The organism is Paenirhizobium cremeum (genome assembly GCF_022884085.1).
Taxonomy (GTDB): domain Bacteria; phylum Pseudomonadota; class Alphaproteobacteria; order Rhizobiales; family Rhizobiaceae; genus Allorhizobium; species Allorhizobium cremeum.
The window spans coordinates 57,042-170,441 of the sequence record NZ_JAGGCS010000008.1 but is presented as its reverse complement, the minus strand read 5'-3'; the positions used below and the strand labels follow the sequence as shown (position 1 = coordinate 170,441).

The 113,400-nt window shown below is 61.5% G+C and carries 107 protein-coding genes and 2 pseudogenes (2 of these 109 running past the window's edge); 48 read left to right on the top strand and 61 right to left on the bottom strand.

Annotated elements, in window-relative coordinates; translation table 11 throughout:
* Positions 1-536 carry the beginning of an efflux RND transporter periplasmic adaptor subunit gene (locus tag J5N58_RS15950; RefSeq protein WP_244711587.1) on the bottom strand. Its footprint begins 616 nt before the window's first position, so 536 of the gene's 1,152 nt are visible here — the first part of the coding sequence; its start codon is at positions 534-536; its stop codon lies off the left edge, out of view.
* Between the two features lie 563 nt (positions 537-1,099).
* Positions 1,100-2,038, bottom strand: a complete 939-nt coding sequence (gene pcaQ, locus J5N58_RS15945; RefSeq protein WP_113444232.1) for a pca operon transcription factor PcaQ — start codon at positions 2,036-2,038, stop codon at positions 1,100-1,102.
* An 86-nt stretch (positions 2,039-2,124) separates the two neighbouring features.
* On the opposite strand from pcaQ, the gene pcaD reads away from it, so the two are divergent.
* The 11 genes from pcaD (at position 2,125) to aroQ (ending at position 10,548) form a co-directional block, all read left to right on the top strand.
* Positions 2,125-2,922, top strand: a complete 798-nt coding sequence (gene pcaD / locus J5N58_RS15940; protein ID WP_244711585.1) for a 3-oxoadipate enol-lactonase — start codon at positions 2,125-2,127, stop codon at positions 2,920-2,922.
* A gap of 4 nt (positions 2,923-2,926) precedes the next feature.
* Complete coding sequence (pcaC, locus tag J5N58_RS15935) at positions 2,927-3,346, top strand: 4-carboxymuconolactone decarboxylase (protein ID WP_112829816.1); 420 nt, start codon at positions 2,927-2,929, stop codon at positions 3,344-3,346.
* Positions 3,343-4,083, top strand: coding sequence for a protocatechuate 3,4-dioxygenase subunit beta (gene pcaH / locus J5N58_RS15925; protein ID WP_113444230.1), 741 nt, complete (start codon positions 3,343-3,345; stop codon positions 4,081-4,083). The genes pcaC and pcaH overlap by 4 nt, the downstream gene beginning before the upstream one ends.
* Position 4,084: 1 nt before the next feature.
* The gene (gene pcaG / locus J5N58_RS15920) at positions 4,085-4,705 is read left to right on the top strand and encodes a protocatechuate 3,4-dioxygenase subunit alpha (protein ID WP_112829814.1); all 621 of its coding nucleotides are present in this window, start codon (positions 4,085-4,087) and stop codon (positions 4,703-4,705) included.
* Between the two features lie 7 nt (positions 4,706-4,712).
* On the top strand, positions 4,713-5,774 hold the full coding sequence (locus tag J5N58_RS15915; RefSeq protein WP_244711582.1) for a 3-carboxy-cis,cis-muconate cycloisomerase: 1,062 nt from the start codon (positions 4,713-4,715) through the stop codon (positions 5,772-5,774).
* Positions 5,775-6,135: 361 nt separating this feature from the next.
* Positions 6,136-6,804: an amino acid ABC transporter permease gene (locus J5N58_RS15910; protein WP_112829812.1), complete on the top strand. Its 669-nt coding sequence runs from the start codon at positions 6,136-6,138 to the stop codon at positions 6,802-6,804.
* A gap of 10 nt (positions 6,805-6,814) precedes the next feature.
* Positions 6,815-7,465, top strand: a complete 651-nt coding sequence (locus J5N58_RS15905) for an amino acid ABC transporter permease (protein WP_112829811.1) — start codon at positions 6,815-6,817, stop codon at positions 7,463-7,465.
* A gap of 133 nt (positions 7,466-7,598) precedes the next feature.
* Complete coding sequence (locus J5N58_RS15900; RefSeq protein ID WP_425314474.1) at positions 7,599-8,414, top strand: transporter substrate-binding domain-containing protein; 816 nt, start codon at positions 7,599-7,601, stop codon at positions 8,412-8,414.
* A gap of 12 nt (positions 8,415-8,426) precedes the next feature.
* On the top strand, positions 8,427-9,188 hold the full coding sequence (locus J5N58_RS15895; protein ID WP_112829809.1) for an amino acid ABC transporter ATP-binding protein: 762 nt from the start codon (positions 8,427-8,429) through the stop codon (positions 9,186-9,188).
* A 56-nt stretch (positions 9,189-9,244) separates the two neighbouring features.
* Positions 9,245-10,114, top strand: coding sequence for a shikimate dehydrogenase (locus tag J5N58_RS15890; RefSeq protein ID WP_112829808.1), 870 nt, complete (start codon positions 9,245-9,247; stop codon positions 10,112-10,114).
* Positions 10,111-10,548: a type II 3-dehydroquinate dehydratase gene (gene aroQ / locus J5N58_RS15885; RefSeq protein WP_112829807.1), complete on the top strand. Its 438-nt coding sequence runs from the start codon at positions 10,111-10,113 to the stop codon at positions 10,546-10,548. Before J5N58_RS15890 ends, aroQ begins: the two co-directional genes overlap by 4 nt.
* Here aroQ and J5N58_RS15880 read toward each other — a convergent pair.
* Complete coding sequence (locus J5N58_RS15880) at positions 10,526-11,221, bottom strand: TetR/AcrR family transcriptional regulator (RefSeq protein WP_113444228.1); 696 nt, start codon at positions 11,219-11,221, stop codon at positions 10,526-10,528. The two genes, aroQ and J5N58_RS15880, sit on opposite strands and share 23 nt — an antisense overlap.
* Positions 11,222-11,332: 111 nt before the next feature.
* Here J5N58_RS15880 and J5N58_RS15875 point away from each other — a divergent pair, with 111 nt between their 5' ends.
* Entirely contained in the window at positions 11,333-13,234 is a 1,902-nt protein-coding gene (locus J5N58_RS15875) for a bifunctional sugar phosphate isomerase/epimerase/4-hydroxyphenylpyruvate dioxygenase family protein (RefSeq protein WP_113444275.1), read from the top strand.
* Between the two features lie 30 nt (positions 13,235-13,264).
* Here the strand turns inward: J5N58_RS15875 and J5N58_RS15870 are convergent, their stop codons facing one another.
* On the bottom strand, positions 13,265-14,323 hold the full coding sequence (locus J5N58_RS15870; RefSeq protein WP_162757482.1) for a Gfo/Idh/MocA family protein: 1,059 nt from the start codon (positions 14,321-14,323) through the stop codon (positions 13,265-13,267).
* A gap of 211 nt (positions 14,324-14,534) precedes the next feature.
* Between J5N58_RS15870 and J5N58_RS15865 the strand changes: the two genes are divergently transcribed.
* The 6 genes from J5N58_RS15865 (at position 14,535) to J5N58_RS15840 (ending at position 20,283) form a co-directional block, all read left to right on the top strand.
* Entirely contained in the window at positions 14,535-15,434 is a 900-nt protein-coding gene (locus J5N58_RS15865) for an NAD-dependent epimerase/dehydratase family protein (protein ID WP_244711580.1), read from the top strand.
* A gap of 289 nt (positions 15,435-15,723) precedes the next feature.
* Positions 15,724-16,851 carry an ABC transporter substrate-binding protein gene (locus tag J5N58_RS15860; protein ID WP_112829803.1) on the top strand — a complete coding sequence of 376 codons (1,128 nt, stop codon included), beginning with the start codon at positions 15,724-15,726 and terminating at the stop codon, positions 16,849-16,851.
* 94 nt (positions 16,852-16,945) lie between these two features.
* Positions 16,946-17,824 (top strand): branched-chain amino acid ABC transporter permease, encoded by an 879-nt coding sequence (locus J5N58_RS15855; RefSeq protein ID WP_112829802.1) that lies wholly within the window; start codon positions 16,946-16,948, stop codon positions 17,822-17,824.
* Complete coding sequence (locus J5N58_RS15850) at positions 17,821-18,795, top strand: branched-chain amino acid ABC transporter permease (RefSeq protein WP_113466106.1); 975 nt, start codon at positions 17,821-17,823, stop codon at positions 18,793-18,795. The genes J5N58_RS15855 and J5N58_RS15850 overlap by 4 nt, the downstream gene beginning before the upstream one ends.
* Positions 18,792-19,559 (top strand): ABC transporter ATP-binding protein, encoded by a 768-nt coding sequence (locus J5N58_RS15845; protein WP_244711577.1) that lies wholly within the window; start codon positions 18,792-18,794, stop codon positions 19,557-19,559. Before J5N58_RS15850 ends, J5N58_RS15845 begins: the two co-directional genes overlap by 4 nt.
* Before the next feature lies 1 nt (position 19,560).
* Positions 19,561-20,283, top strand: coding sequence for an ABC transporter ATP-binding protein (locus J5N58_RS15840; RefSeq protein WP_112829800.1), 723 nt, complete (start codon positions 19,561-19,563; stop codon positions 20,281-20,283).
* Between the two features lie 77 nt (positions 20,284-20,360).
* On the opposite strand, the gene J5N58_RS15835 is transcribed toward J5N58_RS15840, so the two are convergent.
* The 3 genes from J5N58_RS15835 to J5N58_RS15825 are packed head-to-tail and all read right to left on the bottom strand — an operon-like array spanning position 20,361 to position 23,597.
* Positions 20,361-21,116: an SDR family NAD(P)-dependent oxidoreductase gene (locus J5N58_RS15835; RefSeq protein ID WP_244711575.1), complete on the bottom strand. Its 756-nt coding sequence runs from the start codon at positions 21,114-21,116 to the stop codon at positions 20,361-20,363.
* Positions 21,109-21,888, bottom strand: a complete 780-nt coding sequence (locus J5N58_RS15830; protein ID WP_244711573.1) for an SDR family NAD(P)-dependent oxidoreductase — start codon at positions 21,886-21,888, stop codon at positions 21,109-21,111. Before J5N58_RS15830 ends, J5N58_RS15835 begins: the two co-directional genes overlap by 8 nt.
* The gene (locus J5N58_RS15825) at positions 21,885-23,597 is read right to left on the bottom strand and encodes an FAD-dependent oxidoreductase (protein WP_244711571.1); all 1,713 of its coding nucleotides are present in this window, start codon (positions 23,595-23,597) and stop codon (positions 21,885-21,887) included. The genes J5N58_RS15830 and J5N58_RS15825 overlap by 4 nt, the downstream gene beginning before the upstream one ends.
* Positions 23,598-23,710: 113 nt before the next feature.
* Between J5N58_RS15825 and J5N58_RS15820 the strand changes: the two genes are divergently transcribed.
* From J5N58_RS15820 to pobA, 3 genes are all read left to right on the top strand, one after another.
* Positions 23,711-24,613, top strand: coding sequence for a helix-turn-helix domain-containing protein (locus J5N58_RS15820; protein WP_244711569.1), 903 nt, complete (start codon positions 23,711-23,713; stop codon positions 24,611-24,613).
* 95 nt (positions 24,614-24,708) lie between these two features.
* Positions 24,709-25,272: an NIPSNAP family protein gene (locus tag J5N58_RS15815; protein ID WP_113444223.1), complete on the top strand. Its 564-nt coding sequence runs from the start codon at positions 24,709-24,711 to the stop codon at positions 25,270-25,272.
* 22 nt (positions 25,273-25,294) lie between these two features.
* Complete coding sequence (gene pobA, locus J5N58_RS15810; RefSeq protein WP_113444222.1) at positions 25,295-26,461, top strand: 4-hydroxybenzoate 3-monooxygenase; 1,167 nt, start codon at positions 25,295-25,297, stop codon at positions 26,459-26,461.
* Between the two features lie 5 nt (positions 26,462-26,466).
* Here pobA and J5N58_RS15805 read toward each other — a convergent pair whose 3' ends face one another.
* Entirely contained in the window at positions 26,467-27,228 is a 762-nt protein-coding gene (locus tag J5N58_RS15805) for an IclR family transcriptional regulator domain-containing protein (protein WP_113444221.1), read from the bottom strand.
* Positions 27,229-27,373: 145 nt separating this feature from the next.
* On the opposite strand from J5N58_RS15805, the gene J5N58_RS15800 reads away from it, so the two are divergent.
* The 4 genes from J5N58_RS15800 to J5N58_RS15785 all read left to right on the top strand — a co-directional run bounded on the left by J5N58_RS15800 (position 27,374) and on the right by J5N58_RS15785 (position 30,933).
* Positions 27,374-28,081, top strand: a complete 708-nt coding sequence (locus tag J5N58_RS15800; RefSeq protein WP_113444274.1) for a 3-oxoacid CoA-transferase subunit A — start codon at positions 27,374-27,376, stop codon at positions 28,079-28,081.
* On the top strand, positions 28,078-28,767 hold the full coding sequence (locus J5N58_RS15795; protein ID WP_112829792.1) for a CoA transferase subunit B: 690 nt from the start codon (positions 28,078-28,080) through the stop codon (positions 28,765-28,767). The genes J5N58_RS15800 and J5N58_RS15795 overlap by 4 nt, the downstream gene beginning before the upstream one ends.
* A gap of 10 nt (positions 28,768-28,777) precedes the next feature.
* Complete coding sequence (pcaF, locus tag J5N58_RS15790) at positions 28,778-29,983, top strand: 3-oxoadipyl-CoA thiolase (RefSeq protein WP_113444220.1); 1,206 nt, start codon at positions 28,778-28,780, stop codon at positions 29,981-29,983.
* 155 nt (positions 29,984-30,138) lie between these two features.
* A complete protein-coding gene (locus J5N58_RS15785; RefSeq protein WP_113340019.1) occupies positions 30,139-30,933 on the top strand; it encodes an IclR family transcriptional regulator in 795 nt (264 codons plus the stop codon).
* Between the two features lie 66 nt (positions 30,934-30,999).
* On the opposite strand, the gene J5N58_RS15780 is transcribed toward J5N58_RS15785, so the two are convergent.
* The 5 genes from J5N58_RS15780 to J5N58_RS15760 form a co-directional block, all read right to left on the bottom strand.
* Positions 31,000-31,611 carry an NIPSNAP family protein gene (locus tag J5N58_RS15780; protein ID WP_113444273.1) on the bottom strand — a complete coding sequence of 204 codons (612 nt, stop codon included), beginning with the start codon at positions 31,609-31,611 and terminating at the stop codon, positions 31,000-31,002.
* 27 nt (positions 31,612-31,638) lie between these two features.
* On the bottom strand, positions 31,639-33,357 hold the full coding sequence (locus tag J5N58_RS15775; RefSeq protein WP_113444219.1) for an FAD-dependent oxidoreductase: 1,719 nt from the start codon (positions 33,355-33,357) through the stop codon (positions 31,639-31,641).
* Positions 33,347-35,110 (bottom strand): FAD-dependent oxidoreductase, encoded by a 1,764-nt coding sequence (locus J5N58_RS15770; RefSeq protein WP_113444218.1) that lies wholly within the window; start codon positions 35,108-35,110, stop codon positions 33,347-33,349. The genes J5N58_RS15775 and J5N58_RS15770 overlap by 11 nt, the downstream gene beginning before the upstream one ends.
* Positions 35,111-35,268: 158 nt before the next feature.
* Positions 35,269-36,084, bottom strand: a complete 816-nt coding sequence (locus J5N58_RS15765) for a sugar phosphate isomerase/epimerase family protein (protein WP_113340022.1) — start codon at positions 36,082-36,084, stop codon at positions 35,269-35,271.
* Positions 36,085-36,091: 7 nt separating this feature from the next.
* Positions 36,092-36,883 (bottom strand): shikimate dehydrogenase family protein, encoded by a 792-nt coding sequence (locus J5N58_RS15760; RefSeq protein WP_244711567.1) that lies wholly within the window; start codon positions 36,881-36,883, stop codon positions 36,092-36,094.
* A gap of 255 nt (positions 36,884-37,138) precedes the next feature.
* On the opposite strand from J5N58_RS15760, the gene J5N58_RS15755 reads away from it, so the two are divergent.
* The 7 genes and pseudogenes from J5N58_RS15755 (at position 37,139) to J5N58_RS15725 (ending at position 43,525) form a co-directional block, all read left to right on the top strand.
* Positions 37,139-37,756: a helix-turn-helix domain-containing protein gene (locus J5N58_RS15755; RefSeq protein ID WP_244711564.1), complete on the top strand. Its 618-nt coding sequence runs from the start codon at positions 37,139-37,141 to the stop codon at positions 37,754-37,756.
* Positions 37,757-37,801: 45 nt separating this feature from the next.
* Positions 37,802-38,872, top strand: a pseudogene (locus J5N58_RS15750) (extracellular solute-binding protein).
* A gap of 60 nt (positions 38,873-38,932) precedes the next feature.
* Positions 38,933-39,835 (top strand): ABC transporter permease, encoded by a 903-nt coding sequence (locus J5N58_RS15745; RefSeq protein WP_162757268.1) that lies wholly within the window; start codon positions 38,933-38,935, stop codon positions 39,833-39,835.
* Between the two features lie 4 nt (positions 39,836-39,839).
* Complete coding sequence (locus J5N58_RS15740) at positions 39,840-40,625, top strand: ABC transporter permease (protein ID WP_113340027.1); 786 nt, start codon at positions 39,840-39,842, stop codon at positions 40,623-40,625.
* Positions 40,626-40,627: 2 nt separating this feature from the next.
* Positions 40,628-41,743, top strand: coding sequence for an ABC transporter ATP-binding protein (locus tag J5N58_RS15735; RefSeq protein ID WP_113444215.1), 1,116 nt, complete (start codon positions 40,628-40,630; stop codon positions 41,741-41,743).
* A 16-nt stretch (positions 41,744-41,759) separates the two neighbouring features.
* Positions 41,760-43,145, top strand: a complete 1,386-nt coding sequence (locus tag J5N58_RS15730) for an NAD(P)/FAD-dependent oxidoreductase (RefSeq protein ID WP_113444214.1) — start codon at positions 41,760-41,762, stop codon at positions 43,143-43,145.
* A 20-nt stretch (positions 43,146-43,165) separates the two neighbouring features.
* The gene (locus tag J5N58_RS15725) at positions 43,166-43,525 is read left to right on the top strand and encodes a cupin domain-containing protein (RefSeq protein ID WP_112829779.1); all 360 of its coding nucleotides are present in this window, start codon (positions 43,166-43,168) and stop codon (positions 43,523-43,525) included.
* Between the two features lie 132 nt (positions 43,526-43,657).
* Here J5N58_RS15725 and J5N58_RS15720 read toward each other — a convergent pair whose 3' ends face one another.
* From J5N58_RS15720 to nifH, 11 genes are all read right to left on the bottom strand, one after another.
* Positions 43,658-44,467 carry a TOBE domain-containing protein gene (locus J5N58_RS15720; protein WP_162757481.1) on the bottom strand — a complete coding sequence of 270 codons (810 nt, stop codon included), beginning with the start codon at positions 44,465-44,467 and terminating at the stop codon, positions 43,658-43,660.
* Between the two features lie 214 nt (positions 44,468-44,681).
* Positions 44,682-45,308 (bottom strand): nitrogen fixation protein NifQ, encoded by a 627-nt coding sequence (locus J5N58_RS15715; protein ID WP_113444212.1) that lies wholly within the window; start codon positions 45,306-45,308, stop codon positions 44,682-44,684.
* Positions 45,309-45,325: 17 nt separating this feature from the next.
* Positions 45,326-45,646, bottom strand: coding sequence for a ferredoxin III, nif-specific (gene fdxB, locus J5N58_RS15710; RefSeq protein ID WP_113340032.1), 321 nt, complete (start codon positions 45,644-45,646; stop codon positions 45,326-45,328).
* Positions 45,646-45,846 carry a CCE_0567 family metalloprotein gene (locus tag J5N58_RS15705; protein ID WP_113340033.1) on the bottom strand — a complete coding sequence of 67 codons (201 nt, stop codon included), beginning with the start codon at positions 45,844-45,846 and terminating at the stop codon, positions 45,646-45,648. Before J5N58_RS15705 ends, fdxB begins: the two co-directional genes overlap by 1 nt.
* 15 nt (positions 45,847-45,861) lie before the next feature.
* A complete protein-coding gene (locus J5N58_RS15700) occupies positions 45,862-46,347 on the bottom strand; it encodes a NifX-associated nitrogen fixation protein (RefSeq protein ID WP_113444210.1) in 486 nt (161 codons plus the stop codon).
* Between the two features lie 15 nt (positions 46,348-46,362).
* On the bottom strand, positions 46,363-46,860 hold the full coding sequence (gene nifX, locus J5N58_RS15695) for a nitrogen fixation protein NifX (protein ID WP_113438522.1): 498 nt from the start codon (positions 46,858-46,860) through the stop codon (positions 46,363-46,365).
* Positions 46,826-48,214 carry a nitrogenase iron-molybdenum cofactor biosynthesis protein NifN gene (gene nifN / locus J5N58_RS15690; RefSeq protein ID WP_113444209.1) on the bottom strand — a complete coding sequence of 463 codons (1,389 nt, stop codon included), beginning with the start codon at positions 48,212-48,214 and terminating at the stop codon, positions 46,826-46,828. Before nifN ends, nifX begins: the two co-directional genes overlap by 35 nt.
* Positions 48,214-49,719: a nitrogenase iron-molybdenum cofactor biosynthesis protein NifE gene (gene nifE, locus J5N58_RS15685; RefSeq protein ID WP_113444208.1), complete on the bottom strand. Its 1,506-nt coding sequence runs from the start codon at positions 49,717-49,719 to the stop codon at positions 48,214-48,216. The genes nifN and nifE overlap by 1 nt, the downstream gene beginning before the upstream one ends.
* Positions 49,720-49,786: 67 nt before the next feature.
* The gene (gene nifK, locus J5N58_RS15680; protein ID WP_112829770.1) at positions 49,787-51,328 is read right to left on the bottom strand and encodes a nitrogenase molybdenum-iron protein subunit beta; all 1,542 of its coding nucleotides are present in this window, start codon (positions 51,326-51,328) and stop codon (positions 49,787-49,789) included.
* Between the two features lie 153 nt (positions 51,329-51,481).
* On the bottom strand, positions 51,482-52,993 hold the full coding sequence (nifD, locus tag J5N58_RS15675; RefSeq protein WP_112829769.1) for a nitrogenase molybdenum-iron protein alpha chain: 1,512 nt from the start codon (positions 52,991-52,993) through the stop codon (positions 51,482-51,484).
* Positions 52,994-53,078: 85 nt separating this feature from the next.
* Positions 53,079-53,969, bottom strand: coding sequence for a nitrogenase iron protein (gene nifH / locus J5N58_RS15670; protein ID WP_112829892.1), 891 nt, complete (start codon positions 53,967-53,969; stop codon positions 53,079-53,081).
* Positions 53,970-54,360: 391 nt separating this feature from the next.
* On the opposite strand from nifH, the gene J5N58_RS15665 reads away from it, so the two are divergent.
* The 11 genes from J5N58_RS15665 to nifA all read left to right on the top strand — a co-directional run bounded on the left by J5N58_RS15665 (position 54,361) and on the right by nifA (position 64,454).
* The gene (locus tag J5N58_RS15665) at positions 54,361-54,681 is read left to right on the top strand and encodes an iron-sulfur cluster assembly accessory protein (RefSeq protein WP_112829768.1); all 321 of its coding nucleotides are present in this window, start codon (positions 54,361-54,363) and stop codon (positions 54,679-54,681) included.
* Between the two features lie 10 nt (positions 54,682-54,691).
* Positions 54,692-55,090 carry a NifU family protein gene (locus J5N58_RS15660; RefSeq protein ID WP_113340039.1) on the top strand — a complete coding sequence of 133 codons (399 nt, stop codon included), beginning with the start codon at positions 54,692-54,694 and terminating at the stop codon, positions 55,088-55,090.
* Between the two features lie 12 nt (positions 55,091-55,102).
* Positions 55,103-56,293, top strand: a complete 1,191-nt coding sequence (nifS, locus tag J5N58_RS15655) for a cysteine desulfurase NifS (protein ID WP_244711561.1) — start codon at positions 55,103-55,105, stop codon at positions 56,291-56,293.
* A 10-nt stretch (positions 56,294-56,303) separates the two neighbouring features.
* Positions 56,304-57,476, top strand: coding sequence for a homocitrate synthase (gene nifV, locus J5N58_RS15650; RefSeq protein WP_244711559.1), 1,173 nt, complete (start codon positions 56,304-56,306; stop codon positions 57,474-57,476).
* A gap of 80 nt (positions 57,477-57,556) precedes the next feature.
* On the top strand, positions 57,557-58,285 hold the full coding sequence (cysE, locus tag J5N58_RS15645; protein WP_244711653.1) for a serine O-acetyltransferase: 729 nt from the start codon (positions 57,557-57,559) through the stop codon (positions 58,283-58,285).
* Positions 58,278-58,661: a nitrogenase stabilizing/protective protein NifW gene (nifW, locus tag J5N58_RS15640; RefSeq protein ID WP_244711557.1), complete on the top strand. Its 384-nt coding sequence runs from the start codon at positions 58,278-58,280 to the stop codon at positions 58,659-58,661. Before cysE ends, nifW begins: the two co-directional genes overlap by 8 nt.
* Positions 58,662-58,926: 265 nt before the next feature.
* Positions 58,927-59,781 (top strand): electron transfer flavoprotein subunit beta/FixA family protein, encoded by an 855-nt coding sequence (locus J5N58_RS15635; protein WP_112829890.1) that lies wholly within the window; start codon positions 58,927-58,929, stop codon positions 59,779-59,781.
* 13 nt (positions 59,782-59,794) lie between these two features.
* On the top strand, positions 59,795-60,904 hold the full coding sequence (locus J5N58_RS15630) for an electron transfer flavoprotein subunit alpha/FixB family protein (protein ID WP_112829763.1): 1,110 nt from the start codon (positions 59,795-59,797) through the stop codon (positions 60,902-60,904).
* 13 nt (positions 60,905-60,917) lie between these two features.
* A complete protein-coding gene (locus tag J5N58_RS15625; protein WP_244711555.1) occupies positions 60,918-62,225 on the top strand; it encodes an FAD-dependent oxidoreductase in 1,308 nt (435 codons plus the stop codon).
* Between the two features lie 42 nt (positions 62,226-62,267).
* Positions 62,268-62,567 carry a ferredoxin family protein gene (locus J5N58_RS15620; RefSeq protein ID WP_244711553.1) on the top strand — a complete coding sequence of 100 codons (300 nt, stop codon included), beginning with the start codon at positions 62,268-62,270 and terminating at the stop codon, positions 62,565-62,567.
* Between the two features lie 150 nt (positions 62,568-62,717).
* Positions 62,718-64,454: a nif-specific transcriptional activator NifA gene (gene nifA, locus J5N58_RS15615; RefSeq protein ID WP_244711551.1), complete on the top strand. Its 1,737-nt coding sequence runs from the start codon at positions 62,718-62,720 to the stop codon at positions 64,452-64,454.
* Here the strand turns inward: nifA and J5N58_RS15610 are convergent.
* The 7 genes from J5N58_RS15610 to J5N58_RS15580 all read right to left on the bottom strand — a co-directional run bounded on the left by J5N58_RS15610 (position 64,441) and on the right by J5N58_RS15580 (position 70,964).
* Positions 64,441-65,370, bottom strand: coding sequence for an SIR2 family NAD-dependent protein deacylase (locus J5N58_RS15610; RefSeq protein ID WP_113444202.1), 930 nt, complete (start codon positions 65,368-65,370; stop codon positions 64,441-64,443). The two genes, nifA and J5N58_RS15610, sit on opposite strands and share 14 nt — an antisense overlap.
* Before the next feature lie 43 nt (positions 65,371-65,413).
* Positions 65,414-65,626 (bottom strand): putative nitrogen fixation protein NifT, encoded by a 213-nt coding sequence (nifT, locus tag J5N58_RS15605; protein WP_112829758.1) that lies wholly within the window; start codon positions 65,624-65,626, stop codon positions 65,414-65,416.
* Positions 65,623-65,934 carry a nitrogen fixation protein NifZ gene (locus J5N58_RS15600; RefSeq protein ID WP_112829757.1) on the bottom strand — a complete coding sequence of 104 codons (312 nt, stop codon included), beginning with the start codon at positions 65,932-65,934 and terminating at the stop codon, positions 65,623-65,625. The genes nifT and J5N58_RS15600 overlap by 4 nt, the downstream gene beginning before the upstream one ends.
* A 6-nt stretch (positions 65,935-65,940) precedes the next feature.
* Positions 65,941-66,726, bottom strand: a complete 786-nt coding sequence (locus J5N58_RS15595) for a 4Fe4S-binding leucine-rich repeat protein (protein WP_113340046.1) — start codon at positions 66,724-66,726, stop codon at positions 65,941-65,943.
* 142 nt (positions 66,727-66,868) lie between these two features.
* Positions 66,869-67,063, bottom strand: coding sequence for a 4Fe-4S dicluster domain-containing protein (locus J5N58_RS15590; RefSeq protein WP_112829755.1), 195 nt, complete (start codon positions 67,061-67,063; stop codon positions 66,869-66,871).
* Between the two features lie 42 nt (positions 67,064-67,105).
* Entirely contained in the window at positions 67,106-68,587 is a 1,482-nt protein-coding gene (gene nifB / locus J5N58_RS15585; RefSeq protein ID WP_113444201.1) for a nitrogenase cofactor biosynthesis protein NifB, read from the bottom strand.
* Between the two features lie 223 nt (positions 68,588-68,810).
* Positions 68,811-70,964, bottom strand: coding sequence for a TonB-dependent siderophore receptor (locus J5N58_RS15580; protein WP_244711549.1), 2,154 nt, complete (start codon positions 70,962-70,964; stop codon positions 68,811-68,813).
* A 571-nt stretch (positions 70,965-71,535) separates the two neighbouring features.
* Here J5N58_RS15580 and J5N58_RS15575 point away from each other — a divergent pair.
* The gene (locus tag J5N58_RS15575; protein WP_112829753.1) at positions 71,536-72,420 is read left to right on the top strand and encodes a MurR/RpiR family transcriptional regulator; all 885 of its coding nucleotides are present in this window, start codon (positions 71,536-71,538) and stop codon (positions 72,418-72,420) included.
* Between the two features lie 61 nt (positions 72,421-72,481).
* Here J5N58_RS15575 and J5N58_RS15570 read toward each other — a convergent pair whose 3' ends face one another.
* The 4 genes from J5N58_RS15570 to J5N58_RS15555 all read right to left on the bottom strand — a co-directional run bounded on the left by J5N58_RS15570 (position 72,482) and on the right by J5N58_RS15555 (position 78,968).
* Positions 72,482-73,564 carry an alpha/beta hydrolase gene (locus J5N58_RS15570; RefSeq protein WP_425314472.1) on the bottom strand — a complete coding sequence of 361 codons (1,083 nt, stop codon included), beginning with the start codon at positions 73,562-73,564 and terminating at the stop codon, positions 72,482-72,484.
* A gap of 194 nt (positions 73,565-73,758) precedes the next feature.
* On the bottom strand, positions 73,759-76,809 hold the full coding sequence (locus J5N58_RS15565) for an efflux RND transporter permease subunit (protein ID WP_342346006.1): 3,051 nt from the start codon (positions 76,807-76,809) through the stop codon (positions 73,759-73,761).
* Positions 76,802-77,902, bottom strand: a complete 1,101-nt coding sequence (locus J5N58_RS15560; protein WP_244711539.1) for an efflux RND transporter periplasmic adaptor subunit — start codon at positions 77,900-77,902, stop codon at positions 76,802-76,804. The genes J5N58_RS15565 and J5N58_RS15560 overlap by 8 nt, the downstream gene beginning before the upstream one ends.
* 1 nt (position 77,903) lies before the next feature.
* Entirely contained in the window at positions 77,904-78,968 is a 1,065-nt protein-coding gene (locus J5N58_RS15555; protein WP_113444196.1) for an efflux RND transporter periplasmic adaptor subunit, read from the bottom strand.
* Between the two features lie 183 nt (positions 78,969-79,151).
* Between J5N58_RS15555 and J5N58_RS15550 the strand changes: the two genes are divergently transcribed.
* Entirely contained in the window at positions 79,152-79,838 is a 687-nt protein-coding gene (locus tag J5N58_RS15550; protein WP_112829888.1) for a TetR/AcrR family transcriptional regulator, read from the top strand.
* 345 nt (positions 79,839-80,183) lie between these two features.
* Here J5N58_RS15550 and ugpQ read toward each other — a convergent pair whose 3' ends face one another.
* The 5 genes from ugpQ to J5N58_RS15525 all read right to left on the bottom strand — a co-directional run bounded on the left by ugpQ (position 80,184) and on the right by J5N58_RS15525 (position 85,468).
* Positions 80,184-80,906 carry a glycerophosphodiester phosphodiesterase gene (gene ugpQ / locus J5N58_RS15545; RefSeq protein ID WP_113444195.1) on the bottom strand — a complete coding sequence of 241 codons (723 nt, stop codon included), beginning with the start codon at positions 80,904-80,906 and terminating at the stop codon, positions 80,184-80,186.
* Positions 80,907-80,918: 12 nt separating this feature from the next.
* The gene (locus tag J5N58_RS15540; RefSeq protein WP_113444194.1) at positions 80,919-82,031 is read right to left on the bottom strand and encodes an ABC transporter ATP-binding protein; all 1,113 of its coding nucleotides are present in this window, start codon (positions 82,029-82,031) and stop codon (positions 80,919-80,921) included.
* Between the two features lie 5 nt (positions 82,032-82,036).
* Complete coding sequence (locus J5N58_RS15535; protein WP_112829746.1) at positions 82,037-83,116, bottom strand: carbohydrate ABC transporter permease; 1,080 nt, start codon at positions 83,114-83,116, stop codon at positions 82,037-82,039.
* Positions 83,116-84,027 carry a carbohydrate ABC transporter permease gene (locus J5N58_RS15530; protein ID WP_112829745.1) on the bottom strand — a complete coding sequence of 304 codons (912 nt, stop codon included), beginning with the start codon at positions 84,025-84,027 and terminating at the stop codon, positions 83,116-83,118. The genes J5N58_RS15535 and J5N58_RS15530 overlap by 1 nt, the downstream gene beginning before the upstream one ends.
* Before the next feature lie 67 nt (positions 84,028-84,094).
* Positions 84,095-85,468 carry an ABC transporter substrate-binding protein gene (locus J5N58_RS15525; protein ID WP_113444193.1) on the bottom strand — a complete coding sequence of 458 codons (1,374 nt, stop codon included), beginning with the start codon at positions 85,466-85,468 and terminating at the stop codon, positions 84,095-84,097.
* A 111-nt stretch (positions 85,469-85,579) separates the two neighbouring features.
* Between J5N58_RS15525 and J5N58_RS15520 the strand changes: the two genes are divergently transcribed.
* Complete coding sequence (locus J5N58_RS15520) at positions 85,580-86,704, top strand: ROK family transcriptional regulator (protein ID WP_113444192.1); 1,125 nt, start codon at positions 85,580-85,582, stop codon at positions 86,702-86,704.
* Between the two features lie 118 nt (positions 86,705-86,822).
* Here the strand turns inward: J5N58_RS15520 and kduD are convergent, their stop codons facing one another.
* The 8 genes from kduD to bglB form a co-directional block, all read right to left on the bottom strand.
* Entirely contained in the window at positions 86,823-87,581 is a 759-nt protein-coding gene (gene kduD, locus J5N58_RS15515; RefSeq protein ID WP_113444191.1) for a 2-dehydro-3-deoxy-D-gluconate 5-dehydrogenase KduD, read from the bottom strand.
* Positions 87,565-88,650, bottom strand: a complete 1,086-nt coding sequence (locus J5N58_RS15510) for an ABC transporter ATP-binding protein (protein WP_113444190.1) — start codon at positions 88,648-88,650, stop codon at positions 87,565-87,567. Before J5N58_RS15510 ends, kduD begins: the two co-directional genes overlap by 17 nt.
* 10 nt (positions 88,651-88,660) lie before the next feature.
* On the bottom strand, positions 88,661-89,713 hold the full coding sequence (locus tag J5N58_RS15505) for a carbohydrate ABC transporter permease (RefSeq protein WP_112829740.1): 1,053 nt from the start codon (positions 89,711-89,713) through the stop codon (positions 88,661-88,663).
* On the bottom strand, positions 89,710-90,738 hold the full coding sequence (locus tag J5N58_RS15500; protein WP_112829739.1) for a carbohydrate ABC transporter permease: 1,029 nt from the start codon (positions 90,736-90,738) through the stop codon (positions 89,710-89,712). The genes J5N58_RS15505 and J5N58_RS15500 overlap by 4 nt, the downstream gene beginning before the upstream one ends.
* Before the next feature lie 245 nt (positions 90,739-90,983).
* Positions 90,984-92,252: an ABC transporter substrate-binding protein gene (locus J5N58_RS15495; protein ID WP_113444189.1), complete on the bottom strand. Its 1,269-nt coding sequence runs from the start codon at positions 92,250-92,252 to the stop codon at positions 90,984-90,986.
* 89 nt (positions 92,253-92,341) lie between these two features.
* Positions 92,342-94,828 (bottom strand): hypothetical protein, encoded by a 2,487-nt coding sequence (locus J5N58_RS15490; protein ID WP_113444188.1) that lies wholly within the window; start codon positions 94,826-94,828, stop codon positions 92,342-92,344.
* Positions 94,825-95,661 carry a 5-dehydro-4-deoxy-D-glucuronate isomerase gene (kduI, locus tag J5N58_RS15485; protein WP_112829736.1) on the bottom strand — a complete coding sequence of 279 codons (837 nt, stop codon included), beginning with the start codon at positions 95,659-95,661 and terminating at the stop codon, positions 94,825-94,827. Before kduI ends, J5N58_RS15490 begins: the two co-directional genes overlap by 4 nt.
* Positions 95,658-96,758, bottom strand: coding sequence for a beta-galactosidase BglB (gene bglB / locus J5N58_RS15480; RefSeq protein ID WP_112829735.1), 1,101 nt, complete (start codon positions 96,756-96,758; stop codon positions 95,658-95,660). The genes kduI and bglB overlap by 4 nt, the downstream gene beginning before the upstream one ends.
* A 115-nt stretch (positions 96,759-96,873) precedes the next feature.
* Between bglB and J5N58_RS15475 the strand changes: the two genes are divergently transcribed.
* Positions 96,874-97,953 carry a LacI family DNA-binding transcriptional regulator gene (locus J5N58_RS15475; RefSeq protein ID WP_112829734.1) on the top strand — a complete coding sequence of 360 codons (1,080 nt, stop codon included), beginning with the start codon at positions 96,874-96,876 and terminating at the stop codon, positions 97,951-97,953.
* A gap of 167 nt (positions 97,954-98,120) precedes the next feature.
* On the opposite strand, the pseudogene J5N58_RS15470 reads toward J5N58_RS15475, so the two are convergent.
* The 6 genes and pseudogenes from J5N58_RS15470 to gudD all read right to left on the bottom strand — a co-directional run.
* Positions 98,121-98,261, bottom strand: a pseudogene (locus tag J5N58_RS15470) (substrate-binding domain-containing protein); the annotation flags it as partial.
* A 427-nt stretch (positions 98,262-98,688) separates the two neighbouring features.
* Positions 98,689-99,594, bottom strand: coding sequence for a 5-dehydro-4-deoxyglucarate dehydratase (kdgD, locus tag J5N58_RS15465; RefSeq protein WP_113444187.1), 906 nt, complete (start codon positions 99,592-99,594; stop codon positions 98,689-98,691).
* A 161-nt stretch (positions 99,595-99,755) separates the two neighbouring features.
* Positions 99,756-101,255, bottom strand: coding sequence for a tripartite tricarboxylate transporter permease (locus J5N58_RS15460; protein WP_113444186.1), 1,500 nt, complete (start codon positions 101,253-101,255; stop codon positions 99,756-99,758).
* A gap of 10 nt (positions 101,256-101,265) precedes the next feature.
* On the bottom strand, positions 101,266-101,730 hold the full coding sequence (locus tag J5N58_RS15455; RefSeq protein WP_113340065.1) for a tripartite tricarboxylate transporter TctB family protein: 465 nt from the start codon (positions 101,728-101,730) through the stop codon (positions 101,266-101,268).
* Positions 101,731-101,830: 100 nt separating this feature from the next.
* Positions 101,831-102,799, bottom strand: coding sequence for a Bug family tripartite tricarboxylate transporter substrate binding protein (locus J5N58_RS15450; RefSeq protein WP_112829730.1), 969 nt, complete (start codon positions 102,797-102,799; stop codon positions 101,831-101,833).
* Positions 102,800-102,876: 77 nt separating this feature from the next.
* Positions 102,877-104,250, bottom strand: a complete 1,374-nt coding sequence (gene gudD / locus J5N58_RS15445; protein ID WP_425314471.1) for a glucarate dehydratase — start codon at positions 104,248-104,250, stop codon at positions 102,877-102,879.
* 196 nt (positions 104,251-104,446) lie between these two features.
* On the opposite strand from gudD, the gene J5N58_RS15440 reads away from it, so the two are divergent.
* Positions 104,447-105,124 (top strand): FadR/GntR family transcriptional regulator, encoded by a 678-nt coding sequence (locus J5N58_RS15440; protein WP_244711533.1) that lies wholly within the window; start codon positions 104,447-104,449, stop codon positions 105,122-105,124.
* 409 nt (positions 105,125-105,533) lie between these two features.
* Here J5N58_RS15440 and J5N58_RS15435 read toward each other — a convergent pair whose 3' ends face one another.
* The 7 genes from J5N58_RS15435 to J5N58_RS15405 form a co-directional block, all read right to left on the bottom strand.
* The gene (locus tag J5N58_RS15435; RefSeq protein ID WP_244711530.1) at positions 105,534-107,264 is read right to left on the bottom strand and encodes an ABC transporter ATP-binding protein; all 1,731 of its coding nucleotides are present in this window, start codon (positions 107,262-107,264) and stop codon (positions 105,534-105,536) included.
* Positions 107,261-108,115 carry an ABC transporter ATP-binding protein gene (locus J5N58_RS15430; protein ID WP_113438542.1) on the bottom strand — a complete coding sequence of 285 codons (855 nt, stop codon included), beginning with the start codon at positions 108,113-108,115 and terminating at the stop codon, positions 107,261-107,263. Before J5N58_RS15430 ends, J5N58_RS15435 begins: the two co-directional genes overlap by 4 nt.
* Positions 108,112-109,077: a FecCD family ABC transporter permease gene (locus tag J5N58_RS15425; RefSeq protein WP_244711528.1), complete on the bottom strand. Its 966-nt coding sequence runs from the start codon at positions 109,075-109,077 to the stop codon at positions 108,112-108,114. Before J5N58_RS15425 ends, J5N58_RS15430 begins: the two co-directional genes overlap by 4 nt.
* 116 nt (positions 109,078-109,193) lie before the next feature.
* Positions 109,194-110,180: a FecCD family ABC transporter permease gene (locus J5N58_RS15420; protein WP_244711526.1), complete on the bottom strand. Its 987-nt coding sequence runs from the start codon at positions 110,178-110,180 to the stop codon at positions 109,194-109,196.
* 86 nt (positions 110,181-110,266) lie between these two features.
* A complete protein-coding gene (locus J5N58_RS15415) occupies positions 110,267-111,109 on the bottom strand; it encodes a siderophore-interacting protein (RefSeq protein WP_162748332.1) in 843 nt (280 codons plus the stop codon).
* 1 nt (position 111,110) lies between these two features.
* Positions 111,111-112,040, bottom strand: a complete 930-nt coding sequence (locus J5N58_RS15410) for an ABC transporter substrate-binding protein (protein WP_162757645.1) — start codon at positions 112,038-112,040, stop codon at positions 111,111-111,113.
* 47 nt (positions 112,041-112,087) lie between these two features.
* Positions 112,088-113,400, bottom strand: partial view of a TonB-dependent siderophore receptor gene (locus J5N58_RS15405; protein WP_244711524.1) — the 3' portion only. It continues 1,144 nt past the right edge of the window; 1,313 of the gene's 2,457 nt are visible here — the last part of the coding sequence; the start codon falls outside the window, past its right edge; it ends in the stop codon at positions 112,088-112,090.

The following is a 113,400-nucleotide window of genomic DNA, read 5'->3' as shown; positions in this document are numbered from 1 at the left end:
ACGCCGGTGATCGGGGCGCGGATCGTGGTTCTCTCGAGATCGATTTCGGCGCTGGTCAGTTCGGCGCGTGCAACCTGCAGCGCCGCATCGGTCTTGCTACGATCGGCAACCTTGCTGTCCCGATTGGACGCCGTGCCACTCTTGTTGGCAAAAAGCTCCTCGGCCCGGCGCGCCTCGATCACGGCGAGGTCGTAGTTCGCCTGCGCCTCCGCCACCGCGGCCTTCGCGGAAGCGACGGCCGCGACATAGGTCTCGTCCTCGATCTTGTAGAGCGGCTGGCCTTCCTCGACGCGAACGCCTTCCTCGAACTGCCGGTCGCGGATGATGCCGGATACCTGTGGGCGAACCTCCGCCACGGTGGATGCCTTGACGCGTCCCGGCAGGCGGGCAGTCAAGGTGAAATCGGCGACGCTGACCTTTTCGACCGTTACCGTCGGCAAAGGCTGCTCCTGTGCGTGAACCGCGACGGGAAGGATGCCGATCAGAGCAGCAAGCGCAAAGCGCCGCCCGATCGTCCGTATAGCATTGCTGGACATATCTAACCTTTCTGTGGGGAATGCTGCCGGGCACACGTGGATCGCCCCACAACAAACGGCGCAAATGCAAGCCGGAACCGTTCAGGATCCCGGCGTGCATTCAGCCTCGACATCAAAATATATACATACATAACGTTTGTAAATAGAGATTACCGGGCGAGCGACTCCGGCAGCAAGGAGGGTGGCCTGTTGCACGGGCGAGGGTATCGACAGAGAAAAGCTGGAGATCCGATAGGAGACCGGTAAATTTCCCGAATGCCTCTGGCGGCACTCCTCGTCTGCTCGACGTCATCGAGGGCGAGATCGTTGGGAAGGTCGGAGCACGCCCCCCGCGGCAGGAACGGCCTTTTCCTTCGGCGCAGTCGGCGCCGGCCGAGTGTTCCATGGATACGATCCTGGAGGCAGGAATTGCAGCCGCAGTTCCCATGCCCTATCCGGTTTCGGAACGTCGGAAACGATGCGACCACGCGCTGCTCGTCGATCCGAAGTCCTACCGCCCGGACCGTCTGCACGCATCCGTCGGGGCAAGGTCGCAAATGTCCGAGCGTTTCCCTGGCTCGCCATCACCCCATGCCGGCGGACGCGTCGGCAGATGCCGAGCGAATGGCCTGCATCAGCAGGCTTAATGTCAGAGACGGCACAGTGTCGGCCCGCATGGTCAGGCCGACGGGGCCGCGGGTATCATCCGTATCCAGCGGCAGGGCGGCCAATACGCCATCGGCGATATCGCCTGCGACGACCCCTTCAGAAATGATCCACACCGCCTCGCTCATCCTGAGATACGCACGACCGAAGGAATCGGAGACGGTCTCGATCTGCGTCGGCGGAAGCGGGACGCCGTGGGCGATCAGAAACTGTTCGACGATCGGACGAATGACGGAGTTGCGTGTCGGTATCAGCACCGGAAAGTCGCGCAACCGGTCAAAGACATTGGTTGCCGGCGCCAGCAGCGGGTGTCCGGCGCGCACCACGAACAGCACCCGTTCCGAATAAAGATGCTCGAAGGACAGGCCCGTCATCTTTTCCGGTGCTGCCAGACGACCGACGACGAGATCGAGATCGCCGAGCCGCAATTGCTCGATCAGAACCGCATTTTCGCCGGTCACAATCTTCACGGCGCTGCCCGTGTCCTCGGCCAGAAAGCGCGTCATCGCCTGCGGCATGATGCGGGCGGAGACCGTGGGCAGGGCTCCAACCCGCACGGGAGGGCCGGCGCGGGCGCTTTCCTGGGAAACGGAATCGACAGCCTGGCGCAGAGCCGTCAGCGTGGCTCCCGCGTGACGCATGAAGACCTCGCCGTGGCGGGTCGCACGAATGCCCCTGCCTTCCCGCTCGAAAAGCGAGACCCCGAGAATATCCTCCAGCTCGCGGATCGTCTTCGTCACCGCCGGCTGGCTGACATGAAGACGTTCCGCCGCCCGGTTGACGCTTTTCTGGCGCACGACTTCGACGAAGGCCTGAAGGTGACGAAACTTGATGCGCGGATCGACCTGCTGAGACATAACCTACAGATTATAAGTTAGCGACAAAAACTCATTTTACTTAACCAAACGCACATAGCAATATCCCTAGCAAGAGGAGAGCGGACATGCATTTTCTGACAGTGGAGGGGACGGCGATCCATTACCGTGCCGAAGGTCTCGCGACCGGCAAGCCGGTCATCGCCTTCGTGAACTCGCTCGGCACGGATTTCCGCATATGGGACGAGGTGATCGAGGAACTCGGCGACGCCTATGCCTATGTTGTTCACGACAAGCGCGGTCATGGTCTTTCCGGCACGGGCGCGCCGCCCTATTCCATCGAGACCCATGCGAACGACCTCATCGTGCTGCTCGAACATCTCGGCGTCCGGCAAGCAATTGTCTGGGGTCTTTCGGTCGGCGGGCTCATCGCTCAGGCCGCCTATGCGATTCGTCCCGACCTCGTCACGGCGCTCGTTCTTTCCAACACCGCCCACAAGATCGGTTCGCCTGAAATGTGGAACGCCCGCATCGATGCGATCCTTGCGAACGGCCTCGGCGACATGATCGACCCGATCATGGAACGCTGGTTCACGCCGGCCTTTCGCACCGAAGACAACGCGCTTTACGCCGGTTGCCGCATCATGCTTGCCCGCCAGGCGGTCGATGGCTATTGCGGCACTTGCGCGGCGATCCGCGATGCGGATTATACCGATGCGGCAAGGCGTATCGCAGCACCAACGCTCTGCTTGGTGGGCGATCAGGACGGCTCGACGCCCCCTGACCTCGTGCGCTCGCTCGCCGGCCTCATTCCTCAAAGCCGCTTCGCCGAGATCGCGGCCTGCGGCCATATCCCCTGTGTCGAACAGCCGGCGGCCTATGCAGCCGCGGTTTCCGCTTTCCTGAAATCCCTGCCGGAGCAATGAAAAGATGACTGACCCCTCGCAGCCTTCCGATCGTTACAAGAAGGGCCTGGCTGTCCGCCGCTCCGTCCTGGGTGATGCCCATGTGAACCGCGCAAGCGCGAACGCAACGTCCTTCGACCAACCCTTTCAGACCCTGATTACCGAAACGGCCTGGGGGACGGTCTGGTCGGGGAGCCACTGGACGAAGCGCGAACGCTCCATGGTGACGATCGCGCTCCTGGCGGCGCTCGGCCATGACGACGAAGTGGCGATGCATGTCCGCGCGACCGCCAATACTGGCGCCACGGAGGAGGATATCCGCGAGGCGTTGATGCATGTGGCCATCTATGCCGGCGTTCCCGCGGCGAACCACGCCTTCAAGATCGCCAAGCTTGCGCTGGCCGAACGCGATGCCGATAATTCGCAGATGGAGGAGACGAAATGAACAATCGACCACCCGAAACCGGGCCTTTCTTCGCACGTGATCGCGATATGCATCCACCGGCCTACGCGCCCTGGTACAAGACGACCGTCCTTCGTTCACCGCAGCGCGCGCTGATTTCGCTGGAGGGCACCAAGAGCGAGATTACCGGGCCGGTGTTCGGACACGGAATGCTCAATCCGCTGGATAACGATCTGATCCTGAATTATGCCAAGCCCGGAGAAATGCCGATCGGCCCGCGCATTCTCGTCCACGGCCATGTGCTCGACGAGCGGGGGCGCGGCGTTGCAGGCGCGTTGGTGGAGTTCTGGCAGGCCAATGCCGGCGGCCGCTATCGTCACAAGAAAGAAACCTATCTGGCGGCGATCGATCCGAATTTCGGCGGCGTCGGCCGTACCATTACCGACGAGAACGGCTACTACTGGTTCAAGACCATCCAGCCCGGCCCTTATCCCTGGCCGAACGGCGTCAACGACTGGCGCCCGGCGCATATCCATTTCTCGATCTTCGGCCATGGCTTCCAGCAGCGTCTCATCACCCAGATGTACTTCGAGGGCGATCCGCTGATTTGGCGTTGTCCGATCGTCAAGACGATCCCGGACGAGGATACCATACGCCGCCTCGTCGCGCCGCTCGACATGAACGCCACCATTCCGATGGATATGCGCGCCTATAAGTTCGATATCGTCCTGCGCGGCCGCCATTCCACCTTCTTCGAGAACCGCCCGGAGGGCAACTGACATGGTTCAACCGCTTGGCTACCTCAAGGAAAGCGCTTCCCAGACCGCAGGACCCTACGTCCATATCGGCTGCACGCCCAACTTCGTCGGCATTCACGGAATCTTCGAGAAGGATCTCGGTTCCGGCTCGCTCTATAACGAGCAGACCCGCGGCACCCGCATCACCATTCGCGGAACCGTCTTTGACGGCGGTGGCAACCCGCTGAAGGACGCGCTGATCGAAATCTGGCAGGCCGACGACGCGGGCTTCTACAACAGCCCGAGCGAGACACGCGGATCGGCGGACCCGAATTTCATCGGCTGGGGGCGCTCCCCGGGCGACATGGAAACCGGCGAATTCGTGTTCGAGACGATCAAGCCCGGTCGCGTGCCGTTCAAGGATGGGCGCTGGATGGCCCCGCATGTCACCTTCTGGATCGTCGCACGCGGCATCAATATCGGACTCCACACCCGCATGTACTTCCCCGAGGAAACGGCGGCCAATGCGGAGGATCCGGTTCTTGCGCGCATAGAACACAAGAATCGCATTCCGACGCTGATCGCAAGCAAGGAGGGCGACAGCACCTATCGCTTCGACATTCGTCTGCAGGGCGAAGGTGAAACCGTGTTCTTCGATATCTGAGCGGGCCATGAGCATTTCCGTCTTCGAGCATCCGTTTTTTTCCGGCTTTATGGGGGATGCCGAAATCGCTTCGCTCTTCTCGGCGGATGCGGATGTCGCCGCCATGCTTCGCTTCGAGACCGAGCTTGCGAAGGCGGAAGCGGAATGCGGCATTTTCCCTGTCGAGACGGCAAACGCCATCGTCACCCATCTCGCCGGCTTTGTGCCGGATATGGCGGCGCTCTCGGACGGGATGGCAAGGGATGGCGTGGTCGTGCCCGAATTCGTCCGGCAACTGCGCCGGAAGGTGGGGGACGCCGCATCGGACAAGGTTCACTTCGGTGCAACCAGCCAGGACGTCATCGACACAAGCCTCGTACTCCGTCTCAAGGCGGCAACGGGTATCCTGATGGAAAGGCTGGCGGTTTTGACCGCCGGTCTTGAGGCCCTTTCGAAGCGCGACGGAAGCCTTCCGCTGATGGGCTACACCCGCATGCAGGCAGCGATTGCCATCACCGCCGGCAACCGCATTTCCTCGTGGAAGGAACCGCTCGAACGCCACCATGCGCGGCTTGCGGCCTTTTCCAAATCGGGTTTTGCCCTGCAATTCGGCGGTGCGGCCGGCACGCTAGAAAAACTCGCTGACAAAGGGCCGGCCGTACGCGCAGCACTTGCGGTCCGCCTCGATCTTGCCGACCAGCCGCAATGGCACAGTCAGCGTGACGGACTGGCGGAGTTTGCAGCCCTGCTGTCGCTGGTTTCAGGATGCCTTGGCAAGTTGGGACAGGATATCGCCCTGCTTGCCCAAGCGGGATCGGAAATCCGGCTTTCCGGAGGCGGCGGTTCCTCGGCCATGCCCCACAAGCAGAATCCGGTTACCGCCGAGCTTCTTGTCACCCTTGCGCGCTTCAACGCTGTGCAGCTTTCCGCCATGCACCAGTCGCTAGTGCATGAGCAGGAACGCTCGGGAGCAGCCTGGATGCTCGAATGGATGATCCTGCCGCAGATGGTAATAGCGACTGGCGCTGCGCTCTCGACCGCAAGGCGCCTGATCGGCCAGATCGAGCGGCTCGGGTCGGAAAAAGACTGACTGGAACGCATCGGCGTTTTCCGCCTGTGGAATCTCGGTGACCCACGCGGCAGGCCCGCGGGGGACGTTTTTCATTGCGTCATATCTTGGCTTTCCGCCCTTTAGCTATTGAAACACAAGCGTTTTCTTGATCTCGGATTTCGTCAAAAAAGCGATTTCGGAAGCGATTTGTGAGGATCGAAGGCTTGACACAAAAATGAACTAACTGGTACAAACATTCATGTTCGGAGACCGGATGCGGGAGGAAATCGCATCAACGTCAGGTCCGGTGAACAGTCAGAGGAATTCGAAGTCCCTGGATTTCGAGAGGAGGAAAACAGGCAAGGCCTGTTCAGACCCGCGAAGCGGGTCCGGAGGAACAATGTCGTACAGTCTCGATTTCTCGGTGGTCGCCGATCGGCTGCCCGAGTTGCTGCTTGCATGCCTTGCAACGATTGGACTGGCCGTTGCCGGCATGTCGCTTGCGACCGTCATCGGCGTTCTCGGCGTCGTCGCCCGCCGCTCGCGGTTCAGGTTGCTGCGCGGCTTGGTGATCGGCTTTGTCGAGGTCATCCGCAACACGCCCTTCCTCGTGCAGATCTTCTTCATCTTCTTCGCGCTGCCCCAGTTCGGCCTCAGGCTCAACCCGACAGTCACGGCCATCATCGCGCTGGCGCTGAACGGAGGTGCCTATGCCATCGAGATCATTCGCGGCGGGGTCGATTCCGTTCCGAAAGGCCAGGTGGAGGCAGGGTTGGCGCTTGGCCTGCACCGCGCGCAGATCTTCCGCCACATCGTCCTGAAGCCGGCATTGAGAGCGGTCTACCCGTCGCTCACCAGCCAGTTCATCATGCTCACACTGACGACCTCGGTCTGCACGTCGATCGCGGCCTACGAACTGACCTCGGTCGCCCAGAAGATCGAGGCGGATACGTTCCGCTCGTTCGAGGTCTATTTCTCCATCACCTTGATGTACCTCGCCATTTCCGCGCTGATGATGGGTGTGTTCGCTCTCATCTCGCGCGTTTCCTTCAGCTATCCGGTCAAGTGAGGCGACGATCATGGCATCCATCGGTCCCAATGAATTGTTCTTCCTGCTGCAGGGCTTGAAGTGGACCCTCGCGCTGACCGTGATCGGCTTCATCGGCGGCGGCATCTTCGGCCTTTGCGTGGCGCTGGCCCGTGTCTCGGAAAGCACGCTGGTCCAAAGGGCGACGGCCGGCTACATCGCCGTGTTCCAGGGCACGCCGCTCCTGATGCAGCTTTTCGTGGTCTATTACGGTGTGGCGCTTCTCGGGTTGAATGTCGACGCATGGATCGCGGTCGCCATCGCATTTACCCTGCATGCCAGCGCCTTCCTCGGCGAAATCTGGCGCGGTGGCATCCAGGCCGTACCGAAGGGGCAGACCGAGGCGGCCAATGCGCTCAGCCTGCATTACATCTCGCGAATGAAGGATGTGGTGCTGCCGCAAGCCTTCAAGATCGCCCTGCCTGCGACCATCGGTTTTCTGGTGCAGCTCATAAAGGGCACCTCGCTTGCAGCCATCGTCGGCTTCGTCGAACTGTCGCGCGCCGGACAGATCGTCTCCAACCAGACGTTCCGTCCGCTGACCGTCTTCGCGCTGGTCGGTCTCATCTACTTCCTGATCTGCTGGCCGCTTTCGCTCTGGGGCACCGGCGTCGAAAGACGGCTACAGACCGCGACCCGTTAATGCCTCTTCGTTTTCACGCATTTCCAAACGGAGAACCGCCTCAGACTTTGTCCGGAAATGCACTTTTCATCAGCTTTGTAAGGAGGAGCAAAAGATGAAATCCCAGAATGACCTGAACAAGACAGGCAAGAGAATGGCGCGCCGCACCGTGCTCGCCCTCATGGCGGCAGCCACCCTGCCGCTTTCGTTTCCCGCCGTTGCTCATGCCGGCACGCTCGAGGAAGCCAAGGCCAAGGGCAAGGTGGTGATCGGCATTCAGGGCGACAACTCGCCTTGGGGCTTCGTCAATTCGAGCGGCGTTCAGGACGGCCTTGATGCCGATATCGGCAAGGCGTTTGCGGAATCGCTGGGTGTGCAAGCGGAATTCGTGCCGCTGGCCGTCGCCAACCGTATCCCGGCGCTCGTCACCGGGAAGGTCGACGTGCTCTTCGCCACGATGGGCATGACCGCGGAACGCGCCAAGACCATCCAATATTCCAAGCCCTATGCAGGCAACGTGCTTTCGGTCTACGGCCCGAAGGACAAGAAGATCGCCGGCTATGAGGATCTCGCAGGCATGGCAGTCGGCGTGCCGAAGTCGAGCGCCATGGACACCGCGATTACCGCAGGCGCCGGCGACAAGGCCAATATCCTGCGCTTCGACGACGACGCGGCCAATATCCAGGCCATGCTTTCCGGTCAGGTCGAGGCCGTGGGCGGCAACCAGTTCTACGGCGACCGCCTGAACGCCGCTGCCGCTGACAAGTACGAAGCGAAGTTCGATCTTATCACCCTTTATAACGGTGCCGGCACACGTCCGGGCGAGAAGGATTGGAACGAGGCGGTCAACACCTTCATCGACAAGATCAAGGCGGATGGCACGCTCGCCAAGATCTATGAAAAGTGGATGAAGCGCGACGTTCCGGCCTTCCCGGACTCCCTGCCCGATATCCCCTTCACCGTGAAGTAAACGGAGGTTTCCATGCCACAATCCGCCACCGAACAGGTTCCGCTGATCACCCTTGAGGGGGTGGGTAAGTGGTATGGAGCCTATCACGCGCTGAAAAATGTCAATCTCACGGTTCGCAGGGGCGAGAAGATCGTCCTCTGCGGCCCGTCGGGTTCGGGCAAATCGACCCTGATCCGCTGCATCAATCACCTGGAGGAAATCCAGGAGGGACAGATCGTCGTCGAGGGCATGAAGCTGACGGACAGCAGCCGCGCGATCGACGCGGTGCGGAGAGAGGTCGGCATGGTGTTCCAGAGCTTCAACCTTTTCCCACACAAGACGATCCTGGAAAACTGTACCCTTGCGCCGATGCGGGTGAAGGGGCTGGACAAGGCCGCCGCCGAGGCGGTCGCCCGGAAATATCTGGAGCGGGTGCGTATTCTCGATCAGGCCGACAAATACCCGGCCCAGCTTTCCGGCGGCCAGCAGCAGCGCGCGGCGATTGCCCGAGCGCTCTGCATGGAGCCGAAGGCGATGCTCTTCGACGAACCCACCTCGGCGCTCGATCCGGAAATGGTCAAGGAGGTGCTGGACACGATGATCGGCCTTGCCCGCGACGGCATGACGATGATCTGCGTCACCCACGAAATGGGTTTTGCCCGGCAGGTGGCGGATCGCGTTGTGTTCATGGCCTCCGGTGAAATCATTGAGGAGGGTCCGCCGGAGGAATTCTTCCGTGATCCGAAACACCAGCGCACGCGCACCTTCCTCGGCGAAATCCTCGCCCATCACTGAACCCAGGAGGCGGGTTCCCCCGCCTCGCTTCCAGGTCGCATGAACGGTAAGGGACCATGACAGAGAAAACTTCCTATCGCGTTGGTCTGATCGGCGCGGGCATACAGCTTTCGAAATCTCCGGCGCTGCACATGCGTGAAGGCGCTGCCCATGGCCTCGACTATTCCTACGAACTCGTCGATGTCACCGCCCGCCACCTTCCGGACAGCGCGCTTCCCGACCTCCTCGATGAGCTGGAGGCGCGTGGTTTTGCCGGCACGAACATAACCCACCCCTTCAAGCAGGCGGTTATTCCCTATCTCTCCGAACTTTCGGACGACGCCCGCATGCTCGGCGCGGTCAATACCGTCGTCTTCACCGACGGCAAGCGCATCGGCCACAACACCGACTGGTACGGCTTCTACGAGAACTTTTCCCGCGGGCTCCCGCACGCAAAGCGCGATCGGGCTTTGCTGCTGGGAGCCGGAGGCGCTGGCGTCGCCGTGGCGCATGCAGCGCTGAAACTCGGTATGGGACGGCTCGACATCTTCGACCGGGACCAGGCGCGGGCCGAGAAGCTGGCCGACGATCTCAACGGACGCTTCGGTGCCGGCAGGGCCTCTGCCGTCGATGATCCCGCCTCCTCCCTGCCGCATGCGGACGGTCTCATCAATGCCACGCCTATCGGCATGCTTGCCCATCCCGGCATTCCGGTTTCGCCCGATCTTCTCGAACCCCGCCATTGGGTGACCGATATCGTCTATGTGCCGCTCGTCACCGAGCTTCTGGCGACGGCGAAGTCGAAGGGATGCCGCACACTTCAGGGCGGCGGCATGACGGTGTTTCAGGCGGCAGAAGCCTTCCGCCTGTTCTGCGGCCGCGAGCCGGATGCGGAGCGAATGTCCGCCCATTTTAATGAGATCTGCGCCGCGGAGGGCAATGCATGAGCCTTTTCACCATCCTGAACGGTCCTAACCTGAACCTGCTGGGACAGCGCCAGCCGGAAATCTACGGCCGGGAAACGCTTGCGGATGTGGAGGCGGCCTGCCGAGAGATCGCTGTGGCCGCGGGCCACGAGATCTTCTTTGCCCAGAGCAACCGCGAATACGAACTGATCGACTGGATCCACGAGGCGCGCGGCACGTCTGCCGGCATCGTCATCAATCCGGGGGCCTTCACACACACCTCGGTCGCGATCCTCGATGCGCTCAACACCTTCGAGGCGCCGGTGATCGAGGTGCATATCTCCAACATTCACAAGCGGGAGGTTTTCCGCCATCATTCCTACGTTTCGACGCGGGCGGAAGGCGTCATCGCCGGACTTGGCATCGAAGGCTACGAGATGGCGCTTCGCCACCTCATCGGCCGGCTTTCTCGGTAGCGGCGATATGGTCGGCTCTAAGCACATAGCGCAACACCATCTCGGCGACATGGCGAGACAATGTTTCCTGGCCCTCGCCGGTGAAAAGAGAGCCGCCGAAAATATGCGAAAAAGTGGCGCTGTTCGATACGTTGAAGAAGGACAAGGCACTGATCTCCCAGTGCAGTTCGAGCGGATCGACACCCTTGCGGAAAACGCCGCTCTCCTGTCCACGCCGCAGCACCTTTTCCAACGCCTCGATTGCCGGGCGATTGAGGTCGCGAATGGTTTCGGAAAGCCGCATGTGCCGGCCATGATGAACGTTTTCGATCATCACCATGCGTATAAAGGCCGGGTTTCGACGATGATGATCGAAGGTGAAGCGACAGAGCTTTTCGAGGGCGGCCGCGGGATCGAGCCCTTCCAGTTCCAGGTCGCTTTCGCCGCCGCGCACCTTGCCATAGGCCTCTTCCAGAACACGCTGGTAAAGGCCTTCCTTGTCGCCGAAGTAATAGTAGATCATGCGCTTCGACGTGCGCGTGCGAGCCGCTATCTCGTCGATGCGGGCACCCGACAGCCCGTTCTGCGAGAACTCTTCCATGGCAACAGTCAGAATGTCGCGGCGGACGCCCTCCGGATCCCGCTTCGCGGATTTAGCCTCTCTGGCCACGCTTGCCGTTGCAGCCTGTTTCATCGCTCCCCCGTCGCCGGACCCATCGTTCCGGCCTTTATTAACTAACTAGTACATAATGCCGGAAAGGAAGGCAATATGGCAGCCCCAGAGACAGGCAAACACAGCGTGAAGATGCGGACGTCGATTGCGACCGTATCGATCAGCGGCGAGTTTCCGGAAAAGCTCGCCGCCATCGCCAAAGCCGGCTTCACCGGCGTCGAAATCTTCGAGAACGATTTCCTGACCTATGACGCATCGCCGCGCGAAGTCTCGAAGATGGCTCGCGACCACGGTCTCGACATTACCCTCTTCCAACCTTTCCGCGATTTCGAGGGCATGCCGGAACCGCATCGCGGCCGAACCTTCGAGCGCGCCCAGCGCAAATTCGACATCATGGAGGAGCTCGGCACAGACCTCATGCTGATCTGCTCGAATGTCTCGCCGGTTTCGCTGGGCGGCATCGATCGGGCGGCAGCCGATTTTCATGAACTGGGCGATCTCGCGGCCAGACACGGCGTTCGCGTAGGCTACGAGGCGCTGGCATGGGGCCGTCATGTCAGCGATCATCGCGACGCCTGGGAAATCGTGCGACGCGCCGACCACCCGAGTGTCGGCATCATCCTCGACAGCTTCCACACATTGTCCCGGAAGATCGATCCGAACTCGATCCGCTCAATACCGGGAGACAAGATCTTTATTGTGCAACTGGCCGATGCACCCCTCTTCGATATGGATCTGCTCTACTGGAGCCGCCACTTCCGCAACATGCCGGGCGAAGGCGACCTGCCGGTGGTGGATTTCATGCGCGCCGTCGCAGCCACCGGCTATACCGGGCCGCTTTCGCTGGAAATCTTCAACGACCAGTTTCGCGGCGGCTCGGCCCGCGCGCTTGCAGAGGACGGTCATCGTTCGCTTGTCTATGTCATGGATCGGGTAAAACGGCTGGAGCCCGACATCCGCATCGACGTCCCGGACATGCCGGACCGCATCGCGGCCCGCGGTGTCGAATTCGTGGAATTCACAACGGCCCCTTCCGACAAGGCCAATCTGGAAGCACTGCTCGGGACGCTCGGCTTCCGGAAGACGGGGAGCCACCGCAATCGCGCAGTCGATCTCTATACGCAGGGCGATATCCGCATCGTCATCAACACCGACAACACCGGCGACACCTTCGCCGGCGCATCCTATTCGGTGCACGGCACGAACGCCTATGCCTTCGGCCTGAAGGTGGAGAATGCACAGGATGCCGTAAAACGCGCATCCGCGCTTGGCGCGCCGACCTTTTCGGAGCCGCGCAAGCCCGGCGAGGTCACGGTGCCTGCCATTCAGGGGGTCGGCAATGGTGTCATGTACTTCCTCGACGATTCACCGGCACTCGCCTCGATCTGGACGAACGAATTCCTTCCCACGAAGAACGAGAAAGACGCGGGCGATGCGCTGCTCACCCGGATCGATCATCTGGCCCAGACGACGCGTTATGACGAAATGCCGACCTGGCTCCTGTTTTACACATCGATATTCTCGACCCGGCGTACCCCGATGGTCGACGTGGTCGATCCCGGCGGTCTCGTGCGTAGCCAGGCGATCGAAAGCGTTCCGGAACCTGGTTTCCGGCTAACGATGAACGGAGCCGATAGCCGAAAGACCTTCGCCGGCAAGTTCCTCGCCGAAGGGTTCGGGACGAGCATCCAACACATCGCCTTCGCGACAACGGATATCTTCGCCACCGCCCGACGGCTGGCGGAGCTCGGTTTCCAGCCGTTACCCATCTCCCGCAACTACTATGACGATCTTGAAGCGCGCTTCGGCCTCGAGCCGGATTTTTCCGATGCGCTGCGCGCTGCGAGCATCCTCTATGACCGGGACGATAGCGGCGAATATTTCCAGATCTACAGCCGCACCTTCGGCGAAGGCTTCTTCTTCGAGATTGTGGAGCGGCGTGGCGCCTATGGTGGATACGGGGCGATGAACGCCCCGTTCCGTATCGCCGCGCAACGACGTCTGCTGCGTCCAGACGGCATGCCGAAGGGGTGACGGACCATGGCGATAGCGCGTCTCTCCCGGCTAGCCGAGCGGCGTCAGATCGACGCGAACCGCTGTGCCACGCTCGGCGGCAAGACGGATCGCGTCAAGCACGATGAGATTGGCGGTCGCATCGCGGGCGGAAACGAGCGGCGCGCCGCCCAGGCGGATCAGCGCCTCGAAATGACGAAGCTGCTCCTCATAGGGATCTGCTGGCATAACGGGAAGCATCGAGGACCTCAGCCTGCGGGTCCAGTCAGGTTCGCCCTCCGGCTCCCAGAGCATCAGATCAGGCAGGGAAAGGCCCGCCCGGCTTCCGGCGTAATGATGCGCCGTCACCGGATGAGCGGGGAACCGCGCCGGGTTTTCGCCGGCCGACAAATCCCAGGCCCAGGGACCGGTCGCGGTATCGGAGATGCACAACGTGGCAAGCCCGCCATTCGTGAAGGTCAACGCAACGGCCGCGGTGTCCTCTACCGGGAAACCGCGGCGTGCATTGCTGGTCATCGCCTGCACACTCGCGATCTCGCCGAAGAAATGGCGCAGGAGATCGATCTCGTGCACGAGATTGATCAGCAGCGGCCCACCCGCGCCGGGCGTCTTGCGCCAGGCGGCCTCGAAATAAGAAGGCGGTTTGGCAAGCGTGCAGGTGACGGTCGCCATGACGAGATCACCGATACGGCCCGCACGGATCGCGGCGTGAGCCGCCCGAACGATCGGATTGTGGCGGCGATGATGGCCGACAAGGAGCGGAACGCCTGTTCTCTGCGCAACCGCGATCAGGCTCAAGGCCGAAGCAAGGCTTTCGGCGACCGGCTTTTCGAGCAGCACAGGCATTCCCGCTTCGAGAAGCGCTGCGGAAATCGGCAGGTGGGTTTCGTTCGGCGTGGCGACGACGGCCGCCGTCACAAGTCCCGATGCAATGAGCGAAGCAACGTCCGGCAAACAGGGTATGCCGAGCGATTGCGCCAGCGCCGCTCCGCTTGGCATCGGATCGACAATTGCGCCGAGGCGCAGGCCTGGAGCCTTGGCAAGAGTGTCGATATGGGTGCGCCCGATCGCGCCGGCGCCGATGACGGCAACGCTTATCTTTTCAGTCATCAAAATCCTCCCTGGTTCTTGACCGGAGACCATCAAAACAAAAATCAAAATGGAATTGAAGTTTATTATTGAACATTATTCCATTTTTTGCAATTGTCTGGATCGAGGAAGAATGAGGGGAGGATCGCATGCACCAGACCGCGCCGATGCGCCAACGCCATTGCGAGCTTGCTAGCCATGGCTGCCGATCCTTGCGCCGGGAGTTCAGCAGATGAGCCGCATCCTCGTTACCGGCGGTACAGGCTTCGTCGGCGTGCGCACGGTCGCCGCGCTCCATGAGGCAGGCCACACGGTTCGTATCCTCGATCTTTCGCCCCGCCCAGACCGCTTGCCCGCTGGGATCCCCGTCGAAATCGTCGCGGGCGATATCACCGACCCCAATACCGTTCTCCAGGCCGCTCGGGACTGCGATGGAATCGTCCATCTCGTGGGGCTGATGACGGTCGACTGCGCCCGTGATCCCGTACTCGGCGTGCGCGTCAATCTGATCGGAAGCCTGAATGTGCTCGAAGCAGCAAAGGCACGCCGCCTCCCGGTCGCCTATCTTTCCACCGCAGGCGTGTTCGGGCCGGAAGATGCCATTCATCCGCAGCCGATGACCATCTACGGTTCTACAAAACTTGCCGTCGAGGGTGCTGCGCGGGCCTTCTTCCTGGATTACGGCATACCGAGCCTCGGCCTGCGCCCCTACATCATCTACGGGCCAGGCGTCAGCGCCGGCATCGCGGCTGGCCCCTCCATTGCAATTGCGGCCGCCATTCGTCGGGAACCGGCGGAAATACGCTTTTCCGGCCGGGTTGGCTTCGTCTATGTCGACGATGTCGCGAGAATGCTGGCCTCGGCCATGACCGCCCCGCTTGAGGGGGCCGCCGTTCTCACAATGTCCGGCGATACTGCCGATATGAAGGACTTCGTCGCGGAACTGGCCCGGCAATCCGGCTGGACAAAAATCGCGATCAACGGCGCTCCGCTCCGCATTCCCTCCGAGCTCGTATCGGACCCTGTACCGGCCTTTCTCGGAGCTCAACCGGTCACCGACATCGGAAACGGAATTCGGCTCGCCATTGCCGAACTGAAGGCTGGGCACGAGAAGGAATTATCCAATGTTTAGTCCCCATCGTCCATTTCCCGGATGCGGGCTGCGTGATTTTGTCAATAATCAAAACAGGGGTCGCACCGGTGCGATTTCCATCCTGAAAGGAAATTCCGGAAGAGCACTTGGCGTTCGGCGGGAGAACGGAACCGGTTTCGCTCCCGCCTCTCATCTGGGAGGATGAGACTCACTGCATACCGAAATCGCGAGCCCGGCGGGAGGAGACCTCCGGACCTTGCGTTCTGACGGATGGCCCACCCGGCCGCCGCTCGGATTTTTAGAACCGATCATTCACGGGAGGATGTCGATGATCAAGAAACTGCTTTCCGCAACCGCTATGGTTCTGGCGCTGGGCGCCATGCCCGCACTCGCCGAACTGAAGGTCGGCTCCATTGTCGAGCTGTCCGGCCCGGGAGCTGCTGCCGGCACCAATTTCCGGGATGGCGTGGCCATGGGCTTCGAGGAAATCAACGCCCAGGGCGGCATCCTCAAGGAACCCGTCAAGATCTTCGAATACGACAGCCAGACAGACCCGCAGGTTTCGCGTGCACTGGTGCAGAAGGCGATCGACGAAGAAGTCTATGCCATCATGGGCACGGTGTTCTCTTCGTCCACTGTCGTCAACATGCTGGTCGCCAAACAATACGGCATTCCGCAGTTCACCGGTTCCGAAGCGCCGTCCATCACCGCCAAGGGCAATCCCTACATCTTCCGCACTGCCTTCGGCTCCCAGAAGGGCGTGCCGAAGCTCGTGAAATACATGGTCGAGAAGATGGGTGTGAAGAAGGTCGGCGTCGCCTGGGCCAACACCGAATTCGGCAAGGGCGGTCATCAGGCCTTCCTCGACGAAGCCAAGAAGGCCGGCCTGGAAATCGTCGTGGACGTTCCCTCCGAACAGGCCCAGGCTGATTTCTCCGCCGACGTGCTGAAGCTCAAGAACTCTGATGCCGACGCTTTCTTCGTCTACTATACCGAGGAAGAAAGCGCGCGCTTCCTGCGCGAAGCGCGCAAACAGGGCATTTCCAAGCCACTGCTCGGAGAAACCACGCTGATCGGCCACAAGGTGATCGAGCTCGCCGGCGAAGCGGCCAACGGCGCGGCCGGCCATGTCGGCCTTACGCCGGATGCAAACATTCCAGCCCTCAAGGAAATGGTCGAACGCTTCAAGGCGAAGTACAAGTACACGCCGGATCACAACGCCATCAAAGGCTACACCGCGGCCTGGATCTTGAAATATGTGACCGAAATGGTCGGCAAGCCCGACAGCAAGGCAATCGCCGAAAAGCTGCACGGTCTCACCCTCAAGGCCTCAGAATATCCGGGCGTCCTCATGGATGTGAGCTGGGATGAGACCGGCGAAATGTCTCGCGAGAGCTTCTTCGTGAAGGTCGAGAACGGCCAGCAGGTCGTGGAAGCCATCCTGCCGCCGAACTGACCCCGAAGGGCAGTCCCATGGCCGGCGGACATGCGCCGCCGGCCTGTCTCATCCACATTCGCAAAGCCGACCGACAGCCTTTGAGGACGATACCATGGCCGAGCTTCTTCAAATTCTCGTTTCCGGCCTTGCCGCCGGGTCCATCTATGCCCTAGCCGCCGTGGGCTTCACCCTGCTCTGGCAGGCTTCGCAGACGATCAATTTCGCCCAGGGCGAGTTCATCATGCTGCCCGCCTTCTTCGTGCTGATCGGCATGACCGTGCTCGGCATGCCGCTGTGGGCCTCGGTGATCCTCGGCCTCGCACTGTCGCTTCTCATACTGGGTGTCGCCTTCAAACGGCTGATCGTCGAGCCGATGTTGCCCCACGGCACCTTGCCGCTCGTCATCGCCACCATCGCGCTCGGCCTTCTGATGAAGGAAAGCGTCAAGGAATTCTATGGCGCCACTGCCCAGCCTTTCCCGGCTATCTTTCCGCAGACGGTCTATCAGGTTGCTGGAGCAAGCGTGTCCGTGCAGGACATCTGCAATCTCGCCGTCTCGATGCTCGCCATCGGCGGCCTGCAGCTCTTCCTCGGCCGCACGCGCACCGGCCGCTGCATGCAGGCGAGCGCCCAGAACCCCGGCGTTGCCGAAATTCTCGGTGTCAACGTCAAGCGTATGGTGCTCTACACCTTTCTCATCAATGCGGCGCTCGCGACCATCGCATCGGTGCTGATTTCGCCGATCTATCTCGCCAAGTTTTCCAACGGCGAAACGCTCGGCCTCGTCGCCTTCATCGCCGCCATCGTCGGCGGCTTCAACCAGATCCGCGGCGCCCTCGTCGGCGGCCTTCTCATCGGCATCATCGACAATCTCTCAGCGGTCTATATCTCCGCCGAGTATCGTTCGGCCATGCCGCTCATCCTGCTTATCGCCATCATCCTTCTGCGTCCGCAGGGGCTGCTCGGCACCCCGGAAGGGAGAACCGTATGATCCGCTTTCAACCCGCCCTTCTCGTCCTCGGCATCGCCGCGCTCGTGGCGGCTCCCATCGGCCAGGGAAACTACATCGTCTATACGCTGTGCTCATGGCTGCTGTTTTCGATCGCCGCCATGGGTCTCAACCTGACGCTCGGTTATGCCGGTCAGGTCAGTCTCGCGCAGGCCGCGTTCATGGGCATCGGCGCCTACATCACCGCGTTGATGACGCTGGCCGGCATCCACTGGTTTTTTGCGGCCGTCCTGTCGATCGCGGCCAGCTTCGCCATGGGCCTTCTGCTCGGCTATCCGGCGCTGCGCGTGCAACACCATTTTCTCGCCTTCGTGACACTGGCCTTCAACACGCTTCTCTTCCTGGTGCTGCGCAACGAGGAGGAGATTACCGGCGGTTCCTTCGGCCTCAGCGGCATGGAGCGCCCATCCTTCTTCGGCTTCACCACGGACTCGAATATCGCCTTCTACTATTTCTCGCTGGTCTGCTTCCTTCTTGCGGCCGGTTCGTTGTGGTGGATACTGCGCTCGCCCTGGGGCCGCGCCTTCAAGGCGCTGCGCGAAAACCCGATCCGCGCCGAAAGCCTCGGCCTCAAGGTTCGCCGCCAGACGTTGCTCGCCTTCGCCATCGGATCGGCCTTCGGGGGGCTCGCCGGAGCCATCCAGGCGCCGCTGGTTCAATTCATCGAACCGTCCAGCTTCGCACTCATCCACTCCCTGAAGCTGCTGCTCATGGTGGTCGTCGGCGGTTCGGGCTTCTTCTTCGGCCCGATGCTCGGCGCGGCGGTGGTCATCCTTCTGCCGGAAGTGCTTCGCTTCACGGAGGGCTACTACCTCATCATCTATGCGACGCTGGTCATCGTGCTGATGGTCTATTCCCCGACGGGCCTGATCGGCCTCAGCCACAAGCTCTTCGACAAGCTGAAGCCCAAGCAGGAAGCCCGCCGCGATCTGAAACAGGGAGTCCAACTGTGAACGCGCATATCCGCAACACCGAAGGACCCATTCTCTCGGTCCGCAACATCTCCAAGCAATTCGGCGGCATTCGTGCCGTCAACGGAGTCAGCTTCGACGTCCAGCGCGGCGAAATCCTCGGCCTGATCGGGCCGAACGGCTCCGGCAAGTCGACGCTCTTCAACTGCATCCTCGGCCAGCTCCGCCCGACCCAGGGCCATTGCGAGATCAACGGCAGGTCCACCGACGGCGTGCGGCCGGCAGACCTTTCCTTGATGGGCATTGGCCGTACTTTCCAGCAGCTTTCTGTCTTCCCCAAGATGACGGTGCTCGACAACGTCATCCTCGCCGGACAGGAGCACGAAGGCTCAATGCTCTCGCGCCTCTTCGGCAAGCCGGATGCCGGCCTGACCGGAAAGGCCGAACAGCTCATCGAGTTCTTCCGCCTGACGCCCTACCGGGATACGCCGGCGGGCTCGCTCTCCTACGGTCAGCAGAAGCTGGTCGACGCTGCGATGGCCTTTATGGCCGGCCCCGGCATCGTGTTGCTCGATGAGCCTGCGGGAGGCGTGAACCTCACCATGCTCGGCCACCTCAAGGAGCGGCTTATAACCTACAACCGCGAACACGGTACGACCTTCGTGGTCATCGAACACAACATGGAGTTCGTCATGTCGCTCTGCACCCGCATCATCGTGCTGGCGCAAGGCGAGATTATCGCGGAGGGGACACCGGACGAGATCCGGTCGAACCAGATGGTCATCGACGCTTATCTCGGAGGCTGACATGCTGGAACTCAAGAAAATCATCGGCGGCTACGGCCGCATCACCATCCTGAACGGCACGTCCTTCACCATTCCAAAGGCATCGATCACCACCGTGATCGGCCCGAACGGCGCAGGCAAGTCGACCGTGTTCAAGGCGATCTTCGGGCTTCTCAATATCCACTCCGGCGAAATCCTGCTGGATGGCGAGAACGTCACCCGCAAGAGCCCGGCCGAAATGATCGCCCGCGGCGTCACCTATGTGCCGCAGGGCCGCAATGTGGTACCCCAGCTCTCCGTCTATCATAACCTCGAACTGGGCGGCATCACCTCGAAGGACCAAGCCAAGGTGAAGCGGCGCATGGAGGAGGTCATGGACCAGTTTCCCATGTTGCGCCAGCGCAAGGACCAGAAGGCGATCGAGCTTTCCGGCGGCCAGCAAAAGCAGTTGGAAATCGCCCGCGCCCTGCTTCTCGATCCGAAGCTGATCCTGATCGACGAGCCCTCGATCGGCCTGTCGCCCAACCTCGTACAGGAAGTGTTCCAGACGCTGATCCGTCTTCGCGATCAGGGCGTGACAATCCTCATGGTCGAACAGAACGCCAAGGCGGCGCTCGCCATGTCCGACTATGGCCTCGTGCTTGAACTCGGCCAGACCCGTATGTTCGACAAGGCCGACACGCTTTTGAAAGACCCCCGCGTCGGCCAGCTCTTCCTGGGGGGCCACATCGAGGACGCCGCCTGACCACTCTACCGCAGGCAGAAAAAGGAAGGCCCGGCGAGATCATCGCCGGGCCTTTCCTGTTGTCCAGTTGGTGGCTTCTAGCCCGCCGATGCGTCTCCGAAATCGCCGAAAGCGGTCCAGCCGCCATCGACCGGAAGCACGGCGCCGGTAATGCCGGAAGCGGCCGGAGAAGCAAGAAAGGCAACGGCTGCCGCCACCTCCTCCGCCCGGATGAGCCGGCCGATGGGTGTGCGGCGGCGCAATGTCGGCAGATCGATACGGCCGGCATCGGCAAGTTTTCTGACCAGTGCTGTTTCCACGAAGGCGGGGGCGACGACGTTTACGCGAACACCCCTGCCGGCCCATTCGCAGGCCATGGCCCGCGTCATGGCGACAATGCCTGCCTTGGCGGCACCATAGGCATTACGCTTCGGCAAGCCGGTCAGCCCGGCGATGGATGAAAGATTGACGATGGCGCCCGAACGTCGTGCAAGCATGCCCCTGCCGACCTCCCGCGACATGAGAAAGGTGCCGGAAAGATGCACGTCGAGCACCTTTCGAAAAGCATCGATCTCCTGTTCCAGCGTCGGCAGGTGGCTATCGCCGATGCCGGCATTGTTCACCAGGACGTCGAATGGAGCGGCGGCGCAAACCGACGCAGCCTGCGCCTCGTCGGTGATGTCGCAGGCGAAGCCGCGATGGCCCTCGCCCAGTTCGTCCGCCCGCACCGCGGCCTTGTCGCCATCGAGATCGGCGATGGTGACGCGATAGCCGGCTGCGGCCAGCGCCTGCGAAATGGCAAGGCCGATCCCGTCAGCCCCGCCGGTGACCAGAGCGTATCTGACCTCAGACATAGCCGGGCCTCGGCACAAGGCCCATCAGCGCCTGCGACAACCCGCCATCGACGACGATATCCTGGCCGGATACGTAGGAGGCACGCGGAGAAGCGAGGAAGAGCGCCACATCCGCCATGTCCTGGGGCGTCGCGATCCGCCCAAGCGGCACCATCGCCTCGCGCTTCGCCTTGACCGCCTCGTCACGATAGAAGGCTTCGGACAACGGTGTGCGTACGAGACCGGGGCTGAGCGTATTCGACCGGACGCCCTTCGCTCCCCATTCGTAAGCAAGTTGCCGCGACAGCATGAGGATAGCCGCCTTGGAGGCGGAATATGCTCCGCTCGCCGGCTGGGGCTGCGAACCCGCGATGCTCGCCACATGAACGAGGGCGCCCTCTCCCCGCTCGATCATCCCCTTGCCAAAGGCCTGCGCGGCCGCAAGATAACCGGTGAGGTTTACCGCGAGCATCGCCGACCAGTCAGCCTCCGACACGCTTTCGAGCGGACCCGGCCTCAGGATTCCGGCATTGTTGACGAGAATGTCGGCTCCTCCGGCGGCCTCGACCTTTTCAGCCGCGGCGGCAATTTCATCCGTTTTCGAGAGGTCGCAGGCGAGCGCGAAGGCGCCATTGCCGATTTCGGCGGCGAGTGGCCGCGTACGCTCTTCATCCCGATCGAGCAATACGACGCGAACTCCCTGCCCGGCGAAGGCGTGGGCCAGCGCCTGACCGATACCCCCGCCGGCGCCGGTGATGACGGCGGTCTTTCCCTGCACTGCAAGCCAGCTCATGCGGCGTTCTCCCTGTTGGTCTTTTCGAATGCGACACCGGCGAGATAACGGCCGGTGATCCAGCCGAAGGTCATGGCGGGGCCGAGCGTGATGCCTGCGCCGGGATAGTTTCCGCCCATGATCGAAGCCCGGTCGTTGCCGACGGCGAAGAGGCCGGGAATGATCGCGCCCTGGCGATCGAGAACCTCTCCGGGAACGGTGGTCTTCAGCCCGTCGAAGGTGCCGAGGTCCCCCATTTCCATCTTCACCGCATAGAACGGTCCCTGCTCGATGGGCGCGACACAGGCATTCGGCCTGTTTTCCGGGTCGGCGAGATAGCGGTTAAACGCGGTCTCCCCGCGATGGAACTGTTCATCCAGACCGTGTCGGGCACCGCGATTGAAATCCGCGACCGTCGCCTCCAGTCCGCCGGCATCGATGCCGCAGGCGCGGGCAAGATCGGCAAGCCTTCGCCCCTTCTTCAGATATCCCGAGCGCAGCCAGGGGGCGAGCGGCATGGGCGCAGGCTTGGCATGGCCCAGGCCATACTTGCGGATGGCGCGATGATCGCAGATCAGCCAGGCCGAGGCCTCGCCGGCTTCGACCATCGCCGCACCGACATCGTGATAGCTCTCGCTCTCATTGGTGAAGCGGCGTCCGTTCGAAAGAACCGCGATCATCCCCGGCTTGTAGCGATCGAGCAGATGCGGGAAAATGCCCCGTCCCGGCACACGGCTCACCGGCATCCAGGCCGCCGGCTGCGGGAAGACGGCATCGAATGCCCCGCCCACCTCTACGCCAAGGCGGATACCATCACCGGTATTGCCTTCCGGCACCGGCGAATAGTGTCCCGCCGCTCTGGCCTTAAGATGCGCGTAAACCTCGGCCCTTCGGGCAAGATCTTGAGCATAGCCGCCGCAGGCGAGCACCACACCGCGGCGCGCGGTGATGATGCGCGGTTGCCTTCCCCCTACCTCGGCACCGGTCACGCGACCGTCTTCCTTGACCAGACGCAGCGCCGGTGTTTCGGTGAGGATCGGAATGCCGAGATCGAAGCAGCTTTTTGCCAGTCGCGCTGCGAGCGCATTGCCGCTCGTCACCTGCACGCCCCGTCCGTAACGCGCGACTTCGCCCGCATGCGCGGCAAGACGCTTCAGCACATAGACGAAGGAAGCCAGCGACTTCGTGGCGTTGAAGAAATGCTTGATATCGGCATTCGAGGAGTTGAACATCATGCCCATGAAGGTGATCGTCGAAAGCGGCGGACGCAGTCGCTTCAGATCGTCCCGGAGCGCGCTCGTATCGAACGGCGCGGCCAGCACCGAGCGGCCCACCTCGACACCGCCGTCCACCGTGGGGTGATAATCGGGATAGAGCGTCGGCAGAAACTGCACCGCGGTTTCCTTTTCAAACCAGTCGAGCATTTTCGGACCGGCCTCCAGAAACGCATCGACAGACGCATCATCGAACCAGTTGCCGGTTTCGGCCTTCAGGTAGCGTCGAGCGGCTTCGCGTGTGTCGGCAGGATTGTTTGCCTTGCCGTGACGGTTGCCCGGTATCCACAGCACACCGCCGGAAAAGGCGGTCGTACCGCCGTAGACCGGCTCCTTCTCGATGACGATCACGGAGAGCCCGTGCTTTTTCGCGGTTATGGCGGTGGCAAGCCCGCCCGCGCCCGATCCTATGACCAGCACGTCGCAGACGCGCTCTTCCTCGCTAGGCCGCTCCATCGGTTCCTCCCTGTCTGAGTGGCATTGACCTTTGCTAACTTGCGACCCCGATCGGACCAATGGACGCACCGACGCAATTGTTGCACAATTCGCATCAGCGATTTTCGGGAGGAATGATGGCGCAGGAAGCCTTGAGCGGGATTCCGCATTACTATCTATATGGCGATCAAGGCGCAGATGTGGAACTCGACTTCCTTCATGTGGAACCGATCCGCGACCGATCTGGCCCCAACGACTGGAGAATTCGTCCGCACGCCCATCCCGATCACATGCAGGTGCTGCTGGTGAAGAGCGGCGGCGGAACGATCCGCATGGAGGACCGCGTTCTTCCGATTACTGTGCCCGGCATCCTTGTCGTGCCGGCTGGCATCGTTCACCAGATCGACTTTGATCCCGGTACGGATGGCTTCGTTGTGACCGCCGCACTCGGCTGCCTGAAAGCCGCATCCTCATCCGATCCGCGTCTGGCCAAGGCAGCGGAAAGGCCCGCCGTTTACCCCCTTGAGGGCACGGGCGTCAGCATTCCGGCCGTCAACGATACCTTTGAATGGCTGCATCGCGAATTCATCTGGTCGGCGCCGGGTCGGCGCACGGCGATCATGGCGCAGTACATGCGTATTCTCGTGGTCGTGCTCAGGCTGTTCGTCACGCATGACGACCCCGGCATCGCGACACCCGACCGCGACTACGACCTGCTGGTGCGCTATCGTGCGCTTCTGGAGGAACATTTCCGCAATGAGCGCTCGCTCACCTTTTATGCCGGTCGTCTCGCCGTTACCCAGGCTCGGCTGAACGCCGCCTGCAAGACGCGCGCCGGAAAGACCGCTTCGGACCTGCTCTACGAGCGCATTGTGATCGAAGCCAAGCGTTACCTCGTCTACACCGAAAGCAACGTCGCACAGGTGGCGCACATAACCGGCTTCGACGACCCGGCTTATTTCAACCGCTTCTTCACACAGCGCGTCGGCCTTTCGCCCGGGGCATTCCGCAAGCAGGTCCTTCGCCAGGAGGCCTGAACCCTTCTGCGCCGGATATCATCCAATCTTTCCGACGCTTCGTCCATTTCCCAAATCGCCTTCCTTGCGCAGTTTCCCGGGCGAGGGAGGACGACATGATCCATGAATGGCGAAGCTATCGGCTGAAGCCCGGCGCGGCTCCGGAATATCTCGCCCTTCTGGCCGACGAGGGCCTGCCGCTCGTGACGCGGCATCTGCCGCTGACAGGCTACTGGCTGGGAGAAACCGGACCGCTCAACACGATCCACCACCTCTGGAGCTACGCGGACTGGGCAGAGCGCGAGGCTTGCCGAGCCTCGCTTGCGACGGAGGAAGCCTGGACCAAGGGTTTCATCCCCCGCGCCTTCGCGCTGGTGGAAGAGCAGGAGAACCGTTTTCTGCGCCTTCTGACCCCATCGCCCGCATTCGAGACGATACTTCGAAACCGGCAAACGATAAGGGTGGCCCGGGAAGCCGGAGCCCCACTCTTCGCGTCCGCTTGCGCAGCACTCGTCTCGGGATTTGCCGTGCCCGGGGCAATCGCCGTGTGGGAAAGCCTGTCAGGCCGCTCCGGCGGCCCTTGCTCGCTCATGCCGCGCAGCGCCGATCCCGTGCCCGTCGAACCCTTTCGGGGCGTGGATCACATCATCCTTCGGCCCCTTGCCTTTTCGCCACTTTAAAGAAATCCGGAAGGAGAAAAATATGCGTCATCAGGTCGTTATCATTGGTGGAGGTCCGTCCGGCTTGCTTCTGGCGCTGCTTCTTCGCCGGGCCGGCATCGACGTCGTGGTTCTAGAGCAGCGCACGCGCGACTACGTGCTGGCACGCATTCGCGCCGGCGTTCTGGAGCAGGGGCTCTGCGATCTCCTGCGTGAAGCGGGCGTGGGCAAGAGGCTCGACACCGAGGGCTTCGTCCATGAGGGCACGGTCATCGCGGCCCATGGCCGGAAGGTCCACATCGACTTCAAGACATTGACCGGCAGCACGGTGACGATCTACGGCCAGACGGAGGTAACGCGCGACCTCTACGCCGAACTGGATCGTACGGAAGCCCCGGTCTTTCACGAGGCCGAAGGTGTCGAAATCCACGGCGCCGATGGCGATGCGCCCTATGTGACCTTTACCCGGAACGGACAGGGCTATCGCATCGACTGCGACTACATCGCCGGCTGCGACGGTTTTCACGGCGTAAGCCGCCGCACCATTCCCGAAGACACTCGGCGGGAATACGAACATGTCTATCCCTTTGGCTGGCTCGGCATCCTTTCGGAAACGAAACCGCTTTATCACGAACTGGTCTATGCCGGTTCGAAACGAGGCTTTGCGCTCTGCTCCATGCGAAATGCGCATCTCAGCCGTCATTATCTGCAGGTCCCGCTGACCGACAGGCCGCAGGACTGGAGCGACGAGGCCTTCTGGGACGAACTGCGCAAGCGCCTCCCCCCGGAATTTGCGGATACGCTCGAAACCGGGCCTTCCATCGAAAAATCCATCGCACCGCTTCGCAGCTTCATATCCGAGCCGATGAGTTGGGGGCGTCTCTATCTTGCCGGAGATGCGGCCCATATCGTGCCCCCAACCGGCGCCAAGGGGCTGAACCTTGCTGCCTCGGACGTCTACTATCTATCCCGGGCGCTGATCGCCCGCTACGCTGGCGACGAAGGGCTGCTGAAGACCTATTCGGCCACTGCACTCGCCCGCGTCTGGAAGGCCTCGCGCTTCTCCTGGTCGATGACCCGCATGCTGCATAATTTTCCCGACGAGGGAGATTTTCTGGACCGCATGCAGGAAGCGGAAATCGATTATCTCGCCGGTTCGAAGGCTGCGCAGACGGCGCTTGCCGAAAACTATGTCGGTCTGCCCTACTGACCCGGTCAGGTCAGCATGCCCGCCAGATCGGCCTGCACGGCAAGCAGGGACGACAGGTAGCGTTCCACTAGGATGTCGGCCGGTTCGGCGGTGGCAGCCAATCCCACATTGAGGGCCGCAATCGTCTTGCCGCGCATGGTCTTCAACGGCACGGCAATGGAACGCAAGCCGATCTCCACTTCCTGATCGATGAGGGCGTAGCCGCTTTCGCGCACGGCCTCCAGTTCGGCCATCAAGGCATCCACATCCGTGACCGTGCGCTGCGTTCTCGCCGGGCGCGGCGAGGCGTCCAGCACAAGCCTCGCCTCCTCCGGCGAAAGCGCAGCGAGCAGCACACGCCCCATCGACGTGCAATAGGCTGGCAACCGTGAACCGGGCATCAGGGCTATCGACATGACGCGCCGCTGGGCGGCGCGCGCCACGTAGACGATCTCACCGCGGTCGAGGATCGAGACGGAGGTGCTTTGGCCAATTTCCTCCGACAGCCGATCAAGCGTCGGTTGCACAATGCGCGGCAAAGGCATGGTCGCAAGGCATCCCGTTCCGAGCCGCAGCACGCGGGGCGTCATCGTGAAGAACTTGCCGTCGTAAGCGGCGTAGCCCAGTTCCGAAAGCGTCAGCAGGCACCGGCGTGTAGTGGCTCGATCAAGCCCCACGATTTCGGCGGCCTCCGCAATGGAAAGGCGCGGGCGCTCGGCGCTGAACGCTTCGATTACCCTGAGCCCCTTGGCAAGACCGCCCATGATGTCCCGTTCCTTGACCGTCATGGCACATCTCCATTTTGTGCGATAATCGAACAAAAATCATATAACGCACAAATCGGTTGCCGTCGAGCGGCCAACGGCCTTAATTTCAGCACCGGAAACAGCGCCGACTTTGCCGGGCATCCGGCGCTGCATGGAGGTTTCGAACATGAACAAGACAATCGCGAGCGCGGCAGCGGCCGTCGCCGGGATCGGCGATGGCGCGACCGTGATGATCGGCGGCTTCGGCGGCTCCGGCGCACCAATCGAGCTCATTCATGCGTTGATCGACAAGGGGCCCAAGGGGCTTATCGTCATCAACAACAATGCCGGTAACGGCCGCATCGGCATCGCCGCGATGATCGACGCCGGCATGGTGAAGAAGATGATCTGCTCCTTCCCGCGCTCATCCGATCCCCGCGCCTTCACCGACGCCTATCTGGCGGGCAAGATCGAACTGGAACTCGTGCCGCAGGGCACACTTGCAGAACGCATTCGCGCAGGCGGGGCGGGAATTCCCGCCTTCTACACGCCGACCGGCTACGGCACGGAACTGGCCGAGGGCAAGGTGATTGCCGACTTCGACGGCCGCTCTTACGTTCAGGAACGCTGGCTGAAGGCCGATTTCGCCCTCATCAAGGCGCATGTCGGCGATATCCACGGCAACCTCACCTACAACAAGGCCGCCCGCAACTTTAACCCCCTGATGTGCATGGCGGCGGCAAAGACCATCGTGCAGGTTTCCAGACTTGTGCCGCTCGGCGGCATAGACCCGGAGCAGGTGGTCACGCCCGGCATTTTCGTCGACAGCGTGGTCGAGATCGCCAATCCGCAACAGGAAGAAGTTCTCATCCGGTCGGGAGCCGTTTACGCATGATCGCCGAAGCCCAAGACGACATAAAGCTTTCCAACGGCCAGATCGCCTGGCGCGCCGCGCAGGACATTCAGGATGGCGCCTATGTGAATCTCGGGATCGGTTTCCCGGAAATGGTGGCGCGTTACCAGCCTCCGGGCCGGCAGGCGATCTTCCACACCGAGAACGGCATTCTCGATTTCGGCGAGCCGCCGGCCGAGGGCGAGGAAGACTGGGATCTCATCAATGCCGGCAAGAAGGCGGTGACGCTGAAGCCGGGCGCGGCCTTCTTCCATCACGCCGACAGCTTTGCCATGGTACGCGGGGGGCATCTCGACGTAGCGATCCTCGGTGCCTATCAGGTCGCGGAAAACGGCGATCTCGCCAACTGGCGCGTCGGATCGAAGGGGGTGCCCGCTGTCGGCGGCGCCATGGATCTGGTGCATGGTGCAAAACAGGTTTTCGTCATCACCGAACACGTCACCAAGGACGGCAAGCCGAAGCTGGTGGAACGCTGCACCTTTCCCCTGACCGGCGTCGGCTGCATCACCCGGATCTATACCAGCCATGCCGTGATCGACATCGTTGATGGCCGGTTCGTGCTGCGCGAGAAGCTGCCGGGCATCAGCCTGGAAGCACTTCAGGCCATGACCGGAGCGAAACTACACATCGACGGCACGGTCATCGATCTCGTGGCACCGGATTTGTGAGGAATTTCCCATGACAGAAGTTTTCATCTGCGATTACATCCGCACGCCCATCGGTCGCTTCGGCGGGGCGCTTTCTTCGGTCAGGGCCGACGACCTCGGCGCAATCCCGCTTCGGGCACTCGTCGAGCGCAACCGCTCCGTGGATTGGGAAGCGGTGGACGACGTGATCTTCGGTTGCGCCAACCAGGCCGGCGAAGACAACCGTAACGTCGCCCGCATGTCACTACTTTTGGCCGGGCTGCCAGTTTCGGTGACAGGAACAACCATCAATCGCCTCTGCGGCTCGGGGATGGACGCTGTCATCACCGCGTCGCGCGCCATCAGATCGGGCGAAGCGGAACTTATGATTGCCGGCGGGGTCGAGAGCATGAGCCGCGCGCCCTTCGTCATGCCGAAGGCGGACGCAGCTTTTTCCCGCAAGGCCGAGATTTACGACACCACCATCGGCTGGCGGTTCGTCAATCCGCAGATGAAAGCGCAATACGGCGTCGATTCCATGCCGGAGACCGGTGACAATGTCGCAATCGACTATCGCGTCTCGCGCGAGGATCAGGACGCATTTGCTGTGCGCAGCCAGGCGAAGGCCGCTGCGGCTCAGGAGAACGGCCGCCTCGAGAGGGAGATCGTTCCAGTCGTCATTCCTCAGAAGAAGGGGGAGCCATTGGCAGTGACGCGAGACGAACACCCCCGCGCCACCAGCATCGAGGCACTGGCCAAATTGAAGCCTGTGAACCGGATGGACGGCGCGACCGTGACGGCCGGCAACGCCTCAGGCGTTAACGACGGTGCGGCGGCACTGATTGTCGCCTCGGCAGCGGCGGCGAAGAAATATGGTCTCACCCCGATTGCCCGGATTGTTGGTGGCGCTACAGCCGGCGTTCCGCCGCGCATCATGGGAATCGGGCCGGCGCCGGCCTCGCAGAAGCTGCTTGCCCGTATCGGGTGGAAGGCAGCGGATCTCGATGTGATCGAACTCAACGAAGCCTTCGCCTCCCAGGGTCTTGCAACGCTTCGCACGCTTGGCATTGCCGACGACGATCCACGCGCCAACCCGAACGGAGGCGCCATCGCGCTTGGTCACCCGCTCGGCATGTCGGGAGCGCGCATAGCCGGGACGGCGGCCCTTGAGCTGTCCCTTACAAGCAAGAAGAAGGCACTCGCCACGATGTGCATCGGCGTCGGACAGGGCGTCGCCATCGCATTGGAAGCCGCCTGACATCTTTTGACGCCCTCCTCCCGGAAGAAGCCGCATGCGGAAATCGTATGCGGCTTTTTCTTTGGCCGACATATTCCGCCCGTTGCCGATGGAAAAACCTTGACTGGCCACCAGCACATGCCAAAACTGGAATGGTAATCCAGATTGGAAAGCACATGAGTACTCTTGAAAAATCCCTGACCATCATCGAGCTTCTTGCGGCCAAACCCGGCGGCCTTTCCGTGTCCACCATCGCCCAGCAGGTAAACCAGCCGGCGAGCGGGGTTCACCGCACGCTCAACGAGTTGATAAGACTGGGTTATGTACGGCAAGTGCAGGACCAGGGCGACTACGCGCTGACCATGAAGCTCGCCGCCCTCGGCGTGGGCTTTCTCGGCCGAACGGGTGTGGGCGACGTGGCGCAACCGATTTTGGACCGGCTTGCGCAGACCAGCGGCGAACTGATTCGCCTTTCGGTAATCGATGGCGACGACCTGATCTGGGTTGCGGTCGCACAGGGAGCAACCGGAGGCCTGCGATACGATCCCGGCCAGGAACAGGGCGTCGTCGTCCATCTTGCCTCGAGCGCCGGCGGACAGGCATGGCTCGCTTCCATGAGCGACGAAGAGGCGCTTCAACGTGTTTCCCGGCAAGGTCTCGCCAAAACGGGCAAGCCGAGCGGACCAGGTGCGCCGAGGACCATCACCGAACTTCTGGAGATTCTGGCCGAGACCCGGAAGCGCGGCTATGCCGTCTCGGTCAACAGCTACATCGTCGGCATGGCTGCCATGGCCATGCCGGTCTTGAGCAATGGCCAGGTCATCAGTTGCCTGTCGATCGCCGGACCAGCGGTTCGCATGACGCCGGAGCGAATGGAAGAACTTGCGCCTCATCTTGCCCGTGCGGCAGAGGAAATCGGCATTGCCGCGAGCGGATCGCGTTATTTTCCCGGCCTGCACAAGCGGGCCTGACGGTCCCGACACAAAGAAGGCCCGCATTGCCGAGGATGCGGGCCTTTCTTCTCGTTTGTCGCCGGCTCACTTCAGCGGCGAATTTGCCGTCGGAAAGGCGATGGTCGAGCGCATGTCTGTGGTCAGCCAGTCCGGTCCGCCCTTCGGCGGCCACACACCCTGCGCCACGGAGTCGGCGCGGATCTGGCCGCGTTCGTTGACGGACGAAAAAGGCCAGATATGGGTCATGCGCGGCCTGCCATCGAGGCCGTACATGCAGACGGTCAGTTTCGACAGTTCGGTGCGTGCCGGCACTGCAGCTTCCCAGGCCTTTATTGTCGGTTCGAGCCCGCCGGTTTTCAGCACATAGGTGCGGAACTCGTAGGCCGGGCCGAACGTACCGGTCTCGACCGGCGGCAAAAAGGGAAACGGCGCATAGCCCTCAAGGTCCAGCCCAATCAGCCATTCCGCCGATCCGAAGGGGTTGCCGGCCCGCAAGGTGCGTTCGCGTTCCGCGTCATAATCGGCCGCCGTGTCGAAACCCCGAAAGACGAGGACACGATTGAGCACACCGATATCGGCATAGAAGATGCCGAGCAGCCTGCCCTTGCCTTGCGCCGTGAAGCTCTCGATTGCGGGGGCGGCTTTGGCGGCCGCCCCCATGGCGGTGGAAAGCGTGGCGATTTCATAACGTTGCATGAACTGTCCTTTCATCTGTCGCAGCCTTCACGCGGCCGCCGCAATATTCTTCAACTTGCCCGCAGCATGCTTGGCGACCCGCCAGCCGAAGACGATGGCGGGACCGAGAGTGGTACCCGGGCCGGGATAGGTGCCGCGGAAGATCGAAGCGAGATCGTTGCCGCAGGCATAGAGGCCGGGGATCGGTTCCCCGTCTTCTCCCAGCACACGGCCGAATTCGTCGCCTGCAAGCCCGGCGCTCGAGGCGAGATCTGCCGGACGAACGGCCATGGCGTAATAGGGACCGGCTCCAACCGGACCGAGGCAGGGATTGAAGCCTCCGGCCTCCCCGTCACCGTTGAAACGGTTCACCACCGTCCCACCACGGCCGAACTCCCGGTCCACGCCGGAAGCGGCGGCCCGATTATAGGCGTCGACTGTTTCCGCGAGTGCCTTGGAATCGCAGCCGATCTTCGACGCCAGCTCGGCCAGCGATTTTGCCTCGATCACATAGCCCGCCCTGAGCATGGCCCTGAGATTGCCCGCTCCGGGGAGGATCATCCCCATGCCGTAGCGACGCATGAAGACTGCGTCACAGACCAGGTGGGCGGGAATTGCTCCGCTGGCGATCTGGCCCATGGCGAAATCGTGATAGGAATTCGCCTCATTGACGAAACGACGTCCGTTTTTATCGACGGCGAAAATGCCGGGCTTGGCACGATCGAGAATGATATGCGGCCAGACCGCAAGCGTGCCGTCGGGGCGGCAATAGGACGAGCATGGCATCCAGAGCGCCGGGCTGTCGCCTCCGTCGTCGAAACGCGCGCCAATAGCAGTTGCCACATCGGCGCCGTCACCGGTGTTCGTTTCCGGACCGAGCGCATAATCGCGGGTGCCGGCCGGGAAGAGGCGCTCACGTATCCTGCGGTTCCAGCAGACCCCGCCCGTCGCCAGAACGACGCCTTTACGGGCGCGGACACGACGCTCTCCAGCCGGGCCTTCCAGCACCGCGCCGATAACGCGGCCATGCTCGACGATCAGTTCCTTCACACCAGCCTCGAACAGAATCCGCACATTTTCCTTGCGCAGGCTGTGGAGCAGCCGCGCCACCAGGGCATTGCCCATCAGAAGCCGTGTCCCCCGCCGATAGCGCAGGCGGTCCAGCGCGTAGCGGCCGACGATCTTGATCGTGCTGCGCAGATTGGCGACGGAGGAGAAGGGCGACAGCAGCGCGCCGAGTTCGTTTCGCCCCACCATCATGCCGCCGAGCCCCAGGAACTCGCGGCGCGGAGGGCGCACACGGTCAAAGTCTTGAGGAGACAGGAGCCGCCCGTCGAAAGTCACGGGCGCCAGAGCGCGACCGCCATAGGCGGCTCCCGGACCATCGAGATAATCCGGGTGGGCGGCCGAGGCGACAAACTTCACATCGGTCTTGCGATCCAGTTCCTCGATCGCCGCACGGCCGGAGTCGAGAAAGGCCTCCCGCAGGCGCGCACCGCCCCGGTTCGCGACCACGGAATCCAGGAAGGCGCGCGCATCCTCGACCTTGTCGGGCACCCCGGCCAGTTCCGAAAGATGCGTACCCGGCACCCAGGTCGTGCCGCCCGAAGTGGAGGTCGTACCACCGACCTGCGCTGTCTTTTCGGCGAGGACGACGTCCAGGCCCTCGAGCGCTGCAATGAGGGCGGCGGTCATGCCGCCCGCGCCGGCGCCGCAGACGAGAAGATCCACCTCTTCGGCTATCTCCCGGTTATCGTCAGACCGCATGCTCTCTCCTCCCCTTATGCCCGTCTTGCGCCGCGTCGGCTGCAATGGTCTTGGCGGCGATAAATCCGAATGTCATGGCCGGTCCGAGCGTGATGCCACCGCTCGGATAATGCCCACCCATGATGCTGTTCATGTCGTTGCCGACGGCAAAAAGGCCCGGGATCGGCATACAGGACCCGTCAAGCACGCGAGCCTGCGCATCCGTCTCGATGCCGGCAAACGTGCCGAGACTGCCCGGCACGACCTTGACGGCATAGAAGGGAGCGCGCTCGATCGGGGCGAGGCAGGGATTCGGCTTGTGGTCCGGATCGCCCTGCATCCGCTGGTACGGCGTCGTGCCCCGGTGGAATTCCGGGTCGTCACCCTTCGCCGCATGGTGATTGAAGGCTTCGACGGTCTTCACCAATGCGACTGGATCGATGTCGCAGCGTTTCGCCAGTTCGGCGATCGTCGGCGCTTCGGTCAAATATCCATTTTTCAGAAACCGGCCGATCGGAACCGGCGCGGGCTTCACCGCACCGAGACCGTAACGTCTGAGAAACCGGCGGTCGCAGATCAACCAGGACACCGTGGGTTTGCCCGGCGCAGTCGCGGCAATCATCTCGCGGACATAGTCGTGATAAGGCCCACCCTCGTCCACGAAACGCCTGCCCGCGGCTGTCACCGCAATGACGCCCGGCTTGCCGCGTTCCACCAGATGCGGAAAGCGTCCGATGCTGCCATCAGGACGGGGAACCAGGGATACAGGCGCGTAGGCCACGGCATGGGCAAGCGTCGTGGATACGCGTCCGCCGACGCTCTCGGCGAGCCGCAGTCCGTCTCCACTGTTGCTGTCGGGGGCCGCCGATTCATGCGGCGTACCGGTTTGCACATGGAGAAGGAGATCGTGAAGGCGGCGCCGATCGTGCGGAAAGCCGCCGGCAGCGAGGACGACGCCGCGGCGCGCCTTCACGCGGATCGGTTCCGCCTTCGTTTCCAGTATCGCACCCGTAACCCGGCGTCCCTCACGCATCAGCGCGCGCGCCGGTGTGCTGGACCGAAGCTCAACGCCGGCATCCACCGCAGAACGCAACAGCCTGGCAATCAACGCATTGCCGTTGACGAGTTGCATGGCGCGCCGATGCACGACAAGATCGTGGACATGCTTGAGCACGCGCCGCGTGACATAGAAGAAAGCCTTCCGCGAACGCAGCGCCATCAGAAACATGCGCATGTCGACCCCGGAGGCGATACCCATGCCAAGAAAAGTTGTCTCCCTGATCGGCGGCCTCAGCTTCGCCATCAGTGAACCGAGTTTTCGCCCGTCATAGGGGGCGGCGACCACCGACCGCCAGCCGGTTGCCGCCCCCGGCAGGGTTCCATGGAAATCCGGCACCCCGCTCCCCGGGCTGAAACGGACCTCCGTATTTTTCTCCAGGAAATCCAGCATCCGGGGACCGGCCTCAAGAAAGGCGCCGATCATCGTTTCATCGTAGCGATTGCCGAGAACGGCGCGCAAATAGGTCTTCGGCCCCTCGGGGTCTTCTCCGCAGCCGGCGGCGACAGCATGAGGGGCGTTCGGCACCCAAAGCCAGCCGCCGGAATAGGCGCTCGTCCCTCCGAACACGTCGGCCTTTTCCACGACGATAACATCAAGGCCCGAATGCGCGGCAACGACGGCGGCCGAAAGGCCGGCCGCTCCCGACCCGATCACCAGAACGTCGCACACGACTTCGGCGGCGGCCTGTTTGCCCGTTGCATTCTTTCCGCTCATCTACCTCCTCCTCAGGAGCGCAAACAGCCGACCCCGCCGAAACGACGGAGACAAGACTTCCGGTGCTTTGGAGAAACGCGCCTCTCCTCGCCGGCGCGTACTTCCCGTGTCCTCCACCCCCTTATACAAAAATTGGAATAATATTCAATTTAATAATTTCATTCCGAATACTGAATAACGCGCCTTGCCGCTGCGAGCCCTCTCTCCGCGCGCTCGCGCGGCGTCAGGCGCTTCATCAGGTCGAGCGACGCCACCTCCACACTGACCGGAACATCCGCCGGCAAGGCCCGAACAAAGGACCGCAGGTCGATGCCACCGTCGCCCGGAAAGAGACGACCGCCGCGGGCAATCGAAATCAATCCGGCATCGCTCGGGTCGTAATCGCGGGGCGCATCGCATAGCTGGAAATAATGAATGCGCTCCCGCGGGATTCGCCGCAGTTCTTCGATGTCGCCTCCTGTACGATCCCAATGAAGGGCATCGGCCAGGACACCACCATTCGGCTGACCGGCGGCATCCACGATAGCGAGCGCCTCAGCAGCATTGCGCACGCCGGTCCAGGGCATAAATTCGAGGTCCGCGGTCAGTTCGTAGCGGACGGCAAGTTCTGCAAAGGCCGCGAAGGTCTGGATCAGTCGCCCGTGCTCCGTATCGTCGCCGGCGACGAGAATGTTCGCAGCCCCGAGCGCCTGCGCACATTCGAGAAACGGCAGAAAGTCCTCAGGGCGCGTCTCCGGTTTCAGCCGGACGATTTCGACGTCTCCGACCTTGACGCCAGTATCAGCGAGGGCGGACTGCGCCTCTGCCAACACAGCCCTGTCGGAAAGGATCGGATAGGGCCCCTCGCCGCTCGCAGCCGCAGGCAGCAAACGAAGACCGACGGTGGAGTAACCGGTTTCCGCTGCTACACGGATAGCCGCGGCGGGAGAAAGATCGGCGACCGTGAGAAATGCAAGCCCGAATTGTCTCGTCATATCCGTCTCACTCCGCGCAAAGGAAATCGACCATGAGGTCGCGGACCTCGACGAACATGTCGACGCCGGTGATCGCGCTGCAACCGATCCGGCGCGCCCGGGCAACGAACGGAGAGAGCGCCGGCTGGGTGATGACCTCGCCGATGAACATGGACGGCGTAAGCTTGTCGCCGTCGAAAGGAAGCGGATCACCTTCCTTCATGCCGGCGGGTGTCGCGTTGACCACCACATCGAAACCGGTCGGGTCGGCGCTTCCGGCGAAAATCCTCGCCTGGCCGAGCGACGAGAGCCTTTCGATCAAGCTATTTCGGCGCACAGCGTCCATTTCATGAATGGCAAGCTCCGACACCCCCGCAAGAACGAGGGCATGGGCGATGGCGCTGCCCGCGCCGCCGGCGCCGGCAAGGATGGCGCGCCGGCCTTCCAGCACGCAGCCGGCCTTCATCAGCGCGGACACATGGCCGAGACCGTCGAACATATCGCCTTCCCAGCCCTCGGCCGTGCGCCGAAGCGTGTTGACTGCCCCAAGAAAAGCGGCCCGTTCCGAGAGCCGGTCCGCCATCGAAATCGCCGCGATCTTGTGCGGAACGGTGATGATAACGCCGTCGAGATTCTGGAGGGTCTTCAGACCTGCCCAGCAAGTTGCAAGGTCCTTCGGAGCGACATGGCCGGGAACGCAAAGAGCGTTTTTTCCTCTTGCCTGCAGCATCTCGCTCACCCCAGCCGGCGATTTTACCTGCGCGATCGGATCACCAATGACAAAGCACAGGCGCGACGCCCCATCGAGTTCCAGATTCATCCTCTCCTCCAGAAAATTGAATGTAATTTCATTATTGAATACACATCCATTTATCTTCCGTCCAGAAGAGTTTAACGGAGGGATCGACCGTTTCCGCCAGATCAAGGGAGGTCGGTTACCCGCACAGGACATATGTTTTCCGGTAAGCACGGGCGAGAGGGCGGGCTCCCCGCTTTCTTGAAAACGCCGAATTATCACCGCTCCCCATTGCAAATCCCGGACTTACTTAATATGGTGTTAAGTAAGGAGCGGGCCATGGACGACATCGCAGCAGCGTCGAAGAATCAAGCCGTCATCGGCGAGAAGGTCAAAGCTTTCCGCACGGCTCGCCGAATGTCGCTCCGGGCGCTGGGGGATGCGACCGGGACCACCGCGAGCTTTCTCAGCCAGCTCGAGCGGGGGCTGAGCGGCGTGAACATCAGCACGCTGATGCGTATTGCCGGTGCACTCGGGATCAGCCTTTCCGACCTCTTCGAAGATGCAGCGCCGCCCGTTGGCCGCGTCCTGCGAAAACACGAACGACCCGCGCTTCCGCCGGCCGAAGGCTATCGCAAAATGCTTCTTTCGCGACGACCGATCCGCGACATGGAAGTCTATATCGGCGAGTTCGATCCGGGTGGCTCAACGGGCGACAAGCCCTATAGCCACGGAGATTCGCATGAACTCTTCTTCGTGATCCGCGGCGAGGTCGAGCTCACCCTCGGCGACGAACGCCATGTGCTGTCGGCCGGCGACAGCATCGAATACCCGACTTCTGTTCCGCACAAGACCGTAAATATCGGCAAGGAACCGGCCGAAGTTATCTGGATGATTGCGCCGCCCACCAGCGTTGCTGATGACTTGGACAAATACCTGCCACGGCCCGGCTCGTAGCCGCGGCGGGAACAACGGAAACGAGCGTTACTGGGAGTATCAACGATGAAGAAATTTGCGAGGGCCTTGGCCCTAACGATGACGTGTGCCCTGGCTTTGCCGGCCTTCGCACAAGAAAAACCGGTCGCCGGCGAAGTGAAGGAAGGATCGCTCAAGGGCAAGACGCTGACCTTCGTCTCCTATGGCGGCATCTATCAGGACGGTCAGGTCGCCGCTCTCAAGGAATTCGTCGACGAATCCGGCGTAACCTTGCTGAACGACGGCCCGACCGAAATTGCCAAACTGAAGGCGCAAGTCGATGCCGGCAACGTCACCTGGGACGTCGTCGATACCGCCGACCTGCCGCCTTATGTCCATTGCGGGACGCTGTTCCAGAAACTGGATTTTTCAAAACTCGACATCTCGAAAATCCCGCCGGGCCAGGTCGGCGAGTGCTCGGTTCCGGCGATGAACTACGGCGTCGTTCTCATGTACAAGAACGAAACCTACAAGGATAACCCGCCGAAGAGCTGGGCCGATTTCTTCGATACGGAAAAATTTCCCGGCGTGCGCGCCATCGACGGTTCCGGCGATCCGACAGGCGGGCTGATCGAGCAGGCCTTCAAGGCGACCGGCGGCGACCCGAAGGCAATGACGCCCGAAGACATCGAAAAGGGCATCCAAAAGCTGCGCGATCTCGGCCCCGACACGATCTACTGGAAGACCGGCGCGGAATCCCAGCAGCTCGCCGAGTCCGGCGAAGCCGACATGGTCATGATGTGAACCGGCCGCGCCATGACTGCGGTGAAGAACGGCGCCAAATACACGCCCGTCTGGCAAGACTGGCTCGTCGTCATGGACCAGATGACTATCCCGGTCGGCGTCAAGGACACGGATGCGGCCTATGCGCTGCTCAACGCCTATCTCGGTGCGAACGCCCAGGCGATCCTGACCGAGAAGACCTCGTATACGCCGATCAACATGGACGCCAAGCCGAAGGTGGATGATGCGACGGCCGCCTTCCTCACCAGCACGCCCGAGCGCATCGCACAGGGCTACCAGCAGAACATCCCGTTCTGGGTGAAGAATTACGACCTCGCCGCCGAGAAGTGGAACGCGCTGCTTTCGGGCAACTGAGCCGCTGATTGACCGCAGGCCCGGCCGGAGCCGGGCCTGTCTCCAACACGGGAGATGTCCATGACCACCACCCCCGGCGGAGTCCTGAAGACCGGCCCCGTGGCCGGTTCAGCCCAGCCCGCCCCGCTTTCGCGTTTCCGGCCGCGCGGCGCAGTGTGGCTTGCCGCACCGGCCGTGCTGGTGCTTCTCGCCGCGCTCGCCTACCCCCTGAGCATCGTCGTGTTGCGCAGTTTCACCGACCCTGCGCCCGGCCTCGCCAATTATGTCTGGTTCTTCCAGTCCGCGGTAAACCGCACCGTGCTGCAAAGGACGTTCGTTGTCGCAGCCTGGGTCACGCTCGCCTCCCTCATCTGCGCCTACCCTTACGCCTACGCGATGACTATCGTCGGCCGGAACCTGCGCCTCGCGCTCATCCTCTGCGTACTCGTGCCCTTCTGGCTGAGCGGCGTGGTGCGTACGCTCGCCTGGGTTATCCTCCTGCAGGATTCCGGCGTGATAAATTCCTTCCTGCGCAGCCTCGGTCTTTCACCGGTCAAGCTGATCCGGACGATGCCCGGCGTCATCATCGGCATGACGCAGGTATTGCTGCCCTTCATGATCCTGCCGATCTATTCCGTGATGAGGGGCATCGACACACGCCTCTTGCAGGCCGCCCGAAGCCTCGGCGCAAAACCGTGGAAAGCTTTTCTCCAGGTCTATGTGCCGCTGTCGCTCCCCGGCGTCTATGCGGGCGCCATCATCGTCTTCATCCTGTCTCTCGGCTTTTACATCACGCCCGCCCTGCTCGGCGGACCACGCAGCACCATGCTTTCCTCCCTCGTACAGAACCAGGTGCTGAGCCTCCTCAACTGGGGTCGCGGCGGCGCCATGGGCGTCGTCCTTCTGGTCGCGACCTTCGTGCTTCTTGCCATCGCCGCTCCGCTGATGCGCCAGAAGCACACCTCCTCACGCAGGGAGGCGTAACGAGATGCCCTCCTTCTCCCGCGTTCTTCTCGGTCTTTTCTGCTTGCTGGTCGCCGTCCTGCTCCTTGCGCCGACGCTGGTCGTGATCCCGATGTCGTTCAACGGCAACAAGTCACTCGCCTTCCCCCCGGTCGGCTTCTCCTGGCAATGGTATGAAAACTTCTTCCGCAATCCGGACTGGACCACGAGTTTTTCCAATTCGCTTGCTATCGCGCTCATCGTCGCTGTGGTGGCAACGGTGCTCGGCACGCTTGCCGCCTTCGGCATCACGAGAGCCACCACACGCGTCGGTGGCTTGCTGCGCGCGCTTCTGATCACGCCGATGGTCGTGCCGGGTGTCGTTCTGGCGATCGGCATCTATGCGGTCTATCTCGACGCACATCTCGTTGGCACCGTCACTGGCTTCGTTCTGGCGCATACGATGCTCGCCATCCCCTTCGTGCTGATTGCGGTACAGGCCAGCCTCGAAGTTTTCGACCGGCGGCTGGAGACTGCAGCCGCCAGTCTTGGAGCAGGCCGGCTGACGGTGTTCCGCACAGTGACGTTGCCGCTGATCTTGCCGGGCATCCTCTCAGGCGCGCTCTTTGCCTTTATCACCTCGTTCGACGAGATCATCGTGGCGCTGTTCATCACCAGTCCTTACCTCAAGACCCTGCCGGTGCAGATCTACACCTCGATCACCCGCGATGCGGACCCGACCGTCGCAGCCGTGGGTACACTGCTGTTTTTCGCAACGTCGCTCATCATCATCGCCGGCCTGCTGTTCGGCATGCGCCGCGGAAGGACATGACCATGACCGCAACCAGACAATCGGCCGGCGCCGCGATCGAAATCAGCAAGGCGACAAAACGCTATGGCGCGTTTACCGCCTTGAACGACATCGATCTTCACATCCGCCCCGGCGAGTTCATGACGCTGCTTGGCCCCTCCGGCTCCGGCAAGACGACGACGCTGAACCTGATCGCCGGCTTTACGGACATCAGTTCCGGCACTCTCGAAATCGGCGGCAGGAGCGTCACCGGTCTGCCGTCACACAAGCGCAATATCGGCGTCGTCTTCCAGCACTATGCGCTCTTCCCGCACATGACGGTCGGAAAGAATGTCGCCTATCCGCTAATGCTTCGCGGGATAAAGGGGAAGGACCGGGAGGCTCGTGTAAAGCGCGCGCTCGACATGGTGAAGATGGCGGATTTCGCCCATCGCTATCCGAACGAGCTTTCCGGCGGTCAACAGCAGCGAGTGGCGCTGGCGCGAGCGCTGGTCTTCGATCCGCCGCTGCTCCTGATGGACGAGCCGCTCGGCGCCCTCGACAAGAAACTGCGCGAATGGCTGCAGCTTGAGATCAAGCGCATTCATCGCGAACTCGGCACCACATTCGTCTACGTCACCCATGATCAGGAAGAGGCGTTGGTGCTTTCCGACCGCATCGCCGTCTTCAATGGCGGCCGCATCGAACAGATCGGCACGGGCCGCGAGCTCTATGACAGCCCCGCAACACTCTTCGTCGGCCGCTTCATCGGCGAATCCACCATTCTGCGTGGCGAAACCGAGATTTCCGATGGCAACACGATCATGACGATCGGCGATCAGAGGATCGTCGCCCATGGCCACATCAGCGGCGATGCCCGCCCGGTCTTCCTGCTTCGGCCCGAACGCATGGCACTAAAACGATCCGGCGCAGAAGCGGCAGATGGCGAAAACAGGTTGTCCGGCAATGTCATCGAAGCGATCTATCTGGGTTCGGGCTCGAAATACGAGGTGCGGCTCGCAGACGGGACAGGCGCCGTCGTCCGCTGCTCCCTCGGCGCGGCCGATTTTTCCATCGGCGACGCGGTCGACATCGCCTTCCTGCCCACCGATCCCATTCTCCTGCCCGATGATACCAGCGCCGACGTGACGCTGACCTGAACCAGAAAGCATCCCCATGGACATCAAGACCAACGGTAACATCTCCTTCTGGTATGCCGATATCGGCGGCATTCCGGAAAAGCGCCCTCCTCTGCCCGGTGATCGCGAGGCCGATGTCTGCATCATTGGCGCGGGCTATACCGGCCTCTGGACAGCCTACTACCTGAAGAAGGCAGATCCTTCGCTCGATGTCGTGATCGTCGAGCGGGAATTCGCGGGCTTCGGCGCTTCCGGTCGCAATGGCGGCTGGCTTTCGGGCGGCTTCAGCTGGTCGCGGGAAAAGTATGAAAAGACCTCCGGCCGAGGCGCCGTTGTCGACATGCAGAATGCCATGGCCGGCACGGTCGACGAGGTCGAGCGTGTCACCAAGGTCGAGGGCATAGATGCCGACCTTATCCGCGTCGACAATCTCATCGCCGCCACCAATACGGCCCAGATGGAACGGATACGCCAGGAATATCAATACGCGCTCGACTGGCAGGTATCGCGAGAACGCATACAACTCCTGTCCGCGGAACAGGCTGCGGCGCGTATTCGCCTTGCCAATATTCAGGGGGCGGTGTCTTACCGGGGAATGGCGCGGGTACAGCCGGCCAAGCTGGTGCGTGGCCTCGCCCGCGTCGTCGAGGCACTGGGAGCGTCGATCTACGAGGGCACGACCGTCACCCGCTTCGAGAAGGGCCGCGTCGAGACGGATCGCGGTACAGTACGTGCTCCCGTCATCATCCGCGCGACGGAAGGATTTTCCGCAGGCCTGCCCGGCTTCGAGCGCACCTGGCTGGCGCTGAACAGCGCACAGATCGTCACGGAACCGGTGCCGGAAGCGCTCTGGCGGGAGATCGGCTGGGAGGGACATGAATTGCTCGGCGACGCAGCGCATGCCTATTGCTACGCCCAGCGCACCCGGGAAGGCCGTATCACCATGGGCGGACGCGGCGTACCCTACCGTTACGGCTCGAAGACGGACGTCAACGGCCAGACGCAGCAGGCGACCATCGACCAGCTCTATGGCATCCTGACCCGTCTCCTGCCCCAAACCAAATCGCTGAGGATCGATCATGCCTGGTGCGGTGTGCTCGGCGTGCCGCGCGACTGGTGCACGACGGCAGGCTTCGACCGCTCCACGGGCATCGGCTGGGCGGGCGGCTATGTCGGCCTCGGCGTCTCCAGTTCCAACCTTGCCGGTCGCACGCTTGCCGACCTGATCCTGAACCGAGAAACGGAACTGACGGGCCTTCCATGGGTCAACCGTACCGTGCGCGAATGGGAGCCGGAGCCGTTCCGCTGGCTTGGCGTGCACTCCATGTACCAACTCTACCGTATGGCAGACAGGCGTGAGTTCGCCGGCCTGCCGCATACCTCAAAGCTCGCGGCAATTGCCGACAGCATTACCGGCCACTGAGCCTTCCAAAGGGTAACTTCATGATTAGTTTCGAGAATTTCGGCGACCTTCTCAACCTCGACATCGGGACCTTTTCGCCAAAACCCACTTCGATCGAGGGAGATCAGCAAGAAGCTGCGATGGCGCTCTGGACCAGCCCTGACGGCAAGCTCGAAACCGGCATATGGGAGTGCACACCCGGCCGCTTTACCGCCGATCGCAGCCGGAATTCCGAAATCTGCCACCTTCTTTCCGGCAGCGTGACCCTGCACAATGGCGACGGCACCGAACAAAGGATCGGTGCCGGAGAAATGTTCGTTTTGCCGATCGGATGGCGGGGCGAGTGGACCATTCACGAACAAACCCGCAAGATCTACACCACGATCGATGAAGGCGTGTAGGCCCAGCGGTCCCGAGGAGCCTTCCTGAACGGGATTGCGCCAGGAAACCTCAAGACGAGGAAGGAGCAAGCTGCTTCGGGCAGCCGGCGAAAGCATGTTTAGAGCTTGCCTGACGCCGGTTGCGCGAGTGGCTCAGGCGAGAGCGAGGATGATCTGCGAGGCTTTGACGAGGGCGCAGAGCCGCAGACCGGGCGTGATTTCGAGCGCCTCGGTACTATCGTCCGTCACGATGGCGCAGAGTGTCTTGCCGTCCCCGATATCGAGAATGACCTCGGCATTGACGGCGCCGGGCTCGACGGAGACGACAGTGCCGCAGATGCGGTTGCGTGCCGATGTCCTCATGCTGTCGGTCTCGGTCATCAGGATAGGCGTGCTCGCCTTGATGAGCGCATAAGCCTCGGCTCCCGGGACGATGTTGAGGTTTGCAACACTCTGCTCGGTAATCATCACGGTCAAGGTGACGTCTTCGGCGATCTTCAGCATCACCTCAGCATTGATCGCCCCGTGATGAACATCGGTGACGATGCCGTGATAGGTATTGCGGGCACTGGTTTTCATGATCGGGCTCCAAAGCAGGGACTGGGCAGGAAAGGAAACTGTGGGATCTCCGGAAATGGTGGTTTCCAGATTTGCAACGATCTCGCCGATCGAGGCGGTCAGTAACCGATGAACGGTGAGCGCCCGAAGACCCTCCGCTGTGACGCGGGCGCTGCCGCCATGCCGACCGCCCGGACTGGCGATGACGATCGGCCGGGGAAAGAGGTTGTTCAGCGAATTCACCGCGTCCCACGCCCCCCGATAGCTGATCCCGACAACCTTGGCGGCGGCGGCGATCGAGCCGGTGCGGTCGATCGCCGCCAGGAGCTGGAACCGGTCTTCACCGGCGCGGTTGCCATTGGCGCCGCGGAAATCGAGAACGGGGCGCAGTGAGTTTGGACGCATGGAAACCTCGATCAATCGTTAGGAAGTTTGACTTCATATCGGTGACCAGAACCGATAAACGATCGGGAGCAATTTCCATTCCAATTGAAATAATCAATTAAAAGCAATACTTTGATATGAAGAACAGACGAGCAGGCCCGACATTGTCGTGAACCAGACAACTGCCGTGGTCGCGATTGCTACAAAAACCCGGCGACCGGACCGGTGATGACCGTCAGGCCCATTGAACCACCCCGTTTTTCAGGCGCGCCAGACGACTCTCGCCGGTTTCCTCGCCGAAACAAGCATTGAAGTCGCCGCATTCACGGCAGCTCGGCGCCGTGCAGAGCGAAAAGCCTTCCGCCTCGCAGAGCCTGCGATAGAAATACTTCTTCCACTTCATGTTCCCGGTGTTTCCTGCCGCCAGCATCGGAAAGTGGCGATTCAGGAGCCGCGTGAGCTCGGCGCGTTCGAACAGGCCGAGATCCTGCCAGAGATGGTCATCACGCATGGCACGGCGGGCAACGATGCGGGCAAAGTGCAGGCTCGCCGCAATCCCCGGATTGCGATGCTGCCGGAGCAGTTCGAACAGGATTTCCTCTTCCTCGTCCCGTTCGGGCTCGGCCTCGTCCGGATCGATGCCGAAGCTGTCGAAGGGAACGGCAGGAAAATTGCGGGCGACGAGGCGCATCAGTTCCTTCGGACCGAGGCCTGTCGCCTCGGCGATGGTCGCACGGCCCGAAAGGTCTTCGTCGCGCGCAATCGACAGGACGCAGGCCAGCGCGTGGCGGTCGAAAGCGGTGTCGGCATCGATGGCCGGCCACTGGCCGGCGATCAGGCAGGCATAATGATCGGCAAACATCGGATGTCTCCTTCAGGTCATGCGGCGAGTTCGCCCGCCGCGACGTGGGTCTGGCAGTTTTTCGGACAGACGCGCGCGCAGGCACCGCAGCCGATGCAGGCGCCAGCGTGATCGACGACCATAATCATGCGGTTGAGTTCGCCATCGAAGTCGTCCCCCTCCTCCTCATCGTAGAGCCCGAGGATCTCCCCTTCCTCGTTCACGCCATGGAGATGCATCACATCGCGCGAACAGACCTTGTAGCAGCGGCCGCAGCCGATGCAGGTCCTGCCATCGATCGCCGTCAGGTATTCCGGCATCCATGGAGAGCCGTCGCGGGTGGAGAAGGAACCGCTCATCATACACCCTCCAAGGCCGCCAACTCGGCCTTGGCGGCCTCCAGTTCGGCAAAGACGGCGTAGGTGCGTTCGGCGACCGCCCTGATCTCGGTCCAGTTGACCGGCAGATCCTCTGCAAGGTCGTGTAGCTCCATCTTGGCATTTCCGGCCCTGGAGTTGAGCTTTCGGACCTTTTTCTGGAGTTCCTCAAGTTCGGACATGTTCGCCTCCCCCTGTCAGTATCTGGCGACTTCAGGGAATTTGCCGATCATTTCGACGGCATCCTGCACAAGCTTGTTGCCGGCATCGGCAAGCTTGGTCAGGGTCTCGAAACCGAAGCGGTGGACGTCGCGCAGGGATTTCAGCACGACGACAAGACGCCCGGCCGTCAGCAGCACGCGCCCGAACCCCTCATGGCTCATCTTCATCATCGGCGACGCGATGATCCCGGTCTCCTGCTCGATGGCAAGTCCGACCGCCGAATAGAAGATTTCCAGCCGCCACAACACATCCGGGTCCGGATCGCCGATGATCGGGATTTCCTTGCGCTGCTCTTTCGTCACAATGAAATCGCCGAGGATGGAAGCATCGGAGCGCCCTTCCCAGGCGTCATAGGTATCCTGCGCACGCATCAGCCGGACGAGGCATTTCATGAACGGCGTCGCCATGGCGTCGACGTCGTCGTTGGCGGCGGTCTTTTCAAGAACGGCAGTCGGGGTCATGGGCAATCTCCTTTTTCAGTCTTCATCATCGAAGGATGGCTTGGTGACGGAAACGCCGGCCTCGGCCAGCACCTTGCGCAGCCAGGGGGGCGGCGCGGTTTTCAGCATGGTCTGGGTGCGCGACAGCACCTCCTCGATGGAGGAAGGCTGCGGAACCTTGATCGGATGGATCTTCGCGGACACCACCTTGGCTGCGGAGGGACCACCGATCGCGAGACAAAACAGAAGGTGGCAGCCCTTCAGCGCCTCGACCTTAGGCGTGATCCGGTCATCGCCCTCCGTCTTGTGCTTGCCGCTCTCGTCGGAGACCTCGCCGAAACCGACAGCCTCGACGAAGGTCCAGCTTTCAGGCGTGATGTCATAGACGGCAAACAGCTTGGCAGAGCCGAAATGGGCGTTGAGGCCTTTCATGTCCTGCGTGGCGATGGCAATGCGCAAGGCGCCTTTCGGGCGGTCCGGTGCAGGCGCTGGCCCCTCGTCAGTGACGAGTGAAAGACGTCGGACGGCTGTCATTGTCGGTCTCCCTGTTGCGGAAAGGATTGAGCTCTTCCGGGGTGGGCTGGTGCTGGACGGACTGGAAGATGTTGGCCGCCTCGAAGATCATGTCGCGCGCGCCTTCGTAGAGAACGGTGAGCTTGTGCTGGCTGCCCAGCCGGTCGAAGATCGGGAAACCGACCCGCATCAGCGGCACGCCGATCCTTTCCGCCGCCTGGCGGCCGTGGGAATGGGCCACGATCAGATCGGCTTCGGCGGCTTGCGCCATCGCCTCCAGATCGGCGAGGTCACCCACCTGCACCACCTCGGTCTGTACTTTCTGCAGGATGCCGCTGGTGCCCGTGGTAGTGACTGCGACAGCGATCTCAGCGCCAAGTCCGGTGAAGAAGGTCGAAAGCTGGTAAAGGTGGTCCGGTTCGGCCGCGATCGCGATCCGCTTGCCACCGAAATGAAAGTGCCCGTCGAGCAGCGCATCCTGCAACTGGGCTCGGCGGCGTCGCACCTTCGCCGGCACGGGATTGCCGGAAATCATTGCCAGCATGGTGATGAAGCGGTCGATCGCCTTCATGCCGGAAAGCTGCTGGAAGAGCGCATAGGGAACACCGGTCGCCGCCTGCAGCGCCTCCGCCGGCCCGCGCATGTGCTCGCCGATCGCGATCGCCTGGAAGCATTCGCCGAGATTGCGGATGTCCTCGACTTTCGTGCCGCCATAGGTGGTCGGTATCCAGCGGTCGGGAACCGTGCCGTCGAGCGCGCCGGAAATGTCCGGTAGAATTATCGGGGTGAGGCCGAAGCTCTCCACCGTCTCGCGGATATTCTCGATGTCGGCGACCGTCAGGTGCCAGCCGGGCAGGATGGCGATCTTTTTCGGGTCCCGCACCCGCTCCCCGGGAATGGTGACGCCTTCGATCATCGAGGTCACGGCCTTGGCCCAGCCTTCCTCCATCGCACCGTCGAAATCCGGCGTGTTGGATAGCACCACCTCGGTGCCGGCGAGTTCTTCCGCGCGCTTCGCCTTGATCCTCGCGAGATCGCCGGCGAAATCCTCGCCCCGGGTTTCGACCAGCGCAGTGGTGCAGATACCGATCAGGCTCGGCTTCGTGCGGTTCTTGAGGTTGAGGATCGCCTCCTCCAGATGATCGGCGCCGCCGAGAATGGTGGCGACTTCGTCCATTGCCGTCGTCTGCAACGGGATCGTTTCCTTGAAATGGCGGACGAACAGGACGAGCGCGAAGGAGGTGCAGCCCTGGCTGCCGTGAAAGAGCGGCATGGCGCCATCGACCCCGAGATAGGCGAAGGCGGCCCCGAGTGGCTGCGAGGACTTGAGCGGATTGATCGCGACTTGTTTCGTCTGATGCACAATACGGGCCATCAGCATTCTCCCATTTCATCGGCATTGGAATTGGCGAACTTGCGGAAGGCGTGCACTGGCTCGGCAAGCGGCGTGTCGTCGTTTTCGCCGAGGTTCGGTGCGCTTGAGACCAGATTGCCGTCTGCGTCCCATGGCGAGGCCTCGCGCACGGTCTCCCAGACGGGATTGTGGATGGCGATGTCGATCTGGCGCGCCAGTTCCACCATGCCGTCATAGCCGGCATAGGGGTGGTGCCGTTCCTGGTTGATATCGAGCCAGGGCATCTTCGCCTTCAGCGCGATGAACTGGGTGCGCCCGCCCGACAGCATGATGTCGGCCTTGTGTTCGGCGAGCATGGCGTAAAGGTCGCGCGGCGCCATGGAATCGAACATGTGGTTCTCGTCCTTGAGGATCTGCTTGATGCGCTCCTTGTCCTCGGGCGTCGACTTCTTGACCGAGGTGCCGACGATCTCCACGCCGATTTCCTGAAGCGCATGGACAACCGACCAGCTCTTCACCCCACCGGTGTTGAGCAGTACGCGCTTGCCTTCAAGGCGGGGACGGAATCCCTCGAGTGCGGCCCAGGCTCTGGCCTCCTCCTCCGCGATGAGGGATTCCGTCCGGTCAAGGAGCTCAGGGGGCGCTCCTTGTTGTACCAGCAAGGCAGCAAGCTGCCGCAACGCCTCCGAGGTATCGGAGATTCCGTAGAATGAACCCTCGAAATAGGGGATGCCGAAGCGCTCCTCCATCTTGCGGGCGAGATTGATGAGGGCTGTCGAACAGACCATCATCGTCGCCTTGGCCCGGTGGGCGGTGGCGATATCGCGGTAACGGGCGTCGCCGGGAATGCAGGCCCTGACGCGCATGCCAAGTTTTTCGAGAAGCGGCTTCACCATCCAGAATTCGCCGGAAAGATTGAACTCACCGAGAATATTGATGTCGTAGGGCGTGACATCATCGGGCTCTTCCGTGCCGATCACGTGGTCGAGCAGAGCCTCGCCGGCAAGCTTGTTGCCAAGATTCTTCGAGCCGACGAAGCCAGGCGCATTGACCGGAACGACCGGCAGGCCGAACTTTTCCGCCGCGCGCCGACAGACCGCCTCGATATCGTCGCCGATCAATGCGGTCACGCAGGTGGAATAGACGAAGATGGCCGGTGGTGCGTAGCGCTCGGCAATCTCTCGGATCGCCCTGAATAGTTTCCGCTCCCCCTGCCCCATGACGATGTCGAGTTCGGTGAGATCCGTGGTGAAACTGGTGCGCCAGAGGCTGGAGCCGGACGAGGCGGCGCCCCGGTTATCCCAGCTGTTGCCCTCGCAGGCGAGCGGCGCATGGATGAGATGGGCGACGTCGGTCACCGGTTGCAGCACGATCTTGGCGCCGTCGAAGGCGCAGCCGCCGGCCGCCGCCCCCGGCGTCAGCGGCTTGGAACAGCCCTTCTTGCGAGCCTTGGCGTCCTTGCCCTGGTTCTTGTCGCAACCGGGCTCGTTGAACACATCCTCGATCTTCGCCTTCAATGCCGACATCGCACCTGTCTCCACCATGGAAGTTGAAACCGTTGGAAGCAGGCCCCCACTCGGGGGCCGGCAAGGATCAGCGTGTCAAATCGAAGGAATAGTCGGTCTTCGACGGGAGGATCGTCTGCTGGTCGTAGACGTCGAAGAACTTGTCGAGGATCGTCGTCAGCACGCGCAGGCCGCCCTGATAGCCCATCAGCGGAAAACGATGATGATGATGGCGGTCGAAGATCGGGAAGGTGAGACGCAGGAGCGGCGTGCCGGTGTCGCGTTCCAGATACTTCCCGTAGGAGCTGCCGATCAGGAGATCGACCGGCTCGGTGAACAGCAGCGAGCGCATGGCCCAGAGATCCTTGCCCGCCCAGACCTGGCAATCCTTGCCGAACGGCGAGGAGGCGAAGAGTTCCTTCATCTCGGCTTCCCAGGCCGTGGAACCGTTGGTCGCGAGGCAATGGGTCGGCTCGCCGCCCGTTTCCAGAATGAAGCGGGCCATGCCATAGACGAAATCCGGATCGCCGTAGATCGCGTATTTCTTGCCGTGCAGATAGGCCTGACTATCAGCCATGGCATCGACCAGGCGACCACGTTCCAGACGAAGAGCCTCCGGAATGTCCTTGCCGGTCATTTCCGAGACCTTCATCAGGAAGTCGTCGGTGCCGCGAACGCCGAGCGGATAATGCAGCGAGGCGACCTTCTGGCCAACCTCCGCGCAATATTCTTCGGTCTTGCGGGTGCAATAATGCTGCAGCGACAGCGTCCATTCGGCGTTCAGCGCATCCTTGACGTCATCGATCTTCGTGCCGCCGTCATACATGCGGTATTCGCCGTCGGACGGCGTGTCATACTGGTCCGAGGCATCCTGGATGAAGGTGTAATCGACACCCATCAGCGACAGCATGCGCTTGATTTCGCGGTTGTTGCCGACGCAGAAGCCGTCGAAGCCGGGGATCAGGTTGAAGCGCCCTTTTACTTCGGTCCGCGTACGGCCCTTCCAGAAATGCTCGAACACGCCGCGCACCATGTTGTCGTAACCATCGACATGGCTGCCCACAAAAGCCGGCGTGTGGGCGAAGGGCACGTCGTAGTCGACCGGCACCGAGCCTTCGTTCTTGGCGTTCTCGATGAAGCTGCGCAGGTCGTCGCCGATGACTTCCGCCATGCAGGTGGTGGACACCGCAATCATCTTCGGCTCATAAAGCGTATATGTGTTGGCAAGGCCGTCGATCATGTTCTTGAGCCCGCCGAACACCGCCGCGTCTTCCGTCATCGACGAGGAGACGGCCGAGGACGGTTCCTTGAAGTGGCGCGACAGGTGCGAACGGTAATAGGCGACGCAGCCTTGAGAACCGTGGACGAAGGACATGGTCTTCTCAAAACCGGCAGCGGCGAAGACGGCGCCAAGCGGCTGGCAGGCCTTGGCCGGATTGACGACGAGCGCCTCGCGGGCGAGGTTCTTCTCGCGATATTCCCAGGTCTTGGTCAGCTCGCGCTGATCGTCGACCCATTCGCCCGGATGCGGGCATTCGAAGTTTTCCTTCTTGTTCTTCAGCATCTCGACATATTCAGGCTCGCGGAAGAGCGGAGCATGGTCGAGGACTTTTTCGGCTGACTGCGGCATGACTGGTCACCTCCATCCTTGCGGGCCACGCCATACGGCGGCACCGGGACAATGACGTTTCGACAGGTCCCGAACGGGTTTTCCCGTGGGCGTTCTTTATGTACCGGGGCTCGCACGAGCCCCTGCCCCCGCCCTGCGGCGAGGACGGAACCGTCATTCGGCGGCAATCGGTAGCGGCTCGGCCTGCTTTTTCTTCCAGGGAGCGTCGTAGAGGCCCCAGACCGGGTTGTTGATCGCAAGGTCCATGTCGCGGGCGAAGATCGCAAAGCCGTCATAGCCATGGTAGGGGCCGGAATAGTCCCAGCTGTGCATCTGGCGGAAGGGGATGCCCATCTTCTGGACGGGATACTTTTCCTTGATGCCGGAGCCGACGAGGTCCGGGCGGATGCCCTCGATGAACTTCTCGAGTTCGTAGCCCGTCACGTCGTCATAGATCAGCGTACCGTTCTTCACGTAGTGACTGGTGCGCTGGTAGTCGTCGTTGTGGCCGAACTCGTAGCCGGTACCGACGATCTCCATGCCAAGGTCTTCATAGGCCGTGATGACGTGGCGGGGGCGAAGGCCGCCGACATAGAGCATCACCGTCTTGCCTTCGAGACGCGGGCGGTACTTCTCGATCACCGCATCGACCAGCGGGCGGTACTTGGCGATAACCGCTTCGGCGTTCGCTTCGATCTCCGGACCGAAATGCTTGGCGATCTTGCGGAGCGACGCCTCGATCTGGGAGGGACCGAAGAAGTTGTATTCCGTCCAGGCGATTCCGTATTTCTCTTCCATGTGGCGGCAGATGTAGTTCATCGACCGGTAGCAATGGATGAGGTTGAGCTTGGCCTTCGGTGCCCGTTCGATTTCGGCGAGCGTCGCATCGCCGGACCAGTTGCCGACCACGCGCAGGCCCATTTCCTCAAGCAGGATGCGGGACGCCCAGGCGTCGCCGCCGATATTGTAGTCGCCGATGATGTTGACGTCGTAAGGACCGGTCTCGAATTCGGCATGCTTGTCCTCGCCGGAGAACACCCAGTCGCGGATCGCGTCATTGGCAATGTGGTGGCCGAGCGACTGCGAGACGCCGCGGAAACCTTCGCAGCGGACGGGCACGATCGTCTTGTTCAGCTCTTTCTTCTTCTTGCGCGAGACGGCTTCGATATCGTCGCCGATCAGGCCGATTGGACATTCGGACTGAATCGTCACGCCGTTGTTGAGCGGAAAGAGCTGCTCGATCTCGTCGATAACTTTTTCCAACTTCTTGTCGCCGCCGAAGACGATGTCCTTCTCCTGGAAATCGGAGGTGAACTGCATGGTGACGAAGGTATCTATGCCGGTGGTGCCGATGTAGTAGTTGCGGCGCTGAGACCACGAATATTGCCCGCAGCCGACCGGGCCATGGGAGATGTGGACCATGTCCTTGACAGGTCCCCAGACCACGCCCTTGGAGCCGGCATAGGCGCAGCCGCGAATGGTCATGACGCCCGGAATGGACTTGATGTTCGACTTCACGTCGCATTCGGAGAGAGGTCTGCCCTCTTCCTGATCGACCTCGCCGCCCGCCTTGGCGACATTGAGATGCTTCTTGCGGCGCTTGGCCGTCTTGTCGGGATACTGGGACAGCACTTCTTCGATTAGTTTTTCGTGGAGCTGGCTGTCGTTTTCGTAGTCGAGGCTCATGGCTTGCGATCCCTCGCTGATGGCGGCTGACCGCCGTTTCGACTGGAGCGCCGGGTCAAGGCCGGCGCCCGGTTGAATCGTTCACTCAATGGGCTGCAGCGGCAGCTTCCTTGGCGGCAAGCTCGGCGAGCATCTGCTCGTCGGTCTTCATGATGCCGAAGGCGAGCAGCATGTCTTCCAGTTCCTCCATGGTGATCGGGGTCGGGATCGTGCCCTTGCCGGAATTGTCATGGATCTTCTGGGCGAGCTGGCGATATTCCTGGGCCTGCTGCGAGTTCGGCGCATATTCGATGACCGTCTGCTTGCGCAGCTCGGCGTGCTGCACGATGTTGTCGCGCGGCACGAAGTGGATCAGCTTCGAGTTGAGCCGGGCCGCAAGCGCCTCGGCGAGGTCGAGTTCGCGGTCGGTCTGACGCTCGTTGCAGATCAGGCCGCCGAGACGCACGCCGCCGGAATTGGCGTATTTCAGGATGCCCTTGGCGATGTTGTTGGCGGCGTAGAGCGCCATCATCTCGCCGGACATGACGATGTAGATTTCCTGCGCCTTGTTCTCGCGGATCGGCATGGCGAAGCCGCCACAGACGACGTCGCCGAGGACATCGTAGGACACATAGTCCACGTCGTCATAGGCGCCGTTTTCCTCGAGAAAGTTGATCGAGGTAATGACGCCGCGACCGGCACAGCCGACGCCCGGCTCGGGACCACCGGATTCCACGCATTTGATGCCCTTGTAGCCGATCTTCAGGACATCCTCGAGCTCGAGGTCTTCGACGGAACCTTCCTGGGCTGCAAGCGACAGGACCGTATCCTGCGCCTTGGAGTTGAGAATCAGGCGGGTAGAATCCGCCTTGGGATCGCAGCCGACGATCAGGATCTTCTGTCCGAGATCGACAAGAGCGGCGAGCGTGTTCTGGGAGGTCGTGGACTTGCCGATCCCGCCCTTCCCGTAAAATGCGATCTGACGCAGAGCTGTCATGACTTTTCCTTCCTTCGCTGAAGCACCCGCGGCCTCTCCCGCAGGGCTGGATATCGGATCGGCAGGCTCGACCGCCGCCATTCCTTCCGTTTCAAAAGCCGTGCCAGTTTGCCAAAAGGCCGAAGGTGTTTCTATTTTATACATATATTTCAATAGTTTAATTGAAATTACGTTTCCCCGGCCAGCGCGACACCCACCTGTCGCAGACGTGACAAACCCGACAGGCTTTCGATCTTTTGTAGGGTGCCGACACGCGATGTCGGATTGGAGACGTTGTCGCAAAACCGACAAACGCACTTTTTCGTAACAATCTGTTTTAAAACAATAAATCTCTCTGGCACGCCTGATGCATGGTTTCTTGCGTCGTCATGACGAAAAGGAGAAATGCACCATGATCACTCTCACCGAGAATGCCATTTCCGCCGTCAAGTCCGCATTGTCGAAGGCTTTGGAGCCCGCCGAAGGGCTCCGTATCATGGTCGAGGCCGGCGGTTGTGCCGGCTTCAAATACATGATGGGGTTGGAATCGACGGTTCGGGACGGCGACGCCGTCATCGATGCCGACGGCGTCAAGGTCTATGTCGATACCCGCTCCCAGCCCCATGTGGCGGGCATGACCGTCGATTTCGTCACCGGTCTCGAATCCTCCGGCTTCGTCTTCGACAACCCGAACGCCGCAGACAAATGTGCCTGTGGCAAATCCTTCGGCTGAGCGGGAGACGATGATGCACGAACAAGCCCGTACGGCGCGCATCACTCTGTTCGATGGGCTGGCCGGCCGATCGTCAAGGCCGACCGCAACGCCGCAGCAGATCGGTCCGCGGGGCCACGCACCGCCATCGCAACCCCTCGAGACTGCCGATCGCGACGCCTTGGCTCTGCGCGCCGCGCTCGTTGCCAGCCGCAAACCCCTGATCGAGGCAGCTCTTGAAGCGATCCGCCCGAACCTGAAGCGCGACGGCGGCGATTGCCAGTTAGTCAGGTTGGACGGAGATGCGGTGTATATCCGCCTCTCCGGCGCCTGTGTCGGCTGCCAGCTCGCCGCCGTCACCGTCAACGGCGTTCGCCAAAAGCTGATCGAGGCGGTCGGCATGCCGCTTCGCGTCATTCCGGTCAATTGAGGGAGCCGGACCATGCAGCCCGTCTATCTCGACAACAACGCCACCACCCGGACCGATCCGGCGGTTGTCGAGGCGATGCTGCCCTGTTTCACCGAATGCTTCGGCAACCCTTCCTCGGGCTATGCCTTCGGCTCGGCAGCGGCCGCCGCTGTCCGCAGCGCGCGCAAACGGGTGCAGGCCCTGGTGGGCGCGGCTCATGACCACGAGATCGTCTTCACCTCGGGCGGCACGGAGAGCGACAATACGGCCATCCTTTCGGCGCTCGATGTCATGGCCGGCCGCGACGAGGTAGTGGTCTCCGCCGTCGAGCATCCCGCGGTCCTTACGCTCTGCCGGCATCTGGAATCCGACCGTGGCGTAAAGGTCCGCGTTATTCCGGTGGACAGTCGCGGGCGGTTGGATGTCGACGCTTTTCAGGCGGTGCTGTCGGCGCGCACGGCCATCGTGTCGCTCATGTGGGCCAACAATGAAACCGGCGTGATCTTTCCGGTCGCCGAACTGGCGGAAATGACGAGGACGGTCGGAGCCCTGTTTCACACGGATGCCGTCCAGGCCGTCGGCAAGCTTCCGGTCGACCTGAAGGAGACCCGGATAGACATGCTGTCGCTGTCTGCACACAAACTGCATGGGCCGAAGGGTGTCGGCGCGCTCTATGTCCGGCGCGGCACGCCCTTTGCTCCATCGGTCCTTGGCGGTCGCCAGGAGCGCGCACGACGGGCCGGCACGGAAAACGTTCCGGGCATTGTCGGTCTCGGCAAGGCTGCGGAATGCGCCATAGACACCGTGAGCGCCGAAGGGCCACGGATCGCCAGGCTTCGCGACCGGCTCGAACAGGGGCTGCAACAACGCATCGACGGTACGCATGTGAACGGCGATACGACCGCGCGGTTGCCGAACACCTGCAATATCGCCTTCGAAGGCGTTGAGAGCGAAGCCCTGGTGGCGCTGCTCGACCGCGCCGGCATAGCCTGCTCGTCCGGCTCGGCCTGTACTTCCGGCTCGACGGAACCCAGCCACGTATTGAAAGCGATGGCAGTACCGCCGCAATTCCTGCGCGGCGCCGTGCGGTTCTCGCTGTCTCACGATACCGGCGAAGCCGACATCGCAAGAGTGCTCGCCGTCATGCCCGAGATCGTCGGGCGACTGCGCAAGCCGATGCCCAGCCAGCCTTTCAACCAGCCTTCCGGTCTTGTCCATGCCTGAGGGAAATCCAATGCACACCGCCTCGAAGCCGGCAGTATTCCTAAACGACACGACCCTGCGCGATGGCGAGCAGGCGCCGGGCGTCGCATTCTCCCTTTCGGAGAAACTCGAGCTTGCCGAAGCCCTTGCGGCTGCCGGCATTCCCGAGATCGAGGTTGGCACACCGGCCATGGGGGAAGATGAGGCGACCGCGATCAGCGCCGTCGTCTCACTCAATCTGCCGATGCGGGTGATGGCCTGGTGCCGGATGACGGAACAGGATCTCGACGCGGCCCTTCGTAGCGGGGTTGCGGCGGTCAATCTGTCGCTGCCCGCCTCGGATCTACAGCTTTCCGCAAAGCTCGGCATCGACCGCGACGAAGCCCTGAGGATGATCGAGGCAATGGTCCGGAAGGCTTCGAAGGCCGGCCTATTCGTGGCGGTCGGCTGCGAGGATGCATCGCGCGCAGATCCGGAACACCTGGAACGGGTGATAACGGTTGCCGCTTCCGCCGGCGCCGGCCGGGTGAGGCTTGCCGACACCGTCGGCATTCTCGATCCCTTTTCGACCGTCGCGCTGATCGAGCCGCTGGCACGGCGCGCACCTGTGCCGCTCGAATTTCATGCCCACAACGATTTCGGCCTCGCGACGGCGAACTCGGTTGCCGCCTTCAGGGCCGGCGCCCGACACCTTTCCGTCACCGTGTCAGGACTTGGCGAACGGGCGGGCAATGCCCCGCTGGAAGAAGTGGCAGCCGTACTGCAACTGATGTACGGTATTTCGACAGGGCTCGATCTTACCGCCTTTCCAGGCCTTGCCGCCCTCGTCGCCCGTTGTGCGCGGCAGGCTTTGTCTCCGGCCAAACCGATCACCGGGGCCAATGTCTTCACGCATGAGTCCGGCATTCACGTCGCCGGCCTGCTGAGCGATCGCCAGACCTACCAGGGACTCGATCCGGCGGAGTTCGGGCGAAATCACCGTATCGCCATCGGCAAGCATTCGGGCGCGGCCGCACTCGCCCATGTCCTCGTCCAGAATGGCAGGGCGGGAGACCGGAAAATGCTCGCGGGACTTCTTGCGGATGTCAGACGGCTTGCCGTCGAGATGAAGGCGACGATACCGCCCGACGACCTCGTCCGCCTCTTCGATGGCCTGCAGGCCTCCCCCGACAGGAAGGAGCGGACATGTCGTTCGTCATGCTGACAAGCAGCGCCAAGGCGCGCGATAGCAGATCGCGCGACAGGCAGGACCCTGAGCCCCCGAGCCGGAAGGGCGCGTTTGCGATGATCCGCGACGACATCGCCTGTGTGCGGGCGCGCGATCCGGCGGCCCGCTTCGCCCTCGAGGTGTTGCTGACCTATCCGGGCGTGCATGCGATCATCTGGCATCGCATGTCGCACCGGCTGTGGGAAAGGCGGCTGCGCTTTCCGGCGCGCTTCCTTTCGTGGTTCTCGCGGCTTCTCACCAATATCGACATTCATCCCGGAGCGGTGATTGGCGAGCGCTTTTTCATCGATCACGGCGCCGGCGTGGTGATCGGCGAGACGGCCGAAATCGGCGACGACGTCACGCTTTATCACGGCGTAACCCTCGGAGGCACGTCCTGGTCTCCCGGCAAGCGGCATCCGACACTCGGATCGGGCGTGCTAGTCGGCGCCGGCGCCAAGATCCTCGGCCCGATCACCGTCGGCGCCGGTTGCCGGATCGGCGCCAACTCCGTCGTGATCGAGGATGTCGCTCCTGACATGACGGTGATCGGGATTCCCGGCCGGGTGGTGAAGCCGGCCAAAGACCGCCGGCGCGTAGGCAACGGCCGCATCGACCTCGAGCATCACCTGATGCCGGATCCCGTCGGCGAAGCGATCGCGGCCCTCGTCGACCGCATCGACTTCCTTGAAGTGCGTCTCGCTCACCTGCAGGCCCAGTTCAACCGCCGGCAACCGGAAAACGCCGAAGTTCCGGCCGCATTCATCGCCAACCCTTTGCAACCCCAGGGAGCCCATCATGAGTGACTGCTCGTCCAATTCCCGCCCGATCGAGGTCGACAACATTCTCGAGCGCCTGCGCGGCCTGTCCTCGGCGGAGGATTTCTTCCACACGCTCGGCATTCTCTATGACGAAAGGGTGCTGAACGTCGCGCGCCTGCATATCCTGAAACGCATGGGACAATATCTCGCGGAAGAGGATTTCGAAGGTCTTCCCGACCGGGTGATCGCAGCCCGTGCCCGCTCGACTCTGGAGCGCGCCTATTCCGACTTCGAGGCAACCTCGCCGCTCTCCCAGCGGCTGTTCAAGGTGCTGAAGGATCACGATCCGGACAAGCCGGCCGAAAGGCGCGGCGCCTTCGTCTCGCTCGATGCCGCGCTCAAGCCCTTTGCCGAACAGTAAGCACCTGCCACTTGACCCCCGACTCGGCCGGACCGCCCTCGCGGCCGGCTTTTTTTGTGGATCGCCCGACAGGCTATGTCGCACCACATCCTTGCCGCGGACCCGACGCGACATTGTCGAGAACGCGACAAAACACTCCGACCTACCGGAACGTCAGAAAATATCGTCTTTCTTTTCAAATATTTACGGTCTTTTTTCAAGGCTGGCACGGTTTATGCTGATGAACCGTCAGAGCTTTCAAACAACCATGATGGAGGTGCGCGGCATGCATATCGTCGTCTGTATCAAGCAAGTGCCGGATTCGGCGCAGATCCGCGTCCATCCCGTGACGAATACCATCATGCGACAGGGCGTTCCGACCATCATCAACCCTTTCGACCTCTTCTCGCTGGAGGAAGCGCTGAGGATGCGTGACGCCCATGGCGGAGAGGTCACGGTGCTGACTATGGGACCGCCGATGGCCTCGGACTCGCTGCGCAAGGCCCTGACCTTCGGCGCCGATCGCGGCGTACTGCTGACGGACCGCTTCTTCGCCGGCTCCGATACGCTTGCCACCTCATTCGCCCTTTCCGCGGCAATCGAGAAGATCGGCCAGGTTTACGGTAAGCCGGACGTGATCTTCGCCGGCAAGCAGACCATCGACGGGGACACCGCCCAGGTCGGTCCCGGCATCGCCAAACGCCTCGATCTCCTGCAGCTGACCTACGTGGCGAAGATCGCATCTGTCGATCCGGCCGCGCGCGAAATCACCGTCGAGCGACGCGCGGAGGGCGGCACACAGATGCTCCAGACGAAATTGCCCTGTCTCGTTACCATGCTGGAAGGCTCGAACGAGATCCGTCGGGGCACGCTGAACGATGCGCTGCGCGCCGCCCGCGCAGAGATCATCACCTGGAGCGCAGCCGATGCGGGCATCGAGGACCTGACAAAATGCGGCCTGCGCGGATCTCCGACCGTGGTGAAAAGGGTTTTCGCGCCGACGGCCCGCCAGGAGAAGGCAAAGATCCTCGGGGAGCCGGGCGACAGCGCGCGCGATCTCGCCGATGGACTGATCAGCGAGATCTTCACCCGCAAACCCGCCCTTGAAACGGCCCTCGCCGTCGAAAACTGCGCCGCCTAGGAAGGATGAGGACATGACCGAAGAGGCAAAAAAACCAGCAGCGCCGGCCGCCGGCCGGGCGGGCATGAAGAAGGAATTGCCCGAGCACTTCAAATCCTACAAGCATGTCTGGGTGGCGATCGAGCTGGAACGAGGACAGGTGCACCCGGTCTCCTATGAACTGCTCGGCTGCGGCCGCACGCTCGCGGACAAGCTCGGGGTTCAACTGGCGGGTGCCGTGATCGGCCCGCCGGGGGAGGCGACATGGCATGCAGTGGCGGAGGCCTTCGCCTACGGCGCCGACATGGTCTACCTGGTTGAGGACCCGATCCTGAAGGATTACCGCAACGAGCCCTATTCGAAGGCACTGACCGACCTCGTCAACACCTACCAGCCGGAGATCCTGCTGCTTGGGGCAACCACGCTCGGCCGCGACCTCGCGGGTTCCGTGGCAACCACCCTCAGGACCGGCCTCACTGCCGACTGCACCGAACTCGACGTCGACGACGACAAGTCGCTCGCTGCCACCCGGCCGACTTTCGGCGGCTCGCTGCTCTGCACGATCTACACGCTGAACTACAGGCCCCAGATGGCGACCGTCCGGCCCCGCGTCATGCCGATGCCGGAGCGGCAGGAAAGGCCGGTCGGCCGCGTCATCCAGCACAAGCTGTCGATGACGGAGGAGGATATCGTCACCAAGGTGCTGAGCTTCATTCCTGACGGCCAGTCCTCCAAGGTCAACCTCGCCTATGCCGATATCGTCGTGGCGGGTGGCCTTGGCCTCGGCGCCGCCGAGAACTTCCAGTTGATCCGCAATCTCGCCTCCACACTTGGCGCAGAATACGGCTGTTCGCGGCCGGTCGTGCAGAAGGGCTGGATGCCGTCCGAACGCCAGATAGGCCAGACCGGCAAGACGATCCGCCCGAAGCTCTACATCGCCGCCGGCATTTCTGGCGCCATCCAGCATCGTGTCGGCGTCGAGGGCGCCGACCTGATCGTCGCGATCAACACCGATCCCAACGCGCCGATCTTCGATTTCGCCCATGTCGGCCTCGTCACGGACGCCGTGCGCTTCCTGCCAGCACTCACCGAGGCCTTCGTCCGGCGCCTCTCGCCCCATAACCGCGACAAGCTCGCCAGCTGACGGAGATGTGACCATGATCGAGGAAAAATTCGATGCCATCGTCATCGGAGCCGGCATGTCCGGCAATGCCGCCGCCTATACGCTGGCAAGCCGCGGGCTGAAGGTGCTGCAGCTCGAACGGGGCGAATATGCCGGTTCGAAGAATGTTCAGGGCGCCATCATGTATGCCAGCATGCTGGAGAAGATTATCCCGGATTTCCGCGAGGATGCGCCGCTGGAACGGCATCTGGTCGAACAGCGCTTCTGGATGATGGACGACACCTCCCATACCGGCATGCATTACCGCTCCTCCGACTTCAACGAGGAAAAGCCGAACCGCTATACGATCATCCGCGCCCAGTTCGACAAATGGTTTTCGAGCAAGGTCAAGGAAGCGGGCGCGACAGTGCTTTGCGAAACGACGGTGACCGAGCTTGCCCGCGATACCACCGGCAAGGTGATCGGCGTCCATACCGACCGCCGCGGCGGCGCGATTTTCGCGGACGTGGTGGTGCTTGCGGAAGGCGTAAACGGCCTGCTCGGAACCCGCGCCGGCCTGCGTGACATGCCAAAGCCGGAAACGGTGGCGCTCGCAGTCAAGGAAATGCACTTCCTGCCGGAGGAAGTCATCTGTCAGCGCTTCGGCCTCACCGGTAACGAGGGTTGCGTGATCGAGGCCGCCGGCACCTTTTCGCAGGGCATGACGGGCCTGGCCTTTCTCTACACCAACAAGGAATCGATCTCGCTCGGCGTCGGCTGCCTGGTGTCCGACTATGCCAAAACCATGGAAAGCCCCTATGCGCTGCTGGAGGAATTCAAGAACCATCCCTCGGTCAGGCCGCTGCTCGCCGGCTCCGAGGTCAAGGAATATGCCGCGCATCTGATCCCCGAGGGCGGATACAAGGCGATCCCGCAGCTCTTCGGCGACGGTTGGGTCGTAGTCGGTGATGCCGCACAGCTCAACAACGCCGTCCACCGCGAGGGCTCCAACCTTGCCATGACCTCCGGCCGGATCGCCGCGGAGGCGATCTTCCAGATCAAGAGTCGCAAAGATCCGATGACCGCCGAAAACCTCGCGCACTACAGGAAGATGCTGGAGGAATCCTTCGTCATGAAGGACCTGAAAAAGCACAAGGACATGCCCGCCCTGCTGCACACCAATTCGCAGAATTTCTTCATGACCTATCCGCAGCTCATCTCGGCGGCGGCACAGAGTTTCGTCAGGGTCGACGGCACGCCGAAGATAGACAAGGAAAAGGCGACGGTCGCCCAGTTCGTGAAGAACCGCAGCCGCTGGGGCATGGTATCCGATGCCGTCAGACTCGCCTTCGCCTGGCGCTGATGCAGGCTCCAAAACCCAACCTATAGAACGAGGAGTTCCGAAATGACCATTGCCGTCAAGAATGTCCGGGTCGAGGACAAGCTTTTCCAGAACCGCTACCTCGTGGACGTTGGCCGTCCGCACATCACGGTGCGACCGCACGAAACGCCGAGCCCCAATCTTCTCGCGCTGACAAGGATCTGCCCTGCGAAATGCTACGAGCAGAACGACAAGGGCCAGGTGGAGATTACCGCTGACGGCTGCATGGAATGCGGCACCTGCCGAGTGCTTTGCGAACCGTCCGGCGAGATTGAATGGAACTATCCGAGAGGCGGCTACGGCGTGCTCTTCAAGTTCGGATGACTTCCGTAGGTTTTGCTGAAACGGGCTCCGGCCTGAATCGAATTGACAACCGATGGTATAGGCGTACTCTGCTTTGTCATATAACAAAATTCGGTTTGGGGAGGTTGCCCTTGGAACGGTCCAGTATGGGATAGTCCAAGAGGTCTTCGGATGAACCGTTACGTCGAGCATGTCAGTCCGCCGGGCAGGGAAAAGGCTCTTTCCGACGACGCCGTCAAGTCGAGCCGGCGCGCAACTGTTTCCCTCAGTGGCATTTACGAGATCTCCAAGGTGCTTGCGGAACCGGCACGTCTCGAGATCACGCTCGCCAATGTCGTGAACATTCTCTCTTCTTTCCTGCAGATGCGCCAGGGCGCGCTGATCGTGCTTGATGACGACGGCCTGCCGGAGATCGTCGCCACTGCCGGCTATTGCCACAAGCCCGGCGAAGACCATTTCATGCCGATCCCGCAAACGGTCATCGACCAGATCGTGGCAACGGCGACGCCGCTGGTCATTCCCGATACGGGCCGCTCGCAGCTCTTTCCCGGAAGTGAGCCGGGTGTCTGCTTCATCGGCATCCCGGTCAAGGCCAACCACACGGTGCTCGGTACGCTGTCGATCGACAGGACCCGTAAGGAAGGCGCCGATTTCACACTCGACGACGACATGCGTTTCCTGACCATGGTCGCCAACCTTGCCGGCCAGACCATCCGTCTCCACCGCATTTTGAGCGAGGACCGACAACGCCTGATCGATGAAAAGCGGCGGCTGGAAAAATCCTTCGACGGCAATGCCGAGGCACGTCCCCGCCGGGCAGCCGGCAAGACCAGTCGCATCGTCGGCGAAAGCCCCTCGGTGAAGAGCGTTCTCGACATCATCAACATCGTCGCCAAAACCAATTCTACAGTGCTGCTGCGTGGGGAAAGCGGCACGGGCAAGGAGTTGTTCGCCCAAACCATTCACGAACTTTCGCCTCGCCACGACAAGCCTTTCGTCAAACTCAACTGTGCCGCCCTTCCTGAAACCGTACTCGAATCCGAACTTTTCGGGCATGAAAAAGGCGCCTTCACCGGCGCAACGAACCAGCGTGCCGGCCGTTTTGAGCTGGCCCATGGCGGCACGCTGCTGCTGGACGAGATCGGTGAGATTTCTCCCGCCTTCCAGGCCAAGCTGCTGCGGGTTCTGCAGGAGGGGGAATTCGAGCGTGTCGGCGGCAACAAGACGCTGAAAGTGGACGTACGGCTGATCTGTGCGACAAACCGGGATCTGGAGGACGCCGTACGCAAGGGGGAATTCCGCGCCGACCTCTACTACCGGATCAGTGTCGTGCCGGTTGCACTGCCGCCTCTTCGGGAACGGCCGGGCGACATTCCGCGGCTGGCCGAAGCGTTCCTGGAACGCTTCAACCGCCAGAACAGCCGGCGCCTGAGTTTCAGCCGGACCTCGCTCGATCTGATTTCCCGCTGTTATTTTCCCGGCAATGTCCGCGAACTGGAAAACTGCGTGCAGCGCACCGCGACACTCACCCGTTCGGAGGTCATCGGCCCAAACGACTTCGCCTGCAGCAGCGGGCAGTGTCTGTCCGCCCTTCTATGGAAGGGCAACGGCAAGGTCCAGCACAACGATATCGACATGCTCGCCAGTGGCCATATTTTGCCGGCTGGCGTTCCGGCACCCTCCTCGAAGTCACGGGAAACGGCCATCATGCCTGGCGGAAACCCATGCAATCCGGCCGATCCCGCCTGTCCCGCCAATGGCAGCCGCCTCACCGAACGCGAACGTCTGGTCGAAGCGATGGAGCGTTCCGGATGGGTGCAGGCGAAGGCCGCCCGCATTCTCGGCCTTACCCCGCGCCAGGTAGGTTACGCCCTGCGGCGCCACGACATACCGGTCAAGAAGTTTTGACCGGTACTCCGGGCGCCAACCCGGGTGCATCTTCTTCTCCTGCAAGTACCGCAGCCGCATCGGAGAGTGGCATGTCGATCAGGGTGATACCGTTTTCGGCAAGGAAGCGACGTTCGTTTCTGCTCAGGGCCACCCCGTCCATGACTGCATAATACGGCCCCTTCGAACGCTTGATGATCTGCCGGGCATAGGTGCGCAACATCTGGTCGTGGAACCGGCAGCCGAGAAACACGAAACCAAGGTTCCCGCGCCTCTCCTTGACGCTGTCGGGAATCGGCGTCTGAATGTCGATCTCAGTCAGAACTTCAACGTAGTCGGAATCGGCCACCAGAAAATTGCCGGCCGGGCGTGCGCTGCCGTGAGGCTCATAGAGGACTGTATCGGCCTGCGGGACGGAAGCGTCCCCGGCAGGTGTATCATCTGCGAAATAGACCCGGCTCCATATGTCGCGAACCTCCCCGGCCCGGGTTATTCCCTGGACGCTGATGAAGTCCTGCCGGCCGCTTTCCTTCAGCGCCGCACGCATGGCTCCGTCATACCAGCTGTCGACGATGAGCGGCAGTGAGAGGGTCGCCAGCCAGCGATGCAGCGCCAACGGCCTCGGCTCGGCAGCGAAGATTTCGGCCATCCACGCCTTGAGCGTATTCCTGTGACGTCGTTGTTCGATATACTGGGCTACTCCCCACATATTCGTGCGGATGCGCGACGGTGCCGGCGCTTTGGTGTTGAGAGCCGCCGCAACGGCCTCGGGTGAAGCGGGCACGGATGCCTCGCTGGCTGCAAGCGCAACGAGGCCCGGCCCGAGATAGGGAGCGATCGCACCCTTCTCCAATCCGGCCCTGACATCGAGAAGGGTGCTTCTTGCCTCGTCGCCGCTGACGCAGAACAGGAAATCCTTGTGTAGTATCGCGTTCATGGCCTCATTCCTTCCGGTCCCGGTGGGTCGTTCGTCGGTTGTCCTATTCGTCGTCTGCGAGCTTGCGGGCCTCGACGGTGATCGGCAGTCGCGTATCCGCCGGCATCGCCGGCAGATCGAGGCGCCAGCCGTTCTTGAGCGTGACCACGCCGCCCCAGAGTTCCTGTGTTTCGGAACCGACGATCGGCTCCTCGAGATCCTTCTTCGGCACATAGGCGGAAAAACCGCGCTCGGACTTGCGGATCATGACCTTCATCGTTCGCTTCCCTGCGTATCGGCGGCATCTGCCGCGTCGGGCCGGTCGAGACTGGCGAGTTCCCGCGCCCGCATGCCGACCAGCGTGCCCCGGCCGACCCATTCGACCGAGTAGATGTAGAACTGCTGCAGGAAGGTGCCGATGTCGCGCACATAGCCGACATCCCCCTTGCGTACGAGGTTTTCCCCTATTTCCTTGCCGGGATAGGTGCCGTCGTTCCTGACATGCCGTGTCGCCCTAACATGCTCGCCGGGCCGAAAGACCGGCGGTTTGCGGATTTCGACTTCCTGTTCTCGTCCAAGCCCCATGCCGGGTTACTCCTTGTGTTCCAGTGTCGCCCTGTCTCGCGCCAGTTCCCGAACCGCCTCGTCGCCATCGTTCAGAAACGGACCGAGTTCATCGAGGGCAATGCGTTCGACGATCACATAGCGCACGCGAAAATCCGGATCGCCGGCTAGAAGATGCAGCCGCGCCGGCTCCAGCCTGCGGGCGACCTCGATCCGTACCAGCGGCTCCGGATCGGCGATCATCGCCGGCAGATGGGTGAGCGGAACCCGCCGTGCCGCCTCGCGCCGGATATCCGGTTCGGGATCGTCAAGCAGCCCGACCAGCAATGCTTCGGTGGCGGATCGCGCCGCAGTCAACCTCACCTGGTAGTCGGGATCGCGCAGCAGGGGCAGCAGATCCTCTCCGGCAAGCTTGCGGGCAAGGGCGATCCTTACCCGGCGATCGGGATCGGACCGCAGTGCAAGTACACGCGCCGCCGGCAGTCGGCTCAGCGCCATGGCCCGCACATCCGGCTCGACATCGAACAAAAGCGGCAGCAATCTGAACGGCGTTGCGTAACGGGCGGCGATGCTGCGCACCTCGAAGAACGGATGATCGAGATAGTTGTCGGCAAGCGCCGGATTGAGCGAAAAGAACCGGTCGATCCGGCGCGCGCGCAGGTCGCGAACACAGGCCCGTCCGAGATCGCAGAGACCCGAGACACGATTTTCCTCGTGCGGACAGTCCGCGCAGGAAACGGGATTGCCAAGCCAATCGACAGCCGGCGGCATTTCATCGTCCCTATGCCTCGAGCCTCTGCTGTCTGCGCTCATGCCATCTCCTCACATCCGCCGTCGCTTTGCATCGACGTCACCGGGGATGCCGGTAGTCAGCCGGCCGAAAGACGAGCCCGGCTACCCCCACAAGGATTCAAGGTCCGAGAGCGGCAGCCGGGTGTTTCCCGCCTGGATGGAATCAGGCGGGAACGCAAGTTTTCGGCACCGGACAGACAGCCGCACATTGCTGCGTATCGAAGTAACCCTCGCATTCGGTGCATTTGTTCGGATCGATGACATAGGTCTCCCCCTTGAATTTGATCGCCCCGGTCGGGCATTCGAACTCACAGGCGGAACACTGGGTGCATTGCGAAGCGATAATCTTGAAAGCCATTTTCCATCTCCTTTCGGCAGCTTCAGTCAGGGAACCGGTGCATCAGGCACTCTCGGCCAGCAACTCCAGCCCGAATTCCGCGGCATAGAGCGCTCCGATCGCGGCCTCGATGTAGTCAAATCCATAGGCATCCGTGGCGCGGATTCCCGCGGCAGCAAGGCTGTCGCTCGGGCAGTCGCCGATCTTAGCGCAAAGCACCACATCGATGCCCTCGAGCGCCTCAATCACCCCGTCCAGGCTTGCATCCTCTCCGAAACCGCCCATGCAATACTGCTCGACCTTGCGATGGCCGACGAAGACGATGCCTTTGGGCGATGCTTCATAGACCTGGAATTCCCGGGCGTGGCCGAAATGCTCGTTGATACGTCCGCCGCCCTTTGTGGCGACGGCAACCAGCAGCGAGCCGGCGGCCTCGGTTTCCTTCACGGTATTGACGGCGGCCTGTTTTGCCGCGGCGTGGTCTCCCCGCTCCCGCGCCACCACTTCGCGATAGGTCTCGCGCCGAGCGGGATCATAGGCCACTTCGTCGGGGATCTGATCGAGGGTGAACTCCTGGCCGCGGTCCTCGCCCAGAAGCCCGACCGCATCGGCACGACACTGGCGGCAGTGGCGCATAAGCTTGGCTCCGCCCTCCAGCTTGTCCTGCAGGGCTTTCAGTTCCATCGCCTTCGGGCCACGCTGGCCGGTGAGCCCGAAATGGGTGCCGTGCGCGGGGTCCGAGATCAGCGGCATGACGTTGTGCAGGAAGGCGCCGCGTTCCTTCACCCATTTGTTCACTTCCAGCAGGTGCTCATCGTTGACGCCGGGAATCATCACCGAATTGATCTTGGTGAGAATGCCGCGGGCGGTCAGCATTTCGAGCCCGAGCATCTGCCTCTCATGCAGGATCCGGGAAGCCTCGAGGCCGGTGTAACGGCGGTTCCGGTAGAAGATCCAAGGATAGATCTTCGTGCCGATCTCGGGATCGACCATGTTGATGGTAATCGTCACATGATCGACATTCATCTCGACAAGCTCATCGACGTGATCCGGCAGGGCAAGACCGTTCGTCGAGATGCAGAGCTTGATATCGGGAATGTCGCGCGACACCTCCTCGAAAGTCGCCTTGGTCTTGCGCCAGTCGTAGCAGGCGTCGCCCGGGCCTGCGATTCCGAGGACGGAAAGCTGCGGCACCTCGTTTGCCACCGCGATCACCTTGCGGCGGGCTTGGTCCGGAGTGAGTTTCTCGGAGACGACACCGGGTCGGCTCTCGTTGGCACAATCGTATTTGCGATTGCAATAGTTGCATTGGATGTTGCAGGCGGGCGCAACGGCGACATGCATGCGGGCGAAATAGTGATGGGCCTCTTCCGAATAACAGGGATGATCCTTGATCTTTTCCCAGATAGCGGTGTCCATGTCCTCCGGTTTGGCGGAAGAGCCGCAGGAAGACGACGAGCAGCCGCCGGATGTCGCCTTGGCCAGCATGGCATCCATGGATGAGGCGGGAGCGAGACTATCAAGCGAGATCATCGGGGCTGACATCGGCATCTCCTTTCACGTGGTTGAACCATGCCGAAAGGAGCAGCAATCACCGTGCCATTTCAATTTACCCAATGATTTCAATTCACAGCATCAGAACTGCCAGAACAATTGTCGGATGCCGCAACCGATTTGTCGGGGACGCGACACGGATGTCGGACCGACAAGAGACCCTATCCGGAGAAAGCCGGGCGATGAGTCTCCTGCCTTATGGCAGGAGCTCCGCTCAATACTTCACCCGCAGGCTCAAGGCAGCGTTGAAGGGTTCGCCAACGGCGATGCCGTAAGTCGAATTTCCAATCGACGAGGTATAATAGGTCTTGTCGAAGATGTTATTCAGACTGAGCTGGATCTCGACTGGATGTTCCCGCTCGATCGTGTAGGTCGCAAAGAGATCGACCACGCCATAACCCGGCAGATAGAAACTGTTGTCGGCATCACCGGCGCGTTTGCCCACGGCCCTGATGCCGCCGCCGAAGCGCAAACTGCCGGCGCCACCGAATACCTCGCCATAGTCGTAGGCAAGACGTAGCGCGGCCGTGTTGCGTGCCACGTTGGCAAGCGCGTTTCCTGCATAATCGGGATCATCGACCACTTCCGCATCGGTGAAGCCGTAACTTGCCACCAGTTGCAGATCGTCGGTGAGTTGTCCTGCAAGATCCAGTTCGATCCCCTTCGAGCGAACGAGGCCGGCCGTGCGGTAAACGGTATCGCCAGAGGTCGTCGTCTCGGAATAGGCGACATTCTTCTTCTCCGAATAGTAGAGGGCAAGAGTGCCGCTCAGCCAATCGGTGAAATCGACCTTAGAGCCGACTTCATAGGAAATTCCTTCCTCGGGATCGAGGCTGCCATAGGCACTGTTGATCGAACTATTCGGCCGGAAGGTCTTGGCGACATTCGTATAAAGCGACATGTCGGGATGGAACTGCCAGACCAGACCGGCATTGGGGACCAAAGCGTAACCGTCTGTATCGGTGTTGACCGTATCTCCGCTTCCCGCCTCGATATCGTAGTGCTCGAGACGAATACCGCCGACCGCCGTGAGTTGCTCCGTCAGGTGGATACGATCCTGCGCATAGAGCGATTGGGTGCGCATGTATTCGTATTCCCGCACCGAATTCGAAGCGTCATACACACAGGGCGAAATCGTGCCGTAGGTGGGATCATATACATCGAGAGAAGCGCGGGTGTTGCAGCGCTGAAGCTCGGAGCGCGAAACTTCCTCATAACGCAGGGCGGAACCGAAAAGGAATTCGTGCTCAAGGCCGAAGAGCGTCTCGCTGCCGGTCAGGTCGGCGCGAACAGCATGTTCCGTCGTTTCGTCATAACCGCGCACATCCGAGCGCCTAGTCAACAAGCCTGTCGCTGCGTTGTAGGACAGCGCACGTGTCTGGTCGGCGGAAAAGTCGTTCCTGCTGTAGGCATAATTGAGCGAAAATTCCCAGTTACCACCGAGTTGACGTGTCAGGGAGGCCTTGAAGAGGTCAGCTTCGCCATCGACCTCCGACCACGCCTCGTCGAGCCGCTGGCGAGGGCTGATATCGAGAAAGCTTCCATTCGCAGTGTCGTAGATCGTTCCCCGGTCGTAGGGGTTCAGGTAGTCCTGATGGGTATAGGAGAGCAGGAGCTCTGTGTCGTCGCCCTCCCATTTGAGAGAGGGTGATATCAGCCAGTTCTTGTTCGTTCCAAAGTTTCGCCAATAGTCGCCGTCTTCGCCTTCGGCAATCAGCCTATAGGAAAAGCCGGTGTCGCCGACCGGTCCTGTGACATCGAAACCGGCCTTGCTGGAATAGCGACCGGCACCATAGGCGGAAAAGGTCGACCAGGCCTCGGCTGAGAACGCATCTTCCGGCTTTTTCGTCACGACATTGACCATTCCGCCAGGGTCGAGAATGCCATAAAGCGTGGATGCAGGACCCTTGAGAACCTCTACGTAGTCCGTGGTCGCATTGAAGCTATGCGGGAGCACGGTATTCAATCCATCGGTCAGGATCGACTCGTCTCCGGCTTCGCCGAAACCCCGACGGATGATCGCGTCATTGGCGCCGGCGATCGTGTTGGTCTGCGTGACGCCACTAACATCCGACAACACGTCGTCGAGATCGTTCGCCGCCTTGTCCTTGATCGCTTGCGAAGTGACCGTTGTCACGGCCTGGGGAATTTCCAGAACGGATGCATCGCTGCGGGTTGCCGTTGACGTGCGCGAGGCTTTGTAAGACTTCGAATTCGCCGTGCCGGTATCGGCTCTGACAACGATCTCGCCCAGTTCTGTCGTCGTGGTGTCGTCCGCAAAAGCGTGACTGTTGAGGGCCAGGGCGGAAACGCTAACGGCAAGGGTGCCGTACAAGATCGAAACGGAATTGCGGGGTATCATGTTCATGCCACTTCGAGCGATATCGGAAAAGATTGCGCGGTTCTCGAATAGTGGAATGTAGTAGTCAAGTTTTACCTCGCATGCATTGTCATGAGCAAGCGACATTGCCGAGCCGTCTAGCCTTTCTGCCAATGGCACGGTCGGCATTGACATTATGCAGCCAGGCCATAGACGAAAACCGGGGCACATGAAATTCACAGGAAAAAACAATGTTTTATCACAACGCTCTATCGGGCGCACCTGACTCCGCCCACTCCAGAACCATCGGGCACAAGACCCCTGCTGCTCGGCCGGGCGCTATCGCAATCCGCATGGTCTCTCGCCGTTCTGGAAAAATGCGCCCCTAAATGGTCGACTACTACATTCCTGTAGATTCTCGACCTCTGGGCCCAAGGGAAGCAAGAGATCGCTGAAAAGCACGGGCCGGAGGAGCGATTCGAATTCCTGCGCTGCGCGTTTCAACATGACAACAATGGCAAGAACGGCCAACGGCCAACGGAGCCCAGCCCTACAAAGCTGCTATTGTGATTGAATACGTCGTCCGTTAGGGATGAGGCGTGCTCCCCAAGGAAGCTTCATGTCCGATATCAACAGTTCCCCACGCGTCAAGGACCGGTTTGCCGAACAGCTGGCGAAGCGCCGTGGTCGCCTGTCGCCAAGCCTACTGAGAGTGGCCGAATTCATCGATGCCCATCGGCACCGTGTGCTCGGACTTTCCGCGCTTGAAATCGGATTTGAAACCGGTGCCTCGGACGCCACCGTCATTCGTGCAATCCAGTCCCTCGGCTACAGCGGATTGCGCGAGCTGAAGGATGTCCTGGAAGCCTGGCTCGGCGAGACCGACAGCCCGATCGAAAAGATGGCCGCTACCTTACGGGACGTGGATGGACAGTCGGACCAGGCAATCGATTTTGTGCTCCAAACCAACGCGCAAACGATGGAAGCGTTGGCATCCGCCGAAAACCGGAAGGCGATTGCCGGGATGGTACGCCTCCTCGTCGAGGCGCAGGAAATCTGCTTCTTCGGGATCGGCGCCTCGGGCCTGATCGCAGAATACGCCGCACGCCTGTTTTCCCGATCCGGACTGCGAAGCCATGTGTTGAACGCCACGGGCATTGCGCTCGCAGAGCAGCTTATGGTGATGCGTGAGGGACAATTGTTGATCATGATGCTGCACGGGCGGGCGCATCGTGAAGCCATGGCCGCAATCGCAGAAGCAGAGCGGCTCCGCATTCCCATCGTGATGTTCCTCGGCAAGCAGGACAGCCCTTTGCGGGACCACGCGCGCGAGGCCGTGATCCTTCCTCGGGCAAAGTCGGAACGCATTGCCCTCCATGCTCCGTCGCTGATCGCAGCGGAACTGCTGCACGTCGCCTATTCCGCCGTGCAGCCGGACGAGACGCTGCAATCGCTGGAGCGCCTTATCGAGTTGCGGGGCATGGTCCGGCCGAATTCGAAGTGACCGGACAGAAGCGCGACCGTTTCAGGCCCGATCCAATCCCTCCAATGCGAGGCCTCAACACCTAGTAAGCGATCTGCCCGTCCACCATCCGGTCGGTCGACGGCGTCAACTCGCGTTTCAACACTTCGCGAGCTTCGCCGCTGATGATCGAGACAGGAGCCGCGACGGCCACGCGCGCCGCCGAGCCGGCGAAATTGGCGGCAGCGACACCAACCTGATCGGCGAACGTTACCTCGCTTCCCTCCAGGGATTGCCCTGCCAACCGCCGCCCCAGCAGGCGTACGACCTCGGGGCTGTCGGCAAAGGCATTATGGCCCAACGGATCGCTCGCCGCGATGGAACTCGTATCGATGACCGTCACGCCAAGTTCTTCCAGGATCGGGGCGTAGGGCCTGAGATCAGAACCGCCCACACGGTCGATGCCACCAGACAGCCATCCCGAAATCTCGAGGGCCTTGTCTCGCGTCGAAGTGAGGATTGCGAAATGCGGCCGCTTCGGCCCCATCTCGATGAACTGGCGACGAAATACGTCGATGTCGATATCCGGCGATGCCAGAATGACGTTCTTGACCTTGGCCGGGATCGATTTTTCACGCATGGCAACGCCGCGCAGCGCTTCCGCCGCCAGCCAGCCTCCCATCGAGTGGGCAAGGATGGTAACGTCTTCGACATCCGGGCTTTTCGCTGCCTGGATAATCAGATCCTCCAGCGCCCGACGTGAATAGTTGGCGCTTTCCTTGTCATAGAGATAGTCGAAAACCCGGCCCCGCGACGGCCAGGTAAAGAGAGTAGGCACTGCATCGGTTCCGGAATCATGCACGACCTGGGCAAAGCGGAAGACGGCGTCGCTATAGCTATTGTTGAAGCCGTGGACGAAGATAAGCACCTGACGCTTGGAGTTCCGATGCTGGCGGAACCATTCCAGTATCTGGCGCTCGGATTCGGCCTTGACCACGTCCAGCACCGCAAATTCCCTTTCCGGGTTCGGCGGCAGGCGCGACGGCCATTGGACCTCCCCGATCTTTCGGTTCTTATCCGGCGGTATCGACACCGTGACGCTGTTGAGCGAAATCGCGGTGCCTCGGTCTCCCGAATAGAGTTGGCCCGGGTTTTTCGACGATTTGCGTGTCGTCGCAACCAACATGGAGATCCTGCTCGTGTCGCTGGGTGCCGAAGCAAGCGGTTGAAATACATCCTGCACCCGGTTTGCACAGCCTGGCGCGACGAGGCATGTCACAAGCAGGAGAGCGACCGCTCTTCGCGAAGCTTTCCGATACATCGAACATGCCTGCAATCCCCGGGCGAACCGCCCGGGGACAAAGGGTCTGGTTACGGCCATCAATATGTCTCGACCTCACGTGGAATACGGAACCAGGCAACGTAGAGCGCCGGCAGGAAAAGAAGCGTGAGCGCCGTGCCCACGACGATACCCCCCATCATGGCGTAGGCCATGGGTCCCCAGAAGATCTCGTGCGAGATCGGGATCAGCGCAAGCGTCGCGGCCGCGGCGGTAAGCATGATCGGCCTCATTCGATGTTCCGTCGCTTCGACAACGGCTTTCCATGGCGACATTCCCTCCTTTCGCAGTTCCTCGATCTGTACGATCAGGATGACCGAGTTGCGGATGAGAATACCAACAAGAGCCAGCACGCCGAGGAGCGCGACAAAGCCCAGCGGGGTATGGCTGACGAGCAGAGCTGCGACAACGCCGATAAGCGCAAGCGGAGCAACCGAGAAGACCAGGAACAGGCGATGGAAGCTCTGAAGCTGGATCATCAGCAGGGTCGCCATGATGAGGAACATGGCGGGCGCCACCTGTGCAATAGGCCCCTGCGACTTGGCGCTTTCTTCGACCGCGCCGCCAATCTTGAGGGAATATCCGGGCGGCAGCGCCTTTTCAAAGGCGGCAACCTTCTCGGCGAGATCCTTCACAACGGTGGCCGGCTGCGTCGCGTCCCGGATGCCCGCCTTAAGCGTAATGGTGGGGATCCTGTCACGCCTCCAGATCGTGGGTTGCTCGAGTTCATAGCGGAAGGTGGCCACCGAGGAGAGCGGGACGGACTGGCCGCCACTGCCCTGCAGTTGCAGATCGAGCAGGGTGTCGATCGACCGGCGTTCCTTTTCCGAAGCCCGGCCCACCACATCCACCAGATAGATGTCGTCGCGCACCTGGGTGATCGCATTGCCCTGTACAACGGTGTTGAGCGCCATCGCGATATCCTGGGAGGACACGCCGAGCTGTCGCGCCTTGTCCTGCAAGACGTCGATTTTCACGACGCGCGCCGGTTCGTTCCAATCGAATGCGAGATTCTTTAGCGACGGATAGGTGCCGATAACGGATGCCAGCTTCTGCGCGAGTTCGCGCACCGTCTGGAGATCCTCGCCGGATACACGATACTGAATCGGCTTGCCGACGGGCGGCCCCACTTCCAGCAGCTTCACATACGCATCGGTCCCGGGAAACGTCTTCTGGAGATAAGCTTCCACTTCTTCCTTCAGCCTGTCCCGTTCGGCGAGCCCCTTTGTGACGATGACAGTCTGGCCGAAAGCAGCGTCAGCCGGCTGCACGTCAAAGGAAAGAATGAAGCGCGGCGCGCCTCGCCCCACATATGTCGACCAATGGTCGATCGCAGCGTTACCTGCCAGCATCTCTCGCTCAAACTGTCCAATCTGGCGGCTCGTCTCGGCAATCGAGCTGTTTTGCGGCAGATTCCAGTCGACGATCAGTTCCGGCCGGTCCGAACTCGGAAAAAACTGCTGCTGCACCATCGACAGGCCGGCGAAGGATGCCGCGAAAAGAAGGGTGGTCGCGGCGATCGTCATCCAGCGCCACCGCAGGCAGAAATGCAGCAGGCTCGAAAACACCTTCGCGGAAAAGCTCTTGTGTTCGGCATGCTTCTTCATCGACTTCGGCAGGATCGTCACACCGATCAGCGGCGTGAAAACCACCGCAACGACCCAGGAAACGACGAGCGATACGGCGATGACGACGAAGAGAGTGAAGGTAAATTCGCCCGCATTGCTTTTGTTGAACGCGACCGGAATGAAGCCTGCAACGGTCACAAGAGTTCCCGTCAGCATTGGGAATGCGGTCGATGTGTAAACATAGGTGGCGGCCTTCCTCAGACTGTCGCCCATCTCCAGCCGCGCCACCATCATCTCAACCGCAATCATGGCATCGTCGACCAGAAGGCCGAGCGCGATGATGAGCGCCCCGAGCGAGATGCGTTGCAGCGAAATGCCCGCATCGAGCATGACCACGAAGGTGATGGCAAGCACCAGCGGAATGGCGATCGAGACGACCAGCCCTGCCCTGAAGCCAAGGCTGACGAAACTGATCGCGAGCACAATGGCGACGGCCTCGAACAGGGCCTTCGTGAAGCCGCCTACAGCTTCTTCGACAACTTTCGGCTGGTCGGATACCTTTTCGACCGTAACTCCGACCGGCATCTTCTGAACGATCCCGACCATCGTCTTTTCGAGAGCTTCACCGAAATCCAGCACATTGCCGCCGGTCTTCATGCCGATCGCCAGCCCGATCGCCGGCCTTCCGTTGAAGCGGAAGAGCGATGCCGGCGGATCGACGTATCCGCGCGTGATGGTGGCGATATCCGTCAGCGGGAAGAACCGGTCGTTTACCCTGAGGTTGATGTTGCGCAGCGTATCCTCGGAGATAAACCGCCCTCCAACACGCAGCGCGATTCGTTCCGGCCCCGTCTGGACAAACCCCGACTGGGTGACGGCATTCTGGGCCTGCAGCGTGGAGATGACGTCCGCACGGTCAAGACCGAGGGCAGCCATCTTGCGCGTCGAAAATTCGAGATAGATAACCTCGTCCTGGGCACCAACGATGTCGACCTTGCCCACATCGGGGATATTGAGGATCTCTGTTCTGGCATCCTCCGCGAAGTCGCGCAGTTCCCTGAAGCTCAACCCGTTGGCGGTGAAGGCAAAGATATTGCCGTAGACGTCTCCGAACGCATCATCGAAGAAAGGACCGATGACGCCCTGCGGGAACTCGTGCTTGATATCGTCGATCAGGTTGCGCACCCGACTCCATGTCGGTTTCACATCCTGGGCATTCGTCCTCGGCAGCAGATCGACGAAGACAATGGTTTGCCCAGCGGTGGTGATGCTGCGGGTATGTTCGAGATTGCCAAGTTCCTGGAGCTTCCTTTCGATGCGATCGGTTACCTGCTGCGTCACCTCCTGGGCGGAAGCGCCGGGCCACTGGGCCTGGATGACCATCGTCTTGATGGTGAAGGACGGGTCCTCCTCGCGGCCAAGGGCCAGATAAGCATAGGCGCCCGCCACCAGGAAGATGACCATGAAATACCAGACGAGAGAGCGATGCTCGAGCGCCCAGTCTGAAAGATTGAATTTACTCACTGGCGGGCTCCTCTTCGAGTTTCACCTTTTGTCCATCGGCCAGTTCATTGACGCCGGCCACCACGATTTCTTCTCCTTCCCGCAGCCCGGACCGGACCCGGACGACAAGGCCATCGGCCGTCTGGCTGTCGAGTTGAACGGCTCTCAGCCGGACCGTTGCCGTCGACCGGTCCACGACCAGGACGTCCGTGACACCCTCCTTTTCGATGATTGCGGAACTCGGCAGGGTGATTGCTTGCCTTCCCTCTATGGCCACCGGCGTTGCGGTCACGACGGCACCCAGGCGGAACACCTCCGGGGCATCGTCAATGGCAATCTTCACCCGATGGGTGCGGGTATTGGGTTCCGCCTGCGGCGCAATCTCGCGTACGATGCCATCCGCCCGCAGATTGCTGTCGAGCTGGAGGGCGATGCCGAACCTGTCGTTCAGGCGCGTGGATCGCAATTGCGCCTCGGGCAGGTCGAGAACCACGTCGCGCTCTTCCGGACGCGCCAGTCTCAGGATCGGCTGACCTGCCGCGACCGTCTGTCCCATTTCCGCAAACGTGGCGGTGACAACGCCGTCGAACTCTGCCTTCAGCTCCGCGTAAGCGAGCTGCTCTTGCACCTTGGCGAGACTGGCCTGTTCCTTCTCGACGTTTGCCTCGGCCGATTTCAGCTGCTGCTCTGCAAGATCGTAATCGGCAACGCTGGCGGCGCTCGTGTGTGAGAGAGTCCGCTTGCGCCGTTCGGTCATGACCGCATTATCGAGTTGTGCTTGAGCTTCCCGCAGATCGGCTTCCGCGCTCCTGACGGCGAGTTGGAGCGTCAGCGGATCGATCTCGGCGACAAGGTCGCCTTTGTGCACGAGGTCGCCGACCTCCACTTTGCGCGATATGATTCGCCCGAGTGTGCGGAATGCGAGGTCGGTCTCCACGCGGGCATGCACAACGCCGGGCAAGCTTCCCGCTTGCTCCCGCGCGGCTGTCGCCGTGATGGTTTTTACCGGACGAGGACCTGCCTCTTCGCCTGCGGCCGAGCTTTGATCGCAGCCACCAAGGAGCGAAATCGACAGCAGAAGAGGAAGAAAACTGTATAGGCGGTTTAGCGTCATCTCACTTACCTTCCCAAGCGACCGCCTGGCCTTCCCTGAGAAATTTTCCGCCTTCGCTCACGACCAGATCGTTGGGAGAAAGGCCGTTAGCCACAACGAAGTCGCTCCTGCGATAGCGGGCGACCGAAACCTTGCGGAGCGATACGGAGCTATTGTCGGAGTTGACCAGCCACACGGCGGGTTCCCCCCTGGCGGAAGTCATCGCGCTGTAGGGCAGTACGATCCCGTCAGCCGGTGCTGAGCGCAGTTTGCCAACCACAGGCGTGCCAAGAGGCCACCGCGCGGCCTCCGGCAACGCCACCTTGATCCTGATTGTGCCGGCTTTGGTGTCGATGACCGGGGAGACTTCGCGGATCTTCCCCTTCACCTCTTGCGCACGGTCGCCAACCGGGGCCACCGCGACATCCGTCAATGGCGGGCCGCCCAGAAAGAAAGCCTCGAAGACATCAAACACCACATCTCTCGAGCCGTCATGAGCGAGCGTGAGCACCGACTGCGCCGCCGAGACAACCTGCCCCACTTCCAGGCTGCGGGCCGTGACGATCCCGTCGGCCTCAGCCTTCAATTCCGTGTAGGACAGTGCATCCTCGGCTGTTGCAAGCCCGGCCGCAGCCGCCTCCAAGGAGGCCTGGGCACTCGTCAGATCCTTTCGAGCTTCGTCGAAGGTTTCTTGAGAGATGACCTGCAACTGCACGAGGCCCTTTGCTCGCTCGAATGCCAGCGTCCTCTGTTTGACCACCGCCCGCGCCGACTCCAAAGCAGCTCTGGCCACGCTGACATCGGCTTGCTGCTCGGTATCGTTGAGGCGTGCGAGAACCTCGCCGGCGCGAACATGCGCACCCACATCAACCCGCCTCTCGATCACCCTGCCACTGACACGGAATGAGAGCTCGGTCTGGATTCTCGCCTTTACCTCACCTGTGATTTCCGCAATCGGCTGATATTGAGCCGAAGCCGCCGAGATGACCCGCACCTGTTGCGGCGGCGGTGCGGCCTCAGTTGTGTCATCGCATGCCGCGAGACAGGCGCAGGCGAGACCAATTCCCAGAATTCGAAGGGGTTTCATTTTTTCTCCGATGCCGTTTGCAACCCTCAGAGAGCCGACAGTCATTCTGCAGACTTCAAATCTGATGGTTTTCAGGGCCATGGTTATGTTGACATCGTCCACTTATAGATTAAAGTAGACGACGTCAACATTGCTTCGGCGAAAATGTTGACGCGCGCAACATGAAGACCTAGACAGATGGGTATGACCAAATCCACGACCACCGCAGATCCGCGCCCCTACCACCACGGTGACCTGCAGAGGGCAATCGTAGATGCCGCGCTGGATGTCCTGAGCGAATCCCAGAGCACGGAGTTCTCGCTCCGTGAACTCTCCCGCCGAGCGGGCGTCAGTCATAATGCCCCTTACAAACACTTCGCCGACAAGCGCGATTTGCTGGCGGCCGTCTCGGCCGCTGGTTTTGAGCTCCTCGCAAAGCAGATGACCGAAGCGACGCAGAAACACGACAGTCCACGCGAGCGGCTGGCAGCCATGGCGCGTGCTTATGTGCGCGGCGGCGTCAACAATCCCGCGCTCTACCGGTTGATGTTTGGCGGTTATCTCACCGGTCAGGACGATAGACGGCCCGCGATTGAAAGAACTGCGGCTGAGAACATGAAAACGCTTCTGGTAGACGCGATAAGTAACGGAGCTCTCGGGCGCCTCATTCCAACCTTCGCGGCAAACAAGAGTGAGATTGACGGCGCCATTCTCATTTTTTGGTCACAGATGCATGGCCTGACATTGTTGCTGGTAGACCGCCTCGTCGGACCTCGCGAGAAGATGGATGAGCTGAGCGAAAGCGTCCTGCAAGGCATGCTGAATGGACTGGCGAACAGCATTCCCTCGATACCGGCGGGCGTGTGGGTAGGCCCTCCCCCCCGCGAGTAGAACCCTGCCTCCCCCGCGAGAGCATGGTGGCAGCCGACCCGAACAATTCGGCCATTTTGAGCGCCCCATCCAGTCAGGCGATGGGAGCGTTGTTAGGGAAACAGGCGGAAAGACGGCTGAATCCGTAGTGGTCGGCTTACCGTATGGGGTTGGAGGAAACAGAAACAACACATCGCGGCATGCTGATTTATAGATCGGCGCCAGCCCGGAAGCATGTGCCGTCTCTGCACGCCGTGCGAAACCCCTCGGGAACACACGGAATGCCGGATATACGACAGCCTTGTTCAACGGCCATTTACGCAGAAACGATCTTGCCGACCGTGCCGTTACCCCTTTGAGTCCGCGCTAGGCGGCGACGCCGTTCAGGGCGCGGCGGGCGGCGGCGAACAGGTCCGGGCGGTCAAGATTGACGTAGTCGACGCCGGCGGCTGCGATCTCGCGGTGAACGTCCATGTCATCACCGCCGTAATAGACCATTATCTCAAGACCGGCCATACGGCTTGCCTCGACAATAGCGGGGCGACGCATCTGCTCCGGCGTGATCTCGATGATCGAAGCGTGATGCACTGCGCCGACCAGAGAAGGAGACTTGGCGATATTGAGCGTCATCATCTTCCGGAATTCCGGAGCGATCTGTTGCAGCTGAAAACGCATCTCCTCGGAAAAGGAGAAATAGAACGTGTCGCGCACCATGCCGAGATCGCGCACCAGGGCCACGACCTTGGCCGGATCACAATGCTTCAATTCGATATAGACGCCGGCGCGGTGGCGCAGATGTTCCAGATACGCATCGAGCCGCGGCACAACCGCACCCTTGAACTTCTCATGGAACCATTCGCCGGCATCGAGCATATCGATCTCGCTCGACAGCGTGTGTCCGACCGGACCGGTGCCATTGGTCGTACGATCCAGCGTTTCGTCGTGGATGACGTAAAGCACGCCGTCGGCACTTTCGCGCACATCGAGCTCAATGTAGTCGGCGCCCTGTTCGAGGGCAAGGTCGGCGGCAGCAAAGGTGTTTTCCGGCGCCCGTGTGTTGGCGCCGCGATGCGATACGATCTTAGTCACTGAAAAATCCTGTCAGTTTGCCGGTTCGAGCTCTCTGGCCTGACGTTCGGCGTGGTGTGAGAAATGTGCGTGGAGATCGGCAAGGCGATTTCCGGAAGCGTCGAAGACGAGCGTCAGCTCGGGTTTGCAAGTAATGCCGACTTTGGCGCCGGGTGCATGCTGTACGGCCTCGCCGTATTCCAGGGCATGGATCAGGCCGGCCGGTGTGGCGATCGAATAGAAGACTTCGCGGCCCATCGGTTCGACGGTGACGATCTCGCCCCGGAGCGAGGTTTTCTGAGCAGTGATAAGCGTGAGGTCTTCCGGGCGAAGGCCGAATATCACGGCGCCATCGCATTCCCCATTGAGACCGAGCGCGGCTTCACCGAGCTGCAAACGGCGTCCATTGGCCTGGCCCTTCAGCAGGTTCATCGGCGGCGTACCGATAAAGCCCGCGACGAACAGATTGTCGGGACGACGGTAAAGATCTTCGGGCGTACCGATCTGGACGATTTCACCGTTGTTCATGCAGATGATCCGGTCCGCCATGGTGATCGCCTCAATCTGGTCATGGGTGACGAGCAGCGTCGTGAAGCCGAGACGCTTCTGGATGTTTTTCAGCTCTGCCCGCATAGTGATGCGCAAGGTGGCATCGAGATTGGACAGCGGTTCGTCAAGCAGGAGGATATTCGGCTCCTTGACGAGCGCGCGGGCCAGTGCCACGCGCTGCTGCTGGCCGCCGGACAGCTGCGAAGGACGGCGGTCGAGCAAGGCGTCGATCTGCACGAGTTTTGCGGCCTCTTCCACGCGTGTGGCAATCTCGTCCCTTTCCATCGCCTTGAAGCGCAGCGGAAAGGCGATGTTCTCGCGCACCGTCAGGTTCGGATAGAGCGCATAGGACTGGAAGACGATGCCGACATTGCGGTCCCGGGCATCAATGCGGTTGACATTGTGTCCGTCGAAGGCGATCTCGCCGCCGCTTGGGGCATAAAGGCCGGCGAGCAGAAAAAGCGTCGTCGATTTTCCGCAACCGGAAGGACCGAGAATGGCAACGAATTCGCCGTTCTCGATGGCGAGGTTCATCGGTTTTAGGACCTGGGTTTCGCCCCAGTTTTTCGTGACGTTGTCGAGGGTGATCCTGGCCATGATTGTTATCCCTTGATCCCGCCAAAACTCATCTGGGTGATGTATTTTTGCGAAAAGGTGTAGAGGACCAGCACAGGCAGGAGATAGACGACACCGACGGCGGCGATCATGCCGTAATCCGCGCCCATGTTGTCCTGTGCGACGAAGAAAAGATAAAGGCTCATCGTCATCTGGCTTTTGTCGATGAGCAGGGTCTGGACGAAGACGTATTCCTCCCAGCCCTTCAAAAAGGTGAAGGTGGCGACTGCGATCAGGCCGCTGCGCACCTGTGGCAGCACGACCAAGCGAAAGGCCTGCGCGCGGGTGGCGCCGTCCGTCACCGCGCTCATTTCGATGTCCCAGGGCACATTATCGAAGAAGCCCTTCAGCACGAAAATTGCAAACGGCAGTTCCAGCGCGCTCATGACCAGCACGACGCCCATCAGATTGTTGAGCAGGCCCATGTAATGAAGCTGGATAAAGATGGCGACGGTGAGCGCCAGCGCCGGAAAAGCGTGCAGCAACAGAAGGCCGCGAAGGAAGTTTTCGCGGCCTGCGAAGGCGAAGCGCGACAGGGCGTAGGCCGCAGGCGTGGCGACGACCGTCACGATCAGCGTCTGGGCCACGGCAAAGACAAGCGAGCTGCCGAGCGCTGCCCATATGGACGGCATCAGGTCCATGCGGCTGGTACCGGTATCGGCGATGTCGCGATTCCAGAGAAAACGGTAGTTGTTGAAGGTCAGGTGCGGTGCAAGGAAAATCGCCACCAGAATGACAACCACAATAGCGAGCCCGGCCCAGCAGAGCGCCGGTTTGCGCAGCCGGTCCACCAGGAATGCGAGCCCGATGGCCCCGATATAGGCGACGGCGGCGATTGCGGTGCTGCGCCAGAGGATCAGGCGGCCGAGGGCATCGTCCGACGAAGTCAGCGATTTCACCAGCAGCCAGAGATAAGGCAGGAGAACCGGTACGGAAACGATGGTCAAAAAGAGGATGATCGCGGACATAAAGCCGACGCGATTGACGGCTCCCCGGCGTTCGAGACGTGCCCAATGGTCCGACGTGGCGGGCGCGGGCAGAAGCGTACCGGTTTGAGAAATGGCCATCACAGCACCTCGATCTTGGGAGCAGCGAAGGTGGAGCGCATATTCGTGACGCGCCATTGCAGGAGCGTAAAGGTGATGCCGATCACCATCAGCCCGAGCGCCAGCGCCGCCCCATAGGCATAAGCGCCGTTTTCGAAGGCACGACGGTAGATGTAGAGCGCGTAAGGCGTGGAATCGTAGACCGGGCCCCCGCCGGTAATCAGCAGGATATATTCGTAGGTCGTCATCAGCGAGAGCGCCTGATAGATCGTAATGAAGCGGATCGGCTGCGACAGCGCCGGCGCCACGACATGGCGCAGCACACCCCATTCGCTTGCGCCGTCTACGCGCGCGGCATTGGCAAGATGGGAAGGGATGGAGCGGATCGACGAGGTGAGGATGACCATGGCGAAGGACGCGCCGACGACGCCATTCGCCAGGATGACCAGAAACAACGGAAAATCGTTGCGCAGATTGACCGGCGGCAGGCCGAGCGTGCCGGTGACCCGATTGAGCAGGCCCGAGGGCGTCGGATCGGCAATCCAGATCCACAAGATACCATAGAGCACGGCCGGCGACATGCGCGGCAGAAGCCACAGACCGCGGAAGAAATTGCCGAGTCGGTCGGGGATCGCCGTCGAGGTCATGGCAAGGAGCGCACCGAGGCCGACATTGAAGACGAAAAGCGTGGCCGCCACATAGATCAGCGTCGTCAGGAGAACGATCGGGATGCGCGCGTCGCGCTGCACGATCCGCTCGAAATTCTGGAACGTGAACTCGCCGACCCGAAGATTTGGACCCATATCGGTAAAGGCGATCACCGTATTGACGACGATCGGCGCCAGGAAAAACACGGCGAGAAGCGCAATCGCTGGCGCGAGATAGAATAGCGGCCGAGCCGGCCGATGGGGCCTGATCTGGAAGTTCGACATTCTGGAATACCGGTGAAAAGTCGATGCCGTCCGACTCGGGGCCGGACGGCAGGGATCGCGACCTGGCTTAGTTGCTGGCGGCGTCGCGGATTTCGATGTCGTCGCCAAACTGCAGATCAAGCTCGTCCGCGATGAATTCGACAGCCTCCTCGGCCGTCATCTTGCCGGTCTCCACAGCCTGCAGACCGCTGAACAGGACCTTGTTATAGCTGCCGAACTTCGTGTGGTTCGGCACGAACCGGGCATGCTGCATCATCGGGGAAGCCGCCGACAACACCCAGTTGTCCTTGTATTTCGGCATGGCCGTCTGCGCATTGCTGATCGCAGTGTGGTAGGACGTCACAGCATGCTCGTTGTTGAAATACGGCAGCGAGGCAAGCGCCACGAGATCGGCGGCAATGTCGGCATTCTTGCTCTTGGCGTTGACCGTGTAGAGCAGCGGATGCGACAGGTTGGCGGGCTTTCCGCCCTTTTCGGCGGCCGGCGCCGGAATCCAGCCGATCTTGTTGAAATAACCTTCCTTGTCTGTCGGCCAGGTCGCGCCGTTCTTTTCGCCGAGCTGCCAGGCAACCGCCCAGACACCCTGATGGAAGACGAACGCCTTTTCCTGCTTGAAGGCACCCTGGATGGCCTCCCAGCTCATGGCGGTGTTGTCGACCGGGGTCACGCCTTCCTTGGCATTGCGCTCGTACCAGCCGAGCGCCTTGGTCATCTCGGCCTTCGGAAACACCAGCTTGCCGGTCTTCTCGTCCATGAACTTCACGCCATAAGACTGGAAGACCATTAGGTAATCGATGCCGACATTCGGACGATGCAGCATGCCGTACTGGGCCGCCTTGCCGTCGACGACTTCCTTGGAAAGGGCCGTCAGGTCATCGAGCGTGAATTCACCCGCCTCGACCTTGGCCGGCAGGCCCTCGATAAAGGTTTCGTCCTTGCCGATCTTGCGCAGCATGTCCTTGTTATAGAAGAACATGCGGATTTCTGCATCCTGCGGTACGCCATAGATCTTGCCATCCGTGGCCTTGGCCGCATCCCACAGCACCGGCAGGATATCGCCATAGACCCAGGGAGCGGCAGCGATCCTGTCGTCCATCGCGAGGGCATATCCGTCCTGGGCAAACTGGCCGATCCACTCATGCGGCAAGACGTAGATATCCGGCCCTTGACCGACAGAAAGCGCCTTCAGGGTTTCGAGCGCCAGATCGTCCCAGCCCTTGACGGCGCTGTTGTTGGCCTCGATGACGATGCGCTTGTCCACGCCGGCCGCCTTGAACTGCCGGTTCATGATCTCCGCGGCACCTTCGATATTGGTGACGCGGCCCGGCGCGCTGCGCTCCGCCAGCGTGGAGATCTTGATCTTGATGTCTTCGGCATGCGCCGACGCGGCGGAAAGAGCGGAGATCGCCACAGTGGCGAGGAAGGCAAGAGATTTGGTCATGGTGCGTCAATCCGGTTGATGATTTTTATTTAATTAAGTTGCTTAAGTAACGAGAGTATGACATCGCCGATCCCGTGATGTGGAGAGCGGATCGTGGCAACTGACAGACGCATGCCTTTTGACGGAATAGGGAATACCCAGGCAGCCGTACTGCGCTATCTTCGCCGCAAACGGTCCGCATCACGCGCCGAAATCGCCGAGCTCTGCGGCGTGACCGCGGCGGCCGTCAGCATGATGACGCGCGATCTCATCGAGCGCGGGATTGTGGTGGAAGGCGCCCGCCGTCAGGCCGGCCGCGGAGCGCCGCATATCGATCTCACGCTCGATCCCTCAGTCGGTTACGCTCTCGGAGCCCATGCGAACCGTTTCATGGTCACGCTCACCCTGCTTGATTTCAGCGGCGAGATGGTGGGCGAACTGCAATTGCCGGGGAGCTACGACACTTTCGCCGATGTTCAATCGAAGATCCAAGAGGGCAAGGAAGAACTGCTTGGCAGAAACAAGATTGCAGGCGACCTGCTGATTGGCGCGGGCATAGCCATGCCGACCCGTTTCCGGCGGGGCACCGCGAGCCTCGATCTTGCGCAGGAGGTGATATCCTGGGCCGGATCGGACCTGAACATTTCGCTGCGTCAGGCGCTTGGCTGTCCGGTTGTCATCGAAAACGATGCGAATGCCGCCGCCATGGGGGAATTCACGCTCGGCAACAGCGTCGGCCACGAAAACTTTGTCTATCTCTATCTCTCGGAGGGTATCGGAAGCGGCATCATCATCGACAGGGAGCTTTATCGAGGCAATTTCGGTAATGCCGGCGAGATCGGAGCGTTGCGCCCTCGTGGTTTGTCGAGGCCCTCGTTTGAGGATCTTGCCGAATGGTGCGCCGGCCACATCGGTCATGTTCCGACCGGCCGATCGCCTGAATCCTGGATGGATTATCTGACCGCCCACCGGACCGTTCTCGACACCTGGCTTGAGCGCGCGGGACCGGAAACAGCACGCTTGGCCTTTGCGGTCACCGCAATCCTCGCCCCCTCCGCCATCTATATCGGGGGGACGCTACCGCGCCTGGTGCGCGAGCAACTCCTCCGTTGGCTGGATTTCGCCAACTCCGATCCGTTCGACGGGGCGCGCGTCGTTCAGCCGGAGCTTTTGCTGCCAGAGGTCTCGGCCACAGATGCGGTCGCGTTCGGAGCCGCCGCGATGATCCTCCACAATCTGGCGCAATTGGATTGGTGAACCGGCCCGGCCGGTGCTCCCCACCCACCAGAAAACGCCAGTGCTTCGATCCCATTCAACCGTAAAAAGTATCGCGGTATTTCGGGCGAGACCGGCTTCCACCACTGCCTGAATTGCCCTAGCGGACCAGCCAGCCGCCATCGACCGGCAGCACGGTGCCGGTGACGTAACCGGAGGCCGGCGCGGCGAAGAAGATCACCCCGGTCGCCAGGTCGTCCGGCGTTCCCCAGCGTCCCATCGGAATACGAGCGGAGATTTGCGCATTGCGCTCTGGATCGTTGCGCAACGCTTCCGTGTTGTCGGTCGCCATATAACCTGGCGCGACGGCATTCACGGTAATGCCATGGGGCGCCAATTCGTTGGCCATGGCCTTGGTGAGGCCGGCGATACCATGCTTCGACGCGGCATAAGCGGGCACGCGAATTCCACCCTGGAATGTCAGCATGGAGGCGACATTGATGATTCGTCCCGCACGCGCGGTCGAGACCATGTGCCGCGCAACCGCCTGCGACAGCAGGAAGGCGGCCTTCAGGTTGACGTCGAGCACGCTGTCCCAGTCCTGCTCGGAGTAGTCGAGCAGGTCGCTGCGGCGGATGATGCCGGCATTGTTGACGAGGATGTCGACACCACCGAATGCTGCCGAGACTTCGGTGACGATCGCGGACGTATCGAAGGGTTTGGAGAGGTCGACAATCAGGCTGTGAAATCGCCTGCCGGCTTCCCGGACCAGGCTTGCCGTTTCCGGCATCGGCGACGAACCGAGCGCCGTTATATCGGCGCCGGCCCGCGCCAGCGCGAGCGCCATGCCTTGGCCGAGGCCTGTCCGCGCCCCGGTCACGAGGGCGGTCTTGCCGGTGAGGTCAAACAGCGTATTCAAGGCGAATTCCCTTATCGTCGAAAAGATGGATGGGGGCGGCGGCCAGCGATAGATTGATGTCGGCGCCCGGCGCGAGGTCGTGTTGGCCTGGGGCGACCACTAAAAGTTTCTGGCCTGCGACATCGGCATGCAACACGGTTTCGTGGCCGAGCGCCTCGACGAGGCGGACCGTCGCGGGAATGCTGTTTTCACCGCGCTCAAGGGTGATGTGCTGCGGTCGAACGCCCACGGTCACAGGCGATCCGGCGGCAACCATACCGCCCCGGACCGGAACCTGAAGCCGGTGGCCCCCCTTGAGTGTCGCGACCGCCGTGTCGTCGTTCACCGCTTCGAGCGTGCCTTCGAGGAAGTTCATATGGGGCGAGCCGATGAAGCCGGCGACGAACCGATTGGCCGGCCGGTTATAGAGTTCGATCGGCGTCCCGATCTGCTCGATACGGCCGGCGCGCAAGACCACGATCCGGTCGGCGAGCGTCATCGCTTCGACCTGATCGTGCGTCACATAGATCATCGTCGCCGAGAGGCGTGCGTGCAAGGCAGCGAGCTCCGCGCGGGTGGAGCCGCGCAACTCCGCGTCGAGATTCGACAGCGGCTCGTCGAGCAGGAAGGCGACGGGGCGCCGAACGATCGCGCGGCCGATTGCAACGCGCTGCCGCTGGCCGCCGGAAAGCTGGCCGGGTCGGCGATCGAGATAGGGTTCAATCTCGAGCATGCGCGCGGCTTCGGCGATGCGCTCGGCAATTTCCCCCTTCGGCATCCGGGTGTTTTCGAGGCCAAAGGCGAGGTTCTGGCGCACACTCATATGCGGATAGAGCGCGTAGGATTGAAAGACCATGGCAAGACCCCGGTCGGCGGCCGGCACGTCGTTGACGACCTTGCCGTCGATCGCAAGTTCGCCGCCGCTCGGCTTCTCCAGGCCGGCGATCATGCGCAGGAGCGTCGACTTGCCACAGCCCGAAGGCCCAACGAAAACGACGAATTCACCGTCCTTGATCTCCAGGTTGATGTCATGAAGCACGTCGATGGCGCCGAAAGACTTGGTCACGTTGGTTAGCTGGATGTGGCCCATGGTGCCCCCCTTATTTCAGTCCGGTGCCGGCGATGCCGGTGGTGATGAAGCGTTGCAGGAAAATGAAGACCAGGACGACCGGGATCATCGTCACCACGGTCATGGCGAGGATGAAATGCCACTGGACGTTCAGTTCGCCCGAATAGATGCTGAGTCCGACCTGCAGCGTGTAGAGTTCCTTGCGCGACAGCACGATCAACGGCCAGAGGAAGTCGTTCCAGCGCCAGACGATGGAAAAGATCGCAAGCACGGCAAGCGCCGGCGCGGTCAGCGGCAGGACGATGCGCCAGTAGATCTGCCATTCCGAGGCCTTGTCCATGCGTGCCGCATCGATCAGCTCGTCGGGGATGGTCAGCATGTATTGGCGCAGGATGAAGACCCCCGTCGGCGTGGCCACCGTCGGCAGAATGACACCCCAGAGATTGTTGAACAGGCCGAGTGCCGAGACGATCGAGTAAAGCGGCACCATAATCACCGACAGGGGCACCATCAGGGTCGCGAGGATCAGGAGCATGGCGAAGGTTCGGCCGCGAAACTCGTATTTGCTGAGCGCGAAGGCGGCCATCGAATTGACCACCAGCGTAATCAGTGTCGCCGTCACCGTGACGAAGACCGAGTTCCAGAGATAACGGACAAAATCGAAATGGGTGAAAGGCTCCGTGTAGTTGTTCGTCGCGAAGGACATGGTGCGCACTGGCGTCCGCTCGGCGATGTTGACCTTGACGATCTCGGTCGGCTTGTCCGGCGCAACCATCTGGCTGACGATGCCGATGCGGCGTACCTCGGCGAGCACTGTCTTGCTGCCGTCGGGCAGCGTCACCTCGTAAAGGTCGAGCGGCTTGTCGTAGCCTTCTACGGTCGCCTTCTGCGTCACATAGGGCATGATCGTCGGCGGGAATTCGGCAAGGGCGGCCGGCGACTTGAACGATGAGCCGACGAGCCAGACCGCCGGGCCGAACATGACGAACAGGCCGCCGATCAGCCAGACCCAGGTGAAGATATCGGTCCAGTGCCAGCCCCGACCGCCGCGGCGGCGAAAGACAAACTCGACTACACGGTTCATTTGCGGGCTCCCTTCTTCTCGCCTTTGCGGCCGAGGCCAAGCTGGACCAGGGTGAGGATCACCAGCACGATGCCCATCAGGATCGAAGCCGCCGCGGCAAGGCCGGGATTGCGCAACTGCGTGGCAAAGCCCGTCTCGTAGATATACTGGGTGAGATAGAGCGTGCTGGTGCCCGGTCCGCCTCCGGTCAGCACATAGACCTCGTCGAATATCTGCACCGCCCGGATCAGGACGAGCACAACGACGACGAGCAGGTTGGGCATCAAAAGCGGCAGCGTAATCCGCCAGAAGGCGCGCGCCGGGCGGGTGCCGTCCATTTCAGCCGCCTCGTAGAGATCCTTCGGGATAGCCTGGAGGCCGGCCAGCAGGATCAGCGTGTAGAAACCCATATGCGCCCAGATCGAGACACCGACAGTCGCGGCAAAGGACCAGTTGCGATCGTTGAGCCAGGTATAGGGCTCGAAGCCCAGGCTGTAGAGACCGAAATTGAGCAGGCCCTGGCGCTGCAAAATCCACTTCCAGATGAGGCCAACGACCACGGGCGAGAGCAGCACGGGAAAGAAGAAGACCGCCCGCCAGAAACTGCGCGCCATCAGATCGCGGTTGAGGATCAGGGCGGTCACCAGCGAGAAAAGGATCATCAGGCTGACCTGAAGCACGACAAACCAGGCCGTATTGCCGACGGCGGTCCAGAAGGTGTCCTCGGTGCAGCTGTTCGGATCGGTGTAATTCACGCAGTCGAACAGGCGCGCATATTGCTCGCCGCCGACGAAGCTCCTGTCCGACAGGAAGAGCGCGGTGCCCCCTGTCATGGAATAGGCAAAGTTGATGAAAAACGGCAGCAGCACGAAAACGCCGAAGATCAGCATGTTCGGCAGCAGGAAGAAGGTCGCCATACCACCGATGCCAAGCCGTCGCTGCACCCAGCGCAACGGCGCATCGATGGCGCCCATCAGGAGGCGAAAGGGCATCATGGCCGCTTCGCCGAGGCCGGGGCCACTTCGTATTGGTACATCTGCCTTCATTGCAGCCTCCTCACCCTACAGGCCGTGCGTGGTGGCCTGAGCTATAAGCAAATATCGTCGCCAGATTTCTTGAGCGACTGCCTGCAAGGGCAGGCAATCGCAGATGTGCGGGAGGACGGGGCGCCGATCGAGTGCTCCCGGCAACTCAATGCCTGCTCAAACAAGGGGCGTCGCCGTCGCGGGTGCGAAACGCCGGCCTGACGGCATATGCTGCGCCGCCAGGCAACGGGTGTCGGCAACGCCGATCAGTTCCCGGAATCCTTCACCTTTGCCGCGATATCGGAGTCGATGCGCTTGAACGCCTCGTCAATCTCCATCTCGCCCGCAGCCGCCTGGCTGACGCGGGTGACGAGCGCGCCGTAGAAGGTGTCGGACCAGTGCCATCCGGGCAGCTTGCGTGCGAGCTCGGAGAGCGACTTGCTCGCCTCGACGAAGGCGTTGAGGGCCGCCTTTGCCTGGGCATCGTCGGTCTTGAAGTCGAGCCCCTTGGCAAGGACTCCCTTATGCGCCGGCAGGAACAGGGTGCGCTCGGAGAACTCCTTCACCACGGCCTCGCTCGCGAGGTAGTCCATCACCTTGGCGACGTCCTTCGGGTTTTTGGTGTATTTGACTGCAACCAATCCCGCGCCGCCGGTCATGCCGGTGCAGTTGGCGGGGCCACAGGGGCTGCCGGTCGCAACCCAGTCGAAGTTGGTGCCAATCTTCGTCGAGAAGTTCGGAACCTGCCAGGAGCCGGAGTAATAATAGACGAGCTGACCGTTGATGAAGTCGTCGGCGGCGGCGCGATAGGTCGAACCGGCCGCAGAAACCCAGACATCCTTGCTCATCGTGCCGTCGGCAACCCAGCCGACAAAGGTTTTGAGGAAATTCTTCGAGCCCTCGTCGAGCGGTGCCGGCTTGCCGTCGGCGCCGATATAGTTGCCGCCATAGGCAAGGTTCGGACCGCTGAGACGATGGCCGGACCGATCAAGAGCCATCGGGAAGGGAACCTGCTGGCTTTCCGCGACCTGCTTTGCAGCCTTCGCCCAATCGTCCCAGGTCGCGTCCTTGCCCGGGATCGGAACGCCGGCCTGGTCGAACAGCGTCTTGTTGGCGAAGCCTCCGGCAATCGTGATCTGCGTCATGAAGCCGGAAATCTGATTGGTGCCATCTGGACGCATCCAATCGGCCTGTCCACCGAAATTCTCGTCCCAATAGGCGGGATCGGCGACCAGCGGCCTCAGGTCCAACCAGTGCTGGCTGAGGGCTTTGAGGTTGGTGACACGGGCGATATCCGGCCCGTTGCCGGCTTCGAGCTGTACCGGCAGTTGCTCCCGGACGACGCTGTAGGAAACGTTGTCGAGCGTCACCTTGATGTCGGGGTTTTCCTTCATGAAGCGATCGAGCAGATCCTTCAGCACCTCGCCCTCGACGCCATCGGAATACCACATGATGCGCACGTCGCCGGCGATCGCTGCCGTCGATGTCATCAGCCCGACGGCAAGAGCCGCGAGCATTGTTCTGGTCTTGGTCATTGTCTTCCTCCTCTTGTCCGTTGACGAGCGTCCTCCCGCTCGTTCTGTTTCGCGCCGGCTTCTCCCGGCCGGCGCAACTCCTCGTCCCGCTAGGCGGCGGGCAACATTGTAACCTCGCCTATTACGGTGAAATCCCTGGCGATAAGCGTGCGCCCCTCGGCTTCCGTCCTGCCGTCGCCATGAAAGACGACCCGGCCGTATTCGGGGTCGTCGACGACGAAGGCGCCATCGGCGGTTTCCTCGACCGCGAGCGCGGCGAACCTGGCTTTGACGTCGCCGAGTTCTTCGGCTTCGCAGACCCGCACGATCCATCGCGTCCTGTGGCCGGATTGACGCAACTCCGCATTCGTCGACGGACCATCGGTGACCGGCACCAGTTCACCACCGCCGATCAGGGCGACGGCACCTCGGCCGCTGCGGGCAAGCGCAAGCCTGCCCTCGACCCTGCTCTCGTCGAACTCGGCGACCGGGAACCACGCATGGGTGAAATCCGGCTGCTCGCGAACGGTGACAAAATCGAGTACGGCCAGCCCCCTATACTGGTGGGCACGTGGGAGGGTGCCGCAACCACCCCAATAGGAGGGCCGGCCGTACCCGAACTGAATGGTTTCGCCCGGATGGTTAATCCAGATCGCCGCTTCCGGACGCTCACCAAGCCTCAGGTGCAGCACCGTTTCCTGGTAACCCCATTCGTTCCAGCGATAATGCGCCGCCGATCCGATGGCGAAGTGGCGACCCTTGTAATGGTAAAGCGCCGCGAAGCGGTTTTCGCCCTGGGCAAAGCGCCATTCCTGGTGGGTGTCCTCGTTTTCATGGCAGGCAACCGCGGCAAGCGCTTCCGGCACGACGAGGCCATGATCGCGAAGGCAGACGGCAAGCTGCGGCAGCGCGTGCACACGGCGGCCATACCAGCCCCGGCCCCAGAGCAGGCGGGCCACACCCGAAAGCTCGAGCGAACGACCGGCGCAGAGCGTGTGCTCGTAGGAGCGCCCCTGAGCAGCCGTGACCATGCCGTGATGGGCGGAGCGGGCGATGATCTCGCACAGCCGGACAATGCCCTTATTCGCCCGTTCGGCGATATCGGCATCGGGCGAGAGCGCCGCGAGCGCCGTCAGGCCCTTGAGGTCGATCGGGAAATAGGGCGCGGAGTTGAATTCCGCCATTTCCCACGCCTCGAAATGATCAAGCCAGGCGCGAACCCGTTCGGCGCCGACGGCGCTTTGCTCGCGTCCCTTGCGCCCCGAACGCCGGAAGGTCGCCTCGGGGAAAAGATGGCCGGCGAGATAGGCCGAGGTGTGGAACAGCAGCGCGTGGTTCTCGGAAAAATACCACTGCACGTCATTGCCGGGCTCATCCATCCAGTAGCGGAAATTCAGGATCGCCTGGTCGATGCGGTCGCGGGTCCGCTCGCCGATGTCGCGGCCCCAGACTGTGCGCGACCAGATCAGCGGCACGAGCGAAAAGTCGGCGCAGTCGTGGCAGTCCTCGATCGAGGGAAGGATCTCCTCGATCATCGCGTCGGTGTCGGCGCCGCCGCGACCGCTGGCAAGCCGTGCAAAGGCCCGCACCGTATCCCGCTCGGAAAAACCGGAGATTTCGTCAAGCGTTTCGCGAATACGGCCGGCAAGCGTTTCTGGGGGGGTGCCCTGGCGTCCGGCATGGCAGATTTCGACACCGAGCGAGCGCGAGGCGACGAAACCGCCGGCGTCGAGCGTGATGCGGAAATGGCGGAAATCTGCCGGCGTCTCTTCCGACGGACCGACCGTCAGCCTCGTGTCGCCGGCCTTCACGACAAAGTCGTGGTCGAAGCGCTCCGTCGACATGAAGTCGCCTTCGACCGCCACATTGACCTTGACGTCTAGCGGCAGTGCCTTGGCGAAGTTGAGTGTGATATCACCCTCGAAATAGGCGGTGCGATCGAAATGCATGCCGTCGAGCGCGGTTTCGATATCCGCGGCCGCCGCACTCTGGCAGGGAACAGGCAACGCGACGCGCGCGGTCGGTCCGTCGAGATAGTCGAGTTCGAAGAAATAGCGGGCGTCCCGTTCGGCAAGGTCGTCGAAGAAGATCGTGATCTCGTTGAGACCGGCCTTGAGCGGCAGTTCGAATTCCGCCTTGGCCTCGAGGTTACGGCTATAGGGCGCCATCCAGCCGACTTCAGCGCCGTTCAGCCAGATCACCGCACCGCCGCAGGTGCCGAGGCGGACCGTCGCCGGCCCTGCGGTGTCGGCCTCGATAGAGGTGCGAGCCCAGGTGGCAAGCCGCGTCGGCCGGAACCAGAAGCCGGAAAGATCGAGACGCGGCGAACCGAAGGGCAGCCACCAGCGGCTGGCTTCAAACGAACCACGCACCTCGGGCCGCTTGTCGCGATACCGTTCGGCAAAGATCGTGCGGCAGGGATATTCGTGCGGAATGAAGTTCTTGTGCTTGGTCAGGAAGAAGAAGGGGTCCATTTCGCCCTTCATCGGCTGGTCGGGCACATCGAAGCGCTCCTCGGCAATCGTGCCGAGTTGCCAGTAGCTGATCGCTTGCCCCGCAACGAGGCTCTTCTTCATATGGAAAGTCATATCGGTCATTTCAGTTCAGCCAAGGCTACGGGGGTGACGTCGTTGTATTCCTGGTTCTCACCGGTCATGCCCCAAACGAAGGCATAGGGTCCGGTGCCGGCGCCCATGTGGATCGACCAGGCGGGCGAAAGCACCGCATCGCCATCGGCGACGATCAGGTGCCGTGTCTCTTCCGGCTGGCCCATCAGGTGGACGATCCGGTCTTCGGGCGCCATGTCGAAATAGCAGTAAGCCTCCATCCGTCGCTCGTGCACATGCGGCGGCATGGTGTTCCACGCGCTGCCTTCGGCAAGATCGGTAATGCCCATCAAGAGCAGGCAGGACGGCATCACTTCCGGATGGATGTACATGGCGAGACGGCGCTTGTTCGAGCGCTTGGCGTCTCCGAGTTCAATCGCCTTTGCCTCGGCCTTCTTGACCAGCCGGTGCGGCAGGTCCGCGCCGGCCGGCACGGAGTTCATGTAGAAGCGCGCCGGCTTGTCGGCGGCATGGCTGGCAACGACGACTTCCTGCGCGCCGCGCCCGACATAGAGAACGTCGCGGTTTTCAAGCACGAAGCTCTTTCCGTCGACGGTGGCGGTGCCGGTGCCGCCGAGATTGGCAATACCCATTTCGCGGGCGGAAAGCAGAAAGGGCGTTCCGATATCGGCGCCCGACCCGAAGGATACGCTCCCGGTCATCGGCATCGCGCCGCCAAGGATCAGCCGGTCGACATGGGTGTAGGTGAAGCTCACTGCGTCCTGCATGAAGAGATCGCTTACCAGGAACTCGCGGCGCAGGCGCTGCGTGTCAAAAGCCTTGATGTCATCGGGGTTCGCCCCGTAGAGAACCTTCATCGTCATGCTGCCTGTCCTTGCTCGCCAACATGGTGCAAGGCTTCCGACAGGCACAGGATTGCCAATGCCTGGCCGTAGCCGGTCGGCTGAATGGGAATGTCCTTGTAGAATTGCAGGTCGTGGCCCATGCGGGTGCCGTAGGAGACGTTGAGCACGGTGCCGCTTTCGTCGATGTTGCGCATCACCGCCTCAAGCGCCCGGAGACCGGCAGCGCGCCAGGCCGGCATGCCGTAGCCCAGGCGATAGCCTTTGAGCAGGCCGTAGCCGATGCCGGCTGTCGCGGATATTTCCTCGTAGGACGTGGTGTCGTCGAGAAGCGTGCGCCAGGCGCCGGATGCGGTCTGCAATGGCAGCAGCGCCTCGACCTGGGTGACGAGCACGCCAAGCAGATATTGTTTGACCGGGACCGCAATCTCGGCGAGGTCGAAGAAGTCGAGCATGCCAGCAGTGATCCAGGCGTTACCGCGCGCCCAGCGGGCCCTTGCGAAATTATGCCGGCCGTCGAAGGTCCAACCGTGAAACCAGAGGCCGGAATGGGTGTCCGCGAGATAACGGGCATGCACGAGAAATTGCCGCGAGGCCTCGTCGACGAGTTCGCGCCGGCCGCTTGCCTGGCCATAAGAGGCCAGAAACAGCGCAACCATGTAGAGCGTGTCGTCCCAGAGTTCGTTGTCGTTGACCTTGTCGGAAACGTGGTGTTCGAAACCGCCTTCCGAGGTGCGTCCCATCTCTCCGATCACACGGTCCGCCCAGTCGTCGAGAAGCGGTTTCCAGCGCGGATCACCCGTCTTCGCCCAGAGCACCGAAAGTCCGAGCATCGGCGCTGTCGTGTTGACATTGAGCTCCGGAAGGCCGGCAGCGAGCCTTGCCTCGTACCAGCCCTCGATCAACTGGCGCAGATCGCCGCGACCGGTGAACAGCCAGAGCCGGATTAGGCCATAAAGGCCGACGCCTTGGGGCCATTCCCAACTGTCGAAGCTGATATAGTCGCCCGCGGTTCCGTCAAGGTTCGGCTCGACGAACCGGCCGTCATGCTTGAGGCCGGTCATGCCGCCGACAAGACGATCGAGACCCATGCGAATGTCGTGGGCGTTCGGGCCCATGGTGCTCCTCCGTTTTATGCCGCTCTTCCGTCGGTCTGTTGGAGCGATTAAAGGCATGAAGATTTTTCTTGCGCAACATGAAAATTTTTCTCATTCTGTCGCAATGGAGGACCCAATGACTGCAAAACCGCAGCCGGGCAAACGTGGAAAAAAAAGCAAGCGGGTTAGACTTGAGGACATTGCCGAAACCTGCGGCGTGTCGCTCAGCACCGCGTCGCGGGCGCTCGCCGGCGAAAAGGGCGTCCGTCCGGAAATCCGCCAACGGGTGCTGGAGGCGGCCAAGAACGCCAACTACGTCGTACCGACGGCCGTTGCCGGGCAGCAGGTCATTGTCGCCGCATCCAGTGCCGCGATGATCGACTATGTGCGCAACCAGTTCACCCACTACGTGCTGGAAGGGCTGAAGGAACGGGCTCAGGCTCTCGACCTCGAAATCGTCACACGGCCGATCGCGGACCAGAGCGAGGAACTGGCGGTGCTCGCCGAGGCCCAGGAGACCGACAATGTCGCCGGCCTGCTGTTTCTCACCATAGACGACGAAGACATGCTCGCCGCGACGAGCGGCTTCGACAAGCCGGTCGTGCTGCTCAACGGCGACGATCCCTTCATGCGGCTTTCAAGCGTAACGCCCTGCAATCGCTCGAGCGCGCGGCTTGCCACCGATCATCTGACCGAACTCGGACATGAGCGCATCCTGTTTCTGATGCGGCCGGGGCGCCGGACCATCGAGCGGCGTTACGAGGGCTGGCGCGACGGGCTTCTGGCGAAGGGATTGCCCGTTTCGGATGACCTGCTCATGACCGTCGAGGACTGGCTGCCGGAACTGGCGACGCAGGCGATCATGCAGCGTATCGCCGAGCGGGGACTGGATTTCACCGCGGTTCTGGCCGCCGGCGACAGTCTTGCAGTGGGCGCCATGCTCGGCATCCAGCAGAAGGGTTTTTCGGTGCCGGGAGATGTCTCGGTGATGGGCATGGACGACCTGCCGCAGGCGGCGTTCCTCAATCCGCCACTTACGACGATGCATATTCCCATGCGCGAGATCGGCTCGGTCGCGCTCGACCTGCTGCGCGACACGCTCTCCGGTATCCCGGCGCCGCCACGGCGCGTGGAGCTTGCATGCCATCTCGTGCCCCGCGCCTCAACCGCGCCGCCGCGCGGTATTGCCTTGAGCGATATCACGACGAGGGAGTAGGCACCTTCATCGCCCTCGGGCGGACGGACGCGGATGCCCCTCAATCCACGAATTCGCTGATCGTCGATGGAGGACGATACAATAACCGCTGCAGGATCACCGGCCTTGCTCTCCCGAACGATCAGGGGACTGGGAATAACCCTGCGCATGGGCGATGGGCTTTCCATATTCTCAATAGATTCAAGAAGCATTTCAACGGCGGTCTTACCCATTTCTTCCGTAGGCTGCTCGATCGTCGATCGCGGCGGCGAGCAGAAGGCGCAGACAGGCGAGCCATCGAAGGAAACGATCGAAAGATCGCCCGGCATGGCGAGCCCCACCTCTTTCATCCTGCTCATGAAGGAAATCGTCACGCCTGCGAGTTTCGCCACAAATCGATCGATGAAGCAGCGAACATCAGGTCTTGAAAAGATATGAACCGTCGATCCCTTAATTAGCCATACAAAAAGTTGTTTAGGTTCGCGATCTGCGAAAGAACGACCGGTTTGGGAGGGAGCCATCCCGAAACAATTACGGTTGAGTTGATCGCTGGCAAACTCCGGCCGGCAAAAGGCAAGCAAGATGCGGCGCAATGCGGCCACAGTGCTTATCAGCAGACTGGTTTGAAGCAGCATGTCGGAAGTGTGTACACGGAGCGAACTGTACCAGCAGCGATAACGCGTCGGACTGGTGCCCGACGCGTTATCGCTGAGGCAAAAGTATTGTACCGCCCACACCAGAAGCGCATGCGGGACTTCAGCGTTTATGCTGACCGATCAGCGCCTCCATCATGGAGCACTCCTCCGAGGTGAGGTCTTTCAGCGGTGGCCGAACCCCACCCGCGTCAAAGCCCTGCAAACGAACGCCCGCCTTGATGGCCGATACGGCATAGCCCTTGTTGCGGTTCCGAATGGCCATGAACGGGTAGAAGAAGTCGTTCAGGATCTGCTCGCATTTCTTCCGCTCCCCGGCCCGTAGCGCCTTGTAGAATTCAACAGCCAGGCCAGGTACGAAGTTAAAGACGGCAGACGAATAGGTTGTGAAGCCGGCACCAAGATAAGCCTCCGCAAAGAGTTCCGCCGTGGGCATGCCGCCGAGATAGGTCAGTCGGTCACCCATTTTGGCTGTGATCTGGCGAACCAGTCCAATGTCGCCCGTTCCATCCTTGAACCCCACGAGGTTCGGGCATTCATCGCAGAGACGTGCAAGTGTGTCCGCCTGGAGAACGGAATTGTCGCGGTTGTAAACCATGACACCCATACCGGTGGACTGGCATACCTTCTTGATATGCTGAAAGAGCCCCTCCTGCGGCGCATCGATCAGATAATGGGGCAGAAGGAGGATTCCGTCAGCTCCTGCCTTTTCAACCGATCGCGCGATCGAGGCGGCGATGTCGGTTCCATAGCCGCACCCGGACACGATCGGGGTCTTACCCGCCGCCGCCTTGGCAACACGGACGATAGCGGGAATTTCCTCCGGTGTCAGGGAGAAGAACTCGCCGGTTCCGCCTGCGGCGAACAGAACAGAGGCTTCGAAGCCGGAAAGCCAGTTGACGTGCTCGGCATAGCTGGTTGGATTGAACTTTCCATCACCGTCGAAGTGGGTGACTGGGAACGACAGTAGGCCGTCACCGAGTACCTGCTTGAGTTGTTCAATTTCCATTCTATCAAAATCCTTTCCGTTTCGAGGTAGTGCTTGATTGATGACGTGCAGGGCCCTTGGCACGACTGCACACGCTGCCGAGCCTGGTCGCCGGACTGATGATGAAAGGGTCATTGTCCTGCCGCTATTGATCGCGGCTCGTTTGCCTCAGGCGCCGAATTCTATTCCTCCACGAAGGCTTCCTCCCTTTTGCGCCTGACCGCCGGTGCTGCCATAGTCAGCAGAAGAACCGCAGCAATCAGGAGCATCACCGCGCTGATGGGGTGCGTGAGGAAGACAGTCGGATCGCCTTTGGCGAGAAGCATGGCCCGTCGAAGATATTCTTCCATCATCGGGCCCAGGATGAAGCCGAGCAGCAATGGTGCGGGTTCACAATCCAGACGGCGGAGCATGTAACCCGCGAGCCCAAAACCGACCATAAGGTAGACGTCGAAAAGAGACTTGTTGATGCTGAACACACCGACTGCGCAAAACACCAGGATCGCCGGGAACAGCAGGCTGTAGCGCACCGAGATCATTTTGACCCAGATCCCGATCAATGGCAGGTTCAAAACCAGCAGCATGACATTGCCGATCCACATCGAGATCACGATGGCCCAGAACAGCATCGGCTGTTCATGGATCACCGAAGGGCCGGGCTGAATGCCCTGCATGATCAACGCGCCGATCATCAGGGCCATGACCGGGTTCGACGGGATACCAAGCGTCAGCATCGGAATGAACGAGGTTTGTGCCGCGGCATTGTTTGCCGATTCCGGGCCAGCAAGTCCTGCCAAAGCCCCGTGACCGAACTCTTCGGGTTTCGAGGAGACTTTCTTCTCCAGCGCATAGGCGGAGAACGAAGCTAACGTCGCGCCTCCGCCCGGCAGGATGCCCAGAACGGAGCCCAAGGCTGTGCCTCTCAATACCGGCGGTAGCATGGCGCGAAGCTCGGAAAGGGTCGGCATCAGTCTCGTGATCTGGGCCAGTTGCGTGTTTTCGCTTTTGCGGTCACCGAGATTGGCGATGATCTCGCCGATGCCGAATATGCCCATCGCAACGATCACAAAGCTTATGCCATCCAGAAGCTGCGGCGTCCCACCGGTGAAGCGCTGCACGCCGGAATTGACGTCCGTTCCGACAAGGCCAAGAAGCAGACCAAGCAGCATCATCCCGAAAGCATGCAGCACCGAGCCATGAGCGAGAACGATCGCCGCGATCAGTCCGAGAACCATCAGCGAAAAATATTCTGCAGGACCGAACTTAAGCGCGAACAGGGACAAGATCGGGGCGACAAACCCTACCAGCAGTGTTGCCAGCGTACCGGCAATGAAGGATCCGATGGCAGCAGTCGCAAGGGCCTGCCCCCCCTTTCCCTGTCGAGCCATCTGGTAGCCGTCCAGAGCGGTGACCACTGAGGAGGCTTCGCCCGGAAGATTGACGAGAATTGCCGTCGTGGAGCCGCCATACTGTGCGCCGTAGAAAATGCCAGCCAGCATGATTAAGGCGGTCTCGGGCGGAAGGCCGAACGTGATCGGCAGCAGCATCGAAATCGTGGCGACTGGCCCCAGTCCGGGGAGAACGCCGATAGCCGTGCCGAGAAAGCACCCGATCAGGCAATACAGCAGATTATAGGCGCTGAAGGCCGCGGTTGCGCCCAGGATGATCCCTGAAAAGTCCATCACAGTTCCCTCAGCCTCCAAACCAGTTGCCGATCAACGGCAATGGAAGCCCAAGCGCTTCGACAAAGACCAACGCACAAAATGCAATCAGGGCGATCGCCGCCATCGCGCCGGTGACGGAATACTTGAATGATTGCGCCGCCATCGGAGCGGTGAGCAGGAGCGCTGCCAATGCAAGGATCAATCCGGCTCCCATCAGGAGAACGGCAAACAGGATGAGGGAGAGCGATACGAAGACGACTGGCCGCCAGGCAAACGCTTCCAGCGGTTCTCCGCTGCGGGTGATCCCTCGGGCGACCGAGATCAGACCAACGCATGCGAGGAGGCCTCCCAATACGGTCGGGAAATAGCCTGGACCCATTCTTGTTGCCGTTCCCAGGGAATAGTCTCGGGCCACGAGGGCAAACCCTGTGCCGAGGCAGACGTAGACTATTCCGGCCCAGAAATCTTTCGGTCCATTTACAAAGGAAAGCATCACATTTCTCCCTTCGCAGCGGGCAGGCCTGAGAGACCTCTCACCACGTTTGTCGATATGAGGAGGCGTGGCCGCCGTGCTGCGACCACGCCCGCCTAGCTTATTCAGCTGTGATGTTTCCGGTTTCGATGACGTTCTTCCAGCGGGCCATATCCTCCTGAAGGAAGGCCGAGAACTCCTCGTTGGAATTTCCGACGACCTGGAAGCCGATCTCGTTGAACTTGGCGATGACGTCCGGATCGGAGAGCGCTGCTTTGAGGCCTTCGTTGAGCTTGGCCTTGGTTTCGGCAGGCAGACCTTTCGGCGCTGCAACACCCTGCCAGGCGCTGACAACGATGTCCTTATAGCCAAGTTCTGTCAGCGTCGGTACGTCAGGAAGGAGCGGGTGACGGGTTTCACCCGTCTGGGCCAGCGCTTTCATCTGCCCTTCCTTGACGTAATTGATGATCGCGCCAAGATTCTGGAAAGAAACGTCGACATGACCACCGATCAGGTCGGCCTGCGCAGCAGACCCGCCCTTGTACGAGACGTGAACGCCCTTCGTGTCTGTCGCCTGGAAGAAGAGTGCGGCCGTCAAATGGTCAGACGAGCCATTACCGGAATTGGCGAAGCTCACGGTATCCGGATTTTCCTTCATGGTGGCGACCAACTCCTCAACCGTCGTCGCTTTAAAGCCGGGATGCGTCACCAAGACGTTCGGCGTGCTGACCGCGACTGTGAGCAGGTCGAAATCCTTGAGCGGATCGTAGGAGAGGTTCTTCTGCAGGAAGGGATTGGTTGCAAACGTGCCGAGCGATGCGACCAGCAGCGTCTTTCCATCCGCTGCGGCCTGAGCGACGAGACCTGCGCCGATGGCTCCGGTGGCACCCGGCCTGTTGTCGATGACGACCGGCTGCCCGAGTGTCGCAGAAAGTTTCGGCTCGATAAAACGCGCGGTCGTGTCGGTTGCGCCGCCCGGCGGGAACGGAACGATAATTGTTACCTGTTCCTGCGCATTTGCCGAAACCAGTTGAGCCGCAAAGCCGATCGTCAGGCCGAAGGCCAGTCCCAGTAGTGTCCTCTTCGTCATGCCACTTCTCCTCCTTAAGTGTTGCTGGTCTCCCGTTCCGCTTCGGCTTGCGCCGACACGGCATTACTTCTCGGCGGCTACCTCACGAGGCATGGGCGCCTGTTGTCGAAGCGCCAGTCCTTGACGAGATACTGCATTGCCCCCGCATCATCGCGCGCGCCCAACCCATGTTTCAGATAGAGTTGATGCGCCTCCTCCACGCGGTCCATGTCGAGTTCGATGCCAAGGCCTGGCTTTGTCGGCACCGTCACATAGCCATCCACAATCTCGAAGGGTTCACGTGTCAACCGCTGACCGTCCTGCCAAATCCAGTGGGTATCCAGCGCCGTGACCCGTCCGGGTGCTGCCGCTCCAACGTGGGTGAACATGGCAAGTGAGACGTCAAAATGATTGTTCGAGTGTGACCCCCAGGTCATTCCGAATGCTTCGCAAAGCTGAGCCACTCGTACGGATCCCTGCATCGTCCAAAAATGCGGATCGGCCAGGGGAATATCGACTGACTGCAATTGGATGGCATGCGCCATCTGTCGCCAATCGGTTGCAACCATGTTGGTCGCCGTGGGCAGCCCGGTGGCTCTGCGGAATTCGGCCATCACCTCACGGCCGGAGAAACCCTGCTCCGCCCCGCAAGGGTCTTCCGCATAGGACAGGACATCGTTGCGGCCCTTGCAGAGACGGATCGCTTCCTCGAGTGACCAAGCCCCATTCGGATCGAGGGTTATGCGCGCTCCCGGGAAACGCTTGGCCAGGGCCGTTACCGCCTCGATCTCCTTTTCGCCGGCAAGGACGCCGCCCTTCAACTTGAAGTCCTGGAAGCCGTATCGCTCCTGTGCGGCCTCGGCGAGGCGAACGATGGCTTCCGGAGTGAGCGCCTCCCGGTCACGGAGCCGGGTCCACTCATCGACGGCTCCTTCCCCGTTGCGATACGGCAGATCGGTCTTACCACTGTCTCCGACATAGAACAGATAGCCGAGCATCTGAACGCGATCCCGCTTCTGCCCATCGCCGAGCAACGCCGCGACCGGAACGCCCAGGTGCTTGCCCAAAAGATCCAGAAGCGCCGCCTCGATCGCGGTCACGACGTGGATTGTCGTGCGCAGGTCGAAGGTCTGCAGACCACGACCGCCGGCGTCGCGATCCATGAAAGCGACGTGGACGGCCTCGAGCAGGGCCTTGTAGTTCCCGATCGATTTCCCGACCAACAAGGGCTCGGACTCTTCGAGCGTCTTCCTGATCGCCTCGCCGCCCGGGACTTCGCCAATTCCCGTATTGCCGGCACTGTCGGTGATGACCACGAGGTTGCGCGTGAAGAATGGTGCGTGAGCTCCGCTGAGGTTGAGGAGCATGCTGTCGCGGCCTGCAACCGGGATGGCCTTCAACGACTTGATGACCGGAGCGCCCGCTACTGGATACAACGCGTTATCCTGCGCTTCTACTGACGCCGCAAACATTTAGGTCCTCCTCCGTCATTCCAATCATCTCAAGAAAGAGAGATGTCCTCATCACCTGCCCCGATCCTACGCATCGTAACTAATTTGTCAATATTAGTTATAATGTGTAAATTTGAGAACTATGGAGCTTTCGTCCAGAAGACGTTAGAGTGAAAAGATGAACCAGAGCAGCCAGCAGATTCGACCCCTGAGGGACATGTCCTCACATGTCCTTGCGCAGCTTGAAACCATGCTGGCACAGCCAGCTTGGCACAATGGGGGACGCCTTCCGCCCGAGGCAGAACTGGCGCAACAGTTCGGCGTTTCCCGACCGGTGCTGCGTAAGGCGCTTGTTCAGATGCGTGATGCAGGAAGGATTGTTTCGCGGCGCGGCTCAGCCAATTTCGTTCAGCCGAAGGCCGATATCCTGCCGGCTGCCGCCGACGGACAGGGCCCGTCGATCCAGACCGTTTTCGACATGAGGCGTTGCCTGCGTTTCCGCGAGGTCATCGAATGTGGCGCAGCCGAAGACGCGGCAAGGGTGCATGATCCCCACGCAACCGCCGCCATCCAGACGGCGTATGATCGAATGCTTGCGCTGCCTCCGGGGGAAAGCGTCTTTGAGGCAGACTTTGCCTTTCACCTTGCGATTGCTCAGGCTACTGCGAATCCCTATTTCGCTTTCACCTTGCGATCGCTGAAAGACCAGATCCGCCTCACCATCGAATTTACCAGGAAGCTCCAGGATCGTCCGCCCGATCAGGTCGTGCCGCGCGTCGTCGATGAGCACAGAGTTATATTGGAAGCGATCAAGGCCGGTGACGTTGAAGGCGCGCGTTCGGCCATGAACTTCCACATGAAGCAGAGCGTGGTCCGACTTCTCGAGGAAGAGTGATTGATCAGGGTGTCGTGGAAGCCTGTTTGTCCAGTCGCCAGCACTTCAGGGACGGATAATTCCTTAGAAAGTCTGAAGGGATACGAACCGGGGACCCGCTTGGATAGTTCACGCGAAGGTACGGACTTTGTCCGGCAATCTCCTGGCAGGACTTCGGTGTATGCGGTGAACACACAACGCATGTGGCTCCGGAACTACAAGCGGCCGTCGCGTTACGCTATGTCAGACGTCACCCGGCGGACAGTGCACATCGTGCCTCACTTAGGAACCGTTGTGTGCGTCGCGCCTGCGAAAGAAGACGGGATGGTGATGGCTATTTCAGGTTGGCCTGCGTGTCAGTCGTATTCCTCCCCTTGCTCACACTAAGCCGCAAGCGATGCAGCGGTTAGATTCCGATGGTTAACAGCCATCATTTGACCGGCGATTGCCCTGCGTGAAGCTGCCTATAGCGACCACCCGCACCGGCGATCAGCTCGGAGTGGGTTCCCTGTTCGATGATGTGGCCGTCTTCCACGACGAGGATACGATCCGCATGGGCAACGGTGGCAAGCCGGTGGGCCACGATCAGGGTCGTGCGTCCTTCCGCCAGCTCCGCCAGAGACTGCTGGATGGCGCGTTCCGTCTCGGTGTCGAGCGCCGAGGTCGCCTCATCGAGGATCAGGATCGGCGGGTTCTTGAGGAAGATGCGCGCGATGGCAAATCGCTGCTTCTGACCGCCCGATAGCTTCACCCCCCGCTCCCCGATGACGGTGTCGAGGCCCGCCGGAAGCGATGCGATCAGGCTGTCCAGCCGCGCACGACGGGCTGCCTCCAATATCTCCGCTTCCGTGGCGTCCAGACGGCCGTAGGCGATGTTGTTACGGATCGTGCCGGCGAACAGAAATACATCCTGAGCAACGATGCCGATGTTCGATCGCAGCGACTTCAGGGTCATGTCGCGAATGTCGATCCCGTCGATCAGGATCGCCCCCTCCGTCACCTCGTAGAAGCGCGGCAGAAGCGAACAGATGGTTGTCTTGCCCGCCCCCGACGAACCGACAAAAGCAACCGTCTCGCCCGCCTTGATCGACAGGTTCAACCCCGTCAGCACCGGCCTTTCGGCCTGATAGCCGAAACTCACGTTACGGTAATCAATGGCTCCTTCCAGCCGCGCGACGGTTTGTGCGGTGTCGTGATCGCTAATATCCGGTCTCGTATCGAGGAAATGGCAATAGCGCTGAAAACCGGCGAGACCTTTGGGATAGGTCTCGATGATCGAGTTGATCTTCTCGAGCGGGCTGAAGAAGACGTTGAGCAGGAGCAGGAAGCCGACGAAGCCGCCCGCAGTCAGTTCCCCCCGCACCACGAACCATGCGCCAGCCAGCATCACGACGACCTGTACGAAGCGCATCGACAGATAGGAGAGCGACATCGAGGCCGCCATCACCCTGTAGGCTTCGAGCTTGGTCGCAAGGTAGTTGCGGTTGTTCTGCGCAAACAGCGCCCGCTCGTGATCTTCGTTGGCGAAGGCCTGCACGACGCGGATACCGCCGACATTTTCCTCGATACGGGCGTTGAATTCCGCCACCCGGCCATAGAGAGCATGCCAGGTCTCCGTCATCCTCTGACCGTAGACGGTCGTGAGAATGGCAGTGACCGGCACGAGGATCGCTGTAATGAACGCCAATGGTACATGCACCCACAGCATCAGCAGCAAAGCGCCGATCAGCGTCATCAAGGCGATGAAGAGATCCTCCGGCCCGTGATGGGCCACCTCGCCGATCTCCTCCAGATCCTTGGTAAGCCGCGCCACCAGATGGCCGGTCTTCATGTTGTCGAAGAACCCGAAAGAGAGCTTCTGAAGATGATCGAAGGCCTTGCGACGCATCTCTGTCTCGATCCTCAGACCGAGCATATGGCCCCAGTAGGTGACAATAACCTGTAGCCCGGCGTTGAGAACGTAAATAAGGAGCAGGCCGAGCGACGCCAGCACGATCACACCGAGCTGGTTTGTGGGAAGCAGCCTGTCGATGAAGACCGTCACCGCCACGGGAAATGCGAGCTCCAGCAACCCGGCGGCAACGGCGGAGGAAAAATCGAGCACAAACAGGCCGCGATGGGGGCGGTAATAGGCGGCGAACCGCGTCAGGAGGTCCTTCACGACGCCGTCCCTTCCTTGTCTACGCAAAAATCCGAAGAGGTGTCCGGCAGCATGGTGCGTCCCTTCGGCACGATGAGCGGAGAACCGGTGACGGGATCGGGAATGATGACGGAAGGCAAGCCGAAGACCTTCTCGACCAGTCGCTCCGTGATGATCGAAGACGGGTGCCCTTCGGCAAGGACTGCTCCATCCTTCATGGCGATCAGATGCGTGGCATAACGGCAGGCCTGATTGAGATCGTGCAGCACGGCGACGATCGTGCGACCTTGAGCGTTGAGATCGGCCAGCAGGTCCATCAGCTCGATCTGATGGGCGATATCGAGGAAGGTGGTCGGCTCGTCGAGCAGCAGGATCGGCGTCTGCTGCGCCAGCACCATGGCAATCCAGACACGCTGCCGCTGCCCACCGGATAGCGCATCCACCAGCCGCCCGGAGAGATCCGTCACACGGGTTGCCGCCATCGCGTCAACCACCGCCTCCTCGTCCGCCTTCGACCATTGCCGCAGCAAAGACTGGTGCGGATAGCGGCCCCGCGCCACCAGATCCGCAACCGTGATGCCCTCCGGAGCGCTGGAAGACTGCGGCAGAAGGCCAAGGCGACGAGCCACCTCCTTTGACGGGTGATCGCGCAGGCTGCGGCCGTCGAGGATCACCTGACCTGCGGCAGGGGCGAGCAGCCGCGACAGCGCGCGCAGCAGGGTGGACTTGCCGCAGGCATTCGGCCCAACAATGACGGTGAAGGCGCCATCGGGAATGGCAACGGAGAGATCGCGGGAGATCGTGCGCTCGTCGTAGCGCAGGGTGATGGTGTCGGCATGCAGGCGGCCAGAGCCGGATTGGGAACTGGTCATTTGCGACCCTCGCGAATGAGAAGCCAGAGGAAGTAGAACCCGCCGATGCCGACCGTCATCACGCCAACGGGAAGCTGCATGCCAAGCGCATGCTGGACGGCCCAGTCTGCGGCCAGCAACAGCAGCCCGCCGGTCAGTGCAGAGGGAAGGAGCGCGACACCGGCCGAGCGGGTCATGCGGCGGGCAATCTGCGGGGCGCAGAGCGCGATGAAGGAAATAGGTCCCGCCGTGGCGGTCACAAGCGCCGTCAGCGCCACGCCGAGCACCATCAGCAAAAGCCGCGTTTGGCCTGCATCCACACCAGAGGCACGCGCGAGATCCTCCCCCAGTTCCAGCTGGCGCATCGGGCGCGACAGAAAAAGCGTCAACGGCAACAGAATGCAGAGCACCAGCGAGACGGGCACAAGCTGCTCGATGCCGAGCCCGTTCAGCGATCCCGCCCCCCAGATGGCCGCGGCTATCGCCACTTGAAGATCCGCCTCGCGGATCATCCAGGCATTGACGGCAGACAGCATGGCGGCAACGCCAATGCCGACGATGATAAGCCGGAACCCCTCCACGCCCCGCCGCCAGGCCAGCAGGTAGACGGCGGCAGCCGTTGCCACCCCGCCGACAAGCGCGCCGAGCGCCGTCTCGTAATACCCGCCGGAAAACAGCAGGATCACGACAAGCGCGCCGGTGTAAGACCCCGCCGAGAAGCCGATGATATCAGGGCTTCCCAGCGGATTGCGCGTCAGGCTCTGGAAGATGGCACCGCTTGCGCCGAGAGCGGCACCAAGCAGAACGGCAAGCGCCACGCGCGGCAGACGCCATTCCACCACGATCATCCGCACCATATCCTCGCCCTGGCCCGCCAGAGCCCTCAACACATCGACAAGTGCAATCGGATACTTGCCGCTCAGAAGCGACAGCGCCGCAAGGGACGCGATGAGCAGGACCAGCACCATCAGAATGGCGAGCAAGCGTCTTTCGAACCGGAACGACAGACGATCACCTGCGAGGCGAAGGGTGAGAATGGTTCGACCAGATTCCAGCCGTACGGTTGGACACGGTGAACGAGAGCGAGAGGATGGCATCGTCATAATCCGCCCGCCTGTCTGCGCCGTGCCAGCGCGATCAGCACCGGCGCGCCGAGGAAGGCGGTGACGATGCCCGCCTCCAACTCGCCCGGATAAAGAACCAAGCGCCCGGCAATATCGGCAGCCAACAACAGCACCGGCGCATAGATCATGGTCATGGGGATAATCCGACGCTGGTCCGGCCCGGTGAGCCAGCGCACCGCATGCGGCACCATCAAGCCGATGAAGCCGATCGGGCCGCAGGCCGCCGTGGCTGCTCCGGCCAGCAGCGTCACGGCAATCAGTGTCAGGATGCGCGTGCGGACAAGACTGGCCCCGAACGCGGCGGCAAGATCCTCGCCGAGTGCCACGGCATTCAGCGAGCGGGCGCTCAACAATGCGATGAGAAGACCGATCCCGATGAAGGGCGCAACCGCCACCACCACTGCCATGTCGCGCCCGGCGACCGCGCCGATCGACCATTGGCGCATGGCATCGAAGGCCTGCGGGTTCAAGAGGGTGATCGAAGAGCCGATCCCGCCGAACAACGCCGACAGCGCCACCCCCGCCAGCACCAGGCGCACCGGAGTTGCGCCACCGCGCCCGGCCAGTCCACCCCCCATCATGCTCAGCCCGTAGACCGCGAGCGTTACCAGTACCGCGCCGAGAAGAGCAAATCCCAGATAGGCGTTGATCGACTGAAAGCCGAAAAGCCCGACCGCAAGCGTCACGAAGAAAGCCGCCCCCGCATTGACGCCCAAGATCCCCGGATCGGCCAGCGGATTGCGTGTCGCCGCCTGGATCAGCGCCCCCGACACGCCGAAGGCCGATCCGCACAACAGCGCCAGCAGGGTCCGCGGCAGGCGGTAATCCATCACGACGACATGATCGACCAGACGATCGTCAAAGGCCAGGAGGGTATCGACCATCGTCTGAACAGAGATCGATCGGACGCCCAGCGAAAGGCTTGCGATCGACAGGCCCGCCAGCAGGACGAGACCAAGCATTACCGTCGCCAGCCCAGGCGCCCGCCCCGGCTTGGGCGCAGCAGCTCGAGCAGCGGTTGCGATAGACATGGCAGTGCGGAAAGTCTTCACACCCGCGCCTGCCCTTCGATCCAGTAGCCGACGGCATCGATGCAACGCTTGTCGAAGCCGAGCGTATCCCTGAAGTGCTTGCGGCACTCGGCCGCCGCCTTGGCTTCGCCTGCGATATAGATATAGCCTGGCCCATCCGGCAATTGCCGGATCTCCCGCGCAATGCGCGGCAGTTCGGTATAGCCCGGCCGCTCCGGCTTCAGTCCGTGACAGGTGTGCCAAGATATCTCCAAATCCGCCACCGTCTCAATTATCTCCCCGATCTCCTGCCGGTCGGCATCGGACGGGACCTCCACATGCACGATTACCCTGAACCCTTCCGGCAGTTCCTCCAGCACCCGGCCGACCGCGGGCAAGCCCGTAATATCCGTCAGCATCAACAGCCACCGGCTGCCCTTCGGCAACCAGAACCGGCCCTCCGGATTGCAGATCCCGACGATATCCCCGACCTTGGCCCCCATCGCCCAGTTGGCTGCCACGCCGCCCTCATGCACCACCATGTCGAGCACCATCTCGCAGGTCTCAGGATACCAGCGGCGCACGGTGTATGGTCGGTTCGGCGAATAGTCCGCCCCCTCCGGCATCTCCCACCGGCCATTCTCCCTGAGCACCGGCAGCACCACCGGCGTCTCGTCATCCGCCGGCACCGCAAGGCGCACCCACTCGTCCGGATGCCCGCTTGGCAGCAACCGCTCGCCGCCCTCCAGCCTCAAGACGACCCGGATCATCGCCGGCGTCAGGTGCCCGATCGACACCACGGAGGCCAAAAAGTTGTCCTCCACATAGGCATCGTGATCGTGATCCAGCACGCCCGAAAGAGCTTGCGCGTTTGCATGCATGTTAGTGTGCCTCTGCCTTGACGGCGGCTTCCATCCGACGAAGGATTTTGGGGAATGCATAGGGAATGGCCAAAACGCTCGGCCAGGATGCCGCCCAGATCTCTGCGGGATCATCGAGCCCGACATACCGTCTTTCGCGGACGGGCGGGAACATCTGGAACAGGCGCTGGCCTTCCAGAGCTGTACGGGCTCCGGGCTCGTACCACATGACAAGCAGATCGGCGGCAACGCTGTCTAGATCTTCGAGGCTGGCATCGGCCGAGACTCGCCCACCAGATGCCGTGGCGAGCCGTTGAACACCCGGGGACGGTTGCATGCCGATCCCGATCATCCAGTCGACCCGCGTTTCGCCGGGCAGATAAACGACGATCCGGCTGCTGCCTGCGAAATAGGAACCGAAGGTGAAGCTCCGGCCCTTGAGCCCGGGATAGACATCGCCATAACTGCCCAGAAGACGGTCGGTCTCGACAATGAGCTGCCTCGCCTTCTCGTCCAGCCCCAGAACCGCACCCGCGATTTCCGTCTGTTCCCTCCAGCCTGCCCTATAGGGTCCGCTGCGGTAGGCAATCGTCGGGGCGATCCGGCTCAGCCTGTCGTAGGACGCGGCATCGAGCTGCGAAAAGACCCCGACGATGACGTCGGGATCGAGGCGCGCGATCTCTTCGAAATCGATGATGCTGCCATCGAGAAGCGCCGGCCTCATGGCGCTGAATTTCTGCTCACACCAGGGCGTCATGCCGCTGGCAAACATCCTGGAATAGACGATGGCGATCGGCCTGTGCCCGAGTGCGAGAAAGGGCGCCTCGTCCCCATATCCGATCGTGACCAGCCGGCGCGGCTCCGAGCGCAGTTCGGTGCGCCCGAAGGCGTGACCGATAACCCGCGGATAGGTGCCGACATTCGCGCATGCGAGGCAAGGCGGCAAGAGCATTGCCGCCGCACTCATCGTCAAGGCGCGTCGCGTCACCGGCCTCACGATCAGAACTTGTACTTGGTCGAAACGCTGAAACTGCGCGGTTCGCCGTAATAGCCGGTGTCGAAGTTGCCGAGACCGGCATAATACTTTTCGTTCAACAGGTTCTTCACGTTGAACGTTATGTCGACCTTCTCGTTCAGCCTGTACTTGGCCATCAGATCGATCAGAAACACGTTCTTCTGGGTGATGTCCTCATAGACATTCGCCGGGCTCCACACATAGCCGTAGATCTTGTCCTGCCAACGCACACCGCCGCCAATGGTCAGCTTGTCCCACTCGCCGGGCAGCGTGTAGGTCGTGTAGATTTTGACGACATTTTCCGGGGCCGTCGTCTGGATGAAGGAATAGACCCTCTCGCCATCCGCCTTTCGGGCGTGGGAATAGGTGTAGCTCGCATAGAGGTTCCAGTCCGCCATGATCTCGCCGGAGGCCTCGATTTCGAAACCCTTCGTCGTGACACCGTCTACAGCCTCATAGTAGTTTTGCCCCAAAACCGGGTCATACCCGGCCGTCTCGGCCAGATTGTCCTGCTTAATCATGAAGACCGCAGCACTTGTATTCAGCCTGCCATCCAACAATTCGGCCTTCACGCCGGCTTCGTAGCTGTGACCTTCTTCAGGATCGAGATAGGCGCCGTTGACGTCCTGGTTTCCCTGCGGCTTGAAGATGCCGGTATAGCTCGCATAGACCGACCAGTCCTGGTTCAGGTCGTAAACCACACCGAGATAAGGGGTAATCTTGCCGTTCGTCGAATACTGGCTGGCGCCGCTCCAGGTCCCCGTAGCGTTATCGTAAGATCCCTGGTCATCGTAATCGTACCAGCTGACGCGGCTGCCCAGGATGACGGACAGATCGTCGGTCGGCCGAAGTCGCGTTGCGGCATAGGCGCCGTACTGCGTCAGGCTGTTCTCGTATCGCCCCGTCAGATCGAAATCAGGCTCGTCGGTGTTGCCGTCCCAGGTGAAGAAGTTCGGGACTGCGGGGTCGTAATTGACGCCGCCATAGCCGTAGAGCGGGCCCTTGGTGGTTTTATGAGACGCCGTTGCGCCGAACATCAGGTCGTGCTCGCGACCGAAAAGTTCGACGGGACCCGAGAGCTTGGCATCGATGGTGTCCTGGACCAGTCGGCCGGAATACTTGCCCACATATTGATAGACTCCTTCTCCGGTTACCGGGTCCGGGTAGCCACTACCGGCGGAACCCAGCACGCTGTCATGCCCGTTGCGGCGATGATTGTAGGTCAGGTCGGCTTGCCAGCCGTTGTCGAACTCGTGGTCGAGCGTCACGAAGATATTGTTGGTAAAGGTGTCGCGCC

Excerpts from the sequence above, each read along its gene's own strand:
- nifX (WP_113438522.1), bottom strand. The coding sequence starts at position 46,860 with ATGACAGCCGTCCGACGTCTTTCACTCGTCACTGACGAGGGGCCAGCG.
- nifE (WP_113444208.1), bottom strand. The coding sequence starts at position 49,719 with ATGTCGGCATTGAAGGCGAAGATCGAGGATGTGTTCAACGAGCCCGGT.
- J5N58_RS15535 (WP_112829746.1), bottom strand. The coding sequence starts at position 83,116 with ATGGCCATTTCTCAAACCGGTACGCTTCTGCCCGCGCCCGCCACGTCG.
- J5N58_RS15775 (WP_113444219.1), bottom strand. The coding sequence starts at position 33,357 with ATGCGGTCTGACGATAACCGGGAGATAGCCGAAGAGGTGGATCTTCTC.
- J5N58_RS15510 (WP_113444190.1), bottom strand. The coding sequence starts at position 88,650 with ATGGGCCACATCCAGCTAACCAACGTGACCAAGTCTTTCGGCGCCATC.
- nifT (WP_112829758.1), bottom strand. The coding sequence starts at position 65,626 with ATGAAGGTCATGATCCGCAAGTCCGAGCGCGGTTTTTCCGCCTATGTG.
- kduI (WP_112829736.1), bottom strand. The coding sequence starts at position 95,661 with ATGACGATGAAGGTTCTCTACGGGGCGAACCCCGATGACATCAAGGCT.
- cysE (WP_244711653.1), top strand. The coding sequence starts at position 57,557 with ATGATCCGCGACGACATCGCCTGTGTGCGGGCGCGCGATCCGGCGGCC.
- J5N58_RS15875 (WP_113444275.1), top strand. The coding sequence starts at position 11,333 with ATGCGGACGTCGATTGCGACCGTATCGATCAGCGGCGAGTTTCCGGAA.
- J5N58_RS15665 (WP_112829768.1), top strand. The coding sequence starts at position 54,361 with ATGATCACTCTCACCGAGAATGCCATTTCCGCCGTCAAGTCCGCATTG.
- J5N58_RS15635 (WP_112829890.1), top strand. The coding sequence starts at position 58,927 with ATGCATATCGTCGTCTGTATCAAGCAAGTGCCGGATTCGGCGCAGATC.
- J5N58_RS15590 (WP_112829755.1), bottom strand. The coding sequence starts at position 67,063 with ATGGCTTTCAAGATTATCGCTTCGCAATGCACCCAGTGTTCCGCCTGT.
- J5N58_RS15825 (WP_244711571.1), bottom strand. The coding sequence starts at position 23,597 with ATGGAGCGGCCTAGCGAGGAAGAGCGCGTCTGCGACGTGCTGGTCATA.
- nifW (WP_244711557.1), top strand. The coding sequence starts at position 58,278 with ATGAGTGACTGCTCGTCCAATTCCCGCCCGATCGAGGTCGACAACATT.
- J5N58_RS15550 (WP_112829888.1), top strand. The coding sequence starts at position 79,152 with ATGACCAAATCCACGACCACCGCAGATCCGCGCCCCTACCACCACGGT.
- J5N58_RS15460 (WP_113444186.1), bottom strand. The coding sequence starts at position 101,255 with ATGGACTTTTCAGGGATCATCCTGGGCGCAACCGCGGCCTTCAGCGCC.
- J5N58_RS15560 (WP_244711539.1), bottom strand. The coding sequence starts at position 77,902 with ATGACGCTAAACCGCCTATACAGTTTTCTTCCTCTTCTGCTGTCGATT.
- J5N58_RS15800 (WP_113444274.1), top strand. The coding sequence starts at position 27,374 with ATGAACAAGACAATCGCGAGCGCGGCAGCGGCCGTCGCCGGGATCGGC.
- J5N58_RS15440 (WP_244711533.1), top strand. The coding sequence starts at position 104,447 with ATGTCCTCACATGTCCTTGCGCAGCTTGAAACCATGCTGGCACAGCCA.
- J5N58_RS15805 (WP_113444221.1), bottom strand. The coding sequence starts at position 27,228 with ATGACGGTCAAGGAACGGGACATCATGGGCGGTCTTGCCAAGGGGCTC.
- nifH (WP_112829892.1), bottom strand. The coding sequence starts at position 53,969 with ATGACAGCTCTGCGTCAGATCGCATTTTACGGGAAGGGCGGGATCGGC.
- fdxB (WP_113340032.1), bottom strand. The coding sequence starts at position 45,646 with ATGAGCGGTTCCTTCTCCACCCGCGACGGCTCTCCATGGATGCCGGAA.
- J5N58_RS15735 (WP_113444215.1), top strand. The coding sequence starts at position 40,628 with ATGACCGCAACCAGACAATCGGCCGGCGCCGCGATCGAAATCAGCAAG.
- J5N58_RS15770 (WP_113444218.1), bottom strand. The coding sequence starts at position 35,110 with ATGAGCGGAAAGAATGCAACGGGCAAACAGGCCGCCGCCGAAGTCGTG.
- nifD (WP_112829769.1), bottom strand. The coding sequence starts at position 52,993 with ATGAGCCTCGACTACGAAAACGACAGCCAGCTCCACGAAAAACTAATC.
- J5N58_RS15630 (WP_112829763.1), top strand. The coding sequence starts at position 59,795 with ATGACCGAAGAGGCAAAAAAACCAGCAGCGCCGGCCGCCGGCCGGGCG.
- nifB (WP_113444201.1), bottom strand. The coding sequence starts at position 68,587 with ATGTCAGCCCCGATGATCTCGCTTGATAGTCTCGCTCCCGCCTCATCC.
- bglB (WP_112829735.1), bottom strand. The coding sequence starts at position 96,758 with ATGGGCCCGAACGCCCACGACATTCGCATGGGTCTCGATCGTCTTGTC.
- J5N58_RS15700 (WP_113444210.1), bottom strand. The coding sequence starts at position 46,347 with ATGACCCCGACTGCCGTTCTTGAAAAGACCGCCGCCAACGACGACGTC.
- J5N58_RS15455 (WP_113340065.1), bottom strand. The coding sequence starts at position 101,730 with ATGCTTTCCTTTGTAAATGGACCGAAAGATTTCTGGGCCGGAATAGTC.
- J5N58_RS15625 (WP_244711555.1), top strand. The coding sequence starts at position 60,918 with ATGATCGAGGAAAAATTCGATGCCATCGTCATCGGAGCCGGCATGTCC.
- J5N58_RS15660 (WP_113340039.1), top strand. The coding sequence starts at position 54,692 with ATGATGCACGAACAAGCCCGTACGGCGCGCATCACTCTGTTCGATGGG.
- J5N58_RS15520 (WP_113444192.1), top strand. The coding sequence starts at position 85,580 with ATGCCTTTTGACGGAATAGGGAATACCCAGGCAGCCGTACTGCGCTAT.
- J5N58_RS15820 (WP_244711569.1), top strand. The coding sequence starts at position 23,711 with ATGATGGCGCAGGAAGCCTTGAGCGGGATTCCGCATTACTATCTATAT.
- nifK (WP_112829770.1), bottom strand. The coding sequence starts at position 51,328 with ATGCCGCAGTCAGCCGAAAAAGTCCTCGACCATGCTCCGCTCTTCCGC.
- J5N58_RS15760 (WP_244711567.1), bottom strand. The coding sequence starts at position 36,883 with ATGAATCTGGAACTCGATGGGGCGTCGCGCCTGTGCTTTGTCATTGGT.
- J5N58_RS15525 (WP_113444193.1), bottom strand. The coding sequence starts at position 85,468 with ATGACCAAATCTCTTGCCTTCCTCGCCACTGTGGCGATCTCCGCTCTT.
- pcaC (WP_112829816.1), top strand. The coding sequence starts at position 2,927 with ATGACTGACCCCTCGCAGCCTTCCGATCGTTACAAGAAGGGCCTGGCT.
- J5N58_RS15475 (WP_112829734.1), top strand. The coding sequence starts at position 96,874 with ATGACTGCAAAACCGCAGCCGGGCAAACGTGGAAAAAAAAGCAAGCGG.
- J5N58_RS15905 (WP_112829811.1), top strand. The coding sequence starts at position 6,815 with ATGGCATCCATCGGTCCCAATGAATTGTTCTTCCTGCTGCAGGGCTTG.
- J5N58_RS15725 (WP_112829779.1), top strand. The coding sequence starts at position 43,166 with ATGATTAGTTTCGAGAATTTCGGCGACCTTCTCAACCTCGACATCGGG.
- J5N58_RS15595 (WP_113340046.1), bottom strand. The coding sequence starts at position 66,726 with ATGAGCGCAGACAGCAGAGGCTCGAGGCATAGGGACGATGAAATGCCG.
- nifA (WP_244711551.1), top strand. The coding sequence starts at position 62,718 with ATGAACCGTTACGTCGAGCATGTCAGTCCGCCGGGCAGGGAAAAGGCT.
- J5N58_RS15860 (WP_112829803.1), top strand. The coding sequence starts at position 15,724 with ATGATCAAGAAACTGCTTTCCGCAACCGCTATGGTTCTGGCGCTGGGC.
- J5N58_RS15915 (WP_244711582.1), top strand. The coding sequence starts at position 4,713 with ATGAGCATTTCCGTCTTCGAGCATCCGTTTTTTTCCGGCTTTATGGGG.
- J5N58_RS15620 (WP_244711553.1), top strand. The coding sequence starts at position 62,268 with ATGACCATTGCCGTCAAGAATGTCCGGGTCGAGGACAAGCTTTTCCAG.
- J5N58_RS15570 (WP_425314472.1), bottom strand. The coding sequence starts at position 73,564 with ATGTTGGTTGCGACGACACGCAAATCGTCGAAAAACCCGGGCCAACTC.
- pcaG (WP_112829814.1), top strand. The coding sequence starts at position 4,085 with ATGGTTCAACCGCTTGGCTACCTCAAGGAAAGCGCTTCCCAGACCGCA.
- kdgD (WP_113444187.1), bottom strand. The coding sequence starts at position 99,594 with ATGGAAATTGAACAACTCAAGCAGGTACTCGGTGACGGCCTACTGTCG.
- J5N58_RS15815 (WP_113444223.1), top strand. The coding sequence starts at position 24,709 with ATGATCCATGAATGGCGAAGCTATCGGCTGAAGCCCGGCGCGGCTCCG.
- J5N58_RS15410 (WP_162757645.1), bottom strand. The coding sequence starts at position 112,040 with ATGCTCTTGCCGCCTTGCCTCGCATGCGCGAATGTCGGCACCTATCCG.
- J5N58_RS15785 (WP_113340019.1), top strand. The coding sequence starts at position 30,139 with ATGAGTACTCTTGAAAAATCCCTGACCATCATCGAGCTTCTTGCGGCC.
- J5N58_RS15795 (WP_112829792.1), top strand. The coding sequence starts at position 28,078 with ATGATCGCCGAAGCCCAAGACGACATAAAGCTTTCCAACGGCCAGATC.
- J5N58_RS15880 (WP_113444228.1), bottom strand. The coding sequence starts at position 11,221 with ATGAAACAGGCTGCAACGGCAAGCGTGGCCAGAGAGGCTAAATCCGCG.
- nifS (WP_244711561.1), top strand. The coding sequence starts at position 55,103 with ATGCAGCCCGTCTATCTCGACAACAACGCCACCACCCGGACCGATCCG.
- J5N58_RS15715 (WP_113444212.1), bottom strand. The coding sequence starts at position 45,308 with ATGTTTGCCGATCATTATGCCTGCCTGATCGCCGGCCAGTGGCCGGCC.
- J5N58_RS15910 (WP_112829812.1), top strand. The coding sequence starts at position 6,136 with ATGTCGTACAGTCTCGATTTCTCGGTGGTCGCCGATCGGCTGCCCGAG.
- J5N58_RS15765 (WP_113340022.1), bottom strand. The coding sequence starts at position 36,084 with ATGACGAGACAATTCGGGCTTGCATTTCTCACGGTCGCCGATCTTTCT.
- J5N58_RS15555 (WP_113444196.1), bottom strand. The coding sequence starts at position 78,968 with ATGAAACCCCTTCGAATTCTGGGAATTGGTCTCGCCTGCGCCTGTCTC.
- nifV (WP_244711559.1), top strand. The coding sequence starts at position 56,304 with ATGCACACCGCCTCGAAGCCGGCAGTATTCCTAAACGACACGACCCTG.
- J5N58_RS15745 (WP_162757268.1), top strand. The coding sequence starts at position 38,933 with ATGACCACCACCCCCGGCGGAGTCCTGAAGACCGGCCCCGTGGCCGGT.
- J5N58_RS15840 (WP_112829800.1), top strand. The coding sequence starts at position 19,561 with ATGCTGGAACTCAAGAAAATCATCGGCGGCTACGGCCGCATCACCATC.
- J5N58_RS15890 (WP_112829808.1), top strand. The coding sequence starts at position 9,245 with ATGACAGAGAAAACTTCCTATCGCGTTGGTCTGATCGGCGCGGGCATA.
- J5N58_RS15505 (WP_112829740.1), bottom strand. The coding sequence starts at position 89,713 with ATGAACCGTGTAGTCGAGTTTGTCTTTCGCCGCCGCGGCGGTCGGGGC.
- J5N58_RS15730 (WP_113444214.1), top strand. The coding sequence starts at position 41,760 with ATGGACATCAAGACCAACGGTAACATCTCCTTCTGGTATGCCGATATC.
- J5N58_RS15895 (WP_112829809.1), top strand. The coding sequence starts at position 8,427 with ATGCCACAATCCGCCACCGAACAGGTTCCGCTGATCACCCTTGAGGGG.
- pcaH (WP_113444230.1), top strand. The coding sequence starts at position 3,343 with ATGAACAATCGACCACCCGAAACCGGGCCTTTCTTCGCACGTGATCGC.
- J5N58_RS15530 (WP_112829745.1), bottom strand. The coding sequence starts at position 84,027 with ATGTCGAACTTCCAGATCAGGCCCCATCGGCCGGCTCGGCCGCTATTC.
- J5N58_RS15430 (WP_113438542.1), bottom strand. The coding sequence starts at position 108,115 with ATGACCAGTTCCCAATCCGGCTCTGGCCGCCTGCATGCCGACACCATC.
- pobA (WP_113444222.1), top strand. The coding sequence starts at position 25,295 with ATGCGTCATCAGGTCGTTATCATTGGTGGAGGTCCGTCCGGCTTGCTT.
- J5N58_RS15415 (WP_162748332.1), bottom strand. The coding sequence starts at position 111,109 with ATGCATGCAAACGCGCAAGCTCTTTCGGGCGTGCTGGATCACGATCAC.
- J5N58_RS15755 (WP_244711564.1), top strand. The coding sequence starts at position 37,139 with ATGGACGACATCGCAGCAGCGTCGAAGAATCAAGCCGTCATCGGCGAG.
- J5N58_RS15855 (WP_112829802.1), top strand. The coding sequence starts at position 16,946 with ATGGCCGAGCTTCTTCAAATTCTCGTTTCCGGCCTTGCCGCCGGGTCC.
- J5N58_RS15900 (WP_425314474.1), top strand. The coding sequence starts at position 7,599 with ATGGCGCGCCGCACCGTGCTCGCCCTCATGGCGGCAGCCACCCTGCCG.
- J5N58_RS15490 (WP_113444188.1), bottom strand. The coding sequence starts at position 94,828 with ATGACCGATATGACTTTCCATATGAAGAAGAGCCTCGTTGCGGGGCAA.
- pcaF (WP_113444220.1), top strand. The coding sequence starts at position 28,778 with ATGACAGAAGTTTTCATCTGCGATTACATCCGCACGCCCATCGGTCGC.
- J5N58_RS15835 (WP_244711575.1), bottom strand. The coding sequence starts at position 21,116 with ATGTCTGAGGTCAGATACGCTCTGGTCACCGGCGGGGCTGACGGGATC.
- J5N58_RS15780 (WP_113444273.1), bottom strand. The coding sequence starts at position 31,611 with ATGCAACGTTATGAAATCGCCACGCTTTCCACCGCCATGGGGGCGGCC.
- pcaQ (WP_113444232.1), bottom strand. The coding sequence starts at position 2,038 with ATGTCTCAGCAGGTCGATCCGCGCATCAAGTTTCGTCACCTTCAGGCC.
- J5N58_RS15495 (WP_113444189.1), bottom strand. The coding sequence starts at position 92,252 with ATGACCAAGACCAGAACAATGCTCGCGGCTCTTGCCGTCGGGCTGATG.
- J5N58_RS15575 (WP_112829753.1), top strand. The coding sequence starts at position 71,536 with ATGTCCGATATCAACAGTTCCCCACGCGTCAAGGACCGGTTTGCCGAA.
- J5N58_RS15500 (WP_112829739.1), bottom strand. The coding sequence starts at position 90,738 with ATGAAGGCAGATGTACCAATACGAAGTGGCCCCGGCCTCGGCGAAGCG.
- J5N58_RS15600 (WP_112829757.1), bottom strand. The coding sequence starts at position 65,934 with ATGGGGCTTGGACGAGAACAGGAAGTCGAAATCCGCAAACCGCCGGTC.
- J5N58_RS15870 (WP_162757482.1), bottom strand. The coding sequence starts at position 14,323 with ATGACTGAAAAGATAAGCGTTGCCGTCATCGGCGCCGGCGCGATCGGG.
- J5N58_RS15720 (WP_162757481.1), bottom strand. The coding sequence starts at position 44,467 with ATGCGTCCAAACTCACTGCGCCCCGTTCTCGATTTCCGCGGCGCCAAT.
- nifN (WP_113444209.1), bottom strand. The coding sequence starts at position 48,214 with ATGGCCCGTATTGTGCATCAGACGAAACAAGTCGCGATCAATCCGCTC.
- J5N58_RS15610 (WP_113444202.1), bottom strand. The coding sequence starts at position 65,370 with ATGAACGCGATACTACACAAGGATTTCCTGTTCTGCGTCAGCGGCGAC.
- J5N58_RS15420 (WP_244711526.1), bottom strand. The coding sequence starts at position 110,180 with ATGCTTGGTCTCGTCCTGCTGGCGGGCCTGTCGATCGCAAGCCTTTCG.
- J5N58_RS15540 (WP_113444194.1), bottom strand. The coding sequence starts at position 82,031 with ATGGCCAGGATCACCCTCGACAACGTCACGAAAAACTGGGGCGAAACC.
- J5N58_RS15740 (WP_113340027.1), top strand. The coding sequence starts at position 39,840 with ATGCCCTCCTTCTCCCGCGTTCTTCTCGGTCTTTTCTGCTTGCTGGTC.
- J5N58_RS15830 (WP_244711573.1), bottom strand. The coding sequence starts at position 21,888 with ATGAGCTGGCTTGCAGTGCAGGGAAAGACCGCCGTCATCACCGGCGCC.
- J5N58_RS15705 (WP_113340033.1), bottom strand. The coding sequence starts at position 45,846 with ATGTCCGAACTTGAGGAACTCCAGAAAAAGGTCCGAAAGCTCAACTCC.
- J5N58_RS15865 (WP_244711580.1), top strand. The coding sequence starts at position 14,535 with ATGAGCCGCATCCTCGTTACCGGCGGTACAGGCTTCGTCGGCGTGCGC.
- J5N58_RS15850 (WP_113466106.1), top strand. The coding sequence starts at position 17,821 with ATGATCCGCTTTCAACCCGCCCTTCTCGTCCTCGGCATCGCCGCGCTC.
- J5N58_RS15580 (WP_244711549.1), bottom strand. The coding sequence starts at position 70,964 with ATGAACATGATACCCCGCAATTCCGTTTCGATCTTGTACGGCACCCTT.
- pcaD (WP_244711585.1), top strand. The coding sequence starts at position 2,125 with ATGCATTTTCTGACAGTGGAGGGGACGGCGATCCATTACCGTGCCGAA.
- J5N58_RS15450 (WP_112829730.1), bottom strand. The coding sequence starts at position 102,799 with ATGACGAAGAGGACACTACTGGGACTGGCCTTCGGCCTGACGATCGGC.
- aroQ (WP_112829807.1), top strand. The coding sequence starts at position 10,111 with ATGAGCCTTTTCACCATCCTGAACGGTCCTAACCTGAACCTGCTGGGA.
- gudD (WP_425314471.1), bottom strand. The coding sequence starts at position 104,250 with ATGTTTGCGGCGTCAGTAGAAGCGCAGGATAACGCGTTGTATCCAGTA.